We start from the raw sequence: 115,343 nt of genomic DNA on the forward strand, positions 1-115,343 counted from the left end.
TATCTCCTGAATATCGCCATGGTATTCAGGAGATATTTTCGCATCTATTTGAATAACTTTAGAAGCGTTTGATTTAAATATTGATAAAACTGAAACGCGATAAGTGTAATTTAACGAATAACTTATCTGAGGAAAAACCGCATCATTGAGCGATACGATGATAACCATCATAAGTGATGTGTTTTTACTATATTTGGTATAATAAATAACAGAGTAGGAACTAGGCGATACCACTTCGTAGAATTTATTGGCATTATGCCAGGAGGTGGTAGTTTATGGCTTGTAAAAAAGCAACTCCTTATACAAGGAAAGCTGCAAGGACTCTAGCTACAAAAGGAGCTAGTAAGGCATCCAAGAGTAAAGCTGGAAGAACTCTGGCAAACCATAACAATAGACACCATTAGATGTTAGTTTTAAAAACTGCAACAACACGAAGGAGCCTAGCGCTCCTACTTTTTGTATAATATAAGCAAGATGATTATAAAAATTTGGAGAGTGAAATAATGTCTAAACTAACATTACCGCAATTGGAGTCTCATTTATGGGAATCAGCAAATATACTAAGAGGATCAATCGATTCCTCTGATTATAAAAACTATATTTTTGGGTTGTTGTTTTTAAAACGTTTGAGTGACGTATTTATAGAGACGGCTAAGAAGGTCGAGTGGAAAGAAGGTGACGATTATGCATGGTATGATCGGGATGAACACCAGTTCTTTGTACCTGAAAGAGCTCGTTGGACAGAGATACAAATACAAACTCACGACATCGGTAATACAATCAATAAAGCTTTTGAATCTCTGGAGGAAGAAAACCCTTCCCTAGTCGGTGTGCTTGCCAACATCGATTTCAATGACAAGGAAAAGCTCCCAGATAAATTGTTGCTGCAACTGATCCAGCACTTCTCAAAAATCGATCTCAGCAATGACAATTTATCAGAACCGGACATGCTCGGCCGTGCATACGAGTATCTCATTAAGCAGTTTGCAGATGATGCTGGTAAAAAAGGTGGAGAATTCTATACCCCTTCCAAAGTAGTTGAATTGATAGTCAGTCTGATTAAACCAGAAGAAGGTATGCGAGTATGCGATCCCACGGTTGGTTCAGGCGGTATGCTCATTCAATCAGTAGACTACATCAAATCACAGGGTGGAAACCCGCGTAACTTATCATTGCATGGGCAAGAGAGAAACTTGAATACATGGTCAATATGTAAGATGAACCTACTCCTCCATGGTCTCAGTGACCACCGTATTGAACGCGGAGATACCATACGTGAACCAAAGCTCGTAGGTGATGGTAAAGAGTTACTGTTATACGACAGGGTAATCGCTAATCCGCCTTTCTCACTCAAGAACTGGGGAAGAGAAGAAGCAGAATCAGATGAATATGGTCGTTTTAGATTTGGTATCCCGCCAAAGAATGCTGGTGATTTTGCTTTCGTTCAACATATGGTAGCTACGCTTAATCATGAAGGTAAAGCCGGTGTGGTAATGCCCCACGGCGTATTATTCCGTGGCGGTGCCGAAGGCAAGATCAGAGAAGGTCTTCTAAAAGAGGACATTATTGAAGCAGTCATTGGTCTCCCCTCTTCTTTGTTCTATGGCACTGGTATACCAGCGAGCATCTTGATTTTGAACCGAAATAAGGAAGAAGAACAACGAGGAAAAGTTTTTATATTAGATGGTTCTAAAGATTATCAGGAAGGTAAAAACCAGAATATCCTTCATGATAAAGATATCGAGAAGATAATAAATGCATATGACTCATGGGAAGATATTGAAAAATATTGTCGAGTAGTTGATATCACAGAAATTAAAGAAAATGAATATAACTTAAATATTGCAAGATATATCGATACCACTGAAGAAGAAGAAGAGATTGATCTACAGGCAACACTAAATGATTTGCATAAATTAGAACAAGATAGAGAACTAATTGAAGATAAAATGTATGGCTATCTCAAGGAGCTGGGGTACGAATGAACATGGAACCGATGCCCATGATAGAGTGGGAAAAAGCATTAGATATTCAAGGTGGGACACAGCCTCCAAGATCTGAATTTATAAATCATCCTCAAAATGGTTACATCAGATTAATACAGATTAGGGATTTTGATTCTGATAAGCATAAAGTATATGTTCCTTTTACAAATAAATTAAAAACATGCCAGAAAGAAGATATATTTATAGCTAGGTATGGAGCATCTACTGGTAGAATTTTAACTGGTTTACAAGGTGCTTATAATGTAGCGTTAGCAAAGATTATAAAAAAAGATAAAAAGATAGATAATAAATTTTTGTACTATTTTCTACAATCCTATATATTCCAAAACTATTTAAAGCGGGTTTCTTCACGATCTGCACAAAGTGGGTTTAATAAAAATGATTTAGCTTCAGTAGCTGTTCCTAAACCTTCTTTCTTAGAACAGCAAAAAATCGCATCTATCCTCTCTTCTGTAGATGAAGCAATTGAAAAAACTCAAGCGATTGTAAAACAAACAAGAAAAGTACGTAAAGGAATAATTCGTGAGCTCCTTAACGAAGGTATCGATAATACAAAATTCAAAGATACACCAGTTGGAAATATTCCAATCAGTTGGAGTTATAAGAAATTAAGCGAAGTGACTGAAATTATTAACGGCGGAACACCAAGTAGAAGTAATAATGAATACTGGGAAAATGGAAATATACCATGGGCAACTCCCACAGATATTACAAAACAGAAGAGTAAGTACATTAAAAAGACCAACTCATATATTAATAATCAAGGTTTAGATAATAGTTCAGCGACTTTATTACCTATAGGAGCGGTTCTCATGACAAGTAGAGCAACTATCGGAGAAAGAAGTATAAATACTGTTCCTATGGCAACTAACCAAGGTTTCAAATCATTTATATGTAAAAATGATGAACTGTTAAATGAGTTCCTCTATTACTTAATAGAGATTTTAAAAGATAGATTTAAATCTCTGTCAAGTGGCAGTACATTTTTAGAAATTTCAAAGAGCGAGATGGAATCATTTTTAATTCAAGTTCCACCTATTGAGGAGCAAAAAGAAATATGCAAACGGATTAGTAGTTTAGACACTAAAATTCAGATCGAACAACAACAAATACAAAAATTATCTAAAATAAAAAATGGTCTCATGCAACAACTCTTAACCGGAAAAGTCCGTGTGCCATTAAATGAGAATGAGGAGGTCCCACAATGAGCGAAGCACAAGCTCACAATGAAGAGACGTTAGTAGAATATCGAATGATTAACCAACTTCAGAAGCTTGGCTACGACTATGTGCATGGAGGGGAACTGAATCACGAACGCACTTCAACAACTGAAGTGGTTTTAAACAAGCGCTTAACAGAGTCTGTTAAGCGCTTGAACCCGTGGATCAGTGAGAATAACTTAAATAAAGTCGTCCATAATATCGCTCGTATGGACGCAGCGAGTCTAATGGAGGCCAACCAACGCTTTCATGAATACCTCGTCAATAAATTATCTATAGTACAAGACGTGGGCGATGGCCGTAAAAACCAAACGGTAACATTGATTGACTTCGCTAATATTGAGAATAATGACTTCATCATCACGAACCAACTGGGCATCACACATGCAACTGGTACCATCTATCCGGATATCATGGTGTACGTCAACGGTCTGCCTTTGGTGGTAATTGAGTGTAAAAGTCCGGAACTGCCACCGGACATGCAGTTGGGACAAGCAATTAGGCAACTTTTAAGGTACCAGGATGTTAACGAAAAGCTTTTTTATTACAATCAGTTTTTAATCTCTACTAGCAACGATCGGGCTAAGGTGGGGACGATTGGCGCTCAAGCAAGGCACTATAGTACGTGGAAAGAGCCCTATCCTCTATCAGTAGAGGACATTGGTGAGAACGCTTCACCACAGGATATCCTTACTGCTGGCATATTAGATAAAGCGCGCCTGTTTGATATGATTCAAAACTTCATCGTCTACGAAAAGGAAGACGGTCGGGTAATCAAAAAGATGGGGCGCTACCAGCAATACCGGGCTGTCAATAAGGCAGTGGCGCGTATTCAAATGGGCGATCACCCGCAGGCCCGGGGCGGTGTCGTTTGGGCGACCCAAGGCTCCGGCAAGTCACTGGCCATGGTCTTCTTATCCATGAAGCTGCGGCGTCTCAAGGCTTTGAAAAATCCAGTGATTGTGGTGGTCACAGACAGGCAGGACTTGGACCGGCAAATCACCTCAACTTTCAAAGACAGTGGCTTTCCGAATCCACAACAGGCGGAATCGGTCGAACAGTTGAAGTCCCTCTTACAACAGGGACCGGGGACTACCGTCATGACACTCGTACAGAAGTTCCAGACAAATGAGGATGAAGAATATCCACTACTGACAGCGGATGAAAATGTCATTGTTCTAGTCGACGAATCTCACCGCACACAATACAGTTCCCTGGCACTAAATATGCGTACCGGTTTGCCCAATGCGACCTATATCGGGTTTACAGGGACCCCGATTGATAAGGAAGATAAAAGTACCATCCGAACATTCGGCAGTTATATTGATAAATATTCAATCGAAAAAGCCGTCGAAGATGGCGCCACCGTACCGATATTTTATGAAGCACGCCTCGTGGATTTACATGTGCAGGGAGAGTCAATCGACACCCTATTTAATCGTTTCTTCAGAGAATATTCCGATGAAGACAAAGAACGGATTAAGCAAAAATATGTCACCGAACAAGCGCTGACGGAATCTCATAAGAGAATCCGATCCATCGTCTTGGATATGATCGAGCATTACGAGAAACATATCGAGCCAAATGGATTTAAAGCACAAGTAGTGACGGTGTCCCGACAAGCGGCAGTCACTTATAAAAAGTTTCTGGATGCACTCAGTGACTATGAATCTGCGGTGATTATTTCCCCGAAGCATAATGATGAGCCAGAAATGCAACAGTACGCTTTGTCTTCTACTGAGGAAAAGGAAATGATTGAGCGATTTAAAAAACCATTGGATGAAGATCCGCTGGCTTTCATCATCGTGTGTGATAAATTGATTACCGGGTTTGATGCCCCGATTGAACAAGTCATGTACTTGGATAAACCGTTGAAGGAACACAACCTGCTGCAAGCGATTGCGAGAACGAACCGGACTTATGAATATAAGACCCATGGTTTGATCGTGGACTACTACGGTGTTTCACGATTTTTAGAAAAGGCACTGGGAATCTTTCATGATGATGATGTCAAAGGTGCAATGTTCCATGTCGATGAAGAAATTCCACGGTTACAGTCCCGACACCGTCGGGTGATGCAGTTTTTTGACGGCATTCCCCGTAATGATTTGGAGGCGCATATTAGAGTATTGGAACCTGAAGACAAAAGAAACACTTTTGATACCGCATTCAAGAAGTTTTCAGAGAGCATGGACACGATCATGCCCAGTCCAAAAGCCAAGCCCTTCATCGATGACTTAAAATGGCTGGGGAAAGTCAGAAAGCATGCGAAATCCCGCTACTATATCGATGATGGCACAATGGACATTTCTGATACTGGGGGCAAGGTTCGAGAATTGATAGAAGAATATGTGTATGCGACATCTCCCAAAATATTATTCGAACCGGTAAGCATTCTCTCAAATCAGTTTGATGAAAAGTTGGATGCCATTAAGGAGCCGGAAGCCAAAGCAGCTGAAATGGAGCATGCCATTAAACATGAGATTCGGATCAAATTTGACGAGAACCCTGTTAAATATACCTCTTTAAAAGAACGGCTAGAATTATTGATTGAGCAGCGTAAGGAAAGACAGTTGGAATTTGAGGAACTGTTTGAAAAGTACCATGAGATGCGGGAAGAAATGATGAATCTGAATCAGGAGAGTCAGTCCTACGGCTTAAAAGATTCAAAACAGTTACCGTTTTATCAACTGTTGGAAAAACAGGCACCGGAAGGTATAGAACAAGAGAAGATCAGAGATTTGACGGAATTAATTACTGATATCATCCAAGATAACGCAGTGATTGATTGGTCTGAGAAAGACGATGTGAAGCGTAATATGCGCAAGCAGTTGAAAAAGCAATTAAGAGCCAGTACAATTCCGAATAAGCAAGTGGAGTCCGTAGCAAGAGAATTAGTCCAGTTGGGTGAAAGACACTATAGTATGAAATAAATAAAGATATAACCGGATTGGTTATATCTTTATTTTTGTATGTTATGAAGTTGTCTGTATTGGAGTCTATGCAACTCCATGCCATGAACACGCAGCCACTCTTTGGACGCTTTATAATGCGGGAGTGTATGGCGTACGATCCGCCAGAATCGCTCATTATGCTCCATTTCAATCAAGTGTGCGAGTTCATGGACAAGCACATAGTCGATGACCCTTACAGGGGCCATAACAAGGCGCCAGTTTAAATAGATGTCTCCATTCTGGGTACAAGTCCCCCACCGTTTGAGCTGAGATTTCAGTGTTAGTGAGCGTGGTACCACATTCATCATCTCTTGATAAATATTTGAACGTTCCATTATTTTCTTCGTGCCATGTGTTTTATACCAGGCCATCATCTCTTGTTCCAACTGGTACTGTACTTCTTCTTGAGACCATTGCTTGGGCACTCTGGCGATGAATCGCCCTTGTTGAAACTGGATGAAAGCGCCTTTTGTGTTTTCTCGGTAAATTTTTAACCGATAATTACGGCCTAGGTACGACAGTTTTTCCCCACTGACAAATTCCGTTGGTTGCACTGTATGTTTAACTTCATTCAATTCTTCAATCTTTCGCATAATCCAGGAGGCTTTCTTAACCAGTACCTGATTTAGTTTTTGTTCATCCATACTTGCCGGTGCATAGACTTCTACACCATTAATCAAATTGACTGTGATTTTAAGGTCATTACGTACCTCACTGTAAATACTATAATAAATCTCTGTGGATCCATATTGTATGATTGGCATAATGTACCTACTTTCAATATCTTACTCTTATAGCATTATACCAAAAATACATCTATGTATTAGTAGAACAAAAATTAAGGGGATTAGCTTTGTATGATTCTAAACTAAATATGATCATCTCGGATTAGTTTCTCCAAGTCCCTCTACCGGCATTGGTGTTAAATCAATAACGGCGGAGGTCAGAAAGGATGCTAGCAATATCCGATATCCAATGTATCAAATACTTGAGAAACGCCAAAGGTTTATCTATATCAAAAATTCAAAAAATGTTAATCATCAATTGGTAGACAGCTAAGAAATATACAGATGAAGATCTATTACCGCTAGCTAGAGCAGCAAGAAAGAAAATCGAAATGAGGTACGAAAAGAAATGGAGAAGATTATTTTCTCCACAGAAGTGGAAACATTATCTTTGATGAATTCATGACAGCACCAGGATGGAATGGAGAAATACACTGTTTGCAAGAAAATGTTGAACTCTCCTTCAGGTTCAAACTCTTGCAACCATACCAATTTTACTCTCCACTTTAGTGTCAGGCATATGAGCCAACTTTAATTCCAGCATTTCAAAGTTTGTCTTCTCATCCATCGTTTGCATCCAACTCCTCTAACATCAAATTTTCATTTCTTCCCTCAATTCGTGCTCATTCATTCTCATCATACTTTTAAATTCATGGTAGTTTTCTGTCTCTATAGGTACTCTCAGCCCCAGCTTCGTTACAGTAATTTTTTGATCCCGCTTCATACTTTCTTTCTTCGAGCCAAAGTTGAGACCTTTTAAAAGTTCCATGGGGCGCTTTGAAGGCCTTTCATTTTCCATAATTGAGTATGGGTAGATATAGTAGCCCTTAGTTGAGTCAAACCGATACATATAAGATAAGATTTGATGATAATCTACCCCAGAAATGTTGCGGCTCGGTTTATACTTCGCGTCCGCGATTATTCTATCTTTACTGTTTTTTGATATGAAGTCAGGGTAGATTTTTCCCGCGCCACCGGAGAAGAGATAATTAGTTCCCGTCCCTTCTGTATTGTTAGGATGGTGGAATACATCACCTATTACCGTATTCACATATTCCTCAAACAACCACGCCCCATCGAGAACAACACCATAAAATTTTTCTTTACTGTTGCTTGTGAACAGCATACTTTGACTTTCAAGTATGGCGATGCATATTTTCTGTAGCTGCTCATACTCTTTATAGTAAGCGTGTTTCACTATATTCCGCTTATTAAGATCAATCAGTTTGGCCGTTGACCCTTTTGCTGAAGAAGCAATACTTTCAATGATTTTTATATTTTCATGCGTAATGTGTGATTCATTCAAAATGCGATGATACTGTTTATGTCGTTTTATAAATTGGATTGTATGATGTACAAGCTGAATCACTGGATTATTAAAACTGAATTCTCTATTTGTGAAGGCAATATCTCCAGTAAAAGGAATATTATTTTTAATATGTCGGGCGACATCAATTTTGCCCTTGAGGGCACTGTTATTGTGACGCTTCGTTCGATACTCTTTATAGATCCCTTTCGCCAATGCTTGATTCAAAATACTGGGGAACAGAAGTACCAATAAATCCAAGAAACCCTGATTGGGCTTCATAGTACTGGAATAGTCCAACGGTGTAATACCATAGACTTTACTCAACATATATTGAAGGAAATAGTTATCTTCACTATCGTCAAATCTACTGACGATACTGACTGCATCTTTGCCATTACTGAAGAATCCCAGAAGGTTTGATGTCACCACTTTATCCTGCGTTGTCTCAATTACCTTTCTATCATCATCTGCATACGCCTCATTATCTTCTGGAAAAATAAGCATGTCCGATCTTGTCAGATCCCCCATTGTTTTGTTCTGCAAATATTGGAAGACAGTGTTTCCAAGACAGCTTTCCTCCAACCCTGTTCGGGAGTTATCCTTAAGGATTAAATGTTGTCCGTCCATGCTACTCATCCTGTTCATCGAGATAGTAGGCTTGCTTAAGACGATATAAATGTTCCTCTGCATCCAGGTGGTTTCTTAAATACTCTTTCAGCAGTGGCTCAAGGAACTCCTCCCACAACACTTCGAAGTCATAACCGACATCATTCAATTTCAAAAAGTAGCTTGGACCTATATGGTAACTCTTATCCAATCCAGGAATATTTTCTATCCCTTCGTTCATCCTTGTAAGTCGATCCTCGACATCATCAATCGTCACCCGCGTTTCATCGAGTTGTTTCAACATACTCAGGCTGTCTTTCACCTTGATTTCTATGAACCTGAACCGTCTTCGCATCGCAAAGTCGAAGCTCTCCACACTTCTATCAATGTCATTCATCGTACCAATGATGTAGACATTCTCAGGCACATAAAACTTCTCGGGGAATGGGTACTCTGCCCCAGAATGCAACGCATGATATTGGGTCATGACAGCACCTTTTTCTCCCCTATATCCAGGGTCGAGGGAGAAAAAGAGCTCGCCAAATATCTTAGATATTTCTCCTCTATTAATCTCATCGATGATAAAGACATATTTCTTCCCACTCGCTTCTGCATAATCCTGAAGTTTATGGTTTTCTTTCATGTATTTAAGGACAGCTTTCATATAGTTATCATATGCATTGGAAGGACGCCCTTGCTTCCCTCTATACACGTTATATAAATTCCATTTAGTTAAAGTGCCTGCACTGATATCTTTAAAACGTAATGAATCTTTTGAAGATAACTGGAAAGTAAGTGTACTTCTCTCTGTAAGAGTCGGTATAGATACCTCCTCTTTTTCTCTCATTTCTTCAAGCATGAGCTCCCATGACTCATCAAAGTTATCCGAGCCTGCCTGATTCCTCCGTGCTTTATCACAAAACTTCATAAAGGTTCCCGGCATCAGTTCAAAGCCCACTTGATTGTTCCCATATTGTTTCGTCCGAAGCCCTTCTACGAAGTCCGTATAGTCGTAGCTTGGATGAAACTGGACGAATTCCATCTGATCATCATTATTTTCAGTAATCTGTTTGGCCAGTTCCAACGCCATATAAGACTTTCCAGTTCCGGGAGGCCCATGAAGAATAATGTTTTTCGAACTTAACAGTCGCTCTTTAAACTCTACTGTATTACTCTCGGCTCCTGATTCCTGAGTAAAATCGTTATACAGCATAATCATATTTCTAAGCATATCTTCGTAATCTTGTTCATTTTCCAAGCTCAGGCCGTCTTCAGCAACATCCCAACTTTTATAATATGATTCAAGACCCCCTCTATGCGGCTCTGGTAGAGGCTTATCCACTTTGGAGTACGACTGTTTTGTCGACAGGAAGAAAGCCTTCTTTCCCCACTGCACTGCCTGCCAATCATAGAAGAGACTCATCCACCAGATATTTACGTACGGATAGGTATTCAATGAATTATTACCATGCGCAAAAGACCGCCTCACTTTGTACTTTCCTTCCGAAACGGTAATTGGTTTCCTTGTTCCTCCAACAACAAAATTATTTAGAGTCTTTCCACGACTATCTGTCGACGTTTTTCCGATTGATTTATTGCAGACTTCCAAGAAACTATCCACATACTCTTTGAAAGACCGGATATCTTTTTCGGAGAGTGTTATATCTTTTAACATGTTAATCTGCCTCACTTATCTATATAATGATAATATCTTATATTGGTTTTTAACGACTATAGATTATTCAGTTAAACACAATAATATATCTCCCTAATTTTTTAAGAGCTCTATCTCATCCCATGACTATAGTTCACCTTTTCCATTGCTAAATATTCCCTTAATGCAAAAGGTTCATTGCGTTTTTCTCGAGAAATTGAACGGTATAAACTCTCTTCCTCCGTACCATCCATTACACAATGTACTTCGGCAATATGCTTTGCTCGAGAAACAGCTATATAAAATAGTTTCTTACCATTATCATTCCACAAAGATTCTTCATTGATATCTACAATAATGACAATGTCACTTTCATTTCCTTTGAATTTTCTTGCTGTAGTAAAAAGTAGATGTCCTTCTTTTTTATAGCCACTCACTTTGTATTTTCCTATATTAAATGATGCGGCTTTTAAGTTTTTTTCATTGCATAATATTCCGCTAGGGTCATTGCTAGATTTAATTGTAAGTAAGACAATATCACTTAAAGAAATCCCTTGTTCAATATAGTAGTCCAACTGAGTTTCCAAAGTCTTTTTTAGCTCATCCTCAGTTCGATTTATATGCCATTTTGGTCTTTGACCACTCACTTTTATACTTGGCTTTCTTATATTTTCCCCAACGATTTTACAACATGCTTCTGCTATTTCGATTGTATTCCGGCAATTACTATGCAATACGTATCGGTTGTGAAATTTATCCAACCACTCTTCCGACATATTATTATGAGTCTTTTGATGTATGTCATAAAATGCATAAAAATGTCCGTTTGATTTTTTCTGTATGTTATATAGCATTTCTAATATGCCTTTTGTATAGTCTTGCGCTTCATCAATAATTAAATCATCATAATCCCATTCTAATTTGCCTTGCAATATATCATTCAAAAGTTCCATCTGCCTAGTCCAATGAAATTCACCTGACTTCAAATAACGGTATGCTAAACCGAGGTCATAAATATTCATAACATCAATGTTGCTGGAATATTTTTGTAATGATATCTTCATATAATCTTTAATCATTCTATTAAAGCAAAGGACAAGCACTTTACGGCTTTCAGATAGACGTTTCGCCTTTTCCAAGGCGATAACAGTCTTCCCAGACCCAGCCATTCCTTCAATTACTGCATTCTTTTGTTTTTCAAGAAAGTCCAATACCTTGATCTGCTCTTGTGTCATCTTTCTAAATGAGAATTCATTCTCTTTAATGCGCTCACTCAATATAGGTATTGCATCACAAGAAGGAGCAATCTCATTTATAACAGAATTCTTTGTTTCCTTTACTAAATCTTTGTCCTTGGGAATCCGTCCATTATGGTAATCAAAGTGGTTATCTAGCGATTCAGAAAGGGTTTCTAAATCCTCTTTAAATAATATACGTCCTCTATAAAAAAGTGGAAGCTTCCCATGCATATCTACACTACGCACTGAAGTAAAGAAAGCTACTGATGTACATGAGTACTCTATGCGACTTCCAAGATTATCTTTTAAATGTTTTATTAAAGAGTACTTGGCAGGCGCAATTTGTTTTAAAGGATCAATTGAAACATAATTCTCTTTATTTCTAGATGAATCATCATACTCAAGATACTGTTTTTGAAATATCCCATTATCCCTAAACCTTATTTCCCCATGCTTAACCTCGATACATATAATCCCCTTTTGAGGATGAAAAACTATGAAATCAATTTCTTTGTCTACAGGATAACCTTTATTTGTACGTGCACGTCCTAAAACATTAACTGAATGAAATATGACATATTCATCACTTAATTGTTTTTTTAACTCATTATAGAGCAAACGTTCTCCTCTACTACGATTAAACTCCTCACTTCGACGATAGCTAGGTACCATAATTGCCATGCTGTCACCTCGTATATAACGTTAAGAATATTCTAACATAATTGTATGTACACCCCTTAGACTAAAAAACACGAAACCACTAAGTAGGTTTCGTGTCTGTATCTACTCCGCAAACATCTTCATGACACCGCCGGCAACTGCCAGGTCGAAGTACCCTGCACCCACACATTTGTAGAGGGTGATCTCAGCGTCATCCTGCCTGAGGTAGTCCTGCTCGAATATATCGACGAGTGCGCCTTTGATGTCGTCCCAGCTGATGATGCCGGCATCCACCGCATGGATCAGCTCACCGGCCTCCTCCTTGACGGATTCGAGGTCGTCGGCATAGATCTGGTTTGCTCTTTTGATTGTCGTTTCGTCCATTTCCTTCATTACAGGCTTGAAGGAGCCGACGCCGTTGATATGTGTGCCGGGCTTCAGGTCATTACCGTCGAATACCGGTTCTGTGGACTGGGTGGCACAGTTGAGGATGTCGCTCTGTGTGACGACATCCGATGCATTGTCCACGACTTCGATGTCGGCCTTGATGCCGAATGCCTCGAGCCTTTCCTTGAACGCTTCTGCTTTCTCCTTCGTACGGTTAAAGAGTACGATCCTTCCGATATCCCGTACTTCAATGACACCCAGCACCTGCTCGAAGGCCATGTTGCCCGTACCGATGGCACCGAGCGTCTTGGCATCCTTACGTGCCAGCCTTTCCGTCGCGATGGCGGTCATGGCACCGGTGCGGAGGCGTGTCAGGTATGAGGCATCCATCGTCGCCTTGTGCTCACCCTTCGTCAGATCCGTGACAAGCAGGTTCCCCTGCGTCGTCGGGAGGTCTTTATTCACAGGAAAGATGGAGACGGTCTTGATGATGGAGATCTTCGATGCCGTGCTGATGCATGGCATATACAGCATCGAGCTGTTGTCATCCACCGGAAGTACGGTGCGGGGCGCCTGGATGATCGCGTCATCCTTCAAGTCCTGCAGGACGCTTTTGACGTCCGCTATGGCGTGGTGCATGTGGTACTCTTTTTCAATCTGTTCATCGGTCAGTGTAATCATGGAATTTTCCTCCGCTTCTCATTCGCCTTTTCGGCGTATCACTCCTCCCAATGATATAACCTCCAGAATATTGCGTCAAATGCGCTCCCAATGCTTTTTATTTCGCCCATGACTGATATAATACCTTTATGATTACATATGAAAGGGAGCGATGATTTTGGATATAAAGGATTTTGTCGATACATATTATGTGGAGCGCAAGAATACGAACTCCACGAAGTGGGATCTTCTCGAGGAGCGGTTCGGAGATCCGGACCTGCTGCCGATCTGGGTCGCCGACATGGAATTCAAGGCGCCGGACAGCGTGATCAGCGCACTCACCGAGCGTGTCCAGCACGGTGCATACGGTTATTCATTCATCCCGGACGAATATTACGCGACATACTCCAAATGGATGGAGGACAGCTTCGGCTACAAGGTGGATAAGGAGTGGTGCCGCCCGGCAACAGGCGTCGTATCCGCACTCTACTGGTTCATGAACTGCTACACGGAGGAAGGGGATGCGGTCATCATCACACCGCCCGTCTACTACCCGTTCTTCAATGTCATCCGGGACCTCGACCGCACGCTCGTGACGGCGGATATGACGGAAAATGATGGCCGCTTCGAGCTCGACTTCGACCTGTTCGAACAGAAGATTGAAGAGAATGATGTGAAGCTCTTCATCCTATGCTCGCCGCACAATCCGGCCGGCCGTGTATGGACGGAGTCGGAGCTCGAGCGCATGCTCGCAATCTGTGAGAAGCATGATGTCCTCGTCATTGCCGATGAGATCCACCAGGACTTCGCCTACGGGGAACACAAGCATACACCGGCAACGACAATCGCCGCCGGCAAGTACACCGACCGCATCGTGCTTGTGAACGCCGCTTCCAAAACATTCAACCTGCCCGGCCTGCTCCATGCCAACATCGTCATCGAGAACGACGCACTGCGCAAGCAGTTCGACGACTATGCCGGCCAGCACATCAAGAGTGAGAAGAACATCCTCGGCCACCTTGCTACACAGGCTGCCTACGAGGATGGTGGCGAATGGCTCGAGGGGCTGGAGAATGTCATCCTGTCGAACTACGCCTACGTGCGGGAGACGCTCGGGGTGCATATACCGGAAGCGAAAGTGATGAAGCTCGAAGGGACATACCTGCCGATGATCGACCTGCGCGGCTTCCTCGCCCCTGAAGACACCAAGGAATTCATCCAGGAGAAGTGCAGGCTCGCCGTAGACTATGGAGAGTGGTTCGGGGAAGGCTATGAAGGCTACATCCGCCTGAACCTCGCGACGCATCCGAAGTTCGTCAAAGAGGCTGTCGACCGCATGGTCGAGGAATACAAGAAACTCTAACAAGAAAAAGAGCTGGTGAGTTAGAATCCTAATTTAAAGCATTTTATTATGCTTTTATATCTAAAAATACGATATAATAGTTAGTAGTGACGCATATAAGTCGACTTTAATCAGGGTATATTTATAATAGAAATTATCATTTTTAGATTTCCAACCCTAATAAGAAGGTAATTTACTAAGATATATACTTCTGATACTATAGTTATACTGAGGAGATTTTGAAAGTGTGATTATTATTGAGATATAATGTAAAAGGGTATCATGGTACTGTAGCATCATCTGCTACCGATATCATATCTAATGGTTTTGAATATCGCACATATGATATAAATGACTATAAAGGCAAGAGATTGCCTAATGATTTAGGATTTGGAATTTATTTTTATCTAGATAATCCTAAAATTTCAAAAAAAGCATTAGATAATGCTAAAGACTATGCAATTAAGTATAAAAAGAAATTAAATACTGACTCAGTATCAGTTATAGTGGCAGACATTTCAATCTGTGAAGACTCTCACCTTGACTTGGACGAAGCAGATAACCTTGAATATTACTTGGGCATTCAAAACACTAATCAACAAAGAGCAGAAGAAATCTGGGCAAAGAGTAAACAAGACGGCCAGAGAAAAAGAAAGATGCTGGACGGCATATTTATTGAGATGATGATTTTGGATTTGGAAGAAGCTATTGGAAGATCCATAAAGACTGTCCAAAAAGAAACTTTCACTTCCTTTGGAAGGGCTCAGCGTTCAAATTTCTTTAATGGTACAGAACTCACAGTCAGAGACGCAAATATATTAAAGGTCGAACGCACCATAAACTATGGATAGGAGTGAAAAAAATGGGTATAAGAATAGGCGATTTCCTCTCAAAAAATCATAAGTTTTCTGAGTCGAGAATTTTAAAAGCTATGAAATTGGCTGGTATGCTTGAGGAAACTCAAGAATATTCAATTCCAAAAAAACCAGTATATAATATCTCATTCAGTATGAAAGCTGAGTATAAGTATATAAATCCTAAAGTAAGAGACCATGAGAAAGAAAGAACTATTAAGGCGGCGTAAATATGGCAGGATTAACTTTTGAGAATTATTTTATATCAAAAATGCATTATGAGAACAATAAAAATTTTGTCAGTGATGAAAATCCTATCGACATAGATCCACATTTTGCTGTAAAAATTTTTAAGAGCGAGCACCAAGCGGTTGTAAATCTAGGATTTACAGCAGGAGAGTTAGAACAAGAAGACTCCCCCTTTCTTGTAGAGGTAGAGATAAGCGGTCTATTTTCATATGTTGAAGAAGAAGCTGACTCAATAGCTTTTGAAGATTTTCTCACCAATAATGCTGTTGCATTGTTATTCCCTTATCTTAGGCAAGTTGTTTCAAACCTAACAGCAGCATCAAATCAATTCCCAACTTTCATTTTACCTGTGATGAATATCGCTCAACTTTTAAAGGAAGAAGGAAACATAGACATTATTGAAGATAGCAACAATTGAAGTTTTGATTATAAGATACAAAGGAGTTTTATCAGGGATTTGGCGATATCCACCCCTAATAAAATTCCTTTATTCTTTTGTCTAAACATCTTATTTTTACAATATTGTTGCTCTTTATTAAGCAAATAAACATTTCACATACCTATCGTACAGATGAAAAGCCTCTGTGCTTCCCCTCCCCTGGACTTCCGGGACAGGGCTTTATTCATGCCGGGCCGCTTTGACCGGGGAATGGGATTATGCAACAATGAATATAAATGAACGATTGGAGGGATCGGTATGGCGGAAGACAGAATAGAGAGCAAGGGTGTCGTTGTGGTGATCATCGCCGCAGCTTTTTTATTGACCTTCAACCAATTCCTATTGATCACCGCATTCCCGACGATCATGGCGGAGTTCGACATCAACGCCACACAAGTCCAGTGGCTGACGAATGCCTTCATCCTCGTCACACTGATATTCATCCCGATGTCGGGGTACCTGTCGACCACCTACTCCGCCCGGACACTCGTCATCTTCTCGCTCACCTGCCTGCTCATCGGTACGGCGATCGGCGGTTGGTCGCCGAACTTCGGCATCCTGCTCCTCTCACGCATGATCCAGGCGATTGGTGCGGGGATCATCCTGCCGCTCATCCAGACGATACTGCTCATCGTCTTCCCCTACCACAGGCGGGGGTTCGCCATGGGGCTGCTCGGTGCGGTGACGAACATCGCGCCCGCTTCCGCCCCGTCGATCTCGGGCATCATCATCGACTACCTCGACTGGCGGTCGCTACACTGGGTGATCCTGCCGTTCATCCTGATCACCGTCGTCATGGCCCTGTTCCTGATGAAGAACGTGCTTGAACAGAACCGGACAACGCTCGATCTCCGCTCGGTCGCCCTGTCCGCATCGGGCTTCGCCCTTTTCATCCTGGGACTCAGCAACATCAGCGTATACGGCTTCCTGAGCCTGTGGTCGATCCTGCCGATGGCGGTCGGAATCGTGAGTGTGCTGTTCTTCATCCACCGTCAGTTCAGCATCCCGACGCCGGTATTGAATTTGAATCTTTTCCGCAACCGGACGTTCAGCCTCGCCATCATACTGATTTTCATCAATATGATGCTGCTCTTATCGACGGAGACGATACTGCCGATGTTTGCACAGGATGCGCTTGGCACAAGCGCCTTCCTGTCCGGCTTCCTGCTCGTACCGGGGACGATCATCCTGTCCATCATCACATTCGTCTCCGGCAACCTGTATGACCGCTATGGGGGCAAGCGGATCGCCACAATCGGGTTCGCGTGCACCGCCGTGTCACTCGGGCTGATCAACACCGTCGGCATGGAGGATTCTCCCTACTGGATCATGGTGTACTTCTGTCTGTTCATGACCGGCTTCGGATTGACGCTCATGCCGCTCGTCACCGTCAGCATGTCCGAGCTCGGGAAGGCGGACATCCCGCATGGCTCCGCCATCGTCAACACCGTGCGCCAGTTCGCCATGGCCTTCGGCATCATTATACTGACATCCATCATCAGCATCACCGTCGCCGTGATGGATGCGCCGTATGCCACAAGCACTTATTGGGGCACATCCTATGCCCTCATCGTCATGGCCGGGCTTGCAGTGCTTGGTTTCATATTGACGCTCAGGTTGAAGGAAACGAGATACTGAAAAAATCGCCTTGCGGGTCTATCCGCAAGGCGATTCTTCATTTCTCTTCCAATGTATTGATGTAGCGCTCCAGTCTGTCGGCCGCTTCCTTGAGTTCCGCCATGCTGCAGGCAAATGAGAGGCGGATGTGCCCCTCACCATATTCCGAGAACGAGCGGCCCGGTACGACGGCGAGCTGCGTCGCCTCAAGCAGGTTGGTCGCGAATCGGAACGAGTCGGTGTCGTACTTCCTGATCGACGGGAAGATGTAGAACGCCCCTGCCGGCTTCGGCACTTCGAGTCCCATGTCGAGGAGACGACGATAGATGTAGTCTCGCCTTTCAATGTAGGCTTCATTCATCTCCTTCGGCACATGACGATGGTGCTTCAGTGCCTCGATCGCTGCATACTGGCTCGGAAGTGCGGCACAGATGGTGTTGTAGAGATGCACGGCGGTGACATCCTCCATGATGGTCCTGTGCCCGACGACATATCCGATGCGCCAGCCGGTCATGGCATGCGACTTGCTGAGGCCGTTGACGACGAGCACCTGCTCCTTGATGTCCGTATAGCTTGCCAGGCTGATGTGTTCCCCTTCAAGCGTATTCTCCGCATAGATCTCATCAGTGATGACGAAGATGTCATGCTTCCTGAACACTTCGACGAGTGCATCCATCTGCGGCTTCGTATAGGTGACGCCGGTCGGGTTCGTCGGATAGTTGAGCAGTACGGCCTTCGTCTTCTCCGTAATATTCGACTCGATCAGTTCCGGTGTCGCAATGTGGCCCGTCGGGGTCATGTCTACGAACTTCGTCACGGCTCCACACAGTTCGATGATCGGCTCGTAGCCAAGATAAGTCGGTGCGGGGATGAGCACTTCATCACCCGGGTCCAGGATGGCGCGCAGGATGCCGTCGATCCCCTCACTGCCTCCGACCGTGACGAGCACCTCACCGTCCGGATCGTATTCCGCACCATGCACCTCACGGTAGTACTGGCTGATCGTCTCCCGGAGTTCGAAGAGTCCCGTATTGTGCGAGTACTTCATCGATTTCGTATTGATTGCCTCAATCGCTGCATCCTTGATCGGCTGCGGCGTCTCGAAGTCCGGCTGGCCGAGCGTCAGATCCACCGCATCCGGGAACTCCTCCACCCGGTTAGCAAACTGCCGCGTGCCCGGGACCTCGATATCCTTCATTTTTTTGTTCGCCTGTGGCATCGTATCCCTCTTTCCCATTGATTTCCCTACCGATTATAACAGATGGCTTGTTTTTTGACTTCGATCTATCCATTTATATGAAAGTATATGCAACCGATTAATTTTAATCATTTCGTATGCCATCAAAAAATCGGTAGATAGACACTCTGAAGCATCTACTTACCGACATTTTTTAAAATAATGTTGAACTCAAAGGGATAAGATGAAAATAATCGTTCTGAGAATGATGTAGAAAATCAAAAAGAGTGTGAGGGCTCGCGCGTACCCATGTTGACCCTCTTTTCGGAATTTCACTATGGCAAAAATCAAAAGCGCAGGGAATAATATGTAGCCTACGAGGACGTGGTCCAGGACATCCATTAAAATTTCTAATCACCTTCCTTGAAAAGCGATGTATAGATAGAGATTACGTTTAAAGTCAACTTCTCTAGTACATTTGTAGTCTATGCAGCCATATACAGCGATGCGTCCAGGCACAGTAATGGAGGCTCTTCTTTTCCAAGTCCTCCTGCTGATATACGGTCCTGAACCCGCCTAGTTTTTCAGACTGTTTATCGTTAATGATGCTATGAAAGATAAGGAATTGATTAATAGGAGTGACAGAAGAACTATAGTAATATCATTCACATAATCAACAGCGACTAAAAAAGAAAATATGATGATACTTATATTCGTCATATGATGAGAAAAGAAACCACTTTTATAACCAATCCATTTCGTTCTCTCATCACGAGGTTCGCTGGATTTGAAAAAATATTCCTCAATGAGTCCTGTTAAACCTATCGTGATCACAACTATATTAAACAAAAGTAAATCTGTGTGATTCAAAAGTATACTCCCAACACCAACCATCACTAATAGAATATAAACAATGTAATTTATAGCATTTGAATGAGCAGGACATTCTTCTTTTTCATTCAAATTCATTTTTATTCCTCCTTGTACTTGAATAGATCTTCAATACTGGCTTCGAATAATCTTTCTAACTTTCGTTTGTCAAAATAAGCTGGACAGTTCCTTCTCACCCAAGTAACTTAAGACACTTTCATCGGTAATGTGAACGCCTTAAAGGTTCTGCGTTTGAACATGCGGTATCCAATTCGCAGCCACTTTCTCCATCACGTGGGGTTGCTGCGCTTCAGGCAACACTATATGTTTTCTACCACACCATTTTTTGTTTCCTTTATAACAATGATAATAGTCCAGCTATGAGCAATCGGTATTTCTTGATGGAAGTAGGCTTCTGTGATTACCAGTTCGCCCGTCGGAATGTGGGTTTCGGTCATGCGTAATCACTCTATGATTTTCCTTGACCGGAAAACTCGTTTTGAATGTATCACGTCCGACTCTTTTTAGGTGTCTAGCTTAATTTTAAAATCCGTGATGTTAAAAATCACCTTCTTTATTGGAACAGAATTTACAAGTAAAAGTACTTAAATTAACCGGATAATATCAATCAACCGATATTTGAATTAACCGGTTTATTTAACTTTTCTTTAGATTCATCATAAATTTCTTTAGGGAAATTGAAGAGTCTAAGAAGTTCAATGGCATTTGATGTTTGGGCTGGTCCTTTTTTAATTTTGTAATCAAAGAATATATCTTCATCCTCAAGGACTTCAGAAAAATGATACATTATCATATCGTTAATCAGCGATTCAGTCAGTTCGATATCATGTGTGGCGGCAATCATAGAGACCCTATCGTCAGCATTTAAGAATCTCAATAGCACTTCTGCTGCAGCTAAACGTTCTTTCGTATTTGTACCTTTAAATATTTCATCTATGAAGCAGTATATATTATGATCACTAACTTCTAATGTGTCGATGATTCTTTTTAGAGACTTGACTTCGCTAATAAAATAACTGTCACCTTCAGAAATACTATCTGATATATCCATTGATGAAAATACTTTACCCGGTACATATTCAAAATGTTTACTAGTCGATGTCGATATTCCATTGCTCAAAATCACATTTAATGCTAAGGATTTCATAAAAGTAGACTTTCCTGATGCATTTGATCCAGTGAGTAAAATATTATGACTTAGATCAATTGAATTGCTAACAGGCTCCGAAATAAGGGGATGGTATACCGATGTAGTTTTCAAGTTACCCTTATTCTTTCTGCTTGGGATAGAATAATAAGGTAATGTCTTTCGCCACATGGCTACTGAATAGTTTAAATCTATTCCTGCAACGAATTGCCAACACTTTTCATAAGTGTCCTTATTATTATTTAGTACTTTAATAATATAATGATACACATGGTAATCTAGAACAAATGCATTCTTAATTCCTGTTAGCATTTGGAGAAACAAATTATTTTGATCAGTATTTTCATTTATTAGTAGGGCACTAACCAATTGTAAATTCTTCACTTTACCTTTAATTTCAATCTGATCTTCAGTTTCTTTTTTTAGATAATTATTAAGCTGAGAAGCAACATTGATAATATTAAGGCCATAGAATAGATTCGAATATTCATCTTCGTGTCTAGATTTATGCTTATATGAAATAATCATATTAATAAGCAGGGACCCAATTATTGTGAAAATTCCTAAAAGGAAATTGATAGATATTAAAAAGATTCCTATTAAAGATAAGAAACTAAGTAGTAAATATTGTGGCCGATATTTCTCTGACTTTGAATAATTGCGATTGAAAAAGTATTTTGAAGTATTGGAGTTCGGTTGTTTCGATAATTTCGAAAGAATTAACGTGATTTTTTCCCGCCATGTAATATCTTCTTCAAATTTTTGAACGAGGTTTTCTTTGATATCATCACATTCTGCAACGTTTCTTAATGCTACATAAAGGCGCTCTTCTCCTATAGTTGTAAAAGCGTAATTAATTTCTTCTAAGAGTCTATCCATATCTAAATCGCGCCATGTAATATCGTCTACTTCAGCAGTTTTATCTACTTTAGCGCCAGCTGTTAAGTTTCGATAGTAATTATCGAAATTAATAAACGACTCATTGTATTCTAGCCATTTTGAATGACTCTCCCATAGATTTTTGATTTCTTTTTTTCTCTTTTTATTCTCTGATAATGTTAAAAGTGTAGTTACAGCAATAATTATTAACACAGTACCCAAATAAAAGTATAACGTAGACATTTTTTTCATCCTTTTTTAAAACTTTTCGTTTGTCAGGATACACCAGGAAGATGAGAAAAAGACATCTAACTTAGATGTCTTTTTTTAATGAAACAAGTGCCTCTTTCTTTTCTCGTAAATCTTTAAATTTTTCTTTAGCTTCTTTGTCAGAATAATATACCATCAAAGAATTATCGTAAATCAGTTTTGCCTGCTTCTTTCCTTCAGCATCAAGTTCTTTTGAGATTTTAGACTCTAAACCCATAATCTCCTGAAGTAAATCATCGCTTTTTTGATTATAACTCAGTTCCTCTTCTTTTACTTTAGACTCTATAATCCCATCTCTTATAGCAGCCCTTATAACAAAATAAAAGATGATTGCAGCAAATAATATGTATATAAATACCATAATTACCTCCCTATTCACTATATTATCATATTATATTCATTCTTATTTCCTTTTATTGTTAATAGCCAAGTTGAGTTCTCATGCGCTTTATACCGAGCATTGCTTCTAATATAAAATTCAATGCTTTTTGAAAATATCATGGACATGAACTTCATTTTCCTTTATCATTACAATATTCATAAAAATACATAAAAGGGGATTAATTATGCATTTCTCTAGAGAGACCAAGATAAAGACATGGACGGTATCGACCATCGCCCTCCTGCTCTTCATCGTTCCGGTCTACTTCAATGGCCAATGGACCATCATCCTCGGCATATTCGCCGATTATATACTGACGGGACTGGAAGGTTCCATCCCGACGATCATCACCGTCATCATGTCGTTCTTCCTGATTGTGACCATATACGGGACACTGATCAACCGAAGCAGCTTCAAGAATGCACCTAAAATGCGCGATATATTCGTCCTCGACTGGCTGTGGTTCACACTGCGGGTACTCGGTACCTTGTTTGCAATCATGACCGTCACCGGCTTCGGTCCGGAGGCGATCACGAGTGACCTCACAGGCGGCACGATGATGAACAGCCTCGTGCCGATACTCGCCACATGGCTCCTCCTTGCCGCCTTCCTCATGCCGCTTCTGATGAACTTCGGCCTGATGGAATTCATCGGCACATTCCTGGAACCCGTCATCCGCCCGTTGTACAAAGTACCGGGACGCTCCTCGATCGATACGCTCGCTTCATGGATGGGCAGCAGTCCGGTCGGCGTCATGATCACGACCCAGCAGTACGAGCGCGGGTTCTATACGAAGCGCGAGGCGATGAACATCGCCACCAACTTCTCGGTACTCTCGATTCCCTTCAGTCTGGTGATTGCGACATTCATCGGCATCGAGGAGTACTTCCTGCAGTTCTATCTGACGATGGCCATCGCCTGTATCCTTACGGCCCTTGTCATGGTGCGCATTCCGCCACTCTCCCGTAAGGAGGATACGTACTACGAGGTGACCGGAAAACAGATCGATGACCGGTCAACGGAAGGCACAATGCTCAAGACGGCGACGACGCGCGCCTACAAGCGTGCGGATGAAAGCGATGGCGCGAAAAGCATCGCCCGCGACGGTACGGTGAATGTCATCGACATCTACGGCGGACTGATTCCGGTCGTCATCGCCATCGGCACACTCGCCCTGATCGTGGCGGAATACACACCGGTGTTCACGTACTTGAGCTATCCGGTCCAGTTCGTCCTCACACTGATCAATGTACCGGAAGCCGCGGCTGCAGCGCCTGCATTCATCATCGGCGTGACCGACATGTTCCTGCCGTCCGTCATCGGATCCGGCATCGAGAGCGACTTCACGAAATTCATGATCGCCGTCATGTCACTCACACAGATCATCTACTTCTCGGAAGTCGGTGCCCTCTTGCTGAAGTCGAAGATTCCCGTCTCCGTGTGGGAACTGATTGCGATATTCATCCTGAGAACCATCATTTCATTCCCGATCATATACATTCTGGCGCTTCTGTTCGTCGGACTATAGAATAATCCCCCTGGCGGTGCCAGGGGGATTTCTGCATCTATTTTTCAACCAGCGCTTTCGCCGATTCGAACAGTATGTTGACGGCATGGGGCATGCTGTCTTCGTTGATGTCGAACTTCTCGTTGTGGTGTCCGGCAGCAAGCTCGGTGCCGAAGATGCAGTAGGTGCCCTGCCCTCCATGCTTCTGCACGGCGTTGATGAAGAATGTCGCATCCTCCGAGCCGGCACTGGCATCGCTCCTGAGGTCGCTCGAGAGCCCTTCCTGTTGGGCGATGTCCTTGAGCACTTCAGCCACTTCGAGGGAGCAGTCGGCGCTCTCGCCTTCACCGACGAGTTCGATGTGATGGGTCACGCCATACATCTTCGCAGCACCTTCGATGACCGCTTCGGCCTGACTTTTGACATAGTCGTTGATGTCTGATGTCTCACCGCGCGTCTCGATCTTGAGCGCAGCATGGTCAGCGATGATGTTGCGGCCGCTGCCGGCATGCAGTTCACCAACGTTGATGCGCGTCGCCCCGCCCGAGTGCCTTGGAATGGCATTCAGGTTTAGGACGGCATTTGCTGCAGCGAGCATCGCATTCTTCCCCTCCTCAGGGTTGCCGCCGGCATGCGACGAGCGTCCCTTGAAGGTGACATCCATCTTCGATGTTGCGAGGAAGCCGTTGTTGGCTGCGACAAAATGGTCGTGCGGTACACCGGTGCCGATGTGGGAGGCGACGAAGTAGTCGACATCACTGACGACCCCTGCCTCCACCATGGAACGCGCGCCGCGCGTCCCTTCCTCGGCCGGCTGGAAGATGAGCTTTATCTTCCCTTTGAGCTGGTCCTTGTTTTCCATGAGCTTAGTGGCGAGGCCGAGCCCGATGGTCGTATGCACATCATGCCCGCAGGCGTGCATATTATCATTCGTCGACCTGAAGTCTTCTTTGACAGGCACATGGTCGTCTCCTGTGGCCTCGACGATCGGCAGTGCATCCATATCCACCCGGTAGGCGACGGTCGGCCCCGGTTTGCCTGTATCGAGTGTCGCAACGATGCCTGTATAGCCTTCCGAGACGAGGCCGAGGTATTTCTCTATGGCCCCATTCTCACGCGCCCATTCGAGGTGCTGCTTCGTCTCTGCGTCCGACGGCTTGCCCATGCAGTAGTCGGGATCCATGACGGCCCTCCCGATTTCGAGGTCGTAGCCGAGGTCCTCAAGTATGTCCGCCACAATCGTGGAGGTGCGCATCTCCAGGAATCCGAGTTCGGGATACTGGTGGAAGTCACGCCGCCATTCGATCAGTTGCTTTTCAAGCTGTGTCATTGTATCCTCCCCTTTGGCACTTTTTTTACCCTCCATAACTCTAATCTATATGTATTTTGAAATATTTCCAAATAAAATCGTATTGAACAGAATAAAAGATGGAATCAGGCTTGAATAATATGGAGTTATTGTATAGAATATGAATGTAGCAATCAGGGGCCATAGCTCAGCTGGGAGAGCGTTGCACTGGCAGTGCAAAGGTCAGGGGTTCGAGCCCCCTTGGTTCCATTAAGCGACCCTCACCTTCATATGAAGGTGAGGGTCTTTTTGTGTCCTATCTCCCGTTCTCCATGACCGCGAAATAGTTCTCCTCATTATCTGCAAAGTTGAATGTACGCTCTGATGAGATTGTTTCGATTTTCCCGACCTTCACGCCTTTCCCCGATAGCTCTTCATGCAGTTTGTCGAGGTCATCCGTAAAAAGCATCAGCGAAGGCGTACCGAAGTTCAGCTCCGGCGATAGCTTCCCGATGAGCTTCCTGTCATGGAGGATGATGCTCGTCTCCGATTCTTGTGTGGGTTTAAGTTCGATCCACTTCATATCGGCCGCTTCCTCCGATTCCTAGGCGACGATGAAACCAAGCTTCTCCGTCCAGAATTTCCGCACCGCCTCCTGATCATTCAGATAGAGCATGACTTCCCCGATTTTCGTAAACATCTGCCTCTCCCCTTTTTATGGTTATTTGTCGTACCCTGCTCCTTTGGCTTCGCTTCCCATCACTCACCTATTACCCATGACGCCCCCTCTTGACTCTCCTGCCCGAGCGAAATTATCAGGCAAGTTAGAAATTTCATCTGATATGCTATATAATTCTAACCATCCTAAAAATCGGAGCTGATGGCCTGTGGGTTGGTATATATTCTATTTCGTCCTCTATTTCATATTCATGCTTGGTATGGCAGCATTCTATTTCAGAAGAATCACCACGTACGAAGATTATCTGATCAGCAGCTGGAACACCGGATTCTGGAAAATCACCGGCACCATCATCAGTACATTCTGTGGGGCGGCGGTCTTCATCGGCTGGGTCGGCCTCGGCTTCACCGTCGGACTGTCGGGCTATTGGAAATTCGCTTTCGTCGCCATCGTCTTCTCGCTGATCCTGATCCTCGGATTCGCAAAGCCGCTCAGACGCCAGCGCCTGATCACGATGGCGGACCTGTTCACGGTCCGTTTCGGCGGCAAGGCGGGCGGAGGACCTCGGCGTACTCTATACACTCCACTCCGACTGTCCGGTGACGCCGATATCACCGCTCGACACCATCCGCATCGCGTGCGATCGTGAGACGAAGAACGGACGGGTGCTCGGGGAGGACATGAAGCTGACACGCTTCGAGGCATTGAAAGCGATGACGGTGAACGGGGCGAAGCTCAACCGTACGGAAGATCGCAACGGTACCGTCGATATCGGTAAGGATGCCGACTTCATCATACTCGATGAAAATCCGCTGGATGAAGATATCGCGCTGAGTGATGCACTCATCCATTACACATTCATTGATGGACGGATGGTCTACAGGAAATCATAGGGAAAAGGGATGAAGCAAGGGGGATTTATACATGGACACATTGATTTCACCCGATGAGACGTGGCTCCTGTGGGCATTCCTCGTCGGCTGGGCGGCAGTATCGATCTATCTGGAACAGCGCTTCGAATGGGCATCGAAACTCTCAGGGGCCATCGTCGCCCTGCTCGGGGCGATGATTTTGGCGAACACCGGTGTCATCCCAATCGAGTCGCCGGTCTATGATGCGGTATGGAGCTATGTCGTACCCCTCTCCATCCCGCTGCTCTTATTCCAGTCGAACATACTTAAGATATGGCATGAAAGCGGCCGGCTGCTGATCATCTTCCTGATCAGCGCCATCGGGACCGTCGCCGGCGCCATCGTTTCATTTACATTATTGAAGGACCTGATTCCGGGACTGCCGCATATCGCAGCGATGATTTCAGGTTCTTATACGGGCGGAAGCGTGAACTTCGCCGCCTTGGCGACACGATTCGATGTACCTGGTGAGACGGTCTCCTCTGCAGTCGTTGCGGACAACCTGTTGATGGCCGTCTACTTCCTCGTACTCATCGCCCTGCCCGCATTCGGCTTCTTCAGGAATAAATTCGGGACACCGCACATCGATGAAGTCGAATCCCGGGACGAAGCGGATAAGACCGCTGCCGCTTCCTATTGGAAGCGTAAGGAGATTGCATTGAACGACATCGCACTCGCCGTCGGTACGTCCTTCGTCATCGTCGCAGTATCCTTCAAGCTCGCCGAAATCTTCAGCAATCTGATTCCAGAGGATGCAAACATCTTCCTGACGATACTCAGGGCGATCATCGGTGACAACTACCTGATGCTCACGACGTTGACGTTGCTTCTTGTTACATTGATACCGAAGTATTTTGAACGCATTAACGGCGCCCAGGAGATTGGCACATTCCTGATCTACATCTTCTTCGTCGTCATCGGGGTGCCCGCTTCAATTCCATTGATCATCCAGAACGCACCGCTCATCCTGTTGTTTGCAGCCATCATCGTATTCATCAACATGCTCATTTCGTTCTCGCTCGGCAAACTGTTCAAGTTCGACCTTGAGGAGATCATCCTCTCCAGCAACGCCAACATCGGCGGACCGACGACGGCCGCTGCCATGGCCATCTCCCGGGGGTGGACGAAACTCGTCGGGCCGATCCTGATCGTCGGGACACTCGGCTATATCATCGGCAACTATATCGGGACCGCCCTCGGATTCTGGTTCAGCAGCATGATGTAGGAAGATGGTTGCGGTCGTTGGATGATTTAATTGTCATTCGTGGTTTCCACCAGTGACAATTGGACGCCTAATTGTCATTCGTGGTTTCCGCCAGTGACAATTGGACCCCTAACTGTCATTCGCGGTTTCCGCCAGTGACAATTGGATGGCTAACTGTCATTCGTGGTTTCCGCCAGTGATAATTGGACCCCTAACTGTCATTCGTGGTTTCCACCAGTGACAATTGACCGGATAAAACAGAAAGATGGTGGGAAATCATCAACGATTTCCCACCATCTTTTTATTTACCCCAGACTTCTTCTGCAACTTCGCGCACAAGACGCAATTTTTGCCACTGCTCTTCTTCGGTCAGTATGTTGCCCTCTTCGGTAGAGGCGAATCCGCATTGCGGACTGACGCATAGACGCTCAAGCGGCACATATTTGGAAGCCTCTTCTATGCGCGCCTTGATTTCTTCCTTGTCTTCAAGCGTCGCCACTTTGGAGGAGAAGAGTCCGAGGACGACGAGCTTGTCGTCGCTGACATTGACCAGGGACTCGAATCCGCCGGAACGTTCGGTATCGAATTCGAGGTAGTAGGCGTCCACCTTCTCATCCCCGAAAAGGATTTCAGCTACGGTGTCGTATGCACCCGAGGAGGCCCAAGTCGAATGGTAGTTGCCGCGGCATACATGCGTTGTGATGGCAAGGTCTTCGGGGTGGCCTTCAATCGCCCCCTTTGTTGAGGGAAACGTAAAGCCTGCTCAGACTTTCCACCGTTTCATTGGTGTTTTTGCTCGCCCAGTCCCAGTACCCTTCATCCACCAGCATGCCCCACGTGCAGTCATCAAGCTGGACGCTGCGGCAGCCGGCTTCATACAGTTCGCTGATGACCGTCTGATAGGCTGATGCTATGTCGGCAATGAGCGCTTCCGTATCCGGATAGACTTTTTGTGTCGCTTCAATATTTTCAGGACGCTGCAGTTCGGCGAAGAACTGTGCCGGCGCCGGGAGCGTCTGCCTTGCGATCACTTCTTCATCTGCAAACTGCTGGATGAATTTGAAATGCTCGACGAATGGATGGTTCTCGCCGCTGATCTTTCCTGTCAGTCTTGCGGACTCTGCACGTGTTTCTTCATGTTCGAACTTATACCCATTGTCAACATCCACCTTCTCAACACCGTTCAGTCCCCACATGAAGTCGAGGTGCCACCAGGAGCGGCGGAATTCACCGTCAGTGATGGCCTTGAGGCCGATTTCCTTCTGCTTTTGCACAAGGTCGCGTATCGCTTCGTCTTCAATCAGCGTCAGTTCTTCTTGTGTCAGCCTGTCCTCCTGATACGCTTTCCGTGCCACTTTCAATGTCTTTGGTCTCAGGAAACTGCCTACATTATCAAACCTGAAAGGTGTTTCTTTTCGCGTGCCCACTTTATTGATTACTGTCATCGTCAACCACTCCCTCTATGTATTTGTTGATTTAATCTTAGCATGAGAAGTCGGATATGGTATAACTGATAATATTCATGGTTGGCCATAACTTGTAGCTATAGCAAAGTGAGGGTAAAGCATAAAAAAGTGGTGGAAGGCTGCTTGAGCCTTCCACCACTCTCCATGTTTATTATCGTTCTAGAACATTTCTGATACGACCTTCTGCTCGAGGAAGTTCAGAAGGTAGTCCGGGCTGCCGGTCTTCTGGTCTGTACCGGACATCTTGAAGCCGCCGAATGGGTGGTAGCCCACTACAGCTGCTGTACATCCACGGTTCAGGTAAAGGTTGCCGACATTGAACTTGCGGCATGCGATATGCCAGTGTTCACGTGTGTTCGTAATGACGGCACCCGTCAGTCCATACTCGGTGTTGTTGGCGATCTTCAGCATCTCATCGAAGTCTTCTGCCTTCGCAAATGCCACAACCGGTCCGAAGATTTCTTCCTGCATGATGCGGGCTTTCGGATCCAGGTCTGCAAAGATCGTCGGCTGGATGAAGTAGCCTTTGGAGTCGTCCACTTCTCCTCCAATTTTCAATACGCCCTCTTCTTTTCCGATTTCGATATATTCACTGATCGTATCAAACTGCTTCTTGCTGATTACCGGCCCCATGTAAGTTTCATCTACCGGGTTGCCGACTGTCAGTTCTTCAGTCAGTTCAATGGATTTCTTGAGCACTTCATCGTAGACATCCTTGTGGATGACCGCACGGGATCCCGCAGAACATTTCTGGCCGGAGAATCCGAAGGCGGAATTGACGATCGCATCTGCCGCAAGGTCCAGATCCGCATCCTTATCGACGATGATCGTATCCTTACCGCCCATTTCCGTGATGACGCGTTTCAGGAAATCCTGTCCTTCCTGTACTACAGCTGCGCGCTCGTTGATGCGGAGGCCGGTCGCTTTGGAGCCGGTGAACGTAATGAAGTGTGTCTTATGGTGGTCGACCATGTAGTCGCCGATGACACTTGCATCACCTGGGACAAAGTTGACGACGCCTTTTGGCAGTCCCGCTTCTTCAAGCACTTCCATCAACTTGTAAGCAATCAATGGCGTATCTCTCGCCGGCTTCAACAGGACTGTGTTCCCGGCAATGACCGGTGCCACGGTTGTGCCCGTCATGATTGCGAATGGGAAGTTCCATGGTGTGATCGTCACACCCGGCCCCATCGGCTGGTAGAAGTATCTATTGTGCTCCCCTTCGCGGTCGAGGGTCGGTTTGCCGTCTGCAAGTTCCATCATGGAGCGTGCATAGTATTCGATGAAGTCGATGCCTTCATTTGTATCCCCATCAGCCTCGTTCCATGGTTTCCCCGCTTCATGCACCATCAGTGCGGAGAATTCATGCTTCCGGCGTCTGATGATTGCCGCTACTCTGATGAATAGTTCAGCACGCTCTTTCGGATCCCATTCGCTCCAACTCTCGAATGCCTCTTCCGCAGCTTCCATCGCCTGGTCGATATGCTCGACTGTCGCCTTCGATACATGCCCGATGACCTGCTCCTTATCGGAAGGGTTGTAGGATGTGATCTTATCCTCCGTCTCTATATGCTCACCGCCGACGATGATTGGACGTTCGACGCCAAAATCATTCTTCGCCTGTTCCAGGGCTTCCCGGAAGGCCTTCTTGTTCTCTTCTTTTGTGAAATCTGTCGCTGGTTCTGCGTGATACGGTACTACCATTGAATACTTCCTCCTTCATTTCGCTTAATTGGATACTGTGATGAATGCACCATAAAAAAGCGCTTTCATTTACAGCGCCTGGAGTACAATCATCGAATGTCTCCTTGTGACATATTTTATCTTATTCTCAGGACGATTTAAAGCCTGACGGTCTATCATCTTCCCCGAATGCCCCTCTCCGAAACTTTCAAGCTATAAACTTCTACAAAAGCAGTCCATAAAATTGATTGCGCCCTTTATAAAGGAGGCCATTTGAGGGTTCTCCAGGCCTTATACAAGTCATTTGCTTGATGCAAGCAACTTGGGATAAATACTATCCACTTCTGCAAAAACTGGGGAAAGGGAGCAATGCCATGATGGTATGCTCCCTTCTCACTACGTCACCTGTTCGGGCCGAAAACACGCGGTTCACTGCTCCCCTCGCTGCCCTGCAAACGCTTGTTGAGTGTCTTTTTCCAGTTGTCGGCGAGATATTCACATGCGCACAGGCTCTCTGCAAGACCGATGTTGCTGGTCTGATTGTACATCACTTCATTGCATGCCTCAATCGTCCACTCCGGGCACGGATGTTCCATCCTTTCGAATGTATCCCCCGCCTCGACACGACCTTCCTTGAGCACTCTGAAGTACCATCCGGTACGCCCTGTCTTCTGGATTCTGAGGGCCAGATCGATGACCTTGTGGCGCCGGGCAGGCTTCCAGCATGGCCGTCTCGGCTGCGAAACCTGAACGATTGCTTCTCCAACCTTGAATGTATCGCCAATGCACACATTCGATTCATCCATGCCTGAAACCGCAAAGTTTTCCCCATTACCGCCGACGGGGATATCTGCATTAAGTTCGCGTTTCCATTCTTCATAATGTCTGACCGGGTAGACGAAGACCGCCTTTTCGGGGCCCCCATGATTCTTTTTGTCAGCGACCTCATCCCCTTCAAAGCCCGTTTTGGTTAGATATATCGGGCCTTCCGCGGGTTCCTTGAAGATGCCGCTCTCCCATGTCTGATCCATCTTGTTCTCTGCATCGCTGTGTCCCGCCTTTTTGACCTTTCCGGTGAACAGCCTATGAATTTTCCGATGTTCCATCTGACTCCCCCTCTGATAAATGAAATTATATATCCATCCCATTCGCGTTGAACTCCGTCAGCGGATGGGATTTGGCAAACAGCTTCTCGATCTGATGGTTGATGGCCGTGATGGGATAGCGCTCCCGATAGTTCGTGGCCCTCACCTTCTCATAGGTTGCTGCATAATCAGGGTGCTTCGGATTCTCAAGAATCTCAAGTATCCCCGGCAGCCGTGCGGCACCCCCGATATTTTCGATCGGCGCCGGGCCTTCATAATTCCGTATCATTGGAATGGCCCGGTGGATGTTCGCCGTATCCTGTAGATCAACCGCCACACGATAGGAGTCCCCGTATACATATTCAAGCGGGTTGAACTGGTCGAATACCGCATCGATCTGGGTGAAGCTTGCGGCCATCTGCCTGCCTTCCTGCTCTGCTCCCTTCAGCTGGTCCACCGTTTCGAATATCGTGGTGTCTCCTGTCCTGAATGCGGCATCATGCTTGCGCTGCCAGCCCATCGCCTTCTGGATGACGAGATGCAGTTCGAAGAAATTGATGCCGGCCGGCACGATGATTTCCCTTCTGATCCTGAAACCGATATCTTTGATGGTGAGCTGCATGGCATAGGCGTTATAGTCGCCACCCTGCCGCTTTCGTCCGGCAGGCTGCGGGCTGCGTCTGTGCCGTTCTTCAACCGTCCTGAAATTGACCTCTGCAAGCGCCCGGCGTACGGCTTCATGCATGACGTAGTAGTCGGCGTGCACTTTGACGAGCAGTCCGACCTCCTTTGCCGCCTCCCACCTCGAGTTTGCTTCATAGACATTGAAGCCTTTTTCGACATTCTCCCTGATGAGCGTGTATTCTTCAAAGCCGAGATGAAGCAGGATGCCTTCGAGATATTTCGGGTGGGTGACGACTGAAGTGATGTGCCTCAGATAGTCCTCCTTCTGATGGCCATCCGGCTCGACATTGAGCCGCTTCAAGGTCGCGCGCAGCGTACGCCATGTCAGATTGTCGTACAGCCAGTAGATCGGACCCTTATAGATGCGGTCGAGCTGGCGCACCTCCTCGGGATCCAAAGGTTCATCCTTGTGGATGTACATCGGATGCCCTGGAAGGATGCCGCTCTCCTTCAATATGGCATGCAGGTTCTGGATGATGTCATGATGGATGACGCCTGCCCCGTCACCCGCCTCAAGTATGTACTGATGGTCGATCAGGACAGGATAGCTGGAGACATCATACGCCACATGGTGCAGATGATCATCACTCCCGATATCCACCAGATGGCTGATGAGTTCAACCTCGGTCATCGTCAGTAGACCCGCTACGGGCGAGCGGACGTCCAGGCCGCCCACTTCCGCTTCCTTATAGTCTACAAGCGCTTCGATCGACCCGAAGGAGCGGTCATTGATCAGGTTGGCGCGTACGAGTTCATTCTCCTGCAGGAAATGCATGAAAAACTGGTGCAGATTCATTGTACCGCCCTCCTCATCTGATTTCGTCCATCCGGTTGTAGAATGGTTCCAGTGCACGTCCAAGCTCGATATAGATACTCATGATCTCCTGGTACTTCATATATACCGCTTCTTCAGGAACATATGCATCACTTTCCCCGACAAACTGTGCGGCTTCATCCAGACCCTTCATTTCACCAATGGCATACAGCCCAAGCAGACAGGCACCGAAGGCACTGGCTTCATATGATTTAGGCACCGTCAGCTGTTCACCGAACACGTCGGCCATAAGCTGTTTCCACATTTCACTTCTGGCGAAACCGCCGCTCGCCTTGATGCTGCCTACACTGTCCATCTGCTCGCGGAGTGCCAGGTATACGCTGTAGAGGTTGTAGACGACACCCTCCATCGCAGCACGGATCATGTGCTTCCGTTCATGTGACAAAGTGAGGCCGTAGAAGGAGCCGACGGCCTTGGCATTCCAGAGCGGTGCACGTTCCCCTGCAAGATAGGGGTGGAAGATGAGCCCGTTGCTCCCCGGCCTGACTTCCTTTGCCGCCTGTGTCATCACTTCGTACGGGTCCTTGCCGGAGGATGCCGCTTCATCGACTTCCTCCGTACACAGTTCGTCGCGGATCCACCTCAGGACGACGCCGCCATTGTTCACAGGCCCGCCGATGACATAGTGATCATCCGTCAGGTGGTAGCAGAACGTACGCATCTTCACATCCGTCCTCGGGGCATCGATGACCGTACGGATGGCCCCGCTCGTACCGATGGTGATCGCAATATCCCCCTTCTGGATGGCATTGACGCCAAGGTTCGCAAGCACTCCGTCACTTGCACCGGTGATGATCTTCGTCTTTTCAGCGATGCCGAGCTTTTCATGCATCCTGTTCAGGGATGGATACACCTTCGTCGTCCCGACGATATCCGGCAGCTGCGCCGTGTCCAGCCCGAGGATTTCAAGCACTTCCGCGTCCCACTGGGAAGTCTCCAGATTCATCATGCCCATGCTGCTCGCGATGGACTTGTCGACTTCATAGACACCGGTCAGATGATGCAGCACATATTCCTTGATGCCGACCACCTTGCCGATTTGGCTGTACAGCTCAGGATGTGCGTCCTTGAAATGAAGCAGCTTGATGAACGGACTCATCGGATGGATCGGCGTGCCGGTCCGCCTGTAGATTCCGACGCCGCGCTCCGTCCCCCATTCCTCTGCCACATCCTCACTGCGCCTATCGGCCCATGTGATGCATTCGGTCAGCCGGCTCCCCGACTTGTCGAGCAGGATCAGGCTGTGCATCGCAGATGAGCAGGAGATGAATTCGATGCTGTTGCCGCAGCGGTTGCGTTTGACGAGCAGTCTGATCGCCTCCATCGACTTCTCCAGAATCTCATCCGGATCCTGCTCTGCAATATGGACATCGGGCGTGTGGAGCGGGTAATGCTGCGTTTCCTTGTCTATGTATTCGCCGGTCACATTGAACAGCACCGCCTTGACTGCAGTCGTGCCGAGATCCAGACCCATCATATACTTCTTCATGTCGATTTCCCCTTCTTATTTCCTGTTACTTCTATTATATGGCTTTTTGGCTGTGTATACAAAAACCCCATGCACGGCATGGGGTCGTAACTTCATTCTATATGAAAATGCTGATGATGGCCACGACGGCAAAGCCTGTCAGACCGATGATGGTCTCCATGACCGTCCACGATTTCAGCGTCTCACCGGTGGTCATGCCGAAGAAACGGTTGACCAGCCAGAAGCCGGAGTCGTTGACGTGTGAGAGTACAGTCGCACCACTGGCAATGGAAATCGCAATCAGACCGAGTTCCGGCTGGCTGACCGGGCTGATGGAGATGATCGGTGCCATGAGGCCGGCGCCTGTAACCATCGCCACTGTTGCAGAGCCTTGGGCAACACGGACGAATGTCGTGATGACGAATGCAGCGACGACGAGCGGCAGACCGGCACCGACGACGAGGTTACCCATGACGTCACCGACACCACTCTGGATGAGGACTTCCTTGAAGACCCCGCCGGCACCGGTGATCAGGATGATGATACCTGCAGGTTCCAGCGCTTTCGTCGCAATGTCCTGCACTTCATCACGCGAGTAGCCGCGGCGTGTACCGAGCAGCATGAACGTCAGGACGACCGTGATGATCAGCGCCACAAACGGGTGACCGACGAATTGGATGCTTTCAGCAAACAGGTTTGTGGAGTCCTCTCCAACAATCGCACCTGTCACCGTATTGGCCAGAATAAGTACGAGCGGGATCAGGATGAGTGAGAATACGAGCTTGAAACTTGGCATGTCACGCTCTTCACGCATTGCACTGACTTCGTCATCCAGCTTCTGATAATCTGGAATGTCGAGATGAATCCTGCTTCCGATGAATTTACCGAATACCGGTCCAGCAAGGATCATCGCCGGGATACCCGCTGCGATACCGAATAGGATGACCCATCCGAGGTCCACCCCAAGCATGGCAGCCACCGTCATCGGACCCGGTGTCGGCGGTACGAAGCTGTGCGCCACCGCGAGACCTGCAAGCAGTGGAATACCATAGTACAACAGTGATTTCTTCGTCTTCATCGCAAGGGAATAGACGATCGGGATCAGGATGACCAGCGCCACATCCAGGAAGACCGGGATGGAGACGAGGAACCCTGTGAAGCCGAGCGCCCACTGCGAGCGGCTCTCCCCGAATTTGTTGATCAGTGTGAGTGCCAGGCGTTCGGCACCTCCGGATACTTTAAGCACTTCACCGAACATGGCACCAAGGCCGACGACGACGGCGATGAAGCCGAGCGTGCCGCCCATGCCCGATTCGATGACATCGATGATGTCCATCGGACTCATGCCCGTAGACAGGCCGATGAAGAGTGATGCGATAAGCAGGGAAACGAATGCGTGAAGCTTGACTTTCATGATCAGAAACAGCAGTAGTGCGATGCCGAGGACGGTCGCAATAATCAGCCACATTTCATTGGACATTATTTATACCCCTTTCATTTTTACCATTCTGCGATGCTGCCATCCTTGTGCTTCCATACCGGGTTCTTCCAGTTGTGTCCAATCAGGCTGCGTTCCCTGACATAGTCTTCATTGATGTCGATGCCAAGCCCCGGCTTCTCCAGCACTTCCACATGTCCATCCGTATATTCGAAGACGGAAGCGTCGGATACATAATCCAGGATGTCGTTCCCCTTATTGTAGTGGATGCCGAGGCTCTGTTCCTGGATGATGGCATTGTGGCATGTCGCATCGACCTGGATGCATGCCGCAAGCGCAATCGGGCCGAGGGGACAGTGTGGTGCAGCCGCCACGTCATGGGCTTCCGCCATGGACATGATCTTCTTGCACTCGGTGATGCCGCCGGCATGTGAGAGGTCCGGCTGGATGATATCGGCATATCCATCCTTCAGCAGCGTCTTGAACTGCCATTTCGAGAACATCCGCTCCCCTGTAGCAATCGGGATCGATGTATGCATCGCGATGTCCCGGAGGTTCTCATTGTTCTCGGGCAGGGCCGGTTCCTCTATGAACATCGGTCGGAACTGCTCCAGCTCCTTCGCCAGCACTTTTGCCATCGGCTTATGTACGCGGCCGTGGAAGTCGATGCCGATGCCGAAGTCCTTGCCGCACATCTCACGGATGGAGGCGACGCGCTCCAGCACATCGTCCACTTTGCTGTAGGAATCGATGTACTGCAGCTCTTCAGTCGCATTCATCTTCACAGCCGTTATGCCCTGGTCCTTCAGTTCGAGCGATGCTGCACCGACATCCTGCGGCCGGTCGCCGCCGACCCAGGAGTAGATTTTGATCCGCTCCCGTGCCTTACCGCCAAGCAGTTGATGGATCGGGGCATTGTAGTACTTGCCCTTGATGTCCCACAGTGCCTGGTCGATGCCCGCCAGGGCGCTCATCAGGATCGGGCCGCCCCGGTAGAAGCCTGCGCGGTACAATTCATTCCATAGACCTTCGATATTCATCGGATCCTTACCGATGATCGTGTCCATCAATTCTTCGACGGCAGCTTTGACCGTCGCTGCCTTGCCTTCTATGACCGGCTCCCCCCAGCCGACGAGCCCATCGTCCGTCTCGACTTTGAGGAAGAGCCATCTTGGCGGTACCGTAAACAGTTCGTAGCTTTTTATCTTCATTCTAGTCCACCTCGGTTTTCAGTTTCTGGACACGTTCGCCGATTTCTTCAAGCAGCGCATCATCGACTGTACGATTCGATGGTACCAAGGCAGAGTTGATGCCGACAGCCTGAGCCCCTGAATTCAGGTAGGCCCTAATGTTGTCCGGATTCACGCCCCCTGTCGGCAGCAATACCAGATCATCCATCGGTGCAAGCACATCCTTGATATAGGTTGCACCCAGCTGCCCAGCTGGGAAAACCTTGATCATCTTCGCTCCAGCCAGATAGGCCTCGTAGATTTCCGTCGGCGTATAGCACCCTGGAATATAGAGGACGCCTCTGGATTTGGCATATTGAAGCACCCGTTCACCGTATGCCGGGGAGAGCAGGAACTGGACGCCAATCGCTACACATTCCTTCGCAGCCTCCACAGTCAGCACCGTTCCGGCACCAAGAATGATTTCATCGCCGAACTTTTCTTTGAGCACTTTGAGCGTCTTCAATGAGTTTGGGGAATTGAGCGCCACTTCAATGACCCTGAAATTATTCTTTACGAGAGTGTCGACGATCTTCACCGCATCCTCCGTATTATAACCGCGCAGTATGCCTACCATCTTATGTTCCTTTATTCTGCCAAGTACTGTCATTGATATCCCACCTATCTTTTTACTTTTTCGTCTTCATCAGCGTCAATCATTGCTTCTATTGTGCCTCTTGAAGGGAACCCCTGGTAGTCTCCGATGAACTGGGTGATATAGCCGCCGAGGAAGCAGGCGGTGCGGATCATCCCTTCGGGCTCCCTGTCCTCCAGTATGCCTGAAACCACACCTGCTGCGAATGCATCCCCTGCACCTACCGGGTCGATCTCCTCGAACCGCTTCGGGTTTTCCACCCTGCCGCGGACGCCTTCCATATCATATAATGCACCTTCCCGGCCAAGCTTGATGATGATGTTGGCACAGCCGAAGCGCTTGAACTTATCCATCGCGGCATCGAAGTCCTGATGACCAAGCAGTATGTCGACTTCCTGCTTTCCGGCAATGAGGTAATCCACATGGGGAAGGAACTCAAGGATCGCCTTGCGGGCTTCTGCTTCCGTCCACATCTTGAGGCGGATATTCGGGTCAAATACCACCTTCACATCCTCATTGAGTGCTTCCACTACATTGAAGAGCATCTCTTTTGTCTGTCCACTCAATGAAAGCGTGATGCCGGTAATATAGAGCACCTTTGCCCCGTTGATCTTGTCCATGTCGATATCATCCAGCGTCATGCGGCTTGCGGCGGAATTTTCACGGTAGTATGTGACATCCACCGCTCCATCCGGCGATATCTGCTTGAAAAACACACCCGTACGGTCACCCGTCGTGCTGACTGAGGCCGTATCCACCTGCTCCGCCCTTACTTTATGCAGGATGAATTCTCCAAGTTCATCCTTGCCGAGTGCAGATATCCATGCGGTTTTATGCCCCAATCGGCTGAGGCCGATCAGCGTATTCGTTTCCGCCCCGGCAACGAACGGTTTGAATCCATCTGCATGCCTTATATACCCGGCCGGCTTATTCACCAATGCCACCATCGATTCTCCGATTGCCACTACATCCATTTTTCTGCGCCTCCTGTAAACCCTTGGGTTTCCGATATTTCCTTTGCCGCCTGTGTGACGATGCCTACAATTTCATCCCTTTTTGAAAGGACCCTCGGTTTTGATCCTGCACAGCTGATTGCTGCCGTCATTCCGCCATGATCTCCATATATCGGTGCGGATATGCAATAGACACCGAGGTCATTCTCCTCATCATCGATGGCATATCCCTGTTCACGGTATTCTGCCGTCTCTTTTTTGAGCACTTCGCGGTCCGTGATGGTCTTTTCGGTGTAGGCATCGAGCGGGATCGTTTCGAGCAGGGACATTCTGGTGTCACCGCTTTCAAAAGAAAGGAAAGCTTTGCCGAGGCCTGTGCAGTGCAGCGGTTTGCGCATGCCCGGCTGGGCGGTGGTGCGTGCCGAATCTTCACTGTCCACTTTCGCCAGATAGATGATTTCATCCGCAGAACGTATCGCAAGGAAGACCGTTTCGCCCGTCTTCATCGCCGCATCCCTCAGAATCTCGATGCTCGCGCTGTAGATGTCATTGCTCGTGCGTGCCTTGTTGCCTGCAATGATCAGCTTATGTCCAAGCTTATAGATGTTGCCTTCCGATTTATTCAAATAACCTTTATTGACCATCGTCAGAAGCAGCTGGGACATGCTGCTCTTTGGGATCCCCAATTCCTTTGAGAGTCCCATCTGGGAAATGCCTCCCTCAATCTTCGTCAGATATTCGATGATATCCAGTACCCTTTCCGCCGATTTGACCGACATGGCGTCACCTCGCTTTTACTTAAGTTCTTATATGTGAACTTCGTTCCTGTATATGAACTTAATGTTAATATAATATGTGCATTCCCTCCTGTCAATGAAAAATGTAAGGGTTTACATCATTTTTTCCAAATATAAAAAGCATCTGCTCCGCAATGGAACAGATGCTGTCAATTTGGATGGATATGCGTTGATATGATCAACTATACTTCGCACCGTACACTAAGGAGCCACGGCACGTCCTGCTCACCCCTATCTTACTGCCTGTGTTGCTTCCTGGCCATCCATGCTGGATACCGCATCCTTTGACGGGGCGGTACCGAAAGCGAAACTGCCCGCGATATAGATGAACAGATTGATGATGAGTCCCCATACGCCGCTGAAGATGCCGAGTGGCGTCAGGCCGGCAAATGTGAATACCGCTGCAACCAGTGCACCGGCGAGCATGCCGGCAAACACGGATTTAGCATGGCTCCGTTCCCAGTAGAGGCCGAGTATGATGGCCGGTGCCACCTGGACAAGGATTTCAAGCTTGAGGACGAAGACCTGATACAGTGTGCCGGGCGGGTTCCATGCGACCATCAGCAGGAATGCCACCGCGATGACACCGACGATCTTCCCGACCATTATCTTCTTGTTGTCGGAAGCCTCCTGATTGATGTACCGTCCGTATATATCCTTCGATACGATGGATGAGAATGTAAGCAGCACAGAGTCTGCAGTAGAGACGATGGCTGCAATGATTCCGCCGAACAGGAGCACCATCGCGATGTAGAAGATGATGTTCTCATTGGCGATGGCGCTGGCCATCATTCCGACAATCTGTTCTGATTCCTCCACGCTGAGGTCCGGGAAGGCGGTATAGGCAAGGATTCCGATGACGAATACGACACCCGCCGTCAAAAACGGCATCCATGCCATCTGCGTAAGGGACCGTTTGAGCGACCGTTCACTCTTGGCGGAGAAGATCCGCTGGATGGCATTCGGGTAGACTGCCGCCCCGATGCCGACGAGTATAAGGAAGTTTGTCCACCGGACCAGTCCACCGCCCTCCGGCACCCCGAGGTTCTCAGGAGAATATGTCCGGATGTAGTCTCCGGCCGCCGGGAGGCCGCCGAAGTAGACGATTGTGCCGATCAGCAGCATGAATACGCCGACGAGCAGCGCGATGCCCTGCATCGTATCCGTATAGGCGACCGAACGCATGCCGCCGAGCCAGCCGTATACCACCATGATGACGATGAAGAATATGACGCCTGCCTGATACGGCACCGTACCGCCCGTCAGTCCCGCAACACCCTGACCGATTGCAATCAGCTGCTCGAGCAGAAAGTTGCCCAGAGCATACAGCATGATGATTGCTGCGAGTATGGAGACGGCCTTCGATTTGAACTTCATCTCCAGCCAATCCACCGGTGTCACGATATTGTGCTTCTTGCTCAGCTTATACATCCTCGGTGCAAAAAGCAGGTAGACGAGGATGATCATGATGAAGAACGGTATGCTCACAAGGTTCGCATACCCAACGCGGTAGGCCTCAGCGGAATAGCCGATGACCGTATTGCCGCTGTATTGGGTGGCGAAGAAGGTGAAGAACAGGACCATCGTCCCGAGCCCCCTGCCCCCGAGGTAGTATTCTTCCATACTGCTATGTACGTTCCTGTTTCTCATATATGTTCCGACCCCGATCAGCAGCATGATGATGCCGTAGAACAGCATGATCAGAATCCCGGACGTCCCTGAAAACGCCAGTTCCATCTACTTCTCCCCCTCTCCTGATTCTTCTTCGTCCTCAACCTCCCAGTGGTACCGGATGACATATGTGATGTAGAGCGACAACACGACCGTCACTCCCATGATCACCAGTGCCCAGAGCGGTACGCCATAGACCAGCACCGGGTCTCCGGACGGGAAATACCAGGGATTCAACAGGATGAAAATGATGAGGAAGCCGATCCATATCCTGTAGTTCATGATCGGTTCTCGTGTTTTCTGCTTCATCTGCTCACCTTCCTTATGATTGGTTCCAGGCCCACTCCAGAGCGGATGCCAGGATATAATTACCGATACATTAACACTTCTACACAAAATATTCTACATTTTCTGAATTTTTATTTAATGAAATCGTTTACATTGTTGAATAATAAAAAACCCGGCATCTCAGCCGGGTCGATCATCGATATGAGTCTATAGGATTTCGGCGACAGGGGTATCTCCGCCGATGAGATAATAGAGCCTGTTCTCAGGTTTCGCATTGATGATTTCAACGAGTACGCTTGCGACATCCGCACGCGGTACTTCCCCGTAGCGTGTTTCCCCTTCATATTCATAGAAGTCCACCGAGCCTTTGCCGTCATCATTCGTCAGCCTTCCGGGCCGGAGGATGGTATATGGTACTCCGGATGCTTCAAGGTGCTCATCCGCACGGAATTTCGCATGCATGTATGGACGCATTGCATCATCCGCCTCTCTGGCTTTCTCTACACCCATGCCACTGACCATCACAAAGTGCTTCACACCATTTTCCTTGGCGAGATCGATCGATTCCATCGCACCTTCCTGGTCGATCAGGATCGTCTTGTCGGCACCCGTCTTCGCACCGGAACCAGCCGTGAACAGCACGAGGTCGATATCTTCAAAAGCATGCGAGAAATCCTGTTCCAGGTCGCCGATGACGGTCTTTATGCCCTTTTGATGCAGAGCCTCCGCCTGCGCTTCCTTGCGTACCATTGCGACCGGATCATGCTCGCTCTCCTTCAGTTTATCAACGACCATTCTGCCGATCTGGCCATTTGCGCCAATAACCAATATTCTCATTGCATGTTCGCCTCCTCGAATGTCTATGATTCCATGGTGCGCTTCATTCGGAAACAAATCAAATGGAATGCTTGCTACTCCGCTTCCATATATGTGGTGAGCCTGCCCAGCTGCTCGATTTCGACAGTGACCTCATCACCATCCTGAAGCCATGGCCGATGACCTTCTTCATGACCCATGGCGACGCCTTCCGGTGTTCCCGTGAGGATGACATCTCCCGGCTTCAGCGTCATATAGTGTGAAATATAGCTGACCAGCTTCTCGCACTTGAAGATCATGTCATTCGTATTGGAATCCTGCCGGACTTCTCCATTGACGCTGCAGCTGATTCGCAGTTTATTCGGATCCTCTATTTCATCCTGCGTGACGAGATACGGACCCAAAGGACAGAACCCATCCAGGTTCTTACCCAGCAGCCACTGCACGCTTCTGAACTGGAAGGCCCGTTCGGACAGGTCGTTCGCGGCACTGTAGCCGAATATGTAGTCTTCGGCATCTTCCTCGCTGATTTCCTTGGCTTCCCTGCCGATGATGATGGCAAGTTCGGCCTCATAATCCACCTGGGAAGCTTCAGATGGGATGCCGACCGTCTCCCCGTTTCCGGACAGGCTGTTCCTGTACTTGCTGAAGAGGATCGGATGCTCCGGTACCGGCATATTCGACTCTTCTGCATGTTTCCTATAGTTCAGGCCCACACAGATGATCTTTTCAGAACAGTCTATTGCGGGGCCCAGATCCACTTTGCGGGGGTCCAGGAAGAATTCACACTCCTCCTCGAGTGCAAACTGCAGAAACTCTTCCAACCCTTTATATCTTACAATGGCTTCGATCAATGTCGGATAGGAGCCTGAGATGTCCAGGACACCTTTTTTTGTCAGTACACCTGGTTTGAGTTTTCCATCACTATAAAAAGTCAAAAGCTTCATCCCAATTACCCCCATCAGTATATAATGTACCCAAGATTATATCACAATTTTCAAATAATTGATAAAATCAACAATACATTTCTCTATATTGGCAGGTGTGAACATCTACTTGAATCCTAAAGTATAGTGATGAAATGCATGATATAAACAAGTGTAATGCCAGTGAGCCCGGCTACGAATCCGCCAAGGGACCAGGCTTTGAGCGTTTGTGGAACCGTCAGATTACCAAACCTGTTCACAACCCAGAAACCGGAGTCGTTCGGCAATGAGAGACCGATTGCACCGGAACAGATGGCAAGGGCCAGAAGAACTGGTGAAACGGCAAGTTCTGCAACTTGAGGTCCGAGTATACTTGAAGTCGTGACAAGCGCCACTGTTGCAGACCCAAGTGATGCCCTGAGTATCTGGGTGAATATGAAAGCGAGGAGTAGAATATGTATATTCCAACTTGTCATCATTTCAATAAGGTAGTCTCCCATTCCACTCGCATTGATTACCGCTCCAAAAGCACCACCGGCGCCCGTGATCAGTAGGATACTCCCGGCATCCTGCATGGATTTATTGAATTGGACTTTGTATTCTCCGGCGATATACGGCTTTAGCACAAGCAATGACACGAGCACTGCGATGAGGAGCGCAACGTTCTTGTCACCGACAAACGCAAAGAATGCTGCCAGAGGGTTCTCCGGTATGAAGAGTTGCGCTACTGTATTGCTCAGTATCAGCACAATCGGTAACGCAATCAGACCGAACGAGAGGCTTTTGGTGATTTCTTTTCCATTTGGCCGTTCATCTGTTTCTTCTTGGACTTCTTCCATTTCATCTTCAATTTCTTCTGTCTTTATCCTTTTACCGATGAACATCCCGTAACCATACCCACCAACGAGTGTGGCGATGACTGCGACGAATATTCCCATCATCAGGAATATACCGAGGTCCACCCCGATATTCTCCGCCACAACAAGGGGGCCTGGTGTCGGAATGACCATGCTGTGTGAAACGATCAGTCCAACGGCTAAAGCGGTTACAAATGTGATTTTGGCGATCCCCGTTTTTTTGGTCAAACTTTTGATCACCTTGTTCAGGATGACAAATGCTGCATCAAAGAAGACGGGGATGGAAACTATGGACCCCGTCAGTGCCAATCCTGCCGGGGATTTCTTGACCCCTGTGATGGAAAGGATGCCTTCGGCAATCTTCTCCACTGCTCCTGATTTTGCCAGGAACTGCCCAAAGACAATTCCAAGTCCGATCAGTATACCTACTCCGGCCAATGTATTACCGAAGCCTTCTGCAATGATGGACGAGGCTTCAGCAATCGGTATCTGCACAGCCAAGGCAAGACCAAACGATGTGATCAACAATGCGATGAAGGGCTCCAGCTTAAATTTCAAAATCAGAAGAAACAGTACAGCCAGTGCCAAAATGAATAGTATCATCAACATACGCCTATTCTCCCCTATCCAATTTATTATATACGCTATACAATGTTTCTACGCCACCGACATTGCCTGGGAAGACGATGTAGGGCATATTTGGATACTTCGCTTCAGCCATCGTTTTCCATACAGGAATTCCTTTATCCGCTTGACCGAGTACCCGCGCTTTTCTCACATTAAGTCCGATCGTCGCCACATCACTTGATGTGATTCCACCTTTTGCAATGATGAACCTTGGCTTCACATCAAGTGTCGAGACGATTTCGACGAGGCTTTCCGAAATCCGCTTGGATATTTCAAGACTTTCAAACTTATCGTCAGTGCTGATCAGTTTACGGGAGGTATATATCACTACGTTCCTGCCGCCATTAATCTGCTCCTCGACATGCTTTCTGATGGTATGGATATATTCTTTCAGTTCTTCAGCATCCTTGACCCTGTCCACTTCGAATTCAAGGGGTATGATGCTTGAATGATCCAGCAGATGCTTGAGCTGCTGGGTCGTCTTCTCGACATGCGACCCGACAACGATGATGCCGCCATGTCCATCCTGTTTATCTGCAATTTCATCTGCTTGGAGTACCTCTCCTGGCGTCGCACAGATCGATTTCACAAAGGAGGCTGCCGTACGGAAGATGAATTTTCTGTCTTCCCTGTTGAGATAATCCATAAGCACAGAGGTGAAGAATGCAAGATCATTGTCATGGACTGCATCCACTACAACCGAATCGAAGTTCGACAATGAGTCAAAGAACTCGAGAAGCTGGGCATCGTCACACCCTCTCAACATATCGAGGTCGATATGCTTCACTTCATCAACGGACACTGCCCCTTCACTCTTCTCTGCGACATACCCGGCCATTGTTCCAGCACTGAATCCGAATGTCGAATCGTTTGCGAATTCACTCTCATTTACAGGAACGAACTGGTCACCTTCCTGCAGGTAATGCACGCCACCGTAAGTATAACGGCCGCCTTCGAAGAAGGCTGGTATATGAAATACCGCATCAAATCCGCCTTCGCTGGCTTCATCTATCGTTTTAGGCTCTATATATGAATGTCCCCTCAATGTGGAATCACCCCTGCTGATTACAAGGTAGGGCTGCTCGAGCTCTTTTGAAACTTTATCAAGAACTTCGATAATATCCTTGTGTACAGCAATCGTCTTCTCCTCGGTAAATGCCCTTGAGTTGGTCATGATGTAGAACATGTTGTTGTCCGACATGAACCCGTCCCTGACCAGTGCTTCGTCCCAAGCAGTGTAGACGTTCAGGTCTTTGACCGTCTGAGTACCCGTCGGATCATCATCGAGCACGACCACTTTATAGTTAAAGTTTTCGAAATCCCTTTCCGGATTGCAGTCCGGAACGTCTTTAAGAAGCTCTTTATCCATCATATTCACCTACCTCCCATTTATTCTTTCGATATACTTGATGATTCCTGAATGGTCGTTCATTCCGTTTCCATTTATGATTTCGGATTTATACATTTCCTTGACCATATTCGTCAATGGGAGGGTGATCTGTTCCTGGTCGCTTGTTGAAGTCACATTATGGAGATCTTTGAAATTGATGTTGATTGTACCGCCCGCCTTATAATCCTCATCAATCATTTTAGGAAACTTCGCTTCCATGACATTCGAACCGGCCAGGCCGTTCCTGATTGCCTCAAACATGGCTTCAAGGTCTATATCAAAGTTTTTGGCCAGTACGACAGCTTCTGCCAGCGCTGCAATATTCGTGTTGACGATAATCTGGTTGGCAAGTTTTACGGTACTTCCCGCTCCAACATCACCCACCCTGATGACTGATTTGGACATCGGCTCAACGACTGCTTTCAAACTGTTAAAGTGGTCCGCACTGCACCCCATCATCACTGACAGTTCACCGGTTATCGCCAACGGCTCTCCGCCACTGACAGGTGCATCAGCAAAAATGACGTGCTTCGCTTCGAGAATCCCGTTGATTTCAATGGAATCCGTTGGAGCCAAAGAGCTCATATCAATGACCATCTGTCCTTCTTTAAGATGTGGATACAGTGCATCCTCAGATTTGAACAGCACCTCTTTCACTATGGCACCATTGGGCAGCATCGTTATGATGGCATCCGCACGCTCTGCCATCTCCTGCAGAGAACCCACAGATGTAGCACCCTGTTCCACCACCCGTGCTTCCGCCTCCTTGTTTACATCATTTACAAACACTGTATGCCTATGACCCAATAAGTTCTTGACCATTGGTGCGCCCATGATCCCCAGGCCGATAAAACCAATATTCACAATAATCTCTCCTTTGAAAACGTTTACTGAACTTATTGTATACTAAAATATTATAAATGTATACATTTAAAAGCGGGATATTTACTGTATAATGATTTTCGAGGTGGGAACTATGAGTAGAAATATATCTTTATATGAAAAGATCCGGGAAGACATCCTTAACCGGCGGTTCGATGAAGAGGAAAAGTTGACCGAAGTGAAATTGGCCAAACTCTATGGTGTCAGCAGGACACCAATCAGAGAGGTGCTCAAACAACTTGAGTTCGAGTATCTGATCAAAAATGGACATATATATAAACCTTCTCCAGAAGACTACAGAAACCTCTTCGAGATGCGTATCCTGATTGAAACACATGCTGTAGAGAAAGCTGTGCTGCTTTATGGAAAAGAAGATATGAATGCTCTAAAGCAATCAATAGAAAGGGCAAAGGAAGGACCGGAAGAAGAAACCTTGTCGGCTAATAAATTCTTCCATGAAAAACTGGTGGAAGCCATCCGGAACCCGTTCCTCTCGGAAACATATGAGCGGCTCAATTCGGTCATCTACTTCTTCAGTAGAACAGTAGTGGAAAAACAGCGGCCGAACCTCATTGAAGAGCACGAGGAAGTTGTGGAGGCGATCGAGGAGCGTAATGGAGAGAAGGCAAAGAGGCTTATCCGCCTACATCTGGAAAAGGACCTTGAGTTTACCCTCTATTATATGTAAAAGGGGCCGGAATTAAATTCCGGCCCCTTCTTCTTAAATCTTCATCTATTTCAAGTTCTGTTGCGACATATGCTTCTCGGCACTCTCATGACGACCGTAGACGAAATGGAATATACCCATCGCAATGAGCACGGAAATGACGAGGAACTGATAGAGCCCGCCATAACCGAGTGATGGAACAAGGAATCCAAGGAAGAATGGCCCAAATCCCAAGCCTATTTCAAGCATGATGAAATATGTGCTGGTCGCAAGCCCTACGTTCTCCCGGGAAGCCAGGTTGACACAGACAGTCTGGGCAATGGACTGGAAGTTTCCGTAACCGAAACCGATGAGGACGCTGGAAGCCAGGAGGACCAGCCCCGTCGTGGCACTTCCAAGCATGAAGAATCCTATTGCCATCAGTATGAATGCAGGATACAGGACGATGTTGGCGCCTTTCTGGTCCATCAGTTTACCTGTAAATGGACGCGTCAATGTAATGGATACTGCATAGACGATGAAGAAGAAACTTGCTGCAGTCACGAGATTCACTTCCTGTGCATACATGTTCAGGAAGGACAGCACGCCTGCGTACGCAAGGCCCATGAATAGAATTGAGAAGCCCATCGGCAGTGCATCGCGGTCGACCATCTTGAAACCCTTTACAGTCGGCTTCATTGGACGTTTGATGTTGTTCGTGCGGATCATCGGAATGGTCATGGCCACAATCAGCACCAGCACTAAAACAATCAGCAGCATCATGCTGTATGGAATCATACCTGCCAACAGGAAACCGAGAAATGGGCCGATTGCCGAGCCGAGTACAAAACTCAGGCTGAAGTAGCTGATGCCCTCTCCCCTGCGATTTTCAGGAACTGATATGGTCGCCAGTGTATTGAGTGCAGTACTGATCAGACCGGTCGCAAAACCATTGAGGAAACGCGTGATGATGAGCAGCGACAAGCCGCCATCAATGAAATAAAGGACATATGTTGCAAAGAACATGATTGTTCCTATATATAGGAGGCGCCGTGCCCCCAAGCGGTTGATCTGCTGACCGGTCAGCGCACGTCCCACGAGAACCCCTATTATGAAAATGCTTGCTACGAGACCCGCCGTGCTCGCGGAAGCATTGTAATTGTCGATTGCAAAACTCCCAATCGTGACCATTGAGACATACATGGCGAACATGATGATGAAATGGTACATGAATATGACGATAAATTCCTTTGTCCAGATTCCATCATTTGAATAATCTTTATTCTGCAAAGCAGCACACCTCCCTATATATTCATTCTTCTGAGTGACATGATCAATTCTTCGACCTCTTCGATTTCAAAATCCTCCAGCACCTCCCGCTGCATATGATTCATCTTATCGCTGACTTCGTCAAAAAGATGCTTTCCTTTTTCCGTCATCGTCAAATACTTGATGCGGCGATCCTCACCCGGGGTGGACTCGATAAGATCGAGTTCAAGCAGATGCTTGATCACTTTCGTCGCCGTAGGCTTCTCGATTCCCCGCCGCCGGCTCACATCGACGGAAGTCGTCTTGCCTTTCTTTGCGATGTCCTTCAGTATCAGCCACTGTGAGCTGTAGAGATTATAAGTAGACAGGATGCTGTTTGCCCGATTGATATAAGGGCGGTGTATTGCCATATAGGCATCAAAAAATTCCTGTTCGATACGCACCGGATCACTCCTTTGGTTAGTTAGACTAACTAATTATATGGGGTATCTGTAATCAAGTCAATGAGTGTAAACGGTTACTTCAAATAAGATTTCCATTGGAAACGTTTACTTATACATCATTAAAAAAACCGGCTCATTTGCCGGTTATCTTTCCATTATCTCACCTTTAAAATTGTATATCGGATATTTTCTGGGCGCTTCATTTTGAAGACTTCCCATAACATTCCTATAGGCTTCTTCTGCAATTTCATCAATCGGTTGGGCAATGGTTGTGATTTCCGGGCGGTACACCCCGGCAAGTGGAAGGTCATCGATTGCCACAAGATGATTGTTCGTCTCGAGATCCAGATCATGGTTGTTTGCATATTTCAGAAAGGCCATCAGTGCAAAGTCATTCGCCAGTACTACGCTTGCCGCTTCTCCACTTTTGAACTCCGCTTCCACCTTTTCATACAATGATTCGTTGGTGGCGGTGATGACATGATGGGGCACGCCCATCTTCCCTACAATCTCCCTGAATGCCGCAAGCCGTTCAATCCGAGGGGTGAGTGACATGTCATCCGAGGCACCTATATAGTAGAAAGTCTCCGCTCCCCTCCCCTTCAAGTAATCGACCGCCAGGGAAATCGCATGATGATTATCCAGCTTGAATGCAGGGATATCTATATTTTCCACATACCGGTCGATGAATACGATCGGAAACTGCTGGGCGGCGAGTTTCCGATAGAGGTCGTCATTCCCCCGCGTCGGCATGATGATGAGTCCATCCACCTGCTTCTCAAGGAGACCATCAATATACTTCCGCTCCTTCTTTGGATCGTCATCAGCATTGCAAATGATGAGGTTGTAGCCATCCCGGTCGCAATAATCTTCAATTTTTCTCGTTACGCTGACTGCAAAATGGTGCAGTATATTCGAGACGATGATGCCGATGGTCTTCGTGGAGGCACTCTTCAAGTTTCTTGCCATATAGTTGGGCCGGTAGCCAAGGGCTTCCACTGCTTCCGCGACACGCTCCTTCGTCTCCTCCCCCATATAATGGTAGCGCCCATTCAGATACTGGGAAACGGTGCTCGTGGAGACGCCCGCTTCCTGTGCAACATCTTTAATTGTCACCTTTTTCATGATATAATACCCCTAACTACTAAATCGTTTTAGTAAATTGTTTATTACTATTTAATGTATAGTTAAAGTAATGGACAGTCAAGACATTTGAGGAGGACAATACCAATGAAGAAATTTGATGTTCTGAACGAAATCCGTGAAAACTACCTGATTGCAGTTGTGCGTGGAAAAGGTTTCGAGGATACGGTGAAGATGGTCGAAAACATCATCGAAGGTGGAATCAAAAATATAGAAATCACCTACACGACACCGAAGGCAAGTGAGCTGATCGAGCATTTCGCAACTAACAGTGAAGCATGTGTGGGTGCAGGCACGGTCATGTCGCGGGAGACTGCGGATGAAGCGATCAGGCGGGGCGCACAGTATATCGTCAGCCCGCACTTCGACAAGGATGTCGCAGCCCTCTGCAACCTGAATCAGATCCCCTACCTGCCTGGATGTGCGACGGCGACGGAAGTCGCAGAAGCGATGAAAGCCGGCGTGGATGTCATCAAGATCTTCCCTGGCGGTGTGCTCGGTGCGTCATTCATCAAGGACATCAAAGGACCGATGCCGCATGCAAACCTTATGCCTTCCGGGGGCGTCAACAAGGAGAACATGGCTGATTGGATGGAGAACGGAGCTTTCGCCATCGGCATCGGCAGTGCACTCGCCAAAGGTTATGATGGTTCGAACCCGGAAGTCGTCAAAGAAAACACTGAATCATTCGTCGCCACATATCAGAAAGCATTGAAAGGGGAATAGGCATGAAATTCATTACATTCGGGGAAATCATGATGCGTCTGAGCACGGATCCATCGGACACTTTCAGAACGGCCGATCAAATGAATGTCAACATCGGCGGCAGTGAAATGAATGTTGCAATGAGCCTCGCCGCCTCAGGTGTGGATACTGCAATGATCACTTCCCTGCCTGACAATGCCTTTGGCAGGCGTACGCTCTCCCTTTTGAAGAGCAACGATGTGGAGACGCGTCATATCCGGACGGGCGGCCAGCGGATGGGGACATACTTCCTCGAACAGGGGTTCAACATCCGCTCCTCCTCCGTCATCTATGACCGCAAATACTCAAGCTTCGAGCAGTCGACAGTTGAAGACTATGATTTCAAGACGGCATTCGAAGGATATGACTGGTTCCATTTCAGCGGCATCACCCCTGCCCTCAACACAGAACTCCAGAAGGTGCTGCTCCGGGCAGTGGAGACGGCTAAAGAGATGGGACTTAAAATCAGTGCCGACCTCAATTTCAGGGGCAACCTCTGGTCCTTTGACGAAGCACGGTCTACGATGCCGCAGTTCATCAAACATTGTGATGTGATCTTCGGATATGAGCCGCTCGAGCTGAAGGAAGACGGCAAAGAGGTCAAGGATGGCCTTGAACGCAACCCGGATGCCGATACCCTGGCTCCGATACTTGAAAAGCTGCATACTGCATATGATATAGAATATATTGCATTCACACAGCGCACCGTCGTCCATTCCAACAGGAACATCATCAAGGGGATGCTGTCTTCAAAGGATGGTATCAGGGAGACGGACGCCTATGAAGTGGAGATACTCGACCGGATCGGTACGGGTGACGCCTTCACTGCAGGTGTCATCCATGGACTGATGAATGGTCTTGGAGAACAGGACATCCTGCAGAATGCACTCGGAAATATGCTGTACAAGCATACGATCAGCGGGGATTTCGCCACAGAGGATATATCGAAGATGGCGGATGTGCTCGATGCAACACGAGAAGTGAAGAGGTAGAAATGAAAACAGGCTGTCCCCACTTTGGGGACAGCCTGTTCTATTGTTCATATGATCCTGTCTTAGACACCTGAGTATGCAGAGAAACCGCCGTCGACCGGAATGACGATGCCGGTAACGAATCCGGAGGCCTTATGGTCAGCCAGATAGAGCAGTGTGCCCCCTTTATTTCGGAAGCCACCGTTTCACAGGGCTCCAGTGTACGGCCGAGAACAGCAACTTTGGCACCAGCATCCGCAAGTGCACGGCAAAAGTATGAACCAAGGCCACCGCCACCGCCTGTGACGACTGCAACCTGGTCTTTAAGATTTGTATTGAAAGGGGTAGTCATCATTCTTCCTCCTATTTTATGGTAAATGAAATTGCTCATTGTATAACTATTTGGTAATATTAGTTTATCTAACAAACCAAAACGAGGTGTACCTTATGGTTACTGGTGATTCGAACTATATTAAAACGATGAACCGCAGACTTGTACTTGAAGATATCATCCGCAGCCGCTCCATTTCAAGGGTGGACATATCAAAACGCACCGGACTGAACAAGGCGACGGTCTCTTCACAGGTGAATGAACTGATCGACCAGTCGCTGGTCATTGAAAAGCCGGTTGAAAACTATGCACAGCCCGGCCGTCGGCCGATCATCCTGGAACTTGATCCGATGAGCACATATTCCATCGGCATCGACATCGACCGTTCCCATATACGCATCATGCTCATCAATCTCAAAGGCATGACCGTCTACAACAACATCCATGATTTCGACATCCGTCATACGGACACACTTGCCGAACTGCTGCCTACTCTACTCGAGCCCGTCATCAGCCAGTACAATGAAGTCTATCGGCCGAACCAGCTCGTCGGCATCGGCATCAGTCTCCATGGCATCGTCAATGCCGAACTGGAACTGCTCTACTCTCCGCCGCAGCAGCTTGATTTGAAGCCGCTTCTGTCCGAGCTTGAGGAACGATTCGAAGTGCCTGTCCATATCGACAACAACGCCAATATGTCCGTCCGTGCCGAACAGTCGTTCACTGCATACGAGACGAACCTCTACAGTATGACGCTGTCCAGCGGTATCGGGCTCGGCATCCTGCTGAACAATGAAGTGTTCCATGGCTTTTCCGGTTATGCCGGGGAGGTTGGACATATGATTATCAAGCAGGACGGCATCGAGTGCCGATGTGGAAACAGAGGATGCTTCGAGCGCTATGCTTCAGACGAGGTCCTCACCCGCTCGCTTGCCGACGCAGGCATCTCCCTCATTGAATTTCCGACATATGAATCCCTGAAGGCGGACGAGAAGGCGAAGGCCATATTCGAAGACTACATCTCCTTCATCACCGTCGGACTGAACAACATCATCAATGTCTTCAATCCTAAAAAGCTGGTCATCAACAGCACCATATTTTCGAAATATCCGGAACTGCTTGATGAACTCAAGCCCGGCCTTACATCATCGTTCATCGATTATGGGGACATCCTCATCTCGCCGCTCGGTACACAGTCCAGCGCCCTCGGCGCAGCACTTGTCCCCCTTGCGAAATTCCTCGATATCAACCATTTCGATCTGAACGCCTATCATATTGCCCATTAATACGAGAAAAGGATAAGTCAAACTTATCCTTTTCTTTTATTTTCTATTTACTGTATCGATGATGCCGTTCAGGTAGGCAGCACCGAGTGCACGGTCGTAGAGGCCATAGCCCGGTCTGCCCGTCTCGCCCCAGATCATGCGGCCGTGGTCCGGACGGATCGGCACGTCGACACCGCTTTCGATGAGCTTTTCGACGATGCCCACCATATCGAGCGAGCCGTCATGCACGGAGTGGGACGTCTCCTGGAAGGAGCGTTCCCCAGTCCATTTGACGTTCCGCGCATGGACGAAGTGGATGTGTTCTTTGGCGAGTTCGATGATCTCGAACAGGTCGTTGTCCGACGTGGAGCCGTAGGACCCTGTGCAGAACGTGATCTCATTGTGCCTGCTCGGCACGGCATCGAACAGCTTCCGAAGACCCGGCTTTGCCTGTCTGTTATAATGTTTCTACAGATAAAAGAGAGAAAGGAAGTATGCAATGGAACAAGGTTACGTTTCCGAAAGAGAAATACAGATCATGTATGCAGATACGGATATGATGGGTGTCATCTACCACGGCAATTACCTGAAATGGTTTGAAGTGGGACGCATGCAGCTTATCGAGGACATCGGCTACGACTATGTCGCGATGGAGCGCGAAGGATACTACGCTCCCGTCTATAATGTCGATGTCACCTACAGGAAAGCATTGAAATACGGAGATCGTGCTTCGGTACGTACATGGATCGAAGAGAATACCGGAATACGGACGACATATGGCTACCAGGTCGTCAACGCTGCTGGAGAAGTATGTACAGAAGGGACAACCACCCATATCGTCGTCAAAAAAGTGGACGGCGAATTCAAACCGGTTCCCTTCAAGAAAATCTTCCCGGAATGGTTCAGGAAATACGAAGAGATCAAAGTGGAGAAATGAATAGAACGTCCCCGGATGCACTACATCTGGGGACGTTCTATTTTGTTATATGGGATGATGACCTGTACTATACATATTCCTCATATTCATTCGGATGCTGGTCCTCCACCCTGCCCGGCTCTCCTTTGTCCAGGGCATCTATCGCTTCCAGGTCTTCCTCCGTCAATTCGAATCCGTACACATCGAGGTTCTCCCACTGGTGGGCTTTGGAATCGGATTTCGGTATGACCAGGACCCCGTTCTGAACATTCCATCGTATGATGACCTGCGCCGGGGACTTGGCATATTTATTGGCGATTTCCTTTATCACCGGGTTTTCCAGAACATCATTGATCTTTCGGCCGAATGGGCTCCACGCCTCGGTCAATATACCGTGCTTCCTGTTCGTCTCCACCAGTTCCTTATTGTTGAAATATGGGTGGCGTTCAATCTGGTTCGTCGCCGGTGTGACACCGGTCTCTTCAATAAGACGCTCGAGGTGTTCAGCGAGGAAGTTCGATACCCCGATGGTCTTGATCAGTCCGAACTTCTGGGCGTCGATCAGTGCCTGCCATGCCTCGACATATTTTTCCTGTTTCGGCAAAGGCCAATGGATGAGGTATTTATCGAAGTAGTCGATGCCTATGCGGTACAGCGACTCCTGGATCATCGTTATTGCCTTATCATAGTCATGCGCCGAGCCCGGAAGCTTGGAGCTGATGATCAGTTGTTCGCGCGGCACATCTGCACGCCGGATGGCTTCCCCAACTACCCCTTCATTATTGTAGTTCGTGGATGTGTCGATGAGACGGTAGCCGTTCTCTTCAATGGCCGTCACAATACTGTTCACACCTTTGGCACCCCGTATATTCACCGTGCCCAGTCCAATTTCCGGCAATGTGCTGCCATCATTCAAGTCGTATTTTCTATTCAACATCTATATCCTTCCTTTCTGTACCCTCTGCACTTCTCTTCTCCCGAGAACTTTGACGACAATCGAGTCAAGCAGCTCAGGCACTTCATACTTCAATGCCATTTCCCCTATGAAAGTATGGATTTCATCGATATCGGAAGTACCCTGCAGCTCCTGGTAGCGTGTCCGCTCACCATCATCAGCTTCATCCTTGAAGTGTCCCCACACAGTCTCCATATAATTTCGGATGCTTCCTGGCTCGTATTCCATATCATATGCCTGATCAAGCAGCCTTCTGAACTCACTGACTGACATACGGATGCCCGATTCGAACAGGCTCCGCACCTGATCATGGAGTTCCGGACTTTTCATCAGTACGAAAAGTTCTTCTTCTCTCCAGAGTTCCTCGAGCATCCTGAATTTCTCCTGATCAAGTTCCGCTTCCTCCATGCGCCCGAGAAAAGAACGCCTGTATAGGAAATGGCGGAGCAGAGGAATCTCTCCGTTCGGATCGCGGCCGAATGGCGCGTTCATCGTATCCATGAACTTTATTTCCTGACCGGCCGGTTCCTGGTCCACTGAAATGTGCCCGAGATGCATTTCACCTTCCGGCTGGTATTCCGTCACATGTGCATCCTTCTCGGCATAAAGTTCTATATTGCTCGTCTGGGGATCATAGTCCAGTCGGAATTTGAATGGATCCTCCCCATAGCTTTGCGCCGTATAATATTTATAGTCCATATCCGTCCGTTTTGGCAGCCACTTCAGTATCGTATCCAGATCGCGGTAGAGTCGCCCTGGGCGGAATATGCTGAAGAATCGACCTGCCGACTTATCATTCAAATATACTCCGATGTTCAACATCACACTGGTCACTTCCGCTGCCGTGCCCAATGGAAAGTAGGGGAAATTGACTCCGATGATATCAATCGGCCTCAATCGATGATGAAACCTGACTGAACACCCTTTGATGTTTACCAGCTCGTCCGGCATCTTTTCCGAAGTCGCTGCATTCGACAGCCGGACAGTTGCTTTCGTGACACCCCCGAAGATTTCCCTGCCTTCCTCATTAAGATACACAGCTGCTTCGTGATGGTCACCGTTTCCATGGGCCCTTCTTGCCCCTGGGTCATGGACATTAAACCTTTCAATCAGATCGATGATGACATCTGCCGATGTTTTCATGAAAGTCCCTCCCTTTGCCTTCTCTCTCTTTAAATTCACCTTTTGTACATTTTCTAAACCAAAGAGGCTCCTCTGCTGCTTCTCCTGTTCACCTTTAACCCTCTCCATCACAATACTATCCATAAAATATACCAAATATTTTTATAATCATTTCATCATCATGCTACATCTGTTATATAATCATGCTTGGGTGATAAATATGGAAAAACAAAGAGAAAAGAAAGAATTCAATATCTTCATGGCGCTGCTTCCACTACTGCTCATGATTACAGCAATGGGTACTGCGGTCATTTGGCTGGGACAGGATCCACATCTGCCGCTCATTTTTGGGACCGCTTCCGCAGCGATCGTCGCACTATTTTATGGATATAAATGGAAAGAAATCGAGGATATGATGTATAAGGGAATACGGCTGGCACTGCCGGCAATCGTCATCATCATACTCGTCGGACTCGTCATCGGATCATGGATCGGCGGCGGCATCGTCGCTACGATGATCTATTATGGCCTTGCACTGATCAGCCCGGCATTGTTCCTCGTCACCATCACGTTGCTCTGTGCGATTGTGGCGCTGTCCATCGGCAGTTCCTGGTCCACGATGGCGACGGTCGGTGTTGCAGGAATGGGCATCGGCATGAGCATGGGGATCCCGCCAGCGATGGTGGCAGGCGCAGTCATATCCGGCTCCTATTTCGGTGACAAGATGTCCCCGATGTCGGATACGACAAACCTTGCTTCAGGACTCACGAATACGGATCTTTTTGTACATATCAAGCACATGTTCTATACGACCATCCCGGGGCTCATCATTGCACTGACGGCCTTCTTCTTCCTCGGCCGCCAGTTCGGAGGCCAGGGTAATGCCAATGACGCTGAGATTGCCGGTATGATGCAGTCGCTTGATGGACAGTTCATCATTTCTCCGTGGCTCCTGCTCGTTCCGCTTACCGTAATTATATGCATCGCTTTCAAAATGTCCGCCATCCCTGCACTGATCGTCGGCATCGTCCTAGGCTTCCTTTGCCATATCATTGTACAGGGCGGAGATCTGGGAACTGCGATTGCCACACTACAGGGCGGCTATGTCATCGAATCCAATAACGATATGATCAATGAACTCTTCAATAACGGCGGCCTCGAATCAATGATGTATACGGTATCGATGACCATCGTCGCCATGACCTTCGCCGGCATCCTGGAATACAGCGGCATGCTGCAGGCCATTATGAAACAGGTCATCAAAATCGCCAAAGGGACACTCGGCATCGTCACTTCAACGATCGTCGCTGCGTTCGCAACAAATGCAACGTGTTCGGAGCAATATATATCCATCGTCGTCCCTTCACGAATGTTTTTGCGGACCTATATCGAAAAGAACCTGCACTCGAAGAACCTTTCACGTGCACTTGAAGATGGCGGCACACTGACCTCCGTCTTCATCCCGTGGAACACATGCGGTGTCTTCATCTATGGCGTGCTCGGTGTCGCAGCCTGGGAATATGCCCCTTACGCGATATTCAATCTGGTCGTGCCGTTCATATCGATCCTCCTTGCCGCCACCGGCATCGGCATCGAAAAGATTTCCGATGAGGAGCGGGAGGACTTCTTGGAGACGCATTATGGTGAGGAGAGAACGAAGGAATCATTGGCGCCTGAAACGGTGTAGCTGAGAGGGGGCCGCTTAACTTGCCATCGTTTCGCGTGCGATGGTGAATTAGACCTCCAACTTGCCATCGTTTCGCACGCGACGGTGAATTAGACCTCCAACTTGCCATCGTTTCACACGCAACGGTGAATTAGACCTCCAACTTGCCATCGTTTCACACGCAACGGTGAATTAGACGTCCAACTTGCCATCGTTTCACACGCGATGGTGAATTAGGCAGACACAATCCGAACAAAATATAAAACGCAAAAGAAGCTGCGGACTCCAGCAAGGATTCCGCAGCTTTTCTGATGCTTTCTACTATAATGTGTCTTCCACTGGTGTGTCGCCTTCGTGGAGATAATAAGTCTTACCTTCCGGCTTGTTTGTGTCTACGATGTGGGCCAGTACATTTGCTACGTCTTCCCTAGGGATCTCAGCGATTTCAGTACCGCCTTCAAAGAGTCTGACTTTGCCTGTGCCTGAATCGTTCGTCAGCATGCCTGGGCGCAGGATTGTAAAATCAAGGCCTGAAGCTTTGAGATGCTCATCTGCACGGTGTTTGGCGTACAGGTAGTGCTGCATCTGCTCGGCTTCTTTAGGTGCATCTGCACCCATGGAACTGAGCATGACGAAGTGTTTGACACCTGCTTTTTCTGCATTGTCCACAGATTCTATCGCGCCTTCCTGGTCGATCAGCACGGTCATATCGGCGCCTGTGTCGCCACCGGATCCTGCTGCGAATACAACGGAATCAACGCCTTCGAATGCATGGGAGAAGTCTTTCTGCAGATCACCGAGCACCGTATCGATACCCTTCTCCTTGAACTTTTCCACCTGTTCTTCTTTGCGGACCATCGCCACCGGCTGATGGCCTTTATCTTTCAGTTTCTCTACAAGCTGATGGCCGACCTGGCCATTTGCACCAATAACAAGTACTTTCATGTAGTCATTCCTCCTTGTCTAATCTGTTGTCTATACCCATATGGGGAGGGGGTGCTAAACATGAATTCGTATTATTCTACCCGAGCGCGACATCGAGGATCATCATGAGGGTGAATCCGAGCATGAGACTCATTGCTGCAAGGTCCGAGTGCCCGTTTTCCTGAGTGCTCGGAATGACCTCTTCGACGACGACAAAAATCATTGCACCTGCCGCCAAAGCCAAAGCATACGGCAGAGTCGGACTCATGATCGAAATGGCCAGCACACCGATGACTGCAGCAATCGGTTCGACTACTGCCGACATCCACCCCAGGAAGAAGCTCTTCGTGCGCGACATGCCCTCACCCCGCAGTGGCATGGAGACCGCCATTCCTTCCGGAATGTTCTGAAGGCCGATGCCAAGCGCCAGGGTTGCAGCACCTGCTGCGATTGCTGCACCATCTCCGTTGGCGGAAACGGCACCGAACGCGATTCCGATGGCGAGGCCCTCCGGAATGTTATGCAGTGTCAGAGAGAATACGAGGAGTGTACTCCGCCGCTTTTTCTTCGCACGCCAGCCTTCCATCCGGTCTTCCGGCGCATTCCTGTGAGCGTGGGGAATCAATTGGTCGAATGCATAGATGAAAAGTCCCCCGAGCAGGAAACCGACTGCTGGCGGGAACCATTCACCAATGAAGTGGTCCTGACTGTGTTCGATCGCCGGAGCGAGCAAGGACCAGAAGCTCGCTGCAATCATGACGCCGCCTGCAAAGCCGAGCATCGTATCGAGGAACTTGTCATTCACTTCCTTTGTGAAAAATACGACGGCTGCCCCAAGCCCCGTCGTAATCCATGTGAACAGTGTCGCTGTGAGCGCCTGCAGCCATGGGTCGAATCCCATAAATGTATCTATCATCAGTCTATTCCTTTCAAGTATCTGAATATTCCTATGGAAATTATACTCCATTATGGCGTATAGTATCTATAATATGATTCGTTCCATGTTCACTCAATACCACATCGACCAACTGTTAAAACGGAGGGAGCATAATGAAAGCCAGTCTCGCACCTGTGATCATTCTCATCGCTGCAATACTTTGGGGGACGGTAGGCACTGCAAAGATATACTTGCCGCCAGGCGTCGACAGCATATCGATCGGAGCCATGCGCCTGATCATCGGCAGCCTCATCCTCCTCATCATCGCCCGGCTCCTTGGCCAGTTGACCTTCAGAGGATGGCCTGTAAAGATGGTACTCACCGCCGGACTCGCCATGGCACTCTTCCAGCCCTTCTTCTTCAATGCAGTCACACTCACTGGTGTCGCGGTCGGTACGGTCGCCTCAATCGGCAGCGCGCCCGTGTTCTCAGGGCTGATCGAGTGGCTTTTCTTCAAAGTCCATCCCGGTCGTGTATGGTGGGTTTCCACCACCCTTGCCATCACAGGATGTGCCATCCTGATGTTCAATACGGGATCGATCACCGTCGATCCACTCGGTATCCTTTCCGGTCTTGGAGCGGGCATATCCTTTGCCAGCTATACGATAATGAACTCCAGGCTTGTGCAGCACCATCACCCGATAGCCACTGCCGCCATCGTCTTTACGATCAGCGCGCTGATGCTCACGCCATTCCTGCTGTTCAATGACCAGTCATGGCTGATGACGCCAAATGGCATCTCTGCAGCCCTCTACATCGGCCTGTTCGGCACGGGCCTCGCCTATTTCCTGTTCGCCTATGGCCTGAAATATGTAAAGTCCTCTTCCGCCGTCACACTCGCACTCGCCGAACCATTGACCGCCTCCCTGCTCGGAGTGCTGTTTGTCGGGGAAGTGCTTGCGCTCTGGTCCTGGGTCGGCCTCCTCATGCTGCTGATGGGACTCGCCATACTGGCGCTCCAGTCGAGGAAGCGCCCGCGGCAGGTGGATTTGCACACTTAAAGACCCGTTTGGCTCAGCCAAACGGGTCTTCCCTATGCTTCAAGTGTGATGCTGTCGATGTCTTTCGGAAATCTTGTGAAGATGTACGGTGTGTCGTCGATATACAGCATATCTTCTATACGCACGCCGCCAAATCCAGCCTTGTAGACCCCTGGCTCTACAGTAATGACATGCCCCTTTTCAAGCTTGTCCGTATTCTGTGCATCAAGTGATGGCGCTTCGTGCAGCCCGAGACCCAGACCATGGCCGATACGGTGTGTGAAGTACTCCCCGTAGCCGTCGGCCTTTATTTCATCACGTGCCGCATCATCGAGCGTATTCATCGGGGCACCGACCTGAGCTTGGCGGATGCCAGCTTCGTTTGCCCTCAGTACGGAGTTGTAGATGGCCGTCTGCTCCTCGGTCGGCTCACCAATGATGAAAGTGCGTGTCATGTCCGATACATAGCGGTCCTTCGTCACCACACCGAAGTCAATGAGCAGGAAGTGACCTGGTTCGACGGTGGTCTCCCCCGATGTGCCATGCGGCAGTGCGGAATTCTCTCCCGTCAGCACGAGTGGTCCGAATGATACATCCATTGCACCATGCGCTTTTACCCGGGCCAACAGGAATTCTGCGATTTCCTTCTCCTTCTTGCCGGACACCGGTTCATTCACCAGGTCGGCCAGAGCCTTTTCTGTAATGTCCACCGCTTCCTGGAGCTTCTCCCTGTCGTCGTCATCCTTCTTGCCGCGCAGCTGGTTTATTTGATCCTCTACGGAGTGTATCTGATCGCCTGTATAGTTTTCAAGGAGCCTCTGATAGCGGTTGTAGGTCACATGTCCGCCTTCGATACCCAGTGACTCCGCGTCGATCGCATGTTCGAAGATCAGCCTGAATGCGTCTTCCCCATCATTATACGGCAGATGGTTGTCGACGGTCGCCGTATCATTGACGACTTCCTGATCAAGTGCCGGGAACATCAGAGCCGTATCATTCGTCTTTACGTTGATCAGCAGGGCGAGCACCCTTTCATGGGGCTCGATATGGCAGCCTGTGAAATAGAAGACGTTCGTCGGTTCTGTAATGACCACCATATCCAAATCAAGCATTGATGTAAGTTTTTCCACTCTCTCTTTGTATTTCTGTGTCATCTCCAACATCCTTTCTCATTCATTTCATCATTTCCAATATACCACAGGTTGAGTAAATATAAATTCCATGCCACTTATGCTACCATTACAGTATCGAAAAATGGAGGCCTGGTTCATGTCACTATCATCCATCAAGCAGCTCCATAAGGAGTTCAATCCCACATTCTGCATCCAGCCCCACATCACCGTCTCCCTCCTATTGCTCTATACAATCATCAGCGGCATCTTCGGCTACCTGCTCGGCGTAGAAATCTTCTCACAGGAGACGATACCTGGTGTCCTGCTCTTTGAAATCCTTCTGCTCCGCCTGGGAGTCCTCACCCTGTATGCTATGGCCAACCTGTTCTTCCTCTATCTCATGATCGGGTGGTTCAGAAAGTCATTCGTCCAAGTACCGGTACTTCTATCCTATTACCTCATATTCACAACAGGCGTCTTTATACTGACCATACTGATGTTCCTCATCGTCTGGGCATTCCATTCGGTGTTCAGCCTCAATGAATCACCGCTGCTCATCGTCTTCGGGATTTCACTCGTCATCATATTTACCCTGCTGAACCTGTATCCCGGCTATCTTTTTTATCTGGCCATCCGCCACAGGCCCATCGACACTTTCTGGCCCATCATTCTATATGTCATCGGCATCCATCTGATCACTTTCATCATGCTGCGCCTGTGGAATGCCGTCGATCTCATATTGATCTGGAATCTCGGCACCTCAACATAAAAAAGATGTGGCCTCCCAAAGGGTGCCACATCTTTTTGCTTCCATCATTCCCTGCCAGGTTCAATCGTCCGGATTACCTTGCACGGGTTGCCCGCGGCGACCACATTTGCCGGCACGTCCTTGACGACGACCGCCCCGGATCCGATGACGGCATTATCGCCGATCGTGACTCCCGGATTGACGGTGACATCAGCGCCGATCCAGACATTGTCACCAATCCTTATCTCTTCGGCATATTCCAGTCCCTGCCGCCTTTTTACAGGATCGATGGGATGATTGACTGTAATGACCGACACATTCGGCCCGAAAGATACATCATCACCGATTGTAATCCTTGCAACATCGAGAAAGACGCAGTTGTAGTTTGCATAGAAGTTCCGTCCAACTTTGATGTTGATGCCATAATCGCAGTAGAAAGGCGCGCGGATGCTCAGCCCCTCTGCGTGATAGCCGAACAGCATGTCCAGCAGCCGCCCCTTGTCTTCGCCATGCGGATGGTTATACTGGTTCATCAGATTCTGTGCATTCTCCCTCAAGTGTACAAGTGTTGCATCCTGCGGGTCATAATATTCTCCACGCAGCATCTTTTCCTTTTCCGTCATTCCACTCACCTCGTCCATAAAAGTTGCTTCCGTTTCATCTTCCCTGTTTGCGCGAGCATTAAGCAGGGCGATGGAAGAAGGGTGTTTCCACGAAGATTTCCCGGGAAATTTCATAGTACCGGAGAGGCGTCAGGTGCGTGATTTCTTCGCAATGCCGAAGCCGGTCCATCCATAGATGAGCGCAAAGACCACACAAAGATAGCACGGAATCGCCCATATCAGAAATTCAGAGATGGAGACATCGAGCAATGTCGTATAGTAGATGCCCGAGGTGCCCCATGGAATGAAGGGCAGCACCATCGTGCCGGCATCTTCAAGTGTGCGGGAAAGGTTCTTGCGCTCCAGACCGAATTCGTCGAATGCATCCTTCATCAATGTGCCGACGACAATGATGACCACTGAAGCCACACCGGCCGTGAACACCATGACGAGACTTGCCAATACAGTGGCTGAAATCAGGTGGGCCGTCGATTTTATGATGCTGAATATCGCTTCCAGAATGACTTTCAGACATCCGCTTGCTTCAATCATACCCGCAAACGCATAGCCGCACAGGATGGTGACGATGATGGTCGTCATGCTCATGATCCCGCCCCTGTTGAGGAGGGACTGCATATTTTCATTCGGTTCCGGGAGGATGTGGGAAACCATCTCAAAATTGAATCCATCGACCATTGATGTGAAACCATGGGCGAATCCGAATCCATTCACCAGAAACCCGATGAAGAGGGCCACGATGCTTGAAAGCAGCATCATCGGCACTATCGGGTACTTTTTGAATGCCCCGATGACGATCACCAGAATCGGCAGCAGCATGACCAGGCTGAAATTGAATGCCGTATCAAGCTGGCTCAGCAGCTCCTGGACATTCGGTGCATCGGCCGAACCGGCATCAATCTGCAGCCCCACAATGAACCATACGATGAGGCCGATGATGGAAGCCGGGAATGTCGTCCACATCATATGCCTGATATGATCGTATATATTCACACGATTGACCAGCGCCGCGAGATTCGTCGTATCTGACAGAGGTGACATCTTATCACCGAATACACCACCGGAAATGATGGCACCGGCGGCCATCCCGACATTGATGTCGAGCTCCATCGCAATCGCAATCAGGGCGATGCCCGCCGTACCGACCGAGCCCCATGCAGTGCCTGTCGCAACCGATACGATAGCTGTCAGAAGGAAGGCACTGACAAGGAAGTAGGTCGGATCAATGATCTGCAGCCCCCAATAGATCAGGTATGGGACGGTCCCGGAGTAGATCCACGTCCCGATGATGATGCCCACAGCGAGGAGTATGTAGAGTGCGGGCATGACCGTCTTGAGCAGATCGGCCACCCCCTCCTCCATTTCCCGCCAGCTCAGGCCGACCCGCCAGGCGATGAATCCTGCATATGCGGCTGCAAGCAGAAGCAGCGGCTGGATGGCAAGCCCCATCACTCCAAAACCGATTCCAATGATGATTGCGAGAACAATAATCGTCGATAATGCTTCAAAGAGTGTCGGATCCCGTTTTTCCTTCATGGAAGCCCCCTTTTAATCAGTCCATGTATTTTTCGAACCAGTCCGTCAAGTGCGTCAGACGTTCGATCCTCAAGTTCGGTTTGCCGGTACGGGAAAGGTTATGATCCGCTTCCGGGAACCGGACGAACTGCGTCTCCTTCTTCTGGTACTTGAGTGCGATATAGAGCTGCTCACCCTGCTCGATCGGACATCTGAAGTCACGCTCGCTGTGCAGGATCAGCAGGGGTGTATTGATGGCGTCGACGTACTTGATCGGGGAATGGTGCCACATCTTGTCGATGTCTCCGAACTCCGCCTGGATCTGCCAGTCGGTGAAGTAGTAGCCGATGTCCGATACACCGCGGAAGCTCACCCAGTTGCAGATGCTTCGCTGTGTAACCGCAGCCTTGAAACGGTCCGTATGGCCCACGATCCAGTTGGTCATGAACCCGCCGTAGGAGCCGCCTGTGACACCGAGATTGTCCTCATCTATCCAGTCATATTTTCCTGTGATATAGTCGACTCCGGCCATGATGTCACTATAGTCGCCTCCGCCATAGTCCCCCCTGACGGCATCGACGAAGGATTGTGAATAGCTGTGTGAGCCCCGTGGGTTTACGAACAGGACGGCATAGCCTTTGGCCGCAAGCACCTGCATCTCATGGAAGAATGTATTGCCATAGAAGGCATGCGGGCCCCCGTGGATGTTCGTGATCATCGGATACTTCCTGCCTTCTTCATAGCCTGCAGGCTTCATGAACCATCCCTGCACTTCCGTGCCGTCTCCACTGTTGAATGTGATGTCTTCCGGGTCCACAATTTCCGTCTCCTCGACGTATGCACGGTTGACATGTGTCAGCTGCTCGAGCTGCTTCGATTCGAAATCAAACCTGTACAGTTCACCCGGAGAGGTGTGTGTTGAGATGGCAAGCACTGCATGATCTTCTGCGGCATCCATACCGAAGATATGGTGGCGGCCTTCAAGCAGCGGTCTGATTTCACCCTCCACACTGCCTTCGTAGAGGTTTACGCTCCCGTCATCCGATACGAGGAACACGAAGCGGGTATCGGATATCCACTGGGCGGGGTTCTGCTCGATTGCCTGCTGGGTGTCTGCAGCGACATAGTCGCCGACCGGCTTGTCGAGCCCCCCGGTAACATGCTGCTTCTCCCCTTCGTCAATGTTGTAGACATGCAGCGTGGCATGTGTGGCATTTTCGAATTCGCGTCCCATCTCGACGATCAGCAGACGCTTCCCATCGGGCGAGGCCTCCACTTTCACCACACCGCCTTCTGCAGTCGGTATCTCCTCAGGCTGTGCATCCCCCTTTTTGATGTACAGCGTCTGATTGAAGTTGAAATCGGGATCTTCGCTGGCATCCGTCGAGTAGACATGCACCTCCCCGCCGATCGTTTCGTGGAGCGTGAAGTTCTCCTCCCCTTCGAACAGGGTTTCCACTTCCCGTGTTTCCATATCGACGGACTTCACCGCCTGATACTTCTCCTTGAGGAGCCCCAGGCTGTCGGCCTTGTATTTCATCCGGTCGATGACGACCGGTTCCGGCTTCTTGTCCTTCTCGTCTTTCGAGTCCTTTTCCTCTTCACCATTCCCCTTTTCATTGGAGACATGGTAATGGACCTTCTGTCCGTCACTTGAAAAATCGGCGCTGTTGACACCCTCCTTCTCATCGGTCAGCTGGACACGCTCCCCGCCCGCTGAATTCAGCAGGAAGACCTGCGGTTTGTCGTCGGCCTTTGCAATGAACAGCATCCACTGTCCATCATTCGAATGCCTGACATTGGACAGGCGCTCCGGCTGATATGTAAGCTGCTGCATGCCATCATCCTGAAGGCGGTACAGATTGGTGATATAGTCATTCTTCTCCTCATCGAGATGCGTAACCAGCGTCGTGCTCTGGCGGTCTGCTCCAATCTTCGGAGACGATACGGATTTGATTTTGAAGATATCCTGAATACTCGTTCTACGTGTCACTATGATTCCCCCTTAAAATAAAAAAGACTGAATATACAGCCTTTTCATTATTTTACCATGATGATATTCAATTGCCTACTCATGTCACTGACGGCCTCCGGTGAGCACCCGCTTATGCATCAGGAAGATGAAGAGCGGCACCGCTGAAACCATCACCATCACCCCTGTGGGGATCTGGATGGGTGCAATGGCCGTCCGTCCGATGGTATCGATGATGATGATATACAAAGCCCCATACAGTGAAGAGAGTATGAAGAGCCGCCGGAACATCAACGGCCTGAAATAAAGGATCATCTGAGGGACGATGATGCCGACCAGTGCCACCAGCCCAGTGAAGCTGACCGCAACAAGCGGGGGAATCGATGCGACAACAAGCAGCAGGGGCCGGATCCGCCTGGCATCGACGCCGAGGCTGTACGCCCTGGCATCACCCAGGTTGAGCAGGTCGAGGGCGCCACCGGCACGAAACAGTACTGCACCCGACAGCAGGGTCAGCGCCCCCGTCAGCAGCACGGCATCGTAGTCTGCACCCGATAGGGAGCCGAACATGTATCTGACGATAGATTCGGTCTGATCGGGCGCGATGAGCACGATGATATAGAGCACTCCGCTCATCATCGCCCCAAGCAGCACACCGATGATGATCAGCGTCTCAGGCCGATAGGTGGTCTCAAGCCGCCTTGCTGCTGCCAGGACGAGTGCCAGGGCCAGCAGTCCTGCAGCGATGCTCGCCAAAGGGCGGAGGACCAGAGGCAGCACTCCGGTGACCGAAGCCGCACTGCCAAGGACGGCGGCATTCGCCATCCCGAGGGTGAAGCTGTCCGCCATCGGGTTGCGCAGTACAATCTGAAAGACCACCCCGCTCATTGCGAGCGCCGCCCCGAGGATGATGGCGAACAGTACGCGCGGCAGGCGGATGTTGAGAATGATATTTCTGGCCTGGTCGGTCGGGAGCCCAGCCAGATCCACAGAGCCGATGAAAAGGCTCAGGGCGGCTGCCAGAAAGGTGGCTGCTGCAACGATGGCGACATGCCTATTCATAGACACAGCGTCCGACTGCCCTCAGGCCTTCCGCAATCCGGGGGCCCGGGCGGGCCAGGAGATCCGGGGGTATATTGCACTGGTTTTCAGGCTGGCTGATTTTAAGCTCCGAAAAGCCCGGCATTCCATCGATCGATTCCGAAAGTTCCGCGTCTTCAAGGCCCATGATCGACACCAGTTTGTCCGGATCCCTTTCTATGACGTCCTCCGGACTGACATTCGGGTACCCTTCGAGATCATCGAATGCATTGTCGATATAGATTTCTGCCAGAGCATCTTCAATGAAGGTCCCGCTCCCCGCCGTATAGAGTTCAGGCTGATCTGAGATGTGGATGAAAACCTCATATGAATCTGAACGATCCTCAAAGATGTTGTTCTGCACATTGATATCACGTTCGATACCCTCAATCAGCCATTCAGCCGCCGTCCTTTCCCCAAGAAACTCCCCGATGGTTGTAATGGATGCATATATTTCCTCGATGGCCCGCTCTTCATTTACGATCAGCACTTCTGTGCCGGTCGTTTCAGAGACACGCCCCAGCGTTTCTGCATAATGGGATACAGAGGTCTCATGCCCAAGTATATGTGTCGGCTCAAGTTCGATCAGCTGCTCCGCATCCAGTTCGAAGACATTCATTTTCGCTATCTCATCATTCTCCACGACCGATTCCGGATGGCTGACTTCCGTCGTCACAGCCACCAGATTGGTCCCAAGTCCAAGTTCTGCAATGATCTCCGTATTGCTCGGCATCAGCGAAACGATGCGGCGCTCCTCGAGCGGTGTCTCCTCAGGAGCAACCTCATCCAGACCTTCACCGGCCGAAGTACATCCTGCAAGCGTGATGATAAATATGAGCAGTATGCCTGAAATCCTCTTGTCCATATGCACCACTTCCTTGGTCATTGATTTCTGTTTCTATGAAAAACCCCCACCATATGGCGGGGGGTGATGATTACATCTGATCAGGTGCAGAGACGCCGATCAGACCCAGTGCATTTTCCAGAGTCTGCCTTACTGCTTCAATCATGAGGAGGTAGGCGGCTGTCTTAGCCTGGTCGTCCGTCAGCACTTTATCTGCATTATAGAATTTGTGGAACACCCCGGCGAGTTCCTGTATATAGTTTGGAATACGATGCGTCGCACGATTCTCCGCTGCACCTTTGACCACATTCGGGAAGTCGGCAAGCTTTTTCAGGACCTCGAGCGCATGCTCATGTACGATTACATCGAGATCCGCGTCCATATCGAGTGTATGGCCGTCCGCTTTCGCCTGGCGCAGTATCGAACAGATGCGGGCATGCGCATACTGTGCATAATAGACCGGGTTGTCGCTGGATTCGGATTTCGCCAGTTCAAGGTCGAAGTCGAAGTGCGTATCCGGGCTGCGCATTGCGAGGAAGTAGCGGCTGGCGTCCACTCCGATCATCTCGATGATGTCACGCAGCGTAATCGCCTTGCCGGTACGTTTGCTCATCTTGACCTCTTCACCGTTCTCTATCAGGCGCACCATCTGCATGATCTGGATTTCCAGGCGCTCCGGATCTTCACCCAATGCCCCGAGCGATCCCTTCAGACGCTTTATATAGCCGTGGTGATCCGCACCGAAAAGGTTGATCAGCTTGTCATAGCCGCGTTCGACCTTATCGAAGTGGTAGGCGATGTCCGGCATCAGATATGTGTATGTGCCATCCTGCTTCCTGAGCACGCGGTCCTTATCATCTCCAAAATCCGTCGTCCTCAGCCACAGCGCACCATCCGCTTCATACGTATAGCCGTTCGCCGTCATCTTGTCGAGTGCCTCGGTGATTTCACCCTTTTCATAGAGCGTCGATTCGCTGAACCAGCTGTCGAAATGCACGTTGAAGTCGTGGAGATCCTGCTTGAGCTTCTCCATCTCATAGTCGACACCCATCTGACGGAACATCTTCACGCGGTCTTCACGGGACGTTTCAACCAGCTCCGGGGACTCCTTGGCAAGCTTCTCACCGATCACCTGGATGTCTTTGCCCATATACCCGTCTTCCGGCATGTAAAGCTCCTGCCCAAGAGCCTCCAGGTAGCGGGCTTCGATGGACAAGGCCAGATTCTCGATCTGGTTCCCGGCATCATTGATGTAGTACTCGCGGGTCACATCATGGCCTGCAAATGCCATGATGTTCGCCAGCGTATCACCGACGCTCGCATTTCGTGCATGGCCGATGTGCAGATCACCCGTCGGATTCGCACTGACGAACTCGATCAGCACCTTTTCGGGGTTCTCGTGCACCGTGCTGCCGTAGCGGTCCTTCTCGGACAGGACCTTATGGATGATGCCCGTCAGGGACGCCTCGTCCATCCTGAAATTGATGAAGCCCGGCCCCGCAATGTCCACGGACTTCACACTGGCCGACCTGTAGTCGAGATTGTCGATGACCGCCTGGGCGATCTCCCTCGGATTGCGCTTCGCCTCTTTCGTCAGCACCATCGCTATATTCGTGGAGAAATCCCCGTTCGCCTTTTCCTTCGGCACTTCCACCTTGACCGGGGGAACGGTTTCCACGAGCCCCGACTTTCTGACTGCTGCTTCGATCGATGTCCTTAACTGCTGTCTCAAATCCATCGCTTACCCTACTTTCCTGATTTTATAATGATAGTCTCCGAGTTTGCCGTTATGGTCGTACAATTCGTAACGGATCTCAATCGTCACTTCCCCGATGTCGAGCGCGGTCGTATTGATGCGGAAATGATGCTTCCCCGCCGGAGACTCATAGAACGTATCCGTCGTCTCCCCCTGCTGAAAATGAAAATTCATATTGATGATGCCACGCCTCTGAATCTTGATGAAATCATCACCGACACGCATCACCACATCAATTTCATAGTCGTCCAGCTGCTCCGTATAGCGGAGATAGCGGTCCTTCCGCTCCAGCACTTCAGCATTGACCGTCTGTTCATAGCGTTTCCTTTCGCCATTCATATCGACGACCTGGTTGATTCGATACATTGTTTCCTTCTTATCCATAATATCACCTACAAGTAAGGTAAATTATAACATACCGGCATAGTGTAGACTACGCCTATATCTGCAGCAGGCTGGTGGCTATTGAAAAGTAGATGAACAGTCCAATGATATCATTCAGGGTCGTGATGAACGGCCCACTCGCAACAGCCGGATCTATCTTCAGCTTGCTGATGATGATCGGCATGATTGTACCGATGACCGTTGCAACACTCAGCGTCAGGAGCAGCGAGATGCCGACGATGAATGCGAGCCACAGCTCCTGATAGAAGACCAGTATCAGGATAATGATCGTGATTCCACTCGCCGCGCCGACCATCACCCCGGCACCAAGCTCCCGTCCCAGCGTGCGCCACAGGCCATGCTTCTGATATTCCCCTGTGGATATCGTCCGCACCATCACTGCGAGCGACTGTGTTCCCGTGTTGCCCGCAGCGTCCATGACGAGCGGGATGAAGAAGGAGAGCAGGACGACCGATTCGAGCGTCTCCTCGAACGCACCGATGACATTTGCCGTAATCAGCCCGAGGCCCATGAGGAGCATGATCCATGGAGCCCGTTTCCTGGCGGCCCCAAAAGGGGAGACATCCATGTCCGTCGTACCCCGCGAGGCGGTGAGTTCCCCCACATCCTCCGTCGCTTCGAACTCCATGATATCGATGATGTCATCCACCGTGATGATGCCGAGCAGTTCATTGTCTGCCCCCACGACCGGGACGGCAATGATGTCATAGTCCTGCATGATATGGGCCACCTGCTCCTGGTCCATGTCGACGGTCACGGTATGGACCGATGTATCGCATATCTCCTTCAGTTTCCGTGAATCGTCGGCAATGAGGAGATCCCGCAATGCAACGAGTCCGATCAGCTGCTGGTCATCGTCCACCACATAGACGAAATGCACCGCTTCATATGTCGTCGTATCCGTCTTCAGCTTTTCAACCATCATGTTCACATCATCCTCGGGTGACCCTCGGACGAATTCCTTCCGCATGATGCTCCCGGCGCTGTGCTGGTCATACTGCAGGAGCTCCTCCATGTACCGCCGCTTGGTCGGGCTCAATCGGGAGAGGATCTCCTGCTGGTCCGCTTCCTCCATCGGCTCGATGAAACGACGCGTGTCATCGGTCGCCAGACGTTCCAGCATGCGTATACGGTAATCCTCCGCCATGATCCCGTACAGCTTCAGCTGCCTTCTGCGGGAAAACCATTTGAAGACCTGTGCAAATGCCTCCGGTGAAATGACTTCAAATACCGCTGCCTGCTCCGCTCTGCTGAAGGACCTCAGAATCTGGTACTGTTCATTGCTATGTAGCCCGGCAAAGCGTTCGGCGAATGCCGATCCGTCCGCATGAAGCATCTCCCTGTATGTCTCGATTGTCCGGGAATCGAGCCTTTTCTTCATATCCCTCATTAATTTACGCCTCCTTCGAATCCTTATTGGACCATACCCGCACGGAGGCGTAACAGAACAAAAAAGTGGCCAGGATTTCTCCTGGCCACCGTGTCCTAGTTATATCGCATATAACTACATATATTCTATATTTCGACAGGCTAATCTGCAATCTTTTTATCGCTTTGACACAATACCGTCACAATTTAGTCATTTTCCATCTCTTTTTGGAGCGCTTCCGAGTTGTTCCATATTTCCTCGTTGTGGGAGATCAGGAACGATTTCAGGGCAGAGCGGCTGAACGGATCCATATCATTCAAATCGATCTTTCCTTTCATGGAACGGTCCATCATGTTGACATGTTCGGGCATCAGCTTGTATCCCCGCCGCTTCGTCCTATTGACCATCTCGAAGCATGCCGCAACCCCGCTGTATACGGGTCCGACATCCATGCGTTCCACACTCACCCATACCAGCCAGTAGGATTCCGCATCCTCACCTTCGACTTCGGATCTGTCCGTCACCCATTTCACACGGCGCTCCACTTCAGCGCGCGCATGCAATCCGCCCATATCGATGAACACTTCTCCCGTATCTTTATTCACATATACGGGGGCGACGTTCTCCAGGCTGATGGAACCGATATTCTGGCCTTTATGCCCATCAAGCGGATCATTCTTGAGGATATTGAACTGGAATCCAGGTTTCTTGCCATTAGAATCATTCGTCATATTATCATACTCCTATGCCAATTCATTAAGTAGATTTATAATTTCACCTTTGATTTCAAGGTCCTCTATCTGCAGTATCTTTTCTCTTGGATAATAAAGCTTCGAATCCATGCGGTGGACGCCGGTTATGCTGTGGATGATAGCCGACTGCGTACTGATTTCACGCAGCTCCCCATTGCTCCGCTTCAGGTGGATCGGCCTGCGGTTGCTCTTCGATCCGGGACGGTCATAATCATAGGGCAGATCCGAATAGGAGTCGCTGAAGAAGTAGTACTCGGGATCGATGCCTGCCTTCTCAAAGAGGGCCTCGAGTTCGGAAATGGTGATGACCGAGCCATCGAACGGGAGGTATTTGAAAAGGTCCCTGTTGACGAACCGGTGCGCCAAGTCACTCAATATCGGATCATCTTCATGGATCCACTCCTGAAGATAGAAGTTGACGACCATCTCGTCCAGCCGCAGGTAATCTTCGACGGTAACTTCCCCCGAGAAGAATGGTATGAAGTATTTTGGCGCCTGCTTGAATGTATAACCCGTTTCGTGCAGGTGTTTCGCCCGCTTCAGGGCGAGGTTCAGAAGGACTTCCCCCCCTCTCGATACGGGATGGAAATAGATCTGCCAGTACATCTGGTAGCGGCTCATCAAGTAGTCTTCAACAGCATGCATGCCGCTCTCCTTGATGATGACCTCCTCCCGGCTTGGGCGCATGACGCGGAGTATGCGCTCCATGTCGAAGTTGCCGTAGCTCACACCTGTATAGTAGGAATCACGCTGCAGGTAGTCCATACGGTCGGCATCGATCTGACTAGATATCATGCTGATGACCAGCCTGTTCTCATGCGTCTTGTCGATGACCTTGGCCACTTCAAGCGGAAAGTCCACACTGACCCGCTTCAGCACTTCATTCACTTCGGTGTTCCCGAGGATGATCTTGCGCGTAAACTCCTCGTGATCGGTATCGAATATCGTTTCAAAGCAGTGGGAAAACGGTCCATGACCGAGATCGTGGAGCAGGGCTGCTGATAATGCCAGCAGACGGTCATCATTATTCCATTCTTCGAACTCCTGGAAGTTGACCACCATGCGCCGCACGATTTCGTAGACGCCGAGCGAATGGTTGAACCGTGAATGCTCTGCAGAATGGAATGCCAAATAAAGCGTGCCGAGCTGCTTGATCCGTCTCAGCCGCTGGAACTCTTTCGTCTTGATCAGATCCCATATCACCTGATCCCGCACATGAATATACCGATGCACCGGGTCTTTGAAAACCTTCTCTTCTACAAGCTGTTTTTTGCCATATTCACTGATTGTCATCCCACTGCCCTCCTATGCCCCTATGATATCACAAAAAGCAGGGCTGCCAAAGGCAGGCAGCCCTGTACTGTATGCGGATTGGAAGATGCTACTTATCCTCTTCGTTGTGGAGCGGCCGCTTCTCATCCTTCTGCTTCTGCACATCCTCTTTCCTTTCGGCCTCCTCCTTGCCCCGTTGGCTTGGCGGATTATCCGGAGGGACGTCCTCCTTGACTTCATCTTCCAGTCCGCGTTCCTTCTGATGTTTGAGCATTTCCTCTTCTTCTTCAGTGGTCATTCGTTTATTCTTTTCGTCAGCCATTCATATCCACTCCTTTTACAGGGTATATTCCACCCCATGGAAGAGTTAAACGCCCGCATCCAGATCGTTGCGCCGTACTCCTTCATGCTGCAGCAGACAAAAACCTTCCATTAATGTAATGGAAGGTCTTTTCATTTCATATCTTCTTTTTCCGAACGGATATCCTTATTCCGCTGCTTCATGCGGTTTATATGATGATGGTAGCGGTCGCGCATTGCTGCATCCATATCCGGGAGCGGTTCAAGGCGCCCATCCCTGCGGATGATGTCGAGCATGCGCTCGAGCACACCATCAACAGTAAGCTCCGTACCGAGCAGTTCATTCAGCGAAGCCATGTCACCAGGGTGGATGTCCGGGTAGGAGAACTTCGTGTCCTCCCCTTTCTTGGCCGCCTCATAGAAATTACGCATTATTTCAGCGCGCTCGGCCCCACTCCCCGTAATACACAGATAGATCTGTACGGCGACACCCTGCTTGATCCTCCGTTGGGAGATTCCTGCAAACTTCCGCCCATCGATGCTCAGATCATAGCTGCCGGGGCAGTAGCTGTGCTCAATTTCATACGCTTCTATTTCCGTATCCGGGAAGGCTTCCCGGACAAGCTCCAGCATCATATCGTATCCCTCATCAATCTGGGCAGCTGACGATTTCGGAAGGATGAGCGAAACATTCAGCACACCCGTGTCGAGCACAACACCAAGGCCGCCGCTGTTCCTCACGATATAGTCGAATCCAGCCTCTTCCAGATAGGAAAGCCCATCCGTGAGATGGGGCAGCCGTGCATCATGCAGTCCCAGGATGACATAGGGATGATGGACCCATGCCCTGAACTTCGGCACACCATCTGTACTCACAATCTCCTGAAGCACATCATCCATGGCAAATGACATGTAAGGATGGGGTGTCGTTTCAATCGGCACATAGTGCCAGTGTTCCCGGAACAGCCTATGCATCGTCCTGTGTCAGCGCCTGTGTGGCAGTGAACAGTGCAAGGTTGAAGACTTCATCCTTGGAACATCCACGGGAAAGGTCATTGACCGGCTGATTCAACCCCTGGAGGATTGGCCCATAGGCTTCAAAGCCGCCAAGGCGCTGGGCGATCTTATAGCCGATGTTGCCGGCTTCTAGGGAAGGGAATATGAATACATTCGCACGGCCCTTCAATTCGGAATCGGGCGCCTTCTTTTCGGCCACGCTTGGAACGAAGGCTGCATCGAACTGGAGCTCTCCATCGATCGGGACTTCAGGCAGCTTCTCCTTCGCATATTGCGTTGCGAGCTTCACCTTTTCCGTCTCTTCCGTCTTTGCAGATCCCCTTGTAGAGAAGCTCAGCAGTGCAACCCGTGGGTCCATCTTGAAGCTTTTTGCCGTCTTTGCCGCTTCCACAGCAACTTCAGCCATCTCTTCTGCGTTCAGCTCAGGATTGATGGCACAGTCTCCCATGACATACAGCTCATCGCCGCGCAGCATGAAGAATACACCGCTTGTACGGGTCACACCAGGCTTCGTCTTGATGATCTGGAGCGCCGGGCGCACCGTGTCGGGAGTGGAATGCACTGCACCGGATACAAGGCCTTTGGCCCGTCCCGTGTATACGAGCATCGTGCCGAAGTAGTTGACATCATTCAATATTTCGAGTGCCTGATCCGACGTCACCTTGCCTTTACGGCGTTTCACGAACTCATCTGCGAGCATCTGTTTATCCTCGTAGGTGGCTGGATCGATCATTTCGAGTTTGCTGATGTCCAGGCCCTCTTTTTCGGCCAGGGCCTTTATCCCGGACTCGTCTCCGAGGACGATCGGTTTGACGTATGTTGTCTCAGCAAGTTCCACAGCAGCGGTGAGGATCCGTGGATCCGTACCTTCCGGAAAAACGATTTCTATGTTTCTATCTTCCAGGTTAGATTTGAGATTATCTAGAAATTGACTCATAATATCCTCCTTGGTTAGCCTTTACATACGCCATATTATACTCTTTCTGTCACATTATTTCATCCCTCTCTGCTTTTAAAACGTTTTCTTATGGAGTAAGATGGAGAGAGATATGAAAAAAAGGAGAGATACACAAATGAATGAAGCTGCACAAACACTCGATGGCTGGTACAGCCTTCACCTTCTCTACAACGTCGACTGGCCATCCCTCCGTCTGCTTGAAGAGGAAGAATTGAACACTCTCGTATCGGAATTGAAGGGATTCCTCGAACGCCAGGAGGAAGTGCACCAGAAGAATGAAGGCAGCTATTCCTTCTATAACATCACTGGGCAGAAGGCGGATCTGATCCTATGGATGCTGCGTCCGACGATCGATGAACTCAATACATTGGAGCTCGAATTCAACAAGCTCCAGATCAGTGATTTCCTCATCCCGTCCTACTCATATGTCTCCATCGTCGAGCTCAGCAACTATTTGGCGAAAGATTCCGGCGAAGACCCTTACCAGAACGAATTCGTCAGGAAGCGCCTCTATCCGGAAGTTCCAAAATCGAAGTACATCTGCTTCTACCCGATGGACAAGCGCCGGCAGGGAGACGACAACTGGTACATGCTGGATATGGAGAAGCGTCGTGAACTGATGCGTTCGCATGGCATGATCGGCCGCAGCTATGCCGGCAAGGTAAGGCAGTTCATCACGGGCTCCATCGGCCTCGACGAATATGAATGGGGTGTGACCCTCTTCTCCGATGATATGCTGCAGTTCAAGAAACTGATCTATGAAATGAGATTCGATGAAGTGTCCGCACGCTACGGCGACTTCGGCGACTTCTTCGTAGGTGTTCATCTGCCGACGGACTCCCTGTCCGCCTTCTTCAGATAAGTTTCAGGTTTCAATATACCCTCATGTGGCTATATATAAATAAATACACTTATCGAGAGAGTTGGGAGGAATCAAGATGGGCCGTCTACTTCGCAGACTCATCCCTTTGGCATTGCCATTCATAATCAGAAAGTTCAAGAACCGTAAAAATAAAGGCGGAGGCAAGCAGTAACGCCTGACCACCTGAAATAGAAAGACCTCCCCGCATGGATCACGTCCATGACGGGGAGGTCTTTTTTCTATTTCACTTTGACAGGCACGGAACGGATGAGGGACTGGAGTACTGCAATGGTGAAGAGGATGAGCAGGATGCTGAATATTATGGTCAGCAACAGATTACTTGATCCATATTCCCCCATCTCCATATTGAAGACCGTCCCTGCAGTCTGGAATGTCCACATTGCATCGATTGCGATTGTAATGCCGAGGCTGAGGACGATGGCGATCATGCCCCCGAGGAAACCACGGTAGAAACCGATGCTGATGATGAAGCCGGCCAGGAAGAACACGTACGTCGTCATCAGGTGCGAGATGATATGGGCCAGCGGGCCGGCGGCCGTGTCGGCTGCGACGATGCCATCTCCAAACCACGGCATCATGCCGAGGATGAGGGACAGGATCCATGTCACGACTGCCAGGCCGACCGTCACCACCCCACCTGTCAGAATCATGGCATTGAGGAAAGTCTTACGCGTCAGACCAAGGCTGATTGCGAGTTCCAGGAACATGAATACCGCCAATATTCCCGCTACAAGCATGAAGATGCGGTTGGCGGATGATGCCATCGCATAGAACGACATCTCATTCACTTCGGTCTCATTGACGAACAGCGATACAAGGATATATATCACAGCCATGACCGGCAGATACCACATCGTCCACTTCGCAATCTCCTTCGAAAAGTCCATTGTTGCCAGTTTCAGTTTATTGTCCATTATACACCCTCCCTGTCTTCAGTCATTCTTATAAACAATTCCTGCAGTTTCAAAGGTGCAATGTTCAAATGGCGTGACTGCGCCTCCTGCCTCTGCGGCTCTTCCAGATGTCCGAGCACCATGTCCGACTGCGTCGGCCCGAGATGCTCGCTCGCAAGCACATCCATACCACGGGTGAAATCCGACACCTTTTCCTTCGGGCCCGTGACCCTGAAGCCGCGCTCAAGGAATGTATCCAGCGGTTCCTGCATCATCACCCTCCCCTGATGGATGATGATGATTTCATCAAACAGATATTCCATCTCTGACACGATGTGGGTCGAGAGGATCAGGATTCTCGGGCTGCGTGCGTTCGCTTCAACCACCTGCTGGTAGAAGTACTCCCGGGAAGGGGCATCCATGCCGTTCGTCACCTCGTCAAAAATGGTGATTGGCGCGTTCGATGCAAGACCGAGCACCGCATTCACCGCGGCCTGCTGCCCCTTCGACATGCGGTTGAGCGCCTTCCTGCGATCGATCTTGAAGCCATCGAGCAGTTCATACGCATAATCGGTATCGAAATCCTCCTTGTACCGCTTCGTCATTCTGCAGAAATCCTCAGGTGTCCGGTATTCTTCAGAGTAGTCGGCTTCGTAGAGGAAATCCACCTTGGGCATCAGCTCGGCATTCTCATACGGATCCTGTCCGTCGATCGTCACCACCCCACGTGTCGGTTTCCTGAAGGAGGCGATCAGTGACAGCAATGATGTCTTTCCTGCGCCATTTCTGCCGAGCAGCCCATAGACCCTGCCCGTCTCCATCTTCAGGCTGACGTCCTCCAGTATCGTATCCTTCTTTATGTTCAAGGACGCATTTTTGATTTCCAATACACTATTCGACATCCATATTCCCCTCCATCTCATGAATCAATCCTTCAATCTCCTGCCTGGTAAAGCCCAGCTTCTCCGCTTCCTCGATCATCGGGCGCAAGTATTCGGCAGCGAAGCGTTCCTTCCTGCCGTCGAGCAGTACGTCCCTTGCCTCCGGGGCGACGAACATGCCGACCCCCCGCTTCTTATAGATGACCCCTTCATCGACGAGCTGATTGACGCCTTTTGCCACCGTCAGGTGGTTCACCTTGTAGAACTGGACGATTTCATTTGTGGAAGGAATCCTGTCATGCGCCTTGAGCGTCCCATCGATGATCTGGTCGCTGATCCAATCCTTGATCTGCTCAAAGATGGGCTTCTTGTCATTGAGCACCCCCGCCATACGAACCCCTCCTAACTGGTTATATAGTTATGTATATAAGTATATACCAATATGCAGAAGATGTAAACATGCACTTTGGGTTTTAAGCATAAAAAAAGACCCCACCGCAGTGGAGTCTGATGAGATATTACAGCCTGATCATGCCGATGATGAGGCATATCCATCCGGCCAGGAAGAGTACACCGCCGATCGGCGTGATGGCACCGAGTATTGAGATGCCGCTGACCGCGAGAATGTATAGGGAGCCGCTGAAGAAGATGACGCCGAGCAGCATCAGCCATCCGGCTGCCCCGAGCAGCGGCGCTCCCGTCGCCTGGACGAGGATGCCGACCGCCATAAGTCCGAGTGCGTGGTACATCTGGTAGGATACCGCCTTTTCCCAGACACTCATGTAATGCTCACTGATCTTCCCTTCGAGGCCGTGTGCCCCGAAGGCTCCGAGCGCAACCGATATGAATGCATTGATTGCCCCGAGTATGATGAAAGTCTTCATTGCCTTTTCTCCTTTGAATCAATCTAGAAATCGAACAGCGAATCGCCGTTGCCGAAACCGTCGTCTGTCCTGAGCGTTTCCCGGGCCGGTGCTGTTGGGGCTGATACCGGCTTCGTTCCGGCCACCTTGCCGCCCATCTGTTCGAGCATCAGGCGGTCGTGCTCCGACATCGCCTGCTTATCCTGTGGACCGGTCGACGGAGCCCCATGCTGCACGCTGCCCGCGTCCGATTCCAGCAGCCCGAGCAGCCGCTCCATCGCATAGAGGTGCTTTTCGAATTCATGCGGCTGGCTGGCCACCTCCATCCTGTGGAGCTCCTGCTTCAGTTCCGCAATGATTTCCTGCCTCATTCCTGTTCACTCCAGTCCACCGGTTTCCTGCCATGCGCCTCCAGGTAGTCATTGGCCCGGCTGAATGGACGGGTGCCAAAGAACCCCCTATGGGCGGACAAGGGACTTGGGTGGGTCGACTTGATGATGCAGTGCTTGGAGGCATCGATCAGCTTCTCCTTCTTCTGTGCAGGTTTACCCCAGAGGATGAACACCACATGCTCCAGGCTGTCCGACACATGGCTGATGATGCCGTCCGTAAACGGCTCCCAGCCAAGTCCACGGTGGGAGTTCGCCTGGTTGGCGTCGACGGTCAGTACTGTATTGAGCAGCAGTACGCCTTCTTTTGCCCAGTCCTTCAGGCTGCCGGTCGTCCTTCTGATGCCGAGGTCCGATTCCAGCTCCTTATACATGTTCCTCAGGGAAGGCGGTATCTTCACACCATCATTGACTGAAAATGCAAGCCCATGGGACTGGCCTTTCCCGTGATAGGGATCCTGTCCCAGTATGACGACCCTCACATTTTCAAACGGTGTAAGCTCAAAGGCCGTATATATCTGCTCACGCGGCGGGAACACTTCCCCCGATTCATATTTCTCTTCAAGTGTCGATTCCAGTTCGGAAAAGTCGTTCTCTTCTTTTACTGATTGGAAGACATCTTCCCATTCCATGATTCTCACCTCTGTCTAAAGTTTGATTATATCATTTAAGCAAGCATGTCTCTAGAAATATACCCTTCATTATAGTAAAATATCATTATTAATGACATTGGAGGAATCTAACTCATGGCACTTAAAAAGACACTCACAATTGCAGGTTCAGATACAAGTGGCGGCGCAGGCATTGCAGCCGACCTGAAGACATTCCAGGAACATGAAACGTATGGCATGACGGCACTGACTACGATTGTGACGATGGACCCCGAAACATGGTCCCATGGTGTCAATCCAATCCCACTCGATGTCGTTGACACACAGATTGCGACAGCACTCTCCATTTCACCAGACGCGATAAAGACGGGCATGCTGCCGTCGGAAGAGGTCATCGAGCGCAGCAAGAATGCCTACCTCGACAGCGATGCGAAATATTTCGTGATGGATCCGGTCATGGTCTGCAAGGGCGATGACGAAGTCCTCAACCCGGGCCTTGTCGATGCGATGGTCGAGCACCTGCTTCCGCACGCGACAGTCGTGACGCCGAACCTCTTTGAAGCGGGGCAGCTCGCCGGATACAAAACGCCGAAAACGCTGGATGCCGCGAAGAAATGCGCGGAAGTCATCCATTCCAAAGGTGCACAGCACGTCATCATCAAAGGCGGCTCTGAAATAGAAGGCGAAAAGGCTGTGGATGTATACTATGATGGCAAAGCATTCCACCTCCTTTCAAGCGATAAGATAGACGCTTCCTACAACCACGGTGCCGGATGCACATTCGCAGCGGCCATTACGGCAAACCTCGCGAACGGCCAGGAGCCGCTTGAGGCGATCAAGAACGCCAAGGCATTCGTCACATCAGCCATCAAGAACGGCTGGAAGATGAACGAACATGTCGGCGTCGTCCGCCATGGTGCAGCCAATACTGTGGAGCAGATTGAAGTTACAGAAGAACAGATATAGTCACAGTCACAAAAGAGATAGCCCGCCTATCTCTTTTGTGTATGCTATTTTAAGGAGCGTTTCACACTATGGAGAAGATCAATCGCGAACAGGTACAGGAGCTTTTGAACAGCTATCAGGACAAGAAGGTATACATCCACGTGGAAGTGACGAGCGGCATGTATGCAAGCCATCTGGATGACCAGGTGTTCAATACGGGCATGTTCCTGAGGAACGTCCCCGTCAACTACACCCAGGGCGCCATCAGGGGCGGCGGCGAGGGCCAGTACCGCGTCGGCCTGAAGCTCGACAACGGCGGCTGGGTCTATGTGCTTGGCCTCACACATTTCGAAGTCAACGAGAACAACGAATTCATCATGCACGGCTTCAACTATGAAGGCAAACTCGCAAGTGCACTTGAAATTTCTACGAAAGAATTCTTTAAATAGGAGGCAGCGCTATGGAAAAAGAAAGACAAGTACTCGTCATCTTCCCGCACCCCGATGATGAAGCTTTCGGAGTGAGCGGTACAATGAGCCGCTATGTGGACATGGGAGTGCCGGTGACATATGCCTGCCTGACATTCGGCGATATGGGAAGAAACCTCGGCTATCCGCCATTCGCAACACGGGAATCACTGCATGAGATACGCAAAAGGGAAGTCGAGGAAAGCGCCCGCCTGATCGGACTTGATGATCTCAGGCTTCTCGGATACCGGGACAAGACACTCGAATTCGAGCCGCCCGGCCATTTGAAGGGCGTCGTCAGGGATATGATCGATGAGCTCGAGCCGAGCCGGATCATCACCTTCTACCCCGGCTATTCCGTCCACCCGGACCATGAAGCCACTGCAGAGGCAGTCATAGAGGCCGTATCGGAAATGCCGGCATCAGAACGCCCGGCATTGCAGCTCGTCGCCTTCAGCAATAACACCCTTCAGGATCTTGGCGAGCCGGACATCGTCGTCAATATCGAAGGATACGAAGAACGCAAAGAGAAGATCATGGCAGCCCACGAATCACAGACCGGCCCCCTGCTCAAGACGCTTGCCGGCAACACGCAGGAGAGCGAAGCAGCCCGCCAGATGTGGATGAAGAATGAAACATTCTACAGTTATGATATAGATTAAGGAGTAGACACATGGAACAATTGGATCTTAGTACTAGAGAAGCACGTTTCAGGCACTTCGGGTCCGTCGAGCCGATCGAAGGCACGAAACCCGTAGAGAAGGAAATGATGGTAGACCTGCAGAGCTCGAAGAAGGATTTCCTGTTTGAAGTCGATTCCGTCGGCATCAACAATCTGAGCTATCCTGTAGTCATCGGCGACTTCCAGTCCGTCGGAACCTTCGAGCTTGCCACCAGCTTGAGAAGGAATGAAAAAGGCATCAACATGAGCCGTATCCTCGAATCCCTGGAAACCGAGAATGACGGCGGCGTACCACTTACTTTCGACACTTTGGAAAACGTACTTCAAATATTGCGCGTACGCATGCATCAGGACGAGGCTGAAGTCACAGGCTCGGGGAAATGGTATTTCTCAAAACCAAGCCCACACACGATGCTCAGCGGTATGGCCCATGCAGACGTCGAATATTCCATGAGGATTTCCGATTCCGGCGTCGAGCACAAACAGCTCGGAATGACGGCGATGGTGACTACACTGTGCCCATGTTCGAAGGAAATCAGCGAATACAGTGCACACAATCAACGCGGGTACGTGAAGGTGCTGCTTGATATCGATCCGGACGCGGACCTGCCGGAAGATCATAAGGAGCAGCTGTACGGACTGCTCGAAATCAATGCATCATCCCAGCTCTATCCGATATTGAAACGTACAGACGAGAAGATGGTCACAGAACGTGCCTATGAAAATCCACGCTTTGTAGAGGACCTCATCCGCCTGATCGCCTATGATCTTGTCGAACTCGACTGGGTCAAAGGCTTCGAACTCGAATGCCGCAATGAAGAGAGCATTCACCAGCACGACGCCTTCAGCAGGATGTCATATCAAAAGTAAAAAGTTCCCCGTTCCACGGCGGATATGGCATATCAAATAGAAATAGAGGCCAGCGCACATGCGCTGGCCTCTATTTGTTGAATTGATCTTATATGACTAGTGCTGCCTTTCTCCTGCAGCCGGCAGGATATTATTCAATGCATCATTGATGGTCATGATTCCGATGAACTTCGAACCATCCATTACTACGGCCAGCTGTTCGCTCGACTGACGCATGCGCCTCAGGCCTTCATGCACCAGCGTGCCCGATTCAAGTATAAAGGCGGGGCGGGCTATTTCCTTCACTGGGCGCTCTCCGGCTTCAAGCAGTGTATCCCTCACATGGATTACAAGAGGGGCTCCCTCCTCGTCATCCATTACAAGAATACGTTTATGTCCGGACTGCTCTGTTGCCTTCTGGAGCTCACGGACCGTTGCATCGGAAGGAACGGCTGTCGGCTGCCTTCCTTCCGCAACAAGGTCATCCACTTTCAAGGTTTCCAGATCCAACGCGCCTGATATTGGAGTACGCATTGATGCATCGAGCGTCCCCGCCTGTGCAGAATGCTCTACGAGGTGGCGCATTGTTGCAGCATCCTGACCACCGACGGCTGCACTTTCAACCGGTTCCACCCCTGAAAGCTTGACGAGACGGTTGGCAATGTCATTGACCCATTTAAGAAGGGGCCTGAAGACCCAAACGAATGCCCGGGCTGGCGGGCTGACCATGATCGCCGATTTCTCGGGATGGGCGATCGCCCATGATTTTGGCGCCATTTCACCGATTACCAGGTGCAGGAATGTCACGACCAGCAGAGAAAGGAAGAACGATGTGCCATCTGCCAGCCAATAGGGAAGCCCGATTTCTGTAAACAGCGGGGAAAGCCAGGAATCAACTGCCGGTTTGGTCACGGCACCAAGCGCGAAAGTACACGCCGTTATACCGAGTTGTGCACCAGCGAGCATTACAGTAAGCTCGTTCACGGATTTCAATGCAGCGCGGGCGCCACGGCTCGTGACGGCTGTCTCTTCAAGCCTATGCCGGCGGGCGCCCAGGAGGGCAAACTCGATGATTACGAAAAATGCCGTCAAGGCGATCAGTGCTGCTGTCACTAACAGGACAATCCATGGATTAGTCATCTCTGTCACTCCTCTGCTGCTTGAGTGCGGATGAAGCTGCATCCGCTTCGTCACTTTCCAACACATGGAGGGTCAGTGAAACAGAAGTGGGAACATGCTTATCCACTTCCTTCACCTCTGCCACGAGGTAGCGTCTGATTGGGTCATCGTGTATGAAATCGGCTGGATCGATCGGCAGCTCAATATTCACAACCTCCCCCACATCCGGCAGGTTGCCGAAATGGGCAATGACCATACCTGCGATGGTTTCATATTCACCTGCCGGCAACTGATGGCCGATCTCGCGTTCCGCTTCGTCTATAGGAAGATCTCCATTCATCTGCCAACTATTTTCCTCCTCCGTCTCTACAGCTGGAGGTACTTCATCATCGTGCTCATCCGTAATTTCGCCCACCAGCTCCTCGGAGAGGTCCTCCAATGTTATGATGCCGATAAAACCGCCGTACTCATCGATGACGCAAGCAAGATCATTTTCGGTTTCAACCATATTGGAACGTGCTTCAGGCAGTGCCATCAGAGTGGGAACCACGAGCGGCGGCTGCATGATTTCAGTTACCGGGGCATCGTCAGATGCATCCCCCAATATATCGGTGAGGTGCACTACCCCGACTGGCTCATCCTCATCATTGATGACGGGATAACGCGTATGTGCTTCTGCCATCATCGAACGTACCTGGCCGATGGATGTATCCGGCCCCACTATATCCGTCCGTGAACGGGGGACCATGGCGTGGTCGACATCCTGCTGCGGAAAATCAAGGATGCGGTCGAGCATCATCGACAGCCCTTCAGGCAGGTCGCCGCTTTCCCTGGAATCTGCAACGATATGTTCAAGATCACGTGCTGTCGCACTGCTGTCGACATCATGCACCGGTTCAATCCTAAAAAGTCTAAGTACACTATTGGCTGACCAGTCGAAGAATTTTATCAGCCAGCCGAAAACTGCAAGGTACATATTCGTCGAGCGGGCAAGGTTCCGTGCCAATGGTTCTGGGTTCGCAATGGCGAGGTTCTTGGGATACAGCTCACCAAAGATCATCTGTACGATTGTGGACAGAGCCAAAGCTGCCACAGTACCCACTGAGATGCTCACAGCAGCCGGCACACCGACGCCCCCGAGCAGAATCCCAAGGCTTTGCCCGACAAGGGGCTCTGCCACATAACCGATGAGCAGTCCCGTCACTGTGATGCCCAGCTGCGCACCGGACAGCATGAAGGACGTACGTTTTGTAACGGTCAGAGCACTTTCGGCCGCCTTGTCTCCCTGATCGGCCAATGCCCCCAGCCTCGAACGGTCGACAGACATGTAGGCGAACTCCTGGGCGACAAAGTAGCCATTGGCTACAATTATCGCGAAGATCACTACAATGCCGAGGAGCAGCGTCAACACTGCAGTCAGCATAGGCTTCCCACCTCCTGCCGGCATGATTGTATATGGAAGTATGGTACCCGTCGTACGATTTCCTTCATTGAATCTCCTCCGCTTTAAAAACTTCAATATTATCAGACTACCCGGAATTTCAGCATGAAAACAAGTGCATATTTCCTGCCATCTTACTTGAATACTACAAACCAAAGTCTGAAAGCATGCTCTTACATCACTTTTCCTTCGGCACCATACCCCGGTTTTCCTCAAAAATGATGTCCCGTATCATGGAGAATTCCTTCGTGAAGACGGAATGCTTTATATCCTCGATGGTCTCTTCTATCCTCTCGAATGCCTCTCTGGCCTGCCGCCCCTCTCCAAGGTGGTGCAGGCTGAGCGGGTAGATGCACGAGCGGGTGGCCATGATGATGCGATCGATCGGGTGCTGCGCGGCCGAACGGATGTACATTCCTTCCTTATAGTTCTCAACTACCATCCTGTAGTCCTTTTTGAAATAGGCCATTTCGAGCAGGAACAATGGATGGTAGAACGCCATATTGCTGGACTGTATGCTGCCAGCTTCGTGATGTGCTTCGATCTTCCTGACATATGCCTCATATAGATCGGCGCGCTGCTGCGCATCGTCAACCAGTACATGGAAGACCGTGATGGGATGGTCTGCATCAATCAGTTCAAGCTCATATTTTTCCTGGCTGTTGAATTGAAGGTACTGTTTCAGGTGTTCCTCATACTTCCCATGGTTCTCCATATCCCCCTCAAGCCCATAGTAGTATCCGAGGATCATATTGGCTGAAAAGAAGTATTTGAAGTTCTCCATGTCATAGGACAGCTCAATCACTCTGTTGGCGAGAGGGATGCATTCCCCCATATCGACCGGGACGGAAAAGATGCCCTTCAGATAGACGTATTCCAATTCGAGATGCGGGTCATACGCCTTGAATTCCATGACCTCCGCCTCAGAATCGACCAGCCGGTTGTAGGCTTCCGTATAATCCTGGCTGTACATGAGGGAAATGGCATCATTCAGCCTGTTCTTCACGACGAGATGTTCTATGCCGATGCGCCTGTAGAAATTGCCGATTTTTTCCGTATATTCGTCTGCAGTCGCATGCTCCCCCTTATACCTGTAGTAGATGCGGATGATGTTGTATAGATCCATCCCCTTACTGCCCTGGGAAACACGGTCGAGGTGGGGCAGAATATTCTTTTCTATATGCTCGAAAGGGAATGAGAAGTAATGGCTGAAATCGGCTTCGGCCAACATCTGCCGTGTCCACTCCTCATCTCCTTCACGGGTGAGGTAGCCGATTGAGACATCAAGCTTCTTCGCAATATGGGAGAGCGTCGTCATGGAAGGCTGTGACTTGTCATTTTCTATAAGGCTCAGCATACCCTTGGTGATCTTGCCGCCTGCCAGATCCACCAGCGTCATATTCCTTTCTTTCCGCAACTGTCTGATGCGTTTTCCCAAAGTCATAATCTCATCTCCAAAATATTATAGTTTAATTATATTAAACTTTTAATTGACAAGCAACCATTTCGGCATTATAATAAGTTTAATTAAATTAAACAAAGGGGTGGGGAAATGGTTTTTGATAAAAAGTTGCCCATGCAGGAACGTCTCAACTTCATTGTCTACGCCTTGAGCCGCTTCGTCCTGAGCGTCGGGAAATATGTCTACCTGTTCGCCGTGAGCTACTACATCCTGTATGAAACAGGATCGGCACTCTACTTCTCGGTCAACATGGCGATCAGCATTGCCACCACCGTACTCCTGCTGCCATTTTCCGGCGTCTTGAGCGACTTCGGAAATAAGAGGAGGATCATCATTACAGGCGAGACCATGAACAGCATCATACTCCTTGGCTTCTTCCTCTACACGACGATGTATGACGTCACCCTGCTGGCCATCTACATGGTCACATTCCTGACTTCCATGATCGAGCCATTCATCTCCAATGCCTTTCAGGCTGCCATGACCGAACTTTTCCATAAGGATAGGATACAGAAGGTGATGGGGTACACTTCTGCCATCCTCTCATCGACGGTCATCCTCGGCCCCATCCTTGGCGGTGCGCTGTTCGGACTGCTGAGTTTCAGCAACATCATCATGATCTTCCTCATCGCCTACATCATTTCCGCCGCCCTCGATTTCCTTATGGACTTCACGCTCCACTCCACCAGAGAGGAGAATGTGGAAAATAATGATGAGGGCGGAGGGATGGACAGATTCAAACGCGACATCAGCCGGGGCTTCATTTTCATCGCGGGGAATGAAGTCTTCAAACCCCTTCTGCTCATTGGTGCACTGATCAACTTCATGGCGGGCGTCATAACGATCTTTCCGGAGAAGATGATGATTCATGAGCTGTCACTGCAGCCTGGGACGGTCGGCATCATCAATGCGATCGGCGGCCTGGGGGTGCTTGCCGGAGGCGTGGCGGTCGCCAGGATGAGAGGACTTGACCACCCCTTCCTCCTCATGAAGCGCGGGATGCTGGCATTTGCCGGCCTGGTGGTCCTCTATCTTCTGCCGCTGTACCTCAATGGGGGCATCATCTCCCACATACTCATCATCGGAAGTGTCGGAATCGGTATTGCCCTGGCGCTGCAGTTCATCAATATACCCATCAACCTCTTCGTCCAGCTCGTCACTCCGCAGCATGTCAAAGGACGGGTATTTTCAGTCATGAACCTATGTTCCATGAGCATCATGCCGGTCGGCGCAATCTTCTATGGCTTCCTCTATGATTTTGAGCTCTACTGGCTGATCAATGCCGCCAGTGCAGTCCTGATGATTGCGGTAGTCCTGCTTTTCTTCAATGAAGGACTCCTCGCCAAATCGAAAAGGATGTATATTGCGGCCAAGGCGGAGCCCGGGGAACTCGAGCGTGAACCAGCAGAGGAAGACGCCCACCCTGAAACCAGCCTTCAGAGCATATAGAAAGATGCCCGTTTCCATAAATGGAAGCGGACATCTTTGATGATGTTGCGGCAACAATTGCCATTTATTATTCTGTTCCGTCACGAATAGGGGGCGTTCCTCCCCATTCTATGATTCGGCCGATTCACCGGCCTGGGCTTCCTGTTTCTCTTCAAGTGAATGAAGCGCCTCTTCGATGGCCAGGGCGACACCATCTTCGATGTTGGTCGCCGTCACCTTGTCCGCGATGCCTTTGACTTCCGAAGCTGCATTGCCCATGGCAACTGCTGTGCCGACACGTTTGAGCATGGAGATGTCGTTCAGGTTATCGCCGACTGCCATCACATCCTTCATATCGATGCCCATGATTTCTGCGATGTGGGCCAGAGCAATCCCCTTCTGCGCATTTTCATGCGTCAGCTCGATGTTGCCCGCCGAGGATGAAGATACGGCGAGGTTGCCGATTTCATTCAGTTCATTTTTAGCACGTACGAGTTTCGCACGGCTCGATGAAGAAGCAAGGAGCTTCAATATATTCTCGTCCTCACTTTCGAATATCGACCGGTAGTCATCCGTTTCTATCAGCGTTCCGCGTTCGAGCCTTTCTTCCATGAAGTTCCTGATCCGCTCCTCACTCGCAAGGTGGCCCATCTGGCCTGCAAGGTCCATGAATATCTCTATATCCCGCTCGACGCTTGAAGTGTAGATTGCACGGTCCGTATAGATCTGATAGAAGATATCCTCCGCACGGAACACATCTGCAACTTTATGGATCAGCTCTGTATTCAATGCATTGGTGGACAGGATTTCATGCGATTCATTGCGTACTTCGGCCCCATTCAGACAGATGTATGGCAATGGTGTCTCAAGCTCCCTGATGATGCCATGTGCTTCGTAGAATGCACGTCCTGTGGCTACAACGACCTGTACACCGCGTTCCATCGCCTTATTGATCGCCTCCATATTCCGGCGGCTGATATCATGATTGGGACCAAGCAGCGTCCCATCCATATCCAATGCGATTAGTTTGACCATAAGCCTTCTAAAACTCCCTCTATTAGTTTTACTTCATTTTATCAGAAAATTTAATCTACTGGCTATTTTTTTCTCTTTTCCCTCAATGCTCTGAAGAATGATTTTAACATCCCGCCGCACTCCGCTTCCAGGATTCCGCCTGTGACCGCTGCCCTGTGGTTGAATCGTGGTTCCCCGAGAAGGTGCATCAGACTGTCCACCGTACCGCCCTTCGGATCTTTCGCTCCATAGACGACGTGGGGGATGCGGCTCATCACGATGGCACCCGAACACATGACGCACGGTTCCAGTGTGACATACAGCGTGCAGTCTTCAAGACGCCAAGATCCGACCACCTCGCTGGCCTGATTGATGGCGATGACTTCTGCGTGGGTCAACGGATTTTGTGACGTCTCCCTCAAGTTATGGCCGCGGGCGATGACCGCCCCATCATGGACGATGACCGCCCCGATCGGCACCTCACCAAGCGCTTCTGCCTTCTTCGCCTCTTCAATCGCAAGTTTCATGAACGTTTCATGCATCACTCCTGCCACCTTCAGCCATGATGAAACGCCCACCCCGGATGATTTCGGTCACACTGTCGAGTATGATGTCGGCGCCTTCCATATCTTCCCTGCGGCTGGTTCCGCTGAGCACGCCTATGGTCCGCAGACCCTGTTCATAGCCAAGCATCGTATCCGCCCGGTTGTCCCCGATCATCACCATCTCCCTGAGGGCATAGTCATATCTATGGAACAACGGATTGAGGATGCGTATATCCGGCTTGTGGAACTCGGAATCATCCCCTGCGACCACATCGTGCACGACATCCTCCAGGGAGAACTTGCGTACGAAATATTCGGTCGAGAGGCGGCTGTCGCTTGTCACTATGACATTCTTGTAACCTTCCCCCGCCAGATGGTGCAGTACGTCCCCTGCGCCCTCTATCAGTTCCATGCTGTCGCGCAATGAATCGAGGTTCTTTTCATAGAAGGCTTTCATCCATTCACCGCCACCCTTCTGGTAGCGTTCGAAATAATTCTGGATGGTCTCTCCTGTGCCGCTTGCGAGTATGGAGTTCGGTGCAATCTCCCCATCGATCAGGCCCAGCCTGTGCGCCAGCTCATCCTTGATGTCATGGCGGTCGAACTCCTGTGCAAATGCTTCAATGGACCGCTTTGCATAAGGGGTCCATACCTTCTGATAGTCCATCAGCGTCCCGTCTTTATCAAATAAAATTACACGCGTCATTTTGCCTCCCAATTAGAAAAATAAGAAGGCAAAGCGCCTTCTCATTACTTATTTCGTATCGCTTCGAGCATGACTTCCGTCATCTTTTCAAGGTCGTACCGGGGATCGAATCCCCACTGGCGTTTTGCTTCGGTGGAGTCTATTGCGTTCGGCCAGCTTTCTGCAATCCCCTGGCGTACAGGGTCCACATCGTAGTCCAGCTCGAAATCGGGAATATGCTTCCTGATTTCATTCGCCACCATCTCAGGGTTGATGCTCATGGCACTGACATTGAATGCATTGCGGTCCTTGAGCTGTCCAGGGTGCGCTTCCATCAATTTGATGATTGCATCAATCGCATCCTCCATATACATCATGTCCATGTTGGTGCTCTTGTCTATGAATGAAGTATAGCGTCCATTCCTGAGTGCTTCAAAATAGATTTCAACAGCATAGTCCGTCGTACCGCCGCCCGGCTCCTTCACATGCGAGATCAGGCCCGGGAAACGGACCCCCCGCGTATCCACGCCGAACTTCTCATGGTAATAGTCGCACAGCAGCTCGCCTGCCACCTTGTTTACCCCATACATGGTGGTCGGCCGCTGTATGGTGACCTGAGGTGTATTCTCCTTCGGTGTCGACGGGCCGAATGCCCCGATTGAACTTGGGGTGAAGAACTTCAGGCCGAATTCCCGGGCGGTTTCCAGTGCATTCACCAGACCGCCCATATTGATTTCCCATGCAAACTGGGGATTCTTTTCCGCAGTCGCACTCAACAATGAGGCCATATGCATCATCGTATCAGGCTTGAATTCGGAAACCAGTGCCTTCATCCGTTCCTGATCCCTGACATCCAGCACTTCAAAGGGCTTCCCCTTGAGCGCTTCCCCTTCAGGCTCCTTGATATCAGTCGGCAAAACATTCTCTTCCCCATACTTTTCCCTTAGTTTCAGGGTGAGCTCCGTGCCGATCTGGCCGAGCGCACCCGTTATGATAATTCGCTCCATTGCTGTACTCCTTATTTATGAGATTACGTTCAATTCCTTGCCGATCTTTTCGTAGACCGCAAGCGCCTCATCCAGCATTTCCTTCGTGTGCGCCGCAGTCGGCATATTCCTTACCCGGCCTGCCCCTTTCGGAACCGTCGGGAAGACGATGGATTTCGCATAGACGCCCTCTTCCATCAGACGCTTCGAGAACTCCTGCGTCGTCTTTTCATCCCCTATGATGCAAGGCGTTATCGGAGTTTCTGAATTGCCGATATCAAAGCCGAGCTTCTTCAGACCTTCCTTCAGGTAATCGCCGTTCTCCCATACTCTGTCATGCAGCTCTGTAGAAGCCATCAGCATGCGCACCGCTTCAGTAATTGCGCGCGTATCCCCTGGAGTCAGTGATGTGGAGAACAGGAATGGACGTGCCGCCACCTTCAGGTAGTCGATCAGGTCCTGGCTGCCGGCCACATAACCGCCGACGACGCCGATCGCTTTCGACAGTGTACCCATCTGGATATCGATATCCTTCTCCAGACCGAAATGCTTAACTGTGCCGGCTCCTTTGCCCATGACGCCTGAACCATGTGCGTCGTCGACATATGTGATCAGGTCGAATTCCTTTGCGATTTCGACGATTTCAGGCAGCAGTGCAACATCCCCATCCATGGAGAAGACGCCGTCGGTGATATACATGACTTTCCTGTACTGGCCGGACTCCACCGCTTCCTTCGCCTTACTGCGGAGATCCTCCATATCAGAGTGATTGACACGGATGATCTTCGCACGGGACAGGCGGCATCCGTCAATGATGGATGCATGGTTCAGTTCATCGGATAGGATGGCGTCCTCCTTGCCCATGACGGCCTGTATGGCAGCCATGTTGCAGTTGAATCCGGACTGGAATGCAACAGCCGCTTCCGTCCCTTTGAATTTGGCCAGCGTCTCCTCGAGTTCCACATGCAAATCAAGTGTTCCATTGATTGTACGTACAGCTCCTGCCCCCACCCCATGGGAGTCGATCGCTTCCTTCGCCACCTTCTTTAATGTCTCGTCTGTTGCCAGACCCAGATAGTTGTTGGAAGACAGGTTGATCAATTTTTTCCCCTCAATCGTGATTTCAGGACCATTCGCGCCCTCTACGACATTGATCTCATTATAAAGCCCATTTTCCTTGAGTTCCTGCAGGTTCGATGCAAGATATTCGTCCAAAATTTTAGACATTGTCCATCTCCTCCTCTTTCCCATATCATATCACAAGTGGAACTTCACTTAGAATTGAAAACATGGGTTTTATTATGTTTATAAAAGTGCGAAAATTTGATAAAATTATGTAATATAATTTATGGAGGCGAATTAAATGACGATAGATGAAATCGCAAAAACCATACTCCCTGATATGGTCGAAAACAGACGATATATGCACATGCATCCTGAAGTTTCATTTCAGGAGGATGAGACGTATCAATACATACTGGAACGCCTGAAACGCTACCCGGGCGTTACGGTCCGGGAAGGTGTCGGCGGACGCGGCCTGCTTGCCACAATCGGCGATGCACCCCATCCCCACATCGCCATCCGCGCCGACTTTGATGCACTGCCGATCCATGATGAGAAGGATGTGCCATACAGGTCGACGGTCGATGGTGTGATGCATGCATGCGGACACGATGCCCATACAAGCACCCTCCTCGCCTTGCTGGAACTAGTACACAGGAATCGTGAAGATCTCAAGGGCAGTGTCTCCTTCATCTTCCAGTTCGCCGAAGAAGTGCAGCCCGGCGGCGCGATTTCGATGGTGGAGGACGGTGTTCTTGAAGGCATCGACAAAGTCTACGGGCAGCACTACTGGAGCCAATACCCGACCCATCAGATCAAGACGAAACCGGGACCGGTCATCTCGAGCCCCGATATGTTCACGATCCGGATACAGGGCAGGGGCGGACATGCCGCAAAGCCCCAGAACTCGGTCGATCCGGTCGTCATCGCCGCAGAACTCATCACAAATCTGCAGACTGCGGTCTCAAGACAGGTTTCCCCACTGGATAATGCAGTCGTGACCGTCGGCAAAGTACGGGCCGGCGATGCTTTCAATGTCATACCGGATTCTGCCGAACTCATAGGGACTGTGCGGACATTCGACCACGCTGTGAAGGAGCGGATCCGCGACATCTTCCATCAGGAGGCCCAACTGACCGCTGAAAAGCGGGGGGCGAGAGCAGAAGTCGACTATAATTTCGGCTATCCTGCAGTCGTCAACCATGAATCGGAAGCCTCAGTGATCCAGCAGGCAGCCGAAGCACTGGGATTCGACTTCGAGGAGGCCAAACCACTGATGATCGGGGAGGATTTCTCCTATTACATCAATGAACGGCCCGGCGCATTCTTCTTCACCGGATCCGGAAACTCTGGAAAGCACAGCGACTATGTGCATCATCACCCGAAATTCGACATGGACGAAGATGCCATGCAAAGCGGTCTGTCCATGTTCATGAAAATACTTGAAATCGAGCAGGTGATCGAATGGAAATAGAAATGATAGAACATCTGACGGAAACCCACTACAACGAAATGGTGCGTCTGCGCCGCCATTTTCACATGTACCCCGAACTTTCATTCCATGAGGTCCAGACGCCCGCATATATTGCTGAATACCTGCGGGAACTCGGCCTCGATGTACAGGAAGGTGTCGGCGGACGCGGCGTGGTCGGCAGGCTGATCACCGATCCTTCCCTCCCTACTGTAGCACTGCGGGCTGATTTCGACGCCCTTCCCATCCAGGACCAGAAGGATGTGCCGTACAGGTCCACTGTCCCCGGAGTCATGCATGCATGCGGACACGATGCCCACACAGCTGTGCTGCTCACCGTCGCACGCATCCTCTCGGAGAATAGGAAGCATCTGAAGGGCAACGTGGTGTTCATCCACCAGCATGCCGAAGAAGTGGATCCCGGCGGCGCCATACAGATGATTGCCGACGGATGCCTGGAGGACGTCGATGTCATTTTCGGACAGCATGTGACAAGCAGTCTCGATGTCGGCACCATCGGATATAAATATGGCACGGCCACAGGCATGCCTGATGATTTCACCATAAAGATACATGGACGCGGAGGACATGCCTCAAAACCGCATGCGGCCACCGACCCCATGGCGGCGGCGATCTCTTTCTGCAATCAGCTGCAGTACATCGTCACCCGCAAATCGAAACCGATGGAACCGGTCGTCCTGTCCATCACGATGTTCAACGGCGGACACCAGCATAACATCATCCCGGACGAGGTTGAGGTCGGAGGAACCATCCGCACCTTCAATGCCGAGGCGCAGAATGTCATGATCACAGAGCTGAAGAAGTGTCTCGAAGGGCTCGTCACCACTACAGGCATCTCCTATGACCTGGACTACATGAAGGGGTATCCGCCTGTAGTGAATACGACTGATGAGACGGATCTTGTACTGGCGGCGGCAAAGCAGGTCTCCACCGTGAAGGAAGTCCAGGAGCTGGAACCGGACCTCGGCGGCGAGGACTTCTCCTACTACCTGCAGCGTGTGCCCGGCACCTTCTACTACACCGGGACACGGAACCCCAACTTCAAAGCGGATTACCCGCATCATCATGGCAAATTCGACATTGATGAAAAGGGCCTGACGAACGCAGTGTCCGTCATGCTGAAATCCGTATTCAACTATCTGGAAAAGGAGTCTTACGAATGATGGACCTGACCAATGAAATAGAACAGCACTATGAGGATATGGTCGCCATACGCCGCCATATGCACATGCACCCTGAAGTATCGTTTGAAGAGGAGAATACGAAGCGTTATATATATGAGCAGATCAAGGATCTCGGCTTTGATATCCGTCAGGATGTAGGCGGTAATGGCATTGTGGCGCGTCTCCATGTAAGTGACGACTATAAGACAGTCGGACTGCGCGCCGACTTCGATGCCCTGCCGATCCAGGACGAAAAGGATGTTCCCTACAGATCGACCAACCCGGGTGTGATGCATGCTTGCGGCCATGATGCCCACACGGCAATACTGATTACAGCAGCTCGCATACTGGCCGCACACAAAGAGGAACTCCCCGTCAACGTGGTCCTCATCCACCAGCATGCAGAAGAGCTGCTTCCTGGAGGGGCCAAAGCGATGATTGAGGACGGAGCTTTGGAAGGTATCGATTATGTATTCGGAACACACGTCTCCAGCCTCTATCCCGTCGGTACCCTCTCATATACCTATGATTATGCATTTGCAAGTGCCGATGCATTTTCGATCGAGATAGAAGGAAGGGGCGGCCATGGCGCTGAACCCCATGAGGCAATCGATCCTGTTGTTGCTGCAGCCTCCCTCATCCAGCAGATGCAGAGCATCGTCTCAAGAACCATAGATCCGCTGAAATCTGCTGTCGTCACCGTATCTACCTTCAATGGAGGGTCCTCCTTCAATGTCATTCCAAACACCGTTGAAATCAGCGGTACAATCAGGACCTTTGAAAAGGAAGTCAAAGAAAGGGTACGGCAGCGCATCGAAGGCATCATCCGCGGGATTGAGTCGAGCTTCGACGTCAAATGCCATCTAAAATATACCGATGGCTATCCGGCACTGCTCAATGACAACGGTCAGCTGGACCACACATTGAATGTATTGAAGAATGCCAGCTACGTGAAGACCTGCGAAGAAAACCCACCATCCATGGGAGGAGAAGACTTCTCCTACTTCCTGCAGGAAAGACCGGGATGCTACTTCTATACAGGAGTGAGAAACACAGATATCGGTGCCGATCAGCCCCACCACCATCCGCTGTTCGATATTGATGAGCGCGGCATGAAAGCCGGTGTCGAAGCACTCGTAAAGATAGTGCTGGGATTTGATAAGTAGAATAAAGGCGTCCTCCGCTGGAGGACGCCTTTATTTACCACAAAAAAAGAGCCGGGGGACCCGGCTCTTTCCTCCAATAAAATTGGATTATTTGATGATGTCAGTTACAACGCCTGATCCAACAGTACGTCCACCTTCACGGATGGAGAAACGTGTACCGTCTTCGATAGCGATTGGAGAAATGAGTTGAACTGTCATTTCAACGTTGTCGCCAGGCATAACCATTTCAGTACCTTCAGGAAGGTTAACTACACCAGTTACGTCCGTAGTACGGAAGTAGAACTGTGGGCGGTAGTTGTTGAAGAATGGAGTGTGACGTCCACCTTCTTCTTTTGAAAGAACATAAACTTCTGCTTTGAACTCTGTGTGTGGAGTGATGGATCCAGGCGCAGCAAGTACTTGGCCACGTTGGATGTCGTCACGGGATACACCACGGAGAAGCGCGCCGATGTTGTCGCCAGCTTCAGCATAGTCAAGAAGCTTACGGAACATTTCAACACCTGTAACAGTTGTTTTGGAGGACTCTTCAGCAAGACCGATGATTTCAACTTCGTCACCGACTTTGATTTGTCCACGGTCAACACGACCTGTAGCAACTGTACCACGGCCAGTGATGGAGAATACGTCCTCTACTGGCATCATGAATGGCTTGTCAGAGTCACGTTCTGGAGTTGGGATGTACTCATCCACAGCTTCCATCAGTTCGAGAATTTTATCTTCATAAGCTTCGTCGCCTTCAAGTGCTTTGAGGGCAGAACCAGCGATTACTGGGATGTCGTCGCCAGGGAAGTCGTATTCGGAAAGAAGTTCACGTACTTCCATTTCTACGAGTTCAAGAAGCTCTTCGTCGTCTACCATGTCAACTTTGTTGAGGAATACAACAAGCGCAGGTACGCCAACGTTTTTAGAGAGCAGGATGTGCTCACGAGTTTGTGGCATTGGACCGTCTGCTGCAGAAACAACGAGGATACCGCCGTCCATTTGAGCTGCACCAGTGATCATGTTTTTAACGTAGTCAGCGTGTCCTGGGCAGTCAACGTGCGCATAGTGACGCTTTTCAGTTTCATACTCGATGTGGGAAGTGTTGATTGTGATTCCACGCTCTTTTTCTTCTGGAGCGTTGTCGATCATGTCATAGCTCTGAGCTTCACCGGAACCTCTTTTAGCAAGAACAGTCGCGATAGCAGCTGTCAGAGTTGTTTTACCATGGTCAACGTGACCAATTGTACCAATATTGGCATGTGTTTTGGAACGGTCGAATTTTTCTTTTGCCATTTCGTATACCTCTCCTTAAATAAAGTTATTATTTATTTTATATTGAAACTCGGAGCGGGCTGCACCCGCCCGAGGTGTTTCTAAATCACTTATAAATGATTCAAGCGTAAAAATCAAGCGGGCTGATTATTCACCTTTATTTTTCTTGATGATTTCTTCAGAGATTGATTTCGGCACTTCTTCATAGTGATCGAATGTCATTGTATAAGTCCCGCGGCCTTGCGTGTTTGAACGCAGGTTGGTCGCATATCCGAACATTTCGGAAAGTGGAACGAATGCGTTGACGACTTGGGCGTTACCGCGTGCAGCCATACCTTCGACACGGCCACGACGGCTTGTAACGTCACCCATGATGTCTCCCATGTACTCTTCAGGCATTACGATTTCAACCTTCATCATCGGCTCAAGGATTACAGGGTCACAAACTTTAGCAGCTTCTTTGAGTGCCAGGGATGCAGCCACCTTGAAGGCCATCTCAGAGGAGTCGACATCGTGGTAGGAACCATCGAAGAGTTTCGCTTTGACGTCTACCATAGGGTAGCCGGCAAGCACACCGTTTTCCATGGAATCCCTGATACCTGCTTCTACGGATGGGATATATTCACGTGGTACCACACCACCGACGATTGCGTTTTCGAACTCGAATCCGCCACCGACTTCGTTAGGTGTGAACTCAACATGAACGTCACCGTATTGGCCGCGGCCACCGGATTGACGTGTGAATTTACCTTGAACAGAAGCCTGCTTCTTGAATGTTTCACGGTAGGATACCATTGGTGCACCTACGTTACACTCAACTTTGAATTCACGCTTCATACGGTCGACAAGAATGTCGAGGTGAAGCTCACCCATACCACCGATGATGACCTGTCCAGTCTCATTGTCAGTGTGGGCTGTGAATGTAGGGTCCTCTTCCTGAAGCTTGACGAGGGCGTTTGTCATCTTGTCCTGGTCAGCTTTGGATTTCGGTTCTACAGACAGGTGGATAACCGGTTCAGGGAAGTCCATGGACTCAAGAATAACCTGATTCTTTTCATCACACAGCGTATCTCCTGTACCAGTATCTTTGAGTCCGATTGCTGCTGCGATATCTCCAGAGTAGACTGTGGAGATCTCCTGACGGGAGTTCGCATGCATCTGCAGGATACGTCCGACACGCTCACGCTTGTCTTTCGTAGTATTCCTGATGTAGGAACCTGCGTCCAGTGTACCGGAGTACACACGGAAGAAAGTAAGTTTACCCACGAATGGGTCTGTCATTACTTTGAATGCAAGTGCAGCAAATGGTTCGGAATCATCCGGCTTCGCAATGATCTCTGTATCTTCATCATCCTTTTTGTGTCCAACGATAGGTTTTACATCAAGTGGTGATGGCAGATAGTCGATTGTTGCATTAAGGAGCAATTGTACCCCTTTGTTCTTGAAGGCAGTACCGCACATTACAGGGTAGAACTCGACATCACATGTCGCCTGGCGGATTGCAGCTTTCAGTTCATCCACTGAAAGCTCTTCTCCACCCAGGTATTTTTCCATGACGTCTTCATTCACATCAGCGAGTCCTTCGATGAGGCCCTCTCTGAGTTCGTCTGCTTTATCTTTATATTCAGCCGGGATTTCGATTTCTTCGATCTCCGTACCCAGGTCGTTGTTGTAGTGGAATGCCTTCATCTCTACCAGGTCGATGATGCCTGTGAAGTCATCTTCAGCACCGATCGGCAGCTGGATAGGGTGTGCATTCGCCTGCAGGCGGTCCCTGAGTGTACTTACTGAATACTCGAAATCCGCACCGACTTTGTCCATCTTGTTGATGAATACAACACGTGGAACGCCGTATGTCGTAGCCTGTCTCCAGACTGTTTCAGTCTGCGGCTCGACACCTGATTGGGCATCAAGAACTGTTACCGCACCATCAAGTACACGGAGGGAACGTTCAACTTCTACAGTGAAGTCGACGTGTCCTGGTGTATCGATGATGTTGACGCGGTGACCGTCCCACTGCGCTGTTGTGGCAGCGGATGTGATCGTGATTCCACGTTCCTGTTCCTGCTCCATCCAGTCCATCTGGGATGCACCTTCGTGAGTTTCACCAATCTTGTGGATGCGGCCTGTATAATAAAGAATACGTTCAGTCGTCGTCGTCTTACCAGCATCGATGTGGGCCATGATACCGATATTACGCGTTTTATCTAAAGAGAATTCTCTTGCCATTTGTATCCTTTTCTCCTTCCAGGAATGGGATGAAATTAAGCTAAGTGGCTATGGGGCTCCGACTACCAGCGGTAGTGAGCGAATGCCCTGTTTGCTTCAGCCATCTTGTGTGTATCTTCACGCTTCTTGACGGCTCCGCCTGTGTTGTTGGCAGCATCAAGAATTTCGTTCGCCAGACGTTCTTCCATTGTCTTTTCCCCACGCAGACGTGCGTAGTTCACGAGCCAACGAAGTCCGAGAGTTGTACGGCGGTCTGCACGTACCTCTACTGGCACCTGGTAGTTTGAACCACCTACACGGCGTGCTTTAACTTCAAGTACCGGCATGATGTTCTCGATCGCTTCATCAAAAACTTCGATTGCATCCCTGCCAGAACGTTCCTGTACAAGATCAAATGCTGAATAGAGAATTCTTTGGGATGTACCGCGTTTTCCGTCCACCATCATTTTATTGATAAGCTTAGTCACAAGTTTGGAATTGTGGATCGGATCCGGCAATACGTCTCTTTTGGCAACTGGTCCTTTACGTGGCATAGTCATCCTCCTTTCAAAATTGGGTTTATCCGACCGTCATATCATGACGGAATTATTTTTTCTTAGGGCGTTTAGTACCGTAGAGTGAACGGCCTTGTCTGCGGTCGTTGACACCTGAAGTATCAAGCGCACCACGTACGATATGGTAACGTACACCAGGAAGGTCCTTTACACGTCCACCACGAATAAGTACTACACTGTGTTCCTGCAGGTTGTGCCCGATTCCAGGAATATATGCGTTCACTTCAACATTATTTGAAAGTCTCACACGTGCATATTTACGCAGAGCGGAGTTCGGTTTCTTAGGAGTCATTGTTCCAACACGAGTACAAACACCGCGTTTCTGTGGTGCATTTTCGTGTGTCACACGCTTCTTAAGGCTGTTGAACCCTCTGTTCAATGCTGGTGAGTCTGATTTCTGTCCTTTTGATTGACGAGGTTTTCTTACAAGCTGATTAATCGTTGGCATGGTTTTCCTCCTCTCTTCATTAATCCCACACATCCAGGTGGTTCATTTTTAGGGTATAAAAAATGTGTAAGACTGAAATCTTACATTTCAACATTTTCTATCTCCATATCGATCGTATCGATCCCATATAGAGTAACCTTAATAATAATAGCATCCGCCACTATTGATGTCAACAATATATCATGAAAAAACAGGCCCCACTCCGAAGAGTGGGTGCTGCTGTTATTCTTCTATCAATACTTCTTCCTTATCGGCTGCTTCAGTACTTCTTTCGACATCGATCTCGACATCGCGGTACTTCGGCATGCCTGTTCCTGCAGGAATCAGCTTACCGATGATGACATTTTCCTTGAGGCCGAGAAGTTCATCCCGTTTTCCTTTGATTGCAGCATCTGTAAGTACTCTTGTCGTTTCCTGGAAGCTGGCTGCAGAGAGGAAGCTCTCTGTTTCAAGGGATGCTTTCGTGATTCCGAGCAATACCGGCTTCGCCGTTGCTGGACGTTTACGCTTCTTGAAGATTTCCTTGTTTGCATCCGTAAACGCATGGATGTCGACAAGTGCACCTGGAAGGAGCGTCGTGTCTCCAGCATCGATGATCCTGACTTTTCTGAGCATCTGTCTGACCATGACCTCGACGTGCTTATCGTCGATTTCAACACCCTGCATGCGGTATACCTTCTGAACTTCCTTGAGAAGGTATTCCTGTGTGCGGTTCAATCCCGCAACCGCAAGGAGTTCCTTCGGTTCTATCGAACCTTCTGTAAGAATCTGGCCGGGTTCGATCTGATCTCCGACTTCCACAAGCAGACGGGCTGTTGCCGGCGCTGTGTAGGTCTTCGTCTCCTGCTCGCCCTTGATCTTGATCTCCTGCTGGCGGTCCTTGACGACTTCGATATCCGTAACGGCTCCGCGGATTTCTGAAATCATCGCCTGACCTTTTGGATTACGTGCCTCGAAGAGCTCCTGGATACGCGGGAGACCTTGGGTAATATCGCTTCCGGCAACCCCACCTGTGTGGAATGTACGCATTGTAAGCTGTGTACCCGGTTCACCGATGGATTGGGCAGCGATTGTACCGACTGCTTCACCCACTTCGACTTTTTCGCCTGTCGCCAGGTTTTTACCGTAGCAGCGCTCACAAACACCATGACGGGTGTTGCATGTGAAGGCAGAGCGGATGTACATCTCTTCGATGCCGCTGTTCACAATCTCCTTCGCCAGTTCGCTTGTGATGAGTTCGTTTGAACGTACGAGGATTTCTTTAGTTTCAGGATGCCTTACCGTTTCTTTCGAATAGCGCCCTTCCAGACGGTCGATGAATGGCTCGATGAGCTCGGATCCTTCTGTCAATGCTGAAACGAGGAGGCCCTTGTCCGTACCACAGTCGTCATCACGCACGATGACATCCTGTGCCACATCAACAAGCCTTCTTGTGAGATAACCGGAGTCGGCCGTCTTGAGGGCCGTATCGGCAAGACCTTTACGGGCACCGTGTGTGGAAATGAAGTACTCGAGTACCGTCAAGCCTTCACGGAAGCTGGACTTGATCGGGAGTTCGATGATCTGTCCGGACGGGTTGGCCATGAGGCCACGCATACCAGCAAGCTGGGTGAAGTTGGACGCGTTACCACGGGCACCGGAATCACTCATCATGAAGATCGGGTTCAGACGGTGGAGTGACGCCATCAGGCGCTCCTGGATAACATCCTTGGCTCTTGTCCAGAGCTCGATGACGGCACCATAGCGCTCGTCTTCAGTGATCAGACCACGTGCAAACTGCTTCTGCACTTTTTCGACCTTCTCTTCCGTCTCATCGATGATCTGCTGCTTGTCCGGAAGTACCACGATGTCCGACACACCTACGGTGATGCCGGCTTTGGAGGAATACTTGAAGCCGAGGTCCTTCATAAGGTCGAGCATTACGGATGTTTCTGTGATGTGGAACTTGTTGAACACTTCCGCGATGATCTGACCCAGGTACTTCTTGTTGAAAGGTTCCACGATTGGCGTCTCCTTGAATCTCTCTGCCAATCCGCCTTCACCAAGCTCCGATACTGAAACGAAGTAGCGGTCCGGAGTCTTATCCTCAAGGTTTTCCCTTGTCGGTTCATTGAGGTACGGGAAGGATGGCGGCATGATCTCGTTGAAGATGACCTTGCCTGCCGTCGTCATCAGGATCTTGCCTTTATTCTCTTCGGAGACCTTTTCCGCCTCCAGTGAATTCGTGTGCAGTCCGATGCGTGTATGAAGCTGGACATAGCCATTCTGGTAGGCCATTACAACTTCATTCGTATCTTTGAAGATGTGTCCTTCACGTTTCGTGTTCTCCCTCTCGAGGGTGAGATAGTAGTTCCCGAGCACCATATCCTGTGATGGTGTAACGACCGGCTTCCCATCCTTCGGATTGAGGATGTTCTGGGCAGCGAGCATCAGCATACGTGCTTCCGCCTGTGCTTCCTTGGAGAGCGGTACGTGTACCGCCATCTGGTCACCATCGAAGTCGGCATTGTACGCTGTCGTAACCAGCGGGTGCAGACGGATGGCGCGGCCTTCGACAAGCGTCGCCTCGAACGCCTGGATACCCAGACGGTGGAGTGTCGGTGCACGGTTGAGGAGGACAGGGTGTTCTTTGATGACATCTTCAAGAACATCCCATACATCATCTTCCATACGCTCGATCTTGCCTTTGGCATTTTTGATGTTTGTCGCCATTTCACGTTCTACAAGCTCTTTCATTACGAACGGCTTGAAGAGTTCAAGTGCCATTTCCTTCGGCAGTCCGCATTGGTACATCTTCAGGCTTGGCCCTACAACGATTACGGAACGGCCTGAATAGTCGACACGCTTACCAAGAAGGTTCTGACGGAAACGTCCCTGCTTCCCTTTGAGCATGTGGGAAAGCGATTTGAGCGGGCGGTTCCCCGGTCCTGTCACCGGACGGCCGCGACGGCCGTTATCGATGAGTGCATCCACAGCTTCCTGGAGCATGCGCTTCTCGTTCTGCACGATGATGCCGGGAGCACCGAGGTCCAACAGACGTTTCAGACGGTTGTTCCGGTTGATTACACGACGATAGAGGTCGTTCAAGTCACTTGTCGCAAAGCGGCCGCCATCAAGCTGTACCATCGGGCGGATTTCCGGCGGGATGATCGGCAGGACATCAAGGATCATCCATGATGGGTCATTGCCGGAACTGCGGAATGATTCAACGACTTCAAGGCGTTTGATCGCTCTTGTCAGGCGCTGGCCCGTAGCGGTTTCCAGCTCTTTCCTCAGTGCTTCGAGCTCTTCTTCAAGGTTAACATCCATAAGGAGTTCCTTGATCGCTTCTGCACCCATCTTGGCTGTGAACGTATTGCCATGCTTGTCGTAGTATTCCCTGTACTCACGTTCAGTGAGGAGCTGCTTCGGCTCGAGGCCTGTGGAACCCGGTTTGATCACTGCATAGGAAGCGAAGTAGATGACTTCTTCAAGGGAACGCGGTGACATGTCGAGGAGCAGCCCCATTCTGGACGGGATGCCCTTGAAGTACCAGATGTGGGAAACAGGGGCAGCGAGTTCAATATGCCCCATCCTTTCCCGGCGTACTTTAGAACGTGTCACTTCGACACCACAGCGGTCGCAGACCATACCTTTATACCTTACGCGCTTATATTTTCCACAGCTGCACTCCCAGTCCTTTGTAGGACCGAAGATCTTTTCACAGAAAAGACCGTCCCTTTCAGGCTTAAGTGTTCTGTAGTTGATTGTTTCAGGCTTCTTCACTTCACCAAAGGACCATGAGCGGATCTTTTCCGATGAAGCAAGACCTATTTTCATATATTGAAATCTATTTACATCTATCAATGAGCTTTCCTCCCTAAAGTTTTATCAAGCTCAATCATCATTCAGTGACATCTTCAGTTGCAGCGCTTGTCTTCTCGCTCAAATTCATCTGATTGGATGCATCATCCTCTTCAGTATCACGCATCTCGACTTCTTCGTCCTGATCATCGAGGATGTTGACGTCGAGGCCAAGACTCTGGAGTTCCTTCATCAATACGCGGAATGATTCAGGGACGCCAGGTTTAGGGACGTTCTCACCTTTTACAATCGCTTCGTAAGTCTTCACACGTCCTACAGTATCATCCGACTTGACCGTCAGGATTTCCTGCAGGGTATAGGCGGCACCATAGGCTTCCAGTGCCCAGACTTCCATTTCCCCGAAACGCTGGCCACCGAATTGGGCCTTACCACCAAGTGGCTGCTGTGTAACGAGGGAATACGGTCCGGTACTTCTTGCGTGAAGCTTATCGTCGACCATGTGGGCGAGTTTGAGCATGTACATGACGCCTACGGAGATGCGGTTTTCGAACGGATCGCCTGTGCGTCCATCATAAAGGACGGTCTTGCCATCGCGTGCAAGGCCGGCTTCAGCCATCGTCTCCCACACGTCTTCTTCGTTGGCACCATCGAATACCGGTGACGCCATCTTCAGACCCATCGCACGGGCCGCCATGCCAAGGTGGAGTTCAAGCACCTGTCCGATGTTCATACGGGAAGGTACCCCAAGCGGGTTGAGCATGATGTCGATTGGCGTGCCGTCAGGCATATAAGGCATGTCCTCTTCCGGAAGAATTCTGGAGATTACACCCTTGTTTCCGTGACGTCCACACATCTTGTCCCCTACGCTGATCTTACGCTTCTGGACGATGTAGACACGCACGAGCTGGTTGACACCCGGGGACAGCTCATCGCCATCTTCACGGTTGAACACTTTGACATCAAGGACGATGCCGCCGGCACCGTGCGGTACACGCAGTGAAGTATCGCGGACTTCACGTGCCTTCTCACCGAATATCGCATGCAGGAGGCGTTCTTCCGCCGTCAGCTCCGTAACACCTTTCGGCGTCACTTTACCGACGAGGATGTCGCCATCCTTGACTTCTGCGCCAATGTGGACGATGCCACGGTCATCGAGCTTCTTGAGTGCGTTATCGGAGACGTTCGGAATATCCCTTGTGATTTCTTCAGGTCCGAGCTTGGTGTCCCTGGATTCGGACTCATACTCTTCGATGTGGATGGATGTATAGACATCATCTTTGACAAGGCGTTCACTCATGATTACGGCATCCTCATAGTTGTAGCCGTCCCATGTCATGAAACCGACGACGACGTTCTGTCCAAGAGCCATCTCGCCATTGTCCATGGATGGTCCATCTGCAAGAATCTCACCCTTGGTGACCACATCACCTTTCGCAACGATCGGTTTCTGGTTGTAGCATGTACCGGAGTTGGAACGGATGAATTTGGACAACCTGTAGATATCCTTTTCCGTTTCGACTTCCTTGCCATTCTCCTCCTCGATGCGGCGGATGTGGATTTCCTTCGCTTCCACATGTTCCACACGGCCCTTATAGCGTGCAACTATCGCAGCACCGGAGTCGCGGGCAGCCACGTGTTCCATGCCTGTACCGATATCAGGAGACTGAGGGATGAGGAGCGGTACTGCCTGACGCTGCATGTTCGCACCCATCAATGCACGGTTGGAGTCATCATTTTCAAGGAATGGGATACATGCCGTCGCAGCAGAGACGACCTGTTTTGGAGAAACATCCATGTAGTCCATGCGCTCTCTTGCCATCTTCGTGTTGTTGCCGCGGAAACGGCATACGATCTCATCTCTGACGAATGACCCGTCCTCATTCAGCAGGGCGTTGGCCTGAGCCACGACATAGCTGTCTTCCTCATCGGCAGTAAGGTAGTCGATATGGCCCGTTACACGGTTCGTTTCCGGATCCACTCTTCTATATGGTGTTTCGATGAAGCCGAATTCATTCACCCTGGCAAAGCTCGAGAGTGAGTTGATCAGACCGATGTTCGGGCCCTCCGGCGTCTCGATCGGACACATGCGGCCGTAGTGGGAATAGTGTACGTCCCGCACTTCCATGCCCGCACGTTCACGCGTCAGACCGCCGGGCCCAAGCGCAGACAGACGTCTTTTATGTGTCAGCTCTGCAAGCGGGTTCGTCTGGTCCATGAACTGGGAAAGCTGTGAGCTTCCGAAGAACTCTTTTATGGATGCGATCACAGGACGGATATTGATGAGCTGCTGTGGTGTGATGGATTCCGTATCCTGAATCGACATGCGCTCCCTTACTACACGCTCCATACGGGAAAGGCCGATTCTGAACTGGTTCTGCAGGAGTTCACCGACGGAACGCAGGCGACGGTTTCCGAGGTGGTCGATATCATCTGTATGGCCCACACCTTCAATCAGGTTGAAGAAGTAGCTCATGGAGGCGATGATGTCGGACGGTGTGATGGACTTCACTTCCACATCCGGGAAGGCATTGCCGATCACTGTCGTTGTACCCTCTTCCTGGTTCGGCGCTTCCACTTTGATGGACTGGATTTCAATCGGTTCATCCAGAAGTCCATTCTCAAGGCGGAATGTTTCAAGGTTTGCATTGGCTTCAAGCACATCCATGATGCTGTCCAATGTGCGCCTGTCGACGGTCGTCCCTGTTTCCGCTACGATTTCGCCCGTTTCCTTGTCCACGATAGGCTCAGCGAGCACTTGGTTGAACAGACGGTTTTTAAGGTGGAGCTTCTTATTCATCTTGTAGCGTCCAACACTCGCGAGATCATAACGCTTCGGATCAAAGAACCGTGAGTAGAGGAGATTTCTCGCATTCTCAACTGTCGGCGGTTCGCCTGGGCGAAGTCGTTCGTATATTTCTAGGAGTGCCTGATCCACTGTTTCTGTCGTATCCTTCTCCAGTGTATTCCTGAGATGTTCACTGTCACCGAGAAGGTTTATGATTTCCTGGTCTGTAGAAAATCCGAGCGCCCTGAGCAGTACCGTCATCGGCAGCTTGCGCGTACGGTCTATTCTTACGTAAACTATATCTTTAGCATCGATCTCGTATTCGAGCCATGCACCACGGTTGGGAATCACCGTCGCCCCAAAGCTCGCTTTGCCGTTTTTGTCCATTTTTTCCGAATAGTATACGGATGGACTTCTGACAAGCTGTGATACGATTACACGCTCTGCGCCATTGATAATGAAAGTACCTGTATCCGTCATCAGCGGGAAGTCGCCCATGAATACTTCCTGTTCCTTGACTTCGCCCGTTTCCTTGATGACAAGGCGTACTTTTACACGCAACGGTGCAGAATATGTTGCATCATGGTTCTTTGCCTCTTCTTCATCGTACTTGGGCTCGCCAAGCTTATAACCCACAAATTCCAGTGACATGTTGCCAGTGAAGTCCTCGACCGGTGAAATGTCCTTGAACATTTCGATCAGACCCGTCTGTAGGAACCATTCATAGGATTTCGTCTGGATTTCGATCAGGTTCGGCAAATCCAATTTCTCTTCGATACGTGCATAGCTTCTGCGTTTAGCGTGTCTTCCATATTGAATCAATTGACTCATCGACAGATTCACCCCTAATAAAAATTACGTAAAACATTCACCGAAGCAGTTAAACAGTTAATAAGACAAAAAGAAAACGGAATCGTGACCAACCCCATTTTCTATTTATTAACAATATTTAATACGCTCCATCCAATCAGTGCTCAAAAAGTGCATACTGATTGACATTATATTTTTACATTCTATAACTATAACACAGAAAAATTGTCAAGTCAAACATCGGGCTTCTGCATTTTGACGCCCTTCAGCACATGATAGCCTTTGTCCTTGACGACGATTTCGGAATTCCCGAAAAGCTTCTCGACCGCTTTCCTATATGACGGCATGCCCTGCTTTTTCTGGACAACCATATAGAAGGATCCTCCTGAGCCAAGCTTCCTATGGGCGTCTTCAATCATCTCCAACACCACCGGCTTCCCCGCACGGAAAGGGGGATTTGTCACATAGAGCGCCGGAGGCTCTGCAAATTCCATCGCATCATATTCCACACGATCCTTCACTTCGGCTTCAACACCATTCTGCTCTGCATTCGCACGGCACAGCATAAGCGCGTCGGAATTCACTTCGACCATGATTGGCTTTGCTCCGAGCACATCACCAAGAACAGTTCCAATCGGGCCGTACCCTGCACCCATGTCTACGAAGACACCGCCTTCTGAGATGCTGGTGTCATGGACGACGGCATCAATCAGAACAGACGAGCCATAGTCGATGCGGTCCCTCGAAAAGACGCCGCGGTCGGTCTTGAAGCGATAGACCCTGTCTCTGTAGTTGAATTTGATTTCCCTATATTCATGTTCTGTATTATCACCAGTAAAATAATGGCTCATGATACCACTCCTATGTAATGAAGCACTTATATAAAATAACAAAGGAGGCCCATTTAAACAGTAGATGTTTAACATGAGCCTCCAAGTGTTTACACAAAATTATTTAAGTTCTACGCCAGCGCCAACTTCTTCAAGCTGGGATTTGAGTTCTTCAGCTTCTTCTTTGGAAAGGCCTTCTTTGACAACTTTAGGTGCGCCGTCAACGACTGCTTTCGCTTCTTTGAGTCCGAGACCAGTTGCTTCACGAACAACTTTGATGACTTTGATTTTGGAAGATCCAGCGTCTGTAAGTTCAACGTCGAATTCAGTCTGCTCTTCAGCAGCTGCTTCTCCGCCGCCTGCGCCTGCTGCTGCTACTGGAGCTGCAGCTGTTACGCCGAATTCTTCTTCAATTGCTTTAACAAGGTCGTTGAGTTCAAGTACGGACATTTCTTTTATTGCTTCAATGATTTGTTCTTGAGACATTATAATTCCTCCGTTTTTTTAATAGATTGGTTTAGGCTTCTTCGTTTTCTTTCTCTTCACCGACTGCTTTAACTGCATAGGCGAAGTTGCGTACTGGAGCCTGAAGTACAGAGAGCAGCATGGAAACAAGGCCTTCTTTGCCTGGAAGCGCTGCAATCGCCTTGACATCTTCTGCCGGCGTGAATGTTCCTTCGATGATGCCCGCTTTGATTTCCAAAGCTTCATGTTCCTTCGCGAAATTGTTGATGATCTTCGCTGGGGCGATTACATCTTCGTTTGAAAATGCAAGCGCGTTTGGACCAGTGAGGAACTCATTGATTTCAGCAAGTTCAGCCTTTTCAGCTGCGCGGCGCGTCATCGTGTTCTTGTAGACTTTGAATTCGACGCCTGCTTCACGAAGCTGCTTGCGCAGTTCAGTCATTTCAGATACAGACAGGCCACGGTAGTCTACAAGCACTGTAGATACAGAGTTCTTGAGCTGGTCGGAAATGACATCCACGTGCTGCTTTTTAGCTTCAATCACATTTGACATAGTTACACCTCCATAATTTTTGTGTATCCGGTGCATTAAAAAAGCACCTTTTACCCACGGCAAAAAGTGCTTGAATATTCAATATGAATTCAAGTCGTCATCATTTGCCTCGGTAGGATCGGGTTTTAAGCACAGGGTGCTCCTACTGTCTTAGGGAATATTAAAATACAACTGCAACTATACACAATACAGCTGCAGTTGTCAATATCCAATAAGGTATTGAAATTAGATCCTCACTTCGTTCAGATCAACTTTGACACCAGGTCCCATTGTTGAAGACAGTGCCACGGATTTGAAGTAGGTACCTTTTGAAGAAGCCGGTTTCGCTTTCGTGAGTGCATCCGCAAGCGTCCTGAAGTTGTCGGCGAGCTTCTCATCATCGAAGGAAACTTTGCCGATCGCTGCATGGACGATACCGGATTTTTCTGCACGGTATTCAACTTTACCTGCTTTGATCTCTTCAACGGCTTTAGTAACATCCATTGTTACAGTGCCTGTTTTAGGGTTCGGCATGAGACCTTTTGGTCCGAGCACACGGCCGAGCTTGCCGACCTCACCCATCATGTCCGGTGTCGCTACGATAACGTCGAAGTCGAACCATCCATTATTGATCTTCTGGATGTAGTCCTGTTCTCCTACGTAGTCTGCACCTGCTGCTTCTGCTTCTTTCGCCTTGTCGCCCTTAGCGAATACCAATACACGCTGTGACTTGCCAGTACCGTGCGGCAGTACGATTGCTCCACGGATCTGCTGATCGTTTTTACGCGTATCAATACCCAGGCGGAATGCTACTTCTACAGAAGCATCGAAATTTACAGTACTTGTCTCTTTGGCAAGTTTGACTGCTTCTTCTACGCTGTAAGACGCATTTTGATCAAACTTCTCGAGAGCAGCCTGATACTTTTTACTTCTCTTAGCCATTACTATTCCTCCTTGTGGTTATAGCGGGTAATCCTCCCACGTTTGTATTAATACTTTAACCTTATGGTCAATTCAAATTATTTCTCTACAGAGAAGCCCATGCTTCTTGCTGTACCTTCGACCATACGCATAGCCGCTTCCACGTCTGCTGCATTAAGGTCTTCCATTTTAGTTTCAGCAATTTCACGTACTTGCGCTTCAGTTACTGTCGCCACTTTATTCTTGTTCGGTTCGCCTGAACCTTTTTCAGTGTTGGCAGCTTTCTTCAGAAGAACGGCTGCTGGTGGAGTCTTCGTAATGAATGTGAAGGAACGGTCCTCGAATACGGAAATTTCAACCGGAATGATGAGACCAGCCTGTTCCTGTGTACGTGCATTGAATTCTTTACAGAATCCCATGATGTTTACGCCCGCTTGACCTAGTGCCGGACCTACCGGTGGTGCCGGGTTCGCTTTACCTGCAGGAATCTGCAATTTTACTACGTTGATTACTTTTTTAGCCACGATGTGCACCTCCTCGTTATCGTGATGTGGTCATAGGATGTCAGTTTTCACCCTCCCACTCGCATCAAAAAAAGATGGCCGAACAAAATTCGACCATGACAATATACCATTATTCCATTGAAAACACAAGTCACATATTACAATTTCTCGATTTGGTCGAATTCGACCTCCACAGGCGTATCCCGACCGAACATCTCGACAAGTACCGTGAGCTTGTAGTGCTCCTCGTCGATGGAACGGATTTCCCCGGTCTGGTTCTTGAACGGCCCATCAACGATATTGACGGATTCGCCGACTTCAACTTCGAAATCGACTGTACGCTCTGCCATGCCCATGGATCTCAGGATGAATTTGACTTCCTCTGGAAGCAGCGGGTTCGGCTTGCTGCCTGCTCCCTGCGAGCCGACAAAGCCGGTGACGCCTGGAGTGTTCCGCACGATGTACCATGATTCGTCAGTCATGACCAGTTCCACCAGCACGTAGCCCGGGAACGTCTTTTTCATGGCAGTCTTGCGCTTGCCGTCCTTGACGGTCGTCTCTTCCTCTTCTGGAATAATGACGCGGAAGATCTGATCCTGCATATTCATCGATTCGAGACGCGCCTCGAGATTTGCTTTTACTTTATTTTCATATCCGGAATAGGTGTGCACAGCATACCAGTTCTTTTCTCCAGACATAGTATCTCTCCTTTAGTTACATTAAGTCTATGATTGCGGAGATACCCAGGTCCAGCGCATAGAAAAACGCCAGAAAGAATATCACTGTGAACATGACGACCGCAGTATAGCGTACCGTCTCCTGACCAGTCGGCCAGCTTACTTTCTTCATTTCGCTGACAACATTCTGCAAGAAGTTCTTATCATTTGCCATCGGTTGCTTCCTCCTGTATCAGATGGAACTCTTATGAGTCGTATGCCGGTTGCATGTCCTGCAGTATTTCTTGAGCACAAGCCGCTCTTTATGCTCGCTTTCAGTCGTGTAGTTGCGCGACCCGCATTCAGTGCATAACAATGCCACTTTCATCATAAAATCCTCATTTCAATTCTAATTTACTATACCGATTTCAGGCCATGTTGTCAAACGGCCCCCCGGACTCCTCCAGCATGGCGAGACGCTCCTTTTTT

General features: G+C 49.2%; 105 protein-coding genes, 1 tRNA gene, 5 pseudogenes and 1 other annotated feature (1 of these 112 cut by a window edge). Of the genes and pseudogenes, 30 read left to right on the top strand and 81 right to left on the bottom strand.

The window, feature by feature from the left end; genetic code table 11:
* Positions 1–503: 503 nt before the first annotated feature.
* The 3 genes from EDC33_RS08205 to EDC33_RS08215 are packed head-to-tail and all read left to right on the top strand — an operon-like array spanning position 504 to position 6,159.
* Complete coding sequence (locus EDC33_RS08205; RefSeq protein WP_124010809.1) at positions 504–1,985, top strand: type I restriction-modification system subunit M; 1,482 nt, start codon at positions 504–506, stop codon at positions 1,983–1,985.
* Positions 1,982–3,214: a restriction endonuclease subunit S gene (locus tag EDC33_RS08210; protein WP_124010810.1), complete on the top strand. Its 1,233-nt coding sequence runs from the start codon at positions 1,982–1,984 to the stop codon at positions 3,212–3,214. The genes EDC33_RS08205 and EDC33_RS08210 overlap by 4 nt, the downstream gene beginning before the upstream one ends.
* On the top strand, positions 3,211–6,159 hold the full coding sequence (locus tag EDC33_RS08215; protein WP_124010811.1) for a type I restriction endonuclease subunit R: 2,949 nt from the start codon (positions 3,211–3,213) through the stop codon (positions 6,157–6,159). The genes EDC33_RS08210 and EDC33_RS08215 overlap by 4 nt, the downstream gene beginning before the upstream one ends.
* 29 nt (positions 6,160–6,188) lie before the next feature.
* On the opposite strand, the gene EDC33_RS08220 is transcribed toward EDC33_RS08215, so the two are convergent.
* From EDC33_RS08220 to EDC33_RS08240, 5 genes are all read right to left on the bottom strand, one after another.
* Positions 6,189–6,944, bottom strand: a complete 756-nt coding sequence (locus tag EDC33_RS08220) for a M48 family metallopeptidase (RefSeq protein ID WP_124010812.1) — start codon at positions 6,942–6,944, stop codon at positions 6,189–6,191.
* A gap of 613 nt (positions 6,945–7,557) precedes the next feature.
* Positions 7,558–8,901, bottom strand: coding sequence for an McrC family protein (locus EDC33_RS08225; RefSeq protein WP_170156384.1), 1,344 nt, complete (start codon positions 8,899–8,901; stop codon positions 7,558–7,560).
* Between the two features lies 1 nt (position 8,902).
* On the bottom strand, positions 8,903–10,555 hold the full coding sequence (locus EDC33_RS12790; protein WP_124010814.1) for an McrB family protein: 1,653 nt from the start codon (positions 10,553–10,555) through the stop codon (positions 8,903–8,905).
* A 110-nt stretch (positions 10,556–10,665) separates the two neighbouring features.
* A complete protein-coding gene (locus EDC33_RS08235) occupies positions 10,666–12,453 on the bottom strand; it encodes an NERD domain-containing protein (protein WP_124010815.1) in 1,788 nt (595 codons plus the stop codon).
* A gap of 102 nt (positions 12,454–12,555) precedes the next feature.
* Positions 12,556–13,500 (bottom strand): ornithine cyclodeaminase family protein, encoded by a 945-nt coding sequence (locus EDC33_RS08240; protein ID WP_124010816.1) that lies wholly within the window; start codon positions 13,498–13,500, stop codon positions 12,556–12,558.
* Positions 13,501–13,651: 151 nt separating this feature from the next.
* On the opposite strand from EDC33_RS08240, the gene EDC33_RS08245 reads away from it, so the two are divergent.
* The 5 genes from EDC33_RS08245 to EDC33_RS08265 all read left to right on the top strand — a co-directional run bounded on the left by EDC33_RS08245 (position 13,652) and on the right by EDC33_RS08265 (position 18,001).
* Positions 13,652–14,842 carry a MalY/PatB family protein gene (locus EDC33_RS08245; RefSeq protein ID WP_229716699.1) on the top strand — a complete coding sequence of 397 codons (1,191 nt, stop codon included), beginning with the start codon at positions 13,652–13,654 and terminating at the stop codon, positions 14,840–14,842.
* Positions 14,843–15,078: 236 nt separating this feature from the next.
* On the top strand, positions 15,079–15,672 hold the full coding sequence (locus EDC33_RS08250) for a hypothetical protein (RefSeq protein ID WP_124010818.1): 594 nt from the start codon (positions 15,079–15,081) through the stop codon (positions 15,670–15,672).
* An 11-nt stretch (positions 15,673–15,683) separates the two neighbouring features.
* The gene (locus EDC33_RS08255; RefSeq protein ID WP_124010819.1) at positions 15,684–15,905 is read left to right on the top strand and encodes a hypothetical protein; all 222 of its coding nucleotides are present in this window, start codon (positions 15,684–15,686) and stop codon (positions 15,903–15,905) included.
* Between the two features lie 2 nt (positions 15,906–15,907).
* Positions 15,908–16,342 carry a protein-export chaperone SecB gene (locus EDC33_RS08260; protein WP_124010820.1) on the top strand — a complete coding sequence of 145 codons (435 nt, stop codon included), beginning with the start codon at positions 15,908–15,910 and terminating at the stop codon, positions 16,340–16,342.
* A gap of 279 nt (positions 16,343–16,621) precedes the next feature.
* On the top strand, positions 16,622–18,001 hold the full coding sequence (locus EDC33_RS08265; RefSeq protein ID WP_124010821.1) for a DHA2 family efflux MFS transporter permease subunit: 1,380 nt from the start codon (positions 16,622–16,624) through the stop codon (positions 17,999–18,001).
* A 37-nt stretch (positions 18,002–18,038) separates the two neighbouring features.
* Here the strand turns inward: EDC33_RS08265 and EDC33_RS08270 are convergent, their stop codons facing one another.
* The 4 genes from EDC33_RS08270 to EDC33_RS08285 all read right to left on the bottom strand — a co-directional run bounded on the left by EDC33_RS08270 (position 18,039) and on the right by EDC33_RS08285 (position 22,705).
* Positions 18,039–19,199, bottom strand: coding sequence for an aminotransferase class I/II-fold pyridoxal phosphate-dependent enzyme (locus EDC33_RS08270; RefSeq protein WP_124010822.1), 1,161 nt, complete (start codon positions 19,197–19,199; stop codon positions 18,039–18,041).
* 534 nt (positions 19,200–19,733) lie between these two features.
* The gene (locus tag EDC33_RS08275; RefSeq protein WP_124010823.1) at positions 19,734–20,126 is read right to left on the bottom strand and encodes a hypothetical protein; all 393 of its coding nucleotides are present in this window, start codon (positions 20,124–20,126) and stop codon (positions 19,734–19,736) included.
* A 529-nt stretch (positions 20,127–20,655) separates the two neighbouring features.
* The gene (locus tag EDC33_RS08280) at positions 20,656–22,317 is read right to left on the bottom strand and encodes a MutS-related protein (protein WP_170156385.1); all 1,662 of its coding nucleotides are present in this window, start codon (positions 22,315–22,317) and stop codon (positions 20,656–20,658) included.
* Positions 22,318–22,387: 70 nt separating this feature from the next.
* A complete protein-coding gene (locus EDC33_RS08285) occupies positions 22,388–22,705 on the bottom strand; it encodes a hypothetical protein (RefSeq protein WP_031545702.1) in 318 nt (105 codons plus the stop codon).
* 205 nt (positions 22,706–22,910) lie between these two features.
* On the opposite strand from EDC33_RS08285, the gene EDC33_RS08290 reads away from it, so the two are divergent.
* Complete coding sequence (locus tag EDC33_RS08290) at positions 22,911–24,254, top strand: YjiH family protein (RefSeq protein WP_124010825.1); 1,344 nt, start codon at positions 22,911–22,913, stop codon at positions 24,252–24,254.
* A 37-nt stretch (positions 24,255–24,291) separates the two neighbouring features.
* Here the strand turns inward: EDC33_RS08290 and EDC33_RS08295 are convergent, their stop codons facing one another.
* Complete coding sequence (locus EDC33_RS08295; protein ID WP_124010826.1) at positions 24,292–25,563, bottom strand: amidohydrolase; 1,272 nt, start codon at positions 25,561–25,563, stop codon at positions 24,292–24,294.
* A gap of 155 nt (positions 25,564–25,718) precedes the next feature.
* Between EDC33_RS08295 and EDC33_RS08300 the strand changes: the two genes are divergently transcribed.
* A tRNA-Ala gene (locus tag EDC33_RS08300) sits at positions 25,719–25,791 on the top strand.
* A 46-nt stretch (positions 25,792–25,837) separates the two neighbouring features.
* Here the strand turns inward: EDC33_RS08300 and EDC33_RS08305 are convergent.
* Positions 25,838–26,221, bottom strand: a pseudogene (locus EDC33_RS08305) (VOC family protein).
* A gap of 238 nt (positions 26,222–26,459) precedes the next feature.
* Between EDC33_RS08305 and EDC33_RS08310 the strand changes: the two are divergent.
* The 3 genes and pseudogenes from EDC33_RS08310 (at position 26,460) to EDC33_RS08320 (ending at position 28,336) form a co-directional block, all read left to right on the top strand.
* Entirely contained in the window at positions 26,460–26,849 is a 390-nt protein-coding gene (locus EDC33_RS08310; protein WP_346255835.1) for a sodium:solute symporter family transporter, read from the top strand.
* Positions 26,797–27,093: pseudogene (locus EDC33_RS08315) on the top strand (amidohydrolase family protein); the annotation flags it as partial. The gene EDC33_RS08310 and the pseudogene EDC33_RS08315, both read left to right, overlap by 53 nt.
* Before the next feature lie 31 nt (positions 27,094–27,124).
* A complete protein-coding gene (locus EDC33_RS08320) occupies positions 27,125–28,336 on the top strand; it encodes a DUF819 family protein (protein WP_124010828.1) in 1,212 nt (403 codons plus the stop codon).
* A gap of 280 nt (positions 28,337–28,616) precedes the next feature.
* Here the strand turns inward: EDC33_RS08320 and EDC33_RS08325 are convergent.
* From EDC33_RS08325 to EDC33_RS08405, 17 genes and pseudogenes are all read right to left on the bottom strand, one after another.
* A pseudogene (locus EDC33_RS08325) lies at positions 28,617–29,760 on the bottom strand (5-methyltetrahydropteroyltriglutamate--homocysteine S-methyltransferase).
* A gap of 180 nt (positions 29,761–29,940) precedes the next feature.
* Complete coding sequence (gene pruA, locus EDC33_RS08330; RefSeq protein ID WP_094906211.1) at positions 29,941–31,485, bottom strand: L-glutamate gamma-semialdehyde dehydrogenase; 1,545 nt, start codon at positions 31,483–31,485, stop codon at positions 29,941–29,943.
* Between the two features lie 380 nt (positions 31,486–31,865).
* Entirely contained in the window at positions 31,866–32,570 is a 705-nt protein-coding gene (locus EDC33_RS08335; RefSeq protein ID WP_124010829.1) for an MOSC domain-containing protein, read from the bottom strand.
* A 25-nt stretch (positions 32,571–32,595) separates the two neighbouring features.
* The gene (locus EDC33_RS08340) at positions 32,596–34,029 is read right to left on the bottom strand and encodes an IS1096 element passenger TnpR family protein (protein WP_124010830.1); all 1,434 of its coding nucleotides are present in this window, start codon (positions 34,027–34,029) and stop codon (positions 32,596–32,598) included.
* A gap of 13 nt (positions 34,030–34,042) precedes the next feature.
* The gene (gene gntK / locus EDC33_RS08345) at positions 34,043–35,557 is read right to left on the bottom strand and encodes a gluconokinase (protein WP_124010831.1); all 1,515 of its coding nucleotides are present in this window, start codon (positions 35,555–35,557) and stop codon (positions 34,043–34,045) included.
* Between the two features lie 97 nt (positions 35,558–35,654).
* Entirely contained in the window at positions 35,655–37,016 is a 1,362-nt protein-coding gene (locus tag EDC33_RS08350; protein ID WP_124010832.1) for a GntT/GntP/DsdX family permease, read from the bottom strand.
* Between the two features lie 20 nt (positions 37,017–37,036).
* Entirely contained in the window at positions 37,037–38,185 is a 1,149-nt protein-coding gene (gene dgoD / locus EDC33_RS08355) for a galactonate dehydratase (RefSeq protein ID WP_124010833.1), read from the bottom strand.
* 1 nt (position 38,186) lies between these two features.
* Complete coding sequence (locus tag EDC33_RS08360) at positions 38,187–38,813, bottom strand: bifunctional 4-hydroxy-2-oxoglutarate aldolase/2-dehydro-3-deoxy-phosphogluconate aldolase (RefSeq protein ID WP_124010834.1); 627 nt, start codon at positions 38,811–38,813, stop codon at positions 38,187–38,189.
* Between the two features lie 11 nt (positions 38,814–38,824).
* Positions 38,825–39,772: a sugar kinase gene (locus tag EDC33_RS08365; RefSeq protein ID WP_124010835.1), complete on the bottom strand. Its 948-nt coding sequence runs from the start codon at positions 39,770–39,772 to the stop codon at positions 38,825–38,827.
* Positions 39,763–40,530, bottom strand: a complete 768-nt coding sequence (locus EDC33_RS08370) for an IclR family transcriptional regulator (protein ID WP_124010836.1) — start codon at positions 40,528–40,530, stop codon at positions 39,763–39,765. Before EDC33_RS08370 ends, EDC33_RS08365 begins: the two co-directional genes overlap by 10 nt.
* Positions 40,531–40,779: 249 nt before the next feature.
* Entirely contained in the window at positions 40,780–42,285 is a 1,506-nt protein-coding gene (locus EDC33_RS08375; RefSeq protein ID WP_124010837.1) for a sodium:solute symporter family protein, read from the bottom strand.
* Complete coding sequence (locus EDC33_RS08380) at positions 42,286–42,528, bottom strand: hypothetical protein (protein ID WP_031545778.1); 243 nt, start codon at positions 42,526–42,528, stop codon at positions 42,286–42,288.
* A gap of 186 nt (positions 42,529–42,714) precedes the next feature.
* Positions 42,715–43,344: an SDR family oxidoreductase gene (locus EDC33_RS08385; RefSeq protein ID WP_124010838.1), complete on the bottom strand. Its 630-nt coding sequence runs from the start codon at positions 43,342–43,344 to the stop codon at positions 42,715–42,717.
* A 74-nt stretch (positions 43,345–43,418) separates the two neighbouring features.
* Positions 43,419–44,270 carry a fumarylacetoacetate hydrolase family protein gene (locus tag EDC33_RS08390; protein WP_124010839.1) on the bottom strand — a complete coding sequence of 284 codons (852 nt, stop codon included), beginning with the start codon at positions 44,268–44,270 and terminating at the stop codon, positions 43,419–43,421.
* A 116-nt stretch (positions 44,271–44,386) separates the two neighbouring features.
* The gene (locus EDC33_RS08395; RefSeq protein WP_124010840.1) at positions 44,387–45,715 is read right to left on the bottom strand and encodes a GntP family permease; all 1,329 of its coding nucleotides are present in this window, start codon (positions 45,713–45,715) and stop codon (positions 44,387–44,389) included.
* 4 nt (positions 45,716–45,719) lie between these two features.
* The gene (locus EDC33_RS08400) at positions 45,720–47,105 is read right to left on the bottom strand and encodes a four-carbon acid sugar kinase family protein (RefSeq protein ID WP_229716698.1); all 1,386 of its coding nucleotides are present in this window, start codon (positions 47,103–47,105) and stop codon (positions 45,720–45,722) included.
* Positions 47,106–47,111: 6 nt separating this feature from the next.
* Positions 47,112–47,987, bottom strand: a complete 876-nt coding sequence (locus EDC33_RS08405) for an NAD(P)-binding domain-containing protein (protein ID WP_124010841.1) — start codon at positions 47,985–47,987, stop codon at positions 47,112–47,114.
* A 112-nt stretch (positions 47,988–48,099) separates the two neighbouring features.
* Here EDC33_RS08405 and EDC33_RS08410 point away from each other — a divergent pair, with 112 nt between their 5' ends.
* Positions 48,100–48,693 (top strand): GntR family transcriptional regulator, encoded by a 594-nt coding sequence (locus tag EDC33_RS08410; RefSeq protein ID WP_124010842.1) that lies wholly within the window; start codon positions 48,100–48,102, stop codon positions 48,691–48,693.
* A 45-nt stretch (positions 48,694–48,738) separates the two neighbouring features.
* On the opposite strand, the gene EDC33_RS08415 is transcribed toward EDC33_RS08410, so the two are convergent.
* The 3 genes from EDC33_RS08415 to EDC33_RS08425 all read right to left on the bottom strand — a co-directional run bounded on the left by EDC33_RS08415 (position 48,739) and on the right by EDC33_RS08425 (position 51,488).
* On the bottom strand, positions 48,739–49,941 hold the full coding sequence (locus EDC33_RS08415) for an MFS transporter (protein WP_229716697.1): 1,203 nt from the start codon (positions 49,939–49,941) through the stop codon (positions 48,739–48,741).
* Positions 49,942–49,955: 14 nt separating this feature from the next.
* A complete protein-coding gene (locus tag EDC33_RS08420; RefSeq protein ID WP_124010843.1) occupies positions 49,956–50,363 on the bottom strand; it encodes a MarR family winged helix-turn-helix transcriptional regulator in 408 nt (135 codons plus the stop codon).
* A gap of 144 nt (positions 50,364–50,507) precedes the next feature.
* The gene (locus EDC33_RS08425) at positions 50,508–51,488 is read right to left on the bottom strand and encodes a LacI family DNA-binding transcriptional regulator (RefSeq protein WP_124010844.1); all 981 of its coding nucleotides are present in this window, start codon (positions 51,486–51,488) and stop codon (positions 50,508–50,510) included.
* Between the two features lie 105 nt (positions 51,489–51,593).
* On the opposite strand from EDC33_RS08425, the gene EDC33_RS08430 reads away from it, so the two are divergent.
* The gene (locus tag EDC33_RS08430) at positions 51,594–52,232 is read left to right on the top strand and encodes a bifunctional 2-keto-4-hydroxyglutarate aldolase/2-keto-3-deoxy-6-phosphogluconate aldolase (protein WP_094906176.1); all 639 of its coding nucleotides are present in this window, start codon (positions 51,594–51,596) and stop codon (positions 52,230–52,232) included.
* A 2-nt stretch (positions 52,233–52,234) separates the two neighbouring features.
* Positions 52,235–53,242 (top strand): sugar kinase, encoded by a 1,008-nt coding sequence (locus EDC33_RS08435; RefSeq protein WP_124010845.1) that lies wholly within the window; start codon positions 52,235–52,237, stop codon positions 53,240–53,242.
* A gap of 62 nt (positions 53,243–53,304) precedes the next feature.
* Here the strand turns inward: EDC33_RS08435 and EDC33_RS12905 are convergent.
* Positions 53,305–53,403: pseudogene (locus tag EDC33_RS12905) on the bottom strand (D-mannonate oxidoreductase); the annotation flags it as partial.
* Positions 53,404–53,459: 56 nt separating this feature from the next.
* Positions 53,460–53,612, bottom strand: a pseudogene (locus tag EDC33_RS12910) (hypothetical protein); the annotation flags it as partial.
* A 56-nt stretch (positions 53,613–53,668) separates the two neighbouring features.
* Between EDC33_RS12910 and EDC33_RS08445 the strand changes: the two are divergent.
* Entirely contained in the window at positions 53,669–54,838 is a 1,170-nt protein-coding gene (locus EDC33_RS08445) for an ROK family transcriptional regulator (protein ID WP_124010847.1), read from the top strand.
* A gap of 36 nt (positions 54,839–54,874) precedes the next feature.
* Here EDC33_RS08445 and EDC33_RS08450 read toward each other — a convergent pair whose 3' ends face one another.
* Positions 54,875–55,246, bottom strand: coding sequence for a mannonate dehydratase (locus EDC33_RS08450; RefSeq protein WP_268234106.1), 372 nt, complete (start codon positions 55,244–55,246; stop codon positions 54,875–54,877).
* A 70-nt stretch (positions 55,247–55,316) separates the two neighbouring features.
* Between EDC33_RS08450 and EDC33_RS08455 the strand changes: the two genes are divergently transcribed.
* Entirely contained in the window at positions 55,317–55,754 is a 438-nt protein-coding gene (locus tag EDC33_RS08455) for an acyl-CoA thioesterase (RefSeq protein WP_094906173.1), read from the top strand.
* A gap of 67 nt (positions 55,755–55,821) precedes the next feature.
* Here EDC33_RS08455 and EDC33_RS08460 read toward each other — a convergent pair whose 3' ends face one another.
* Together EDC33_RS08460 and EDC33_RS08465 are read right to left on the bottom strand one after the other, a co-directional pair.
* Positions 55,822–56,670 (bottom strand): aldo/keto reductase, encoded by an 849-nt coding sequence (locus EDC33_RS08460; RefSeq protein WP_124010848.1) that lies wholly within the window; start codon positions 56,668–56,670, stop codon positions 55,822–55,824.
* Positions 56,671–57,831: a DUF1722 domain-containing protein gene (locus EDC33_RS08465; RefSeq protein ID WP_170156386.1), complete on the bottom strand. Its 1,161-nt coding sequence runs from the start codon at positions 57,829–57,831 to the stop codon at positions 56,671–56,673. It abuts the gene before it with no gap.
* Positions 57,832–58,030: 199 nt separating this feature from the next.
* Here EDC33_RS08465 and nhaC (EDC33_RS08470) point away from each other — a divergent pair, with 199 nt between their 5' ends.
* The gene (gene nhaC, locus EDC33_RS08470) at positions 58,031–59,497 is read left to right on the top strand and encodes a Na+/H+ antiporter NhaC (protein WP_124010850.1); all 1,467 of its coding nucleotides are present in this window, start codon (positions 58,031–58,033) and stop codon (positions 59,495–59,497) included.
* Positions 59,498–59,797: 300 nt separating this feature from the next.
* On the opposite strand, the gene EDC33_RS08475 is transcribed toward nhaC (EDC33_RS08470), so the two are convergent.
* Together EDC33_RS08475 and EDC33_RS08480 are read right to left on the bottom strand one after the other, a co-directional pair.
* The gene (locus EDC33_RS08475; RefSeq protein WP_094906170.1) at positions 59,798–60,421 is read right to left on the bottom strand and encodes an SDR family oxidoreductase; all 624 of its coding nucleotides are present in this window, start codon (positions 60,419–60,421) and stop codon (positions 59,798–59,800) included.
* A 76-nt stretch (positions 60,422–60,497) separates the two neighbouring features.
* Positions 60,498–61,316, bottom strand: a complete 819-nt coding sequence (locus EDC33_RS08480; RefSeq protein ID WP_124010851.1) for a ZIP family metal transporter — start codon at positions 61,314–61,316, stop codon at positions 60,498–60,500.
* A 134-nt stretch (positions 61,317–61,450) separates the two neighbouring features.
* Here EDC33_RS08480 and EDC33_RS08485 point away from each other — a divergent pair, with 134 nt between their 5' ends.
* A complete protein-coding gene (locus tag EDC33_RS08485; protein WP_124010852.1) occupies positions 61,451–62,338 on the top strand; it encodes an EamA family transporter in 888 nt (295 codons plus the stop codon).
* A gap of 32 nt (positions 62,339–62,370) precedes the next feature.
* Here EDC33_RS08485 and EDC33_RS08490 read toward each other — a convergent pair whose 3' ends face one another.
* A complete protein-coding gene (locus tag EDC33_RS08490; RefSeq protein WP_249036086.1) occupies positions 62,371–63,447 on the bottom strand; it encodes a M24 family metallopeptidase in 1,077 nt (358 codons plus the stop codon).
* 139 nt (positions 63,448–63,586) lie between these two features.
* Between EDC33_RS08490 and EDC33_RS08495 the strand changes: the two genes are divergently transcribed.
* A complete protein-coding gene (locus tag EDC33_RS08495; RefSeq protein WP_124010854.1) occupies positions 63,587–64,198 on the top strand; it encodes a hypothetical protein in 612 nt (203 codons plus the stop codon).
* A gap of 44 nt (positions 64,199–64,242) precedes the next feature.
* On the opposite strand, the gene EDC33_RS08500 is transcribed toward EDC33_RS08495, so the two are convergent.
* From EDC33_RS08500 to pta, 13 genes are all read right to left on the bottom strand, one after another.
* Positions 64,243–64,818 (bottom strand): sugar O-acetyltransferase, encoded by a 576-nt coding sequence (locus tag EDC33_RS08500; RefSeq protein WP_229716694.1) that lies wholly within the window; start codon positions 64,816–64,818, stop codon positions 64,243–64,245.
* A gap of 111 nt (positions 64,819–64,929) precedes the next feature.
* Entirely contained in the window at positions 64,930–66,333 is a 1,404-nt protein-coding gene (nhaC, locus tag EDC33_RS08505) for a Na+/H+ antiporter NhaC (protein WP_124010856.1), read from the bottom strand.
* Between the two features lie 16 nt (positions 66,334–66,349).
* Entirely contained in the window at positions 66,350–68,308 is a 1,959-nt protein-coding gene (locus EDC33_RS08510; protein ID WP_415654028.1) for a S9 family peptidase, read from the bottom strand.
* 81 nt (positions 68,309–68,389) lie between these two features.
* Positions 68,390–69,346 (bottom strand): FecCD family ABC transporter permease, encoded by a 957-nt coding sequence (locus EDC33_RS08515; protein WP_124010858.1) that lies wholly within the window; start codon positions 69,344–69,346, stop codon positions 68,390–68,392.
* A complete protein-coding gene (locus tag EDC33_RS08520) occupies positions 69,339–70,250 on the bottom strand; it encodes an ABC transporter substrate-binding protein (RefSeq protein ID WP_124010859.1) in 912 nt (303 codons plus the stop codon). The genes EDC33_RS08515 and EDC33_RS08520 overlap by 8 nt, the downstream gene beginning before the upstream one ends.
* Before the next feature lie 49 nt (positions 70,251–70,299).
* A complete protein-coding gene (gene argS / locus EDC33_RS08525) occupies positions 70,300–71,946 on the bottom strand; it encodes an arginine--tRNA ligase (protein ID WP_124010860.1) in 1,647 nt (548 codons plus the stop codon).
* A gap of 3 nt (positions 71,947–71,949) precedes the next feature.
* Positions 71,950–72,348 (bottom strand): YwiB family protein, encoded by a 399-nt coding sequence (locus EDC33_RS08530; protein ID WP_031545847.1) that lies wholly within the window; start codon positions 72,346–72,348, stop codon positions 71,950–71,952.
* Positions 72,349–72,403: 55 nt separating this feature from the next.
* Positions 72,404–73,759: a magnesium transporter gene (gene mgtE / locus EDC33_RS08535; protein ID WP_124010861.1), complete on the bottom strand. Its 1,356-nt coding sequence runs from the start codon at positions 73,757–73,759 to the stop codon at positions 72,404–72,406.
* Between the two features lie 185 nt (positions 73,760–73,944).
* Positions 73,945–74,469: a YwhD family protein gene (locus tag EDC33_RS08540; protein WP_124010862.1), complete on the bottom strand. Its 525-nt coding sequence runs from the start codon at positions 74,467–74,469 to the stop codon at positions 73,945–73,947.
* A 12-nt stretch (positions 74,470–74,481) separates the two neighbouring features.
* Positions 74,482–75,783: an HD domain-containing protein gene (locus tag EDC33_RS08545; protein ID WP_124010863.1), complete on the bottom strand. Its 1,302-nt coding sequence runs from the start codon at positions 75,781–75,783 to the stop codon at positions 74,482–74,484.
* An 88-nt stretch (positions 75,784–75,871) separates the two neighbouring features.
* Positions 75,872–76,084, bottom strand: coding sequence for a hypothetical protein (locus tag EDC33_RS08550; protein ID WP_094906155.1), 213 nt, complete (start codon positions 76,082–76,084; stop codon positions 75,872–75,874).
* Between the two features lie 131 nt (positions 76,085–76,215).
* The gene (locus EDC33_RS08555) at positions 76,216–77,037 is read right to left on the bottom strand and encodes a lipoate--protein ligase family protein (protein WP_124010864.1); all 822 of its coding nucleotides are present in this window, start codon (positions 77,035–77,037) and stop codon (positions 76,216–76,218) included.
* Positions 77,030–78,016, bottom strand: coding sequence for a phosphate acetyltransferase (pta, locus tag EDC33_RS08560; protein ID WP_124010865.1), 987 nt, complete (start codon positions 78,014–78,016; stop codon positions 77,030–77,032). Before pta ends, EDC33_RS08555 begins: the two co-directional genes overlap by 8 nt.
* Positions 78,017–78,152: 136 nt before the next feature.
* Between pta and hemQ the strand changes: the two genes are divergently transcribed.
* Positions 78,153–78,899 (top strand): hydrogen peroxide-dependent heme synthase, encoded by a 747-nt coding sequence (gene hemQ, locus EDC33_RS08565; RefSeq protein WP_094906152.1) that lies wholly within the window; start codon positions 78,153–78,155, stop codon positions 78,897–78,899.
* A gap of 239 nt (positions 78,900–79,138) precedes the next feature.
* Here the strand turns inward: hemQ and EDC33_RS08570 are convergent, their stop codons facing one another.
* The 6 genes from EDC33_RS08570 to EDC33_RS08595 all read right to left on the bottom strand — a co-directional run bounded on the left by EDC33_RS08570 (position 79,139) and on the right by EDC33_RS08595 (position 82,578).
* Positions 79,139–79,834 (bottom strand): hypothetical protein, encoded by a 696-nt coding sequence (locus EDC33_RS08570; RefSeq protein WP_124010866.1) that lies wholly within the window; start codon positions 79,832–79,834, stop codon positions 79,139–79,141.
* Positions 79,834–80,715 (bottom strand): ATP-binding cassette domain-containing protein, encoded by an 882-nt coding sequence (locus tag EDC33_RS08575; protein WP_094906150.1) that lies wholly within the window; start codon positions 80,713–80,715, stop codon positions 79,834–79,836. The genes EDC33_RS08570 and EDC33_RS08575 overlap by 1 nt, the downstream gene beginning before the upstream one ends.
* Positions 80,705–81,085 (bottom strand): GntR family transcriptional regulator, encoded by a 381-nt coding sequence (locus EDC33_RS08580; protein WP_094906149.1) that lies wholly within the window; start codon positions 81,083–81,085, stop codon positions 80,705–80,707. The genes EDC33_RS08575 and EDC33_RS08580 overlap by 11 nt, the downstream gene beginning before the upstream one ends.
* Before the next feature lie 127 nt (positions 81,086–81,212).
* Positions 81,213–81,578, bottom strand: coding sequence for a DUF423 domain-containing protein (locus EDC33_RS08585; protein WP_124010867.1), 366 nt, complete (start codon positions 81,576–81,578; stop codon positions 81,213–81,215).
* Between the two features lie 23 nt (positions 81,579–81,601).
* Positions 81,602–81,928 carry a DUF5327 family protein gene (locus EDC33_RS08590; protein ID WP_124010868.1) on the bottom strand — a complete coding sequence of 109 codons (327 nt, stop codon included), beginning with the start codon at positions 81,926–81,928 and terminating at the stop codon, positions 81,602–81,604.
* On the bottom strand, positions 81,925–82,578 hold the full coding sequence (locus tag EDC33_RS08595) for a uracil-DNA glycosylase (RefSeq protein WP_124010869.1): 654 nt from the start codon (positions 82,576–82,578) through the stop codon (positions 81,925–81,927). Before EDC33_RS08595 ends, EDC33_RS08590 begins: the two co-directional genes overlap by 4 nt.
* Positions 82,579–82,692: 114 nt before the next feature.
* Between EDC33_RS08595 and thiD the strand changes: the two genes are divergently transcribed.
* From thiD to folE2, 4 genes are all read left to right on the top strand, one after another.
* Positions 82,693–83,523, top strand: a complete 831-nt coding sequence (gene thiD, locus EDC33_RS08600) for a bifunctional hydroxymethylpyrimidine kinase/phosphomethylpyrimidine kinase (protein WP_094906145.1) — start codon at positions 82,693–82,695, stop codon at positions 83,521–83,523.
* A gap of 68 nt (positions 83,524–83,591) precedes the next feature.
* On the top strand, positions 83,592–83,951 hold the full coding sequence (locus tag EDC33_RS08605) for a DUF1806 family protein (protein WP_031545867.1): 360 nt from the start codon (positions 83,592–83,594) through the stop codon (positions 83,949–83,951).
* Between the two features lie 11 nt (positions 83,952–83,962).
* Positions 83,963–84,631, top strand: a complete 669-nt coding sequence (gene bshB2, locus EDC33_RS08610; protein ID WP_031545870.1) for a bacillithiol biosynthesis deacetylase BshB2 — start codon at positions 83,963–83,965, stop codon at positions 84,629–84,631.
* A gap of 11 nt (positions 84,632–84,642) precedes the next feature.
* Positions 84,643–85,521, top strand: a complete 879-nt coding sequence (gene folE2 / locus EDC33_RS08615) for a GTP cyclohydrolase FolE2 (protein WP_124010870.1) — start codon at positions 84,643–84,645, stop codon at positions 85,519–85,521.
* A gap of 96 nt (positions 85,522–85,617) precedes the next feature.
* Here folE2 and EDC33_RS08620 read toward each other — a convergent pair whose 3' ends face one another.
* The 3 genes from EDC33_RS08620 to EDC33_RS08630 all read right to left on the bottom strand — a co-directional run bounded on the left by EDC33_RS08620 (position 85,618) and on the right by EDC33_RS08630 (position 89,504).
* Positions 85,618–86,640: a hemolysin family protein gene (locus EDC33_RS08620; RefSeq protein ID WP_124010871.1), complete on the bottom strand. Its 1,023-nt coding sequence runs from the start codon at positions 86,638–86,640 to the stop codon at positions 85,618–85,620.
* On the bottom strand, positions 86,633–88,042 hold the full coding sequence (locus tag EDC33_RS08625) for a hemolysin family protein (protein WP_124010872.1): 1,410 nt from the start codon (positions 88,040–88,042) through the stop codon (positions 86,633–86,635). The genes EDC33_RS08620 and EDC33_RS08625 overlap by 8 nt, the downstream gene beginning before the upstream one ends.
* 196 nt (positions 88,043–88,238) lie before the next feature.
* Entirely contained in the window at positions 88,239–89,504 is a 1,266-nt protein-coding gene (locus tag EDC33_RS08630; protein ID WP_124010873.1) for a helix-turn-helix domain-containing protein, read from the bottom strand.
* A gap of 108 nt (positions 89,505–89,612) precedes the next feature.
* Between EDC33_RS08630 and EDC33_RS08635 the strand changes: the two genes are divergently transcribed.
* On the top strand, positions 89,613–90,971 hold the full coding sequence (locus tag EDC33_RS08635) for an MFS transporter (protein WP_124010874.1): 1,359 nt from the start codon (positions 89,613–89,615) through the stop codon (positions 90,969–90,971).
* Positions 90,972–91,079: 108 nt separating this feature from the next.
* Here EDC33_RS08635 and EDC33_RS08640 read toward each other — a convergent pair whose 3' ends face one another.
* From EDC33_RS08640 to EDC33_RS08660, 5 genes are all read right to left on the bottom strand, one after another.
* Positions 91,080–91,985 carry a Cof-type HAD-IIB family hydrolase gene (locus EDC33_RS08640; protein WP_124010875.1) on the bottom strand — a complete coding sequence of 302 codons (906 nt, stop codon included), beginning with the start codon at positions 91,983–91,985 and terminating at the stop codon, positions 91,080–91,082.
* 62 nt (positions 91,986–92,047) lie between these two features.
* Positions 92,048–92,506 carry a tRNA adenosine(34) deaminase TadA gene (gene tadA, locus EDC33_RS08645; RefSeq protein WP_124010876.1) on the bottom strand — a complete coding sequence of 153 codons (459 nt, stop codon included), beginning with the start codon at positions 92,504–92,506 and terminating at the stop codon, positions 92,048–92,050.
* Complete coding sequence (locus EDC33_RS08650; protein WP_124010877.1) at positions 92,499–93,215, bottom strand: HAD family hydrolase; 717 nt, start codon at positions 93,213–93,215, stop codon at positions 92,499–92,501. The genes tadA and EDC33_RS08650 overlap by 8 nt, the downstream gene beginning before the upstream one ends.
* A gap of 44 nt (positions 93,216–93,259) precedes the next feature.
* Positions 93,260–94,201: an L-threonine 3-dehydrogenase gene (locus EDC33_RS08655; RefSeq protein WP_124010878.1), complete on the bottom strand. Its 942-nt coding sequence runs from the start codon at positions 94,199–94,201 to the stop codon at positions 93,260–93,262.
* Positions 94,202–94,216: 15 nt separating this feature from the next.
* Complete coding sequence (locus EDC33_RS08660) at positions 94,217–95,407, bottom strand: glycine C-acetyltransferase (protein WP_040106270.1); 1,191 nt, start codon at positions 95,405–95,407, stop codon at positions 94,217–94,219.
* A gap of 136 nt (positions 95,408–95,543) precedes the next feature.
* Here EDC33_RS08660 and EDC33_RS08665 point away from each other — a divergent pair, with 136 nt between their 5' ends.
* From EDC33_RS08665 to EDC33_RS08675, 3 genes are read left to right on the top strand one after another with little or no spacing between them, the layout of a single operon-like run.
* Positions 95,544–96,716: an amidohydrolase gene (locus EDC33_RS08665; RefSeq protein ID WP_124010879.1), complete on the top strand. Its 1,173-nt coding sequence runs from the start codon at positions 95,544–95,546 to the stop codon at positions 96,714–96,716.
* Entirely contained in the window at positions 96,707–97,897 is a 1,191-nt protein-coding gene (locus EDC33_RS08670) for a M20 metallopeptidase family protein (protein WP_124010880.1), read from the top strand. The genes EDC33_RS08665 and EDC33_RS08670 overlap by 10 nt, the downstream gene beginning before the upstream one ends.
* Positions 97,894–99,063, top strand: coding sequence for a M20 metallopeptidase family protein (locus EDC33_RS08675; protein WP_124010881.1), 1,170 nt, complete (start codon positions 97,894–97,896; stop codon positions 99,061–99,063). Before EDC33_RS08670 ends, EDC33_RS08675 begins: the two co-directional genes overlap by 4 nt.
* 87 nt (positions 99,064–99,150) lie before the next feature.
* Here EDC33_RS08675 and tuf read toward each other — a convergent pair whose 3' ends face one another.
* From tuf to EDC33_RS08750, 15 genes are all read right to left on the bottom strand, one after another.
* Positions 99,151–100,338, bottom strand: a complete 1,188-nt coding sequence (gene tuf / locus EDC33_RS08680) for an elongation factor Tu (protein WP_124010882.1) — start codon at positions 100,336–100,338, stop codon at positions 99,151–99,153.
* A 126-nt stretch (positions 100,339–100,464) separates the two neighbouring features.
* Positions 100,465–102,546, bottom strand: a complete 2,082-nt coding sequence (gene fusA / locus EDC33_RS08685) for an elongation factor G (RefSeq protein WP_124010883.1) — start codon at positions 102,544–102,546, stop codon at positions 100,465–100,467.
* A 62-nt stretch (positions 102,547–102,608) separates the two neighbouring features.
* Positions 102,609–103,079 (bottom strand): 30S ribosomal protein S7, encoded by a 471-nt coding sequence (gene rpsG / locus EDC33_RS08690; RefSeq protein ID WP_031545910.1) that lies wholly within the window; start codon positions 103,077–103,079, stop codon positions 102,609–102,611.
* A 52-nt stretch (positions 103,080–103,131) separates the two neighbouring features.
* Positions 103,132–103,548, bottom strand: coding sequence for a 30S ribosomal protein S12 (gene rpsL, locus EDC33_RS08695; protein WP_031545912.1), 417 nt, complete (start codon positions 103,546–103,548; stop codon positions 103,132–103,134).
* 222 nt (positions 103,549–103,770) lie between these two features.
* The gene (rpoC, locus tag EDC33_RS08700) at positions 103,771–107,394 is read right to left on the bottom strand and encodes a DNA-directed RNA polymerase subunit beta' (protein WP_124010884.1); all 3,624 of its coding nucleotides are present in this window, start codon (positions 107,392–107,394) and stop codon (positions 103,771–103,773) included.
* Positions 107,395–107,431: 37 nt separating this feature from the next.
* Positions 107,432–110,968: a DNA-directed RNA polymerase subunit beta gene (rpoB, locus tag EDC33_RS08705; RefSeq protein WP_124010885.1), complete on the bottom strand. Its 3,537-nt coding sequence runs from the start codon at positions 110,966–110,968 to the stop codon at positions 107,432–107,434.
* A 212-nt stretch (positions 110,969–111,180) separates the two neighbouring features.
* Entirely contained in the window at positions 111,181–111,798 is a 618-nt protein-coding gene (locus EDC33_RS08710; RefSeq protein WP_124010886.1) for a class I SAM-dependent methyltransferase, read from the bottom strand.
* A gap of 99 nt (positions 111,799–111,897) precedes the next feature.
* Positions 111,898–112,266, bottom strand: coding sequence for a 50S ribosomal protein L7/L12 (rplL, locus tag EDC33_RS08715; RefSeq protein ID WP_031545921.1), 369 nt, complete (start codon positions 112,264–112,266; stop codon positions 111,898–111,900).
* Between the two features lie 28 nt (positions 112,267–112,294).
* Positions 112,295–112,795 carry a 50S ribosomal protein L10 gene (gene rplJ / locus EDC33_RS08720; RefSeq protein WP_040106278.1) on the bottom strand — a complete coding sequence of 167 codons (501 nt, stop codon included), beginning with the start codon at positions 112,793–112,795 and terminating at the stop codon, positions 112,295–112,297.
* A gap of 28 nt (positions 112,796–112,823) precedes the next feature.
* Positions 112,824–112,968, bottom strand: a sequence feature (ribosomal protein L10 leader region).
* A gap of 52 nt (positions 112,969–113,020) precedes the next feature.
* A complete protein-coding gene (rplA, locus tag EDC33_RS08725; protein WP_040106279.1) occupies positions 113,021–113,716 on the bottom strand; it encodes a 50S ribosomal protein L1 in 696 nt (231 codons plus the stop codon).
* A gap of 77 nt (positions 113,717–113,793) precedes the next feature.
* Positions 113,794–114,219 (bottom strand): 50S ribosomal protein L11, encoded by a 426-nt coding sequence (gene rplK / locus EDC33_RS08730; protein ID WP_094906130.1) that lies wholly within the window; start codon positions 114,217–114,219, stop codon positions 113,794–113,796.
* A gap of 137 nt (positions 114,220–114,356) precedes the next feature.
* Positions 114,357–114,896 carry a transcription termination/antitermination protein NusG gene (gene nusG / locus EDC33_RS08735; RefSeq protein ID WP_040106281.1) on the bottom strand — a complete coding sequence of 180 codons (540 nt, stop codon included), beginning with the start codon at positions 114,894–114,896 and terminating at the stop codon, positions 114,357–114,359.
* Positions 114,897–114,912: 16 nt separating this feature from the next.
* Positions 114,913–115,089, bottom strand: a complete 177-nt coding sequence (gene secE, locus EDC33_RS08740) for a preprotein translocase subunit SecE (RefSeq protein ID WP_031545932.1) — start codon at positions 115,087–115,089, stop codon at positions 114,913–114,915.
* Between the two features lie 18 nt (positions 115,090–115,107).
* Positions 115,108–115,242, bottom strand: coding sequence for a 50S ribosomal protein L33 (gene rpmG, locus EDC33_RS08745; protein WP_084184888.1), 135 nt, complete (start codon positions 115,240–115,242; stop codon positions 115,108–115,110).
* A gap of 40 nt (positions 115,243–115,282) precedes the next feature.
* Positions 115,283–115,343, bottom strand: the 3' end of a protein-coding gene (locus tag EDC33_RS08750) for an RNA polymerase sigma factor (protein ID WP_170156387.1). The gene runs 572 nt beyond the window's last position; 61 of the gene's 633 nt are visible here — the last part of the coding sequence; its start codon lies beyond the right edge, outside the window; it ends in the stop codon at positions 115,283–115,285.

The sequence above is a fragment of the Salinicoccus roseus genome (assembly GCF_003814515.1).
In the GTDB taxonomy this organism is placed as follows: domain Bacteria; phylum Bacillota; class Bacilli; order Staphylococcales; family Salinicoccaceae; genus Salinicoccus; species Salinicoccus roseus.

What these genes read in the sequence shown, in the direction of transcription:
- EDC33_RS08635 (WP_124010874.1), top strand. Translation starts at nt 89,613, where the DNA reads ATGGTTTTTGATAAAAAGTTGCCCATGCAGGAACGTCTCAACTTCATT.
- dgoD (WP_124010833.1), bottom strand. Translation starts at nt 38,185, where the DNA reads ATGAAGATAAAAAGCTACGAACTGTTTACGGTACCGCCAAGATGGCTC.
- rpmG (WP_084184888.1), bottom strand. Translation starts at nt 115,242, where the DNA reads ATGAAAGTGGCATTGTTATGCACTGAATGCGGGTCGCGCAACTACACG.
- bshB2 (WP_031545870.1), top strand. Translation starts at nt 83,963, where the DNA reads ATGGAAAAAGAAAGACAAGTACTCGTCATCTTCCCGCACCCCGATGAT.
- EDC33_RS08225 (WP_170156384.1), bottom strand. Translation starts at nt 8,901, where the DNA reads ATGGACGGACAACATTTAATCCTTAAGGATAACTCCCGAACAGGGTTG.
- EDC33_RS08430 (WP_094906176.1), top strand. Translation starts at nt 51,594, where the DNA reads ATGAAGAAATTTGATGTTCTGAACGAAATCCGTGAAAACTACCTGATT.
- gntK (WP_124010831.1), bottom strand. Translation starts at nt 35,557, where the DNA reads ATGAAGAAGTATATGATGGGTCTGGATCTCGGCACGACTGCAGTCAAG.
- EDC33_RS08350 (WP_124010832.1), bottom strand. Translation starts at nt 37,016, where the DNA reads ATGTCCAATGAAATGTGGCTGATTATTGCGACCGTCCTCGGCATCGCA.
- rplA (WP_040106279.1), bottom strand. Translation starts at nt 113,716, where the DNA reads ATGGCTAAGAGAAGTAAAAAGTATCAGGCTGCTCTCGAGAAGTTTGAT.
- EDC33_RS08290 (WP_124010825.1), top strand. Translation starts at nt 22,911, where the DNA reads ATGCATTTCTCTAGAGAGACCAAGATAAAGACATGGACGGTATCGACC.
- EDC33_RS08215 (WP_124010811.1), top strand. Translation starts at nt 3,211, where the DNA reads ATGAGCGAAGCACAAGCTCACAATGAAGAGACGTTAGTAGAATATCGA.
- EDC33_RS08665 (WP_124010879.1), top strand. Translation starts at nt 95,544, where the DNA reads ATGACGATAGATGAAATCGCAAAAACCATACTCCCTGATATGGTCGAA.
- mgtE (WP_124010861.1), bottom strand. Translation starts at nt 73,759, where the DNA reads ATGAGGGATATGAAGAAAAGGCTCGATTCCCGGACAATCGAGACATAC.
- nusG (WP_040106281.1), bottom strand. Translation starts at nt 114,896, where the DNA reads ATGTCTGGAGAAAAGAACTGGTATGCTGTGCACACCTATTCCGGATAT.
- EDC33_RS08595 (WP_124010869.1), bottom strand. Translation starts at nt 82,578, where the DNA reads ATGGAATGGGAAGATGTCTTCCAATCAGTAAAAGAAGAGAACGACTTT.
- EDC33_RS08575 (WP_094906150.1), bottom strand. Translation starts at nt 80,715, where the DNA reads ATGTCGAATAGTGTATTGGAAATCAAAAATGCGTCCTTGAACATAAAG.
- EDC33_RS08385 (WP_124010838.1), bottom strand. Translation starts at nt 43,344, where the DNA reads ATGAGAATATTGGTTATTGGCGCAAATGGCCAGATCGGCAGAATGGTC.
- tadA (WP_124010876.1), bottom strand. Translation starts at nt 92,506, where the DNA reads ATGCATGAAACGTTCATGAAACTTGCGATTGAAGAGGCGAAGAAGGCA.
- rpsG (WP_031545910.1), bottom strand. Translation starts at nt 103,079, where the DNA reads ATGCCACGTAAAGGACCAGTTGCCAAAAGAGACGTATTGCCGGATCCG.
- tuf (WP_124010882.1), bottom strand. Translation starts at nt 100,338, where the DNA reads ATGGCAAAAGAAAAATTCGACCGTTCCAAAACACATGCCAATATTGGT.
- EDC33_RS08390 (WP_124010839.1), bottom strand. Translation starts at nt 44,270, where the DNA reads ATGAAGCTTTTGACTTTTTATAGTGATGGAAAACTCAAACCAGGTGTA.
- EDC33_RS08585 (WP_124010867.1), bottom strand. Translation starts at nt 81,578, where the DNA reads ATGAAGACTTTCATCATACTCGGGGCAATCAATGCATTCATATCGGTT.
- EDC33_RS08475 (WP_094906170.1), bottom strand. Translation starts at nt 60,421, where the DNA reads ATGAAAGTACTTGTTATTGGTGCAAATGGCCAGGTCGGCCATCAGCTT.
- EDC33_RS08540 (WP_124010862.1), bottom strand. Translation starts at nt 74,469, where the DNA reads ATGACGAATGATTCTAATGGCAAGAAACCTGGATTCCAGTTCAATATC.
- EDC33_RS08400 (WP_229716698.1), bottom strand. Translation starts at nt 47,105, where the DNA reads ATGATGGATAAAGAGCTTCTTAAAGACGTTCCGGACTGCAATCCGGAA.
- EDC33_RS08660 (WP_040106270.1), bottom strand. Translation starts at nt 95,407, where the DNA reads ATGTCTAAAATTTTGGACGAATATCTTGCATCGAACCTGCAGGAACTC.
- EDC33_RS08335 (WP_124010829.1), bottom strand. Translation starts at nt 32,570, where the DNA reads ATGGAACATCGGAAAATTCATAGGCTGTTCACCGGAAAGGTCAAAAAG.
- secE (WP_031545932.1), bottom strand. Translation starts at nt 115,089, where the DNA reads ATGGCAAATGATAAGAACTTCTTGCAGAATGTTGTCAGCGAAATGAAG.
- nhaC (WP_124010850.1), top strand. Translation starts at nt 58,031, where the DNA reads ATGGAAAAACAAAGAGAAAAGAAAGAATTCAATATCTTCATGGCGCTG.
- EDC33_RS08655 (WP_124010878.1), bottom strand. Translation starts at nt 94,201, where the DNA reads ATGGAGCGAATTATCATAACGGGTGCGCTCGGCCAGATCGGCACGGAG.
- EDC33_RS08435 (WP_124010845.1), top strand. Translation starts at nt 52,235, where the DNA reads ATGAAATTCATTACATTCGGGGAAATCATGATGCGTCTGAGCACGGAT.
- EDC33_RS08360 (WP_124010834.1), bottom strand. Translation starts at nt 38,813, where the DNA reads ATGACAGTACTTGGCAGAATAAAGGAACATAAGATGGTAGGCATACTG.
- EDC33_RS08340 (WP_124010830.1), bottom strand. Translation starts at nt 34,029, where the DNA reads ATGAATCTGCACCAGTTTTTCATGCATTTCCTGCAGGAGAATGAACTC.
- EDC33_RS08410 (WP_124010842.1), top strand. Translation starts at nt 48,100, where the DNA reads ATGAGTAGAAATATATCTTTATATGAAAAGATCCGGGAAGACATCCTT.
- EDC33_RS08445 (WP_124010847.1), top strand. Translation starts at nt 53,669, where the DNA reads ATGGTTACTGGTGATTCGAACTATATTAAAACGATGAACCGCAGACTT.
- EDC33_RS08500 (WP_229716694.1), bottom strand. Translation starts at nt 64,818, where the DNA reads ATGGACGAGGTGAGTGGAATGACGGAAAAGGAAAAGATGCTGCGTGGA.
- EDC33_RS08320 (WP_124010828.1), top strand. Translation starts at nt 27,125, where the DNA reads ATGGACACATTGATTTCACCCGATGAGACGTGGCTCCTGTGGGCATTC.
- pta (WP_124010865.1), bottom strand. Translation starts at nt 78,016, where the DNA reads ATGAGTCAATTTCTAGATAATCTCAAATCTAACCTGGAAGATAGAAAC.
- EDC33_RS08240 (WP_124010816.1), bottom strand. Translation starts at nt 13,500, where the DNA reads ATGATTACACTGACCGATGAACAGATTGAAAAAGAGTACCACATGCAC.
- rpoB (WP_124010885.1), bottom strand. Translation starts at nt 110,968, where the DNA reads ATGAGTCAATTGATTCAATATGGAAGACACGCTAAACGCAGAAGCTAT.
- EDC33_RS08455 (WP_094906173.1), top strand. Translation starts at nt 55,317, where the DNA reads ATGGAACAAGGTTACGTTTCCGAAAGAGAAATACAGATCATGTATGCA.
- EDC33_RS08395 (WP_124010840.1), bottom strand. Translation starts at nt 45,715, where the DNA reads ATGTTGATGATACTATTCATTTTGGCACTGGCTGTACTGTTTCTTCTG.
- EDC33_RS08205 (WP_124010809.1), top strand. Translation starts at nt 504, where the DNA reads ATGTCTAAACTAACATTACCGCAATTGGAGTCTCATTTATGGGAATCA.
- EDC33_RS08245 (WP_229716699.1), top strand. Translation starts at nt 13,652, where the DNA reads ATGATTTTGGATATAAAGGATTTTGTCGATACATATTATGTGGAGCGC.
- EDC33_RS08380 (WP_031545778.1), bottom strand. Translation starts at nt 42,528, where the DNA reads ATGAAGCAGAAAACACGAGAACCGATCATGAACTACAGGATATGGATC.
- EDC33_RS08605 (WP_031545867.1), top strand. Translation starts at nt 83,592, where the DNA reads ATGGAGAAGATCAATCGCGAACAGGTACAGGAGCTTTTGAACAGCTAT.
- EDC33_RS08550 (WP_094906155.1), bottom strand. Translation starts at nt 76,084, where the DNA reads ATGGCTGACGAAAAGAATAAACGAATGACCACTGAAGAAGAAGAGGAA.
- EDC33_RS08555 (WP_124010864.1), bottom strand. Translation starts at nt 77,037, where the DNA reads ATGCATAGGCTGTTCCGGGAACACTGGCACTATGTGCCGATTGAAACG.
- EDC33_RS08260 (WP_124010820.1), top strand. Translation starts at nt 15,908, where the DNA reads ATGGCAGGATTAACTTTTGAGAATTATTTTATATCAAAAATGCATTAT.
- EDC33_RS08670 (WP_124010880.1), top strand. Translation starts at nt 96,707, where the DNA reads ATGGAAATAGAAATGATAGAACATCTGACGGAAACCCACTACAACGAA.
- EDC33_RS08495 (WP_124010854.1), top strand. Translation starts at nt 63,587, where the DNA reads ATGTCACTATCATCCATCAAGCAGCTCCATAAGGAGTTCAATCCCACA.
- argS (WP_124010860.1), bottom strand. Translation starts at nt 71,946, where the DNA reads ATGGATTTGAGACAGCAGTTAAGGACATCGATCGAAGCAGCAGTCAGA.
- EDC33_RS08650 (WP_124010877.1), bottom strand. Translation starts at nt 93,215, where the DNA reads ATGACGCGTGTAATTTTATTTGATAAAGACGGGACGCTGATGGACTAT.
- EDC33_RS08460 (WP_124010848.1), bottom strand. Translation starts at nt 56,670, where the DNA reads ATGTTGAATAGAAAATACGACTTGAATGATGGCAGCACATTGCCGGAA.
- hemQ (WP_094906152.1), top strand. Translation starts at nt 78,153, where the DNA reads ATGAATGAAGCTGCACAAACACTCGATGGCTGGTACAGCCTTCACCTT.
- EDC33_RS08570 (WP_124010866.1), bottom strand. Translation starts at nt 79,834, where the DNA reads ATGGACAATAAACTGAAACTGGCAACAATGGACTTTTCGAAGGAGATT.
- EDC33_RS08425 (WP_124010844.1), bottom strand. Translation starts at nt 51,488, where the DNA reads ATGAAAAAGGTGACAATTAAAGATGTTGCACAGGAAGCGGGCGTCTCC.
- EDC33_RS08235 (WP_124010815.1), bottom strand. Translation starts at nt 12,453, where the DNA reads ATGGCAATTATGGTACCTAGCTATCGTCGAAGTGAGGAGTTTAATCGT.
- EDC33_RS08580 (WP_094906149.1), bottom strand. Translation starts at nt 81,085, where the DNA reads ATGGCGGGGGTGCTCAATGACAAGAAGCCCATCTTTGAGCAGATCAAG.
- EDC33_RS08295 (WP_124010826.1), bottom strand. Translation starts at nt 25,563, where the DNA reads ATGACACAGCTTGAAAAGCAACTGATCGAATGGCGGCGTGACTTCCAC.
- EDC33_RS08370 (WP_124010836.1), bottom strand. Translation starts at nt 40,530, where the DNA reads ATGTCGGTCAAATCGGCGGAAAGGGTACTGGATATCATCGAATATCTG.
- EDC33_RS08270 (WP_124010822.1), bottom strand. Translation starts at nt 19,199, where the DNA reads ATGCCACAGGCGAACAAAAAAATGAAGGATATCGAGGTCCCGGGCACG.
- EDC33_RS08620 (WP_124010871.1), bottom strand. Translation starts at nt 86,640, where the DNA reads ATGACTAATCCATGGATTGTCCTGTTAGTGACAGCAGCACTGATCGCC.
- EDC33_RS08625 (WP_124010872.1), bottom strand. Translation starts at nt 88,042, where the DNA reads ATGCTGACTGCAGTGTTGACGCTGCTCCTCGGCATTGTAGTGATCTTC.
- EDC33_RS08220 (WP_124010812.1), bottom strand. Translation starts at nt 6,944, where the DNA reads ATGCCAATCATACAATATGGATCCACAGAGATTTATTATAGTATTTAC.
- EDC33_RS08530 (WP_031545847.1), bottom strand. Translation starts at nt 72,348, where the DNA reads ATGGATAAGAAGGAAACAATGTATCGAATCAACCAGGTCGTCGATATG.
- EDC33_RS08520 (WP_124010859.1), bottom strand. Translation starts at nt 70,250, where the DNA reads ATGACCAAGGAAGTGGTGCATATGGACAAGAGGATTTCAGGCATACTG.
- EDC33_RS08210 (WP_124010810.1), top strand. Translation starts at nt 1,982, where the DNA reads ATGAACATGGAACCGATGCCCATGATAGAGTGGGAAAAAGCATTAGAT.
- fusA (WP_124010883.1), bottom strand. Translation starts at nt 102,546, where the DNA reads ATGGCAAGAGAATTCTCTTTAGATAAAACGCGTAATATCGGTATCATG.
- EDC33_RS08265 (WP_124010821.1), top strand. Translation starts at nt 16,622, where the DNA reads ATGGCGGAAGACAGAATAGAGAGCAAGGGTGTCGTTGTGGTGATCATC.
- rpsL (WP_031545912.1), bottom strand. Translation starts at nt 103,548, where the DNA reads ATGCCAACGATTAATCAGCTTGTAAGAAAACCTCGTCAATCAAAAGGA.
- EDC33_RS08465 (WP_170156386.1), bottom strand. Translation starts at nt 57,831, where the DNA reads ATGAAAACATCGGCAGATGTCATCATCGATCTGATTGAAAGGTTTAAT.
- EDC33_RS08255 (WP_124010819.1), top strand. Translation starts at nt 15,684, where the DNA reads ATGGGTATAAGAATAGGCGATTTCCTCTCAAAAAATCATAAGTTTTCT.
- EDC33_RS08710 (WP_124010886.1), bottom strand. Translation starts at nt 111,798, where the DNA reads ATGAGCCATTATTTTACTGGTGATAATACAGAACATGAATATAGGGAA.
- thiD (WP_094906145.1), top strand. Translation starts at nt 82,693, where the DNA reads ATGGCACTTAAAAAGACACTCACAATTGCAGGTTCAGATACAAGTGGC.
- EDC33_RS08675 (WP_124010881.1), top strand. Translation starts at nt 97,894, where the DNA reads ATGATGGACCTGACCAATGAAATAGAACAGCACTATGAGGATATGGTC.
- rplJ (WP_040106278.1), bottom strand. Translation starts at nt 112,795, where the DNA reads ATGTCAAATGTGATTGAAGCTAAAAAGCAGCACGTGGATGTCATTTCC.
- EDC33_RS08280 (WP_170156385.1), bottom strand. Translation starts at nt 22,317, where the DNA reads ATGTCTACGTTATACTTTTATTTGGGTACTGTGTTAATAATTATTGCT.
- EDC33_RS08640 (WP_124010875.1), bottom strand. Translation starts at nt 91,985, where the DNA reads ATGGTCAAACTAATCGCATTGGATATGGATGGGACGCTGCTTGGTCCC.
- EDC33_RS08275 (WP_124010823.1), bottom strand. Translation starts at nt 20,126, where the DNA reads ATGAATTTGAATGAAAAAGAAGAATGTCCTGCTCATTCAAATGCTATA.
- EDC33_RS12790 (WP_124010814.1), bottom strand. Translation starts at nt 10,555, where the DNA reads ATGTTAAAAGATATAACACTCTCCGAAAAAGATATCCGGTCTTTCAAA.
- EDC33_RS08310 (WP_346255835.1), top strand. Translation starts at nt 26,460, where the DNA reads ATGGCAGCATTCTATTTCAGAAGAATCACCACGTACGAAGATTATCTG.
- EDC33_RS08365 (WP_124010835.1), bottom strand. Translation starts at nt 39,772, where the DNA reads ATGGATGTAGTGGCAATCGGAGAATCGATGGTGGCATTGGTGAATAAG.
- nhaC (WP_124010856.1), bottom strand. Translation starts at nt 66,333, where the DNA reads ATGAAGGAAAAACGGGATCCGACACTCTTTGAAGCATTATCGACGATT.
- EDC33_RS08545 (WP_124010863.1), bottom strand. Translation starts at nt 75,783, where the DNA reads ATGACAATCAGTGAATATGGCAAAAAACAGCTTGTAGAAGAGAAGGTT.
- EDC33_RS08480 (WP_124010851.1), bottom strand. Translation starts at nt 61,316, where the DNA reads ATGATAGATACATTTATGGGATTCGACCCATGGCTGCAGGCGCTCACA.
- EDC33_RS08375 (WP_124010837.1), bottom strand. Translation starts at nt 42,285, where the DNA reads ATGGAACTGGCGTTTTCAGGGACGTCCGGGATTCTGATCATGCTGTTC.
- EDC33_RS08630 (WP_124010873.1), bottom strand. Translation starts at nt 89,504, where the DNA reads ATGACTTTGGGAAAACGCATCAGACAGTTGCGGAAAGAAAGGAATATG.
- EDC33_RS08590 (WP_124010868.1), bottom strand. Translation starts at nt 81,928, where the DNA reads ATGAGGCAGGAAATCATTGCGGAACTGAAGCAGGAGCTCCACAGGATG.
- folE2 (WP_124010870.1), top strand. Translation starts at nt 84,643, where the DNA reads ATGGAACAATTGGATCTTAGTACTAGAGAAGCACGTTTCAGGCACTTC.
- EDC33_RS08285 (WP_031545702.1), bottom strand. Translation starts at nt 22,705, where the DNA reads ATGGTATTTATATACATATTATTTGCTGCAATCATCTTTTATTTTGTT.
- EDC33_RS08515 (WP_124010858.1), bottom strand. Translation starts at nt 69,346, where the DNA reads ATGAATAGGCATGTCGCCATCGTTGCAGCAGCCACCTTTCTGGCAGCC.
- EDC33_RS08485 (WP_124010852.1), top strand. Translation starts at nt 61,451, where the DNA reads ATGAAAGCCAGTCTCGCACCTGTGATCATTCTCATCGCTGCAATACTT.
- pruA (WP_094906211.1), bottom strand. Translation starts at nt 31,485, where the DNA reads ATGGTAGTACCGTATCACGCAGAACCAGCGACAGATTTCACAAAAGAA.